The sequence below is a fragment of the Streptomyces sp. NPDC014870 genome, from assembly GCF_043081505.1.
Classification (GTDB): domain Bacteria; phylum Actinomycetota; class Actinomycetes; order Streptomycetales; family Streptomycetaceae; genus Streptomyces.
In genome coordinates, this window is sequence record NZ_JBIBWQ010000007.1 from 337,645 (window position 1) to 450,435 (window position 112,791).

At 73.1% G+C, this 112,791-nt stretch carries 95 protein-coding genes (1 of these 95 only partly in view); 45 read left to right on the forward strand and 50 right to left on the reverse strand.

Annotated features, from left to right (window positions below):
• Positions 1-109: 109 nt before the first annotated feature.
• A complete protein-coding gene (locus ACF09C_RS21905) occupies positions 110-1,765 on the reverse strand; it encodes an FAD-binding dehydrogenase (RefSeq protein WP_392093451.1) in 1,656 nt (551 codons plus the stop codon).
• A gap of 105 nt (positions 1,766-1,870) precedes the next feature.
• On the opposite strand from ACF09C_RS21905, the gene ACF09C_RS21910 reads away from it, so the two are divergent.
• The 5 genes from ACF09C_RS21910 to ACF09C_RS21930 are packed head-to-tail and all read left to right on the forward strand — an operon-like array spanning position 1,871 to position 4,593.
• Positions 1,871-2,527, forward strand: coding sequence for a TetR/AcrR family transcriptional regulator (locus ACF09C_RS21910; RefSeq protein ID WP_392093453.1), 657 nt, complete (start codon positions 1,871-1,873; stop codon positions 2,525-2,527).
• On the forward strand, positions 2,524-3,306 hold the full coding sequence (locus ACF09C_RS21915) for a glucose 1-dehydrogenase (RefSeq protein WP_392093455.1): 783 nt from the start codon (positions 2,524-2,526) through the stop codon (positions 3,304-3,306). Before ACF09C_RS21910 ends, ACF09C_RS21915 begins: the two co-directional genes overlap by 4 nt.
• Before the next feature lie 49 nt (positions 3,307-3,355).
• The gene (locus ACF09C_RS21920; protein WP_392093456.1) at positions 3,356-3,868 is read left to right on the forward strand and encodes an NUDIX hydrolase; all 513 of its coding nucleotides are present in this window, start codon (positions 3,356-3,358) and stop codon (positions 3,866-3,868) included.
• 9 nt (positions 3,869-3,877) lie between these two features.
• Positions 3,878-4,273 carry a YidH family protein gene (locus ACF09C_RS21925; RefSeq protein ID WP_392093458.1) on the forward strand — a complete coding sequence of 132 codons (396 nt, stop codon included), beginning with the start codon at positions 3,878-3,880 and terminating at the stop codon, positions 4,271-4,273.
• Positions 4,270-4,593, forward strand: a complete 324-nt coding sequence (locus ACF09C_RS21930) for a DUF202 domain-containing protein (protein ID WP_392093460.1) — start codon at positions 4,270-4,272, stop codon at positions 4,591-4,593. The genes ACF09C_RS21925 and ACF09C_RS21930 overlap by 4 nt, the downstream gene beginning before the upstream one ends.
• Before the next feature lie 110 nt (positions 4,594-4,703).
• Here ACF09C_RS21930 and ACF09C_RS21935 read toward each other — a convergent pair whose 3' ends face one another.
• Positions 4,704-5,642, reverse strand: a complete 939-nt coding sequence (locus ACF09C_RS21935) for an NADP-dependent oxidoreductase (protein ID WP_392093462.1) — start codon at positions 5,640-5,642, stop codon at positions 4,704-4,706.
• 151 nt (positions 5,643-5,793) lie between these two features.
• Between ACF09C_RS21935 and ACF09C_RS21940 the strand changes: the two genes are divergently transcribed.
• The 3 genes from ACF09C_RS21940 (at position 5,794) to ACF09C_RS21950 (ending at position 8,730) form a co-directional block, all read left to right on the forward strand.
• Entirely contained in the window at positions 5,794-6,090 is a 297-nt protein-coding gene (locus tag ACF09C_RS21940; protein WP_392093464.1) for a hypothetical protein, read from the forward strand.
• A gap of 93 nt (positions 6,091-6,183) precedes the next feature.
• The gene (locus tag ACF09C_RS21945; RefSeq protein WP_392093466.1) at positions 6,184-7,128 is read left to right on the forward strand and encodes an MBL fold metallo-hydrolase; all 945 of its coding nucleotides are present in this window, start codon (positions 6,184-6,186) and stop codon (positions 7,126-7,128) included.
• Between the two features lie 147 nt (positions 7,129-7,275).
• Positions 7,276-8,730: a DUF4157 domain-containing protein gene (locus ACF09C_RS21950; protein WP_392093468.1), complete on the forward strand. Its 1,455-nt coding sequence runs from the start codon at positions 7,276-7,278 to the stop codon at positions 8,728-8,730.
• On the opposite strand, the gene ACF09C_RS21955 is transcribed toward ACF09C_RS21950, so the two are convergent.
• Positions 8,717-9,976 carry a glucarate dehydratase family protein gene (locus ACF09C_RS21955; RefSeq protein WP_392093469.1) on the reverse strand — a complete coding sequence of 420 codons (1,260 nt, stop codon included), beginning with the start codon at positions 9,974-9,976 and terminating at the stop codon, positions 8,717-8,719. The genes ACF09C_RS21950 and ACF09C_RS21955 overlap by 14 nt on opposite strands.
• A gap of 156 nt (positions 9,977-10,132) precedes the next feature.
• Here ACF09C_RS21955 and ACF09C_RS21960 point away from each other — a divergent pair, with 156 nt between their 5' ends.
• Together ACF09C_RS21960 and ACF09C_RS21965 are read left to right on the forward strand one after the other, a co-directional pair.
• Positions 10,133-11,155, forward strand: coding sequence for a phosphotransferase family protein (locus ACF09C_RS21960; protein WP_392093471.1), 1,023 nt, complete (start codon positions 10,133-10,135; stop codon positions 11,153-11,155).
• A 6-nt stretch (positions 11,156-11,161) separates the two neighbouring features.
• A complete protein-coding gene (locus ACF09C_RS21965) occupies positions 11,162-12,376 on the forward strand; it encodes an acyl-CoA dehydrogenase family protein (RefSeq protein WP_392093472.1) in 1,215 nt (404 codons plus the stop codon).
• A 6-nt stretch (positions 12,377-12,382) separates the two neighbouring features.
• Here the strand turns inward: ACF09C_RS21965 and ACF09C_RS21970 are convergent, their stop codons facing one another.
• The 3 genes from ACF09C_RS21970 to ACF09C_RS21980 form a co-directional block, all read right to left on the reverse strand.
• Positions 12,383-12,976, reverse strand: coding sequence for a TetR/AcrR family transcriptional regulator (locus ACF09C_RS21970; protein WP_362421232.1), 594 nt, complete (start codon positions 12,974-12,976; stop codon positions 12,383-12,385).
• Between the two features lie 74 nt (positions 12,977-13,050).
• Complete coding sequence (locus ACF09C_RS21975) at positions 13,051-14,790, reverse strand: AMP-binding protein (RefSeq protein ID WP_392093474.1); 1,740 nt, start codon at positions 14,788-14,790, stop codon at positions 13,051-13,053.
• A complete protein-coding gene (locus ACF09C_RS21980) occupies positions 14,787-15,554 on the reverse strand; it encodes an SDR family oxidoreductase (protein ID WP_392093476.1) in 768 nt (255 codons plus the stop codon). Before ACF09C_RS21980 ends, ACF09C_RS21975 begins: the two co-directional genes overlap by 4 nt.
• 151 nt (positions 15,555-15,705) lie before the next feature.
• Here ACF09C_RS21980 and ACF09C_RS21985 point away from each other — a divergent pair, with 151 nt between their 5' ends.
• The 3 genes from ACF09C_RS21985 to ACF09C_RS21995 all read left to right on the forward strand — a co-directional run bounded on the left by ACF09C_RS21985 (position 15,706) and on the right by ACF09C_RS21995 (position 19,710).
• Positions 15,706-16,962 (forward strand): exo-beta-N-acetylmuramidase NamZ domain-containing protein, encoded by a 1,257-nt coding sequence (locus ACF09C_RS21985; protein WP_392093477.1) that lies wholly within the window; start codon positions 15,706-15,708, stop codon positions 16,960-16,962.
• An 87-nt stretch (positions 16,963-17,049) separates the two neighbouring features.
• Entirely contained in the window at positions 17,050-18,420 is a 1,371-nt protein-coding gene (locus ACF09C_RS21990; RefSeq protein ID WP_392093479.1) for an erythromycin esterase family protein, read from the forward strand.
• 84 nt (positions 18,421-18,504) lie between these two features.
• Positions 18,505-19,710, forward strand: a complete 1,206-nt coding sequence (locus ACF09C_RS21995; RefSeq protein ID WP_392093481.1) for a serine-threonine protein kinase — start codon at positions 18,505-18,507, stop codon at positions 19,708-19,710.
• A gap of 15 nt (positions 19,711-19,725) precedes the next feature.
• Here ACF09C_RS21995 and ACF09C_RS22000 read toward each other — a convergent pair whose 3' ends face one another.
• Positions 19,726-21,240: a hypothetical protein gene (locus ACF09C_RS22000; RefSeq protein WP_392093483.1), complete on the reverse strand. Its 1,515-nt coding sequence runs from the start codon at positions 21,238-21,240 to the stop codon at positions 19,726-19,728.
• A 123-nt stretch (positions 21,241-21,363) separates the two neighbouring features.
• Between ACF09C_RS22000 and ACF09C_RS22005 the strand changes: the two genes are divergently transcribed.
• From ACF09C_RS22005 to ACF09C_RS22015, 3 genes are all read left to right on the forward strand, one after another.
• A complete protein-coding gene (locus tag ACF09C_RS22005; protein ID WP_392093485.1) occupies positions 21,364-21,975 on the forward strand; it encodes a hypothetical protein in 612 nt (203 codons plus the stop codon).
• A gap of 126 nt (positions 21,976-22,101) precedes the next feature.
• Entirely contained in the window at positions 22,102-22,923 is an 822-nt protein-coding gene (locus ACF09C_RS22010) for a 3-keto-5-aminohexanoate cleavage protein (protein WP_392093684.1), read from the forward strand.
• A gap of 95 nt (positions 22,924-23,018) precedes the next feature.
• A complete protein-coding gene (locus ACF09C_RS22015) occupies positions 23,019-24,089 on the forward strand; it encodes an RNA ligase (ATP) (RefSeq protein WP_392093487.1) in 1,071 nt (356 codons plus the stop codon).
• Positions 24,090-24,172: 83 nt separating this feature from the next.
• Here the strand turns inward: ACF09C_RS22015 and soxR are convergent, their stop codons facing one another.
• Positions 24,173-24,637, reverse strand: a complete 465-nt coding sequence (gene soxR / locus ACF09C_RS22020) for a redox-sensitive transcriptional activator SoxR (protein ID WP_392093489.1) — start codon at positions 24,635-24,637, stop codon at positions 24,173-24,175.
• Positions 24,638-24,747: 110 nt separating this feature from the next.
• Here soxR and ACF09C_RS22025 point away from each other — a divergent pair, with 110 nt between their 5' ends.
• On the forward strand, positions 24,748-25,209 hold the full coding sequence (locus ACF09C_RS22025) for a MaoC family dehydratase (protein WP_392093491.1): 462 nt from the start codon (positions 24,748-24,750) through the stop codon (positions 25,207-25,209).
• Here ACF09C_RS22025 and ACF09C_RS22030 read toward each other — a convergent pair.
• The 3 genes from ACF09C_RS22030 to ACF09C_RS22040 form a co-directional block, all read right to left on the reverse strand.
• Positions 25,200-25,835, reverse strand: a complete 636-nt coding sequence (locus tag ACF09C_RS22030) for a TetR/AcrR family transcriptional regulator (RefSeq protein ID WP_392093493.1) — start codon at positions 25,833-25,835, stop codon at positions 25,200-25,202. The genes ACF09C_RS22025 and ACF09C_RS22030 overlap by 10 nt on opposite strands.
• A gap of 94 nt (positions 25,836-25,929) precedes the next feature.
• Positions 25,930-26,217 (reverse strand): YiaA/YiaB family inner membrane protein, encoded by a 288-nt coding sequence (locus ACF09C_RS22035; RefSeq protein ID WP_362004302.1) that lies wholly within the window; start codon positions 26,215-26,217, stop codon positions 25,930-25,932.
• Positions 26,218-26,374: 157 nt separating this feature from the next.
• Positions 26,375-27,526 (reverse strand): acyl-CoA dehydrogenase family protein, encoded by a 1,152-nt coding sequence (locus ACF09C_RS22040; protein WP_392093495.1) that lies wholly within the window; start codon positions 27,524-27,526, stop codon positions 26,375-26,377.
• A gap of 120 nt (positions 27,527-27,646) precedes the next feature.
• Between ACF09C_RS22040 and ACF09C_RS22045 the strand changes: the two genes are divergently transcribed.
• The 3 genes from ACF09C_RS22045 (at position 27,647) to ACF09C_RS22055 (ending at position 30,246) form a co-directional block, all read left to right on the forward strand.
• Positions 27,647-28,330 (forward strand): TetR/AcrR family transcriptional regulator, encoded by a 684-nt coding sequence (locus tag ACF09C_RS22045; RefSeq protein WP_392093497.1) that lies wholly within the window; start codon positions 27,647-27,649, stop codon positions 28,328-28,330.
• Between the two features lie 18 nt (positions 28,331-28,348).
• Entirely contained in the window at positions 28,349-29,044 is a 696-nt protein-coding gene (locus ACF09C_RS22050) for an ArsR/SmtB family transcription factor (protein WP_392093498.1), read from the forward strand.
• A 227-nt stretch (positions 29,045-29,271) separates the two neighbouring features.
• Positions 29,272-30,246: a DMT family transporter gene (locus ACF09C_RS22055; RefSeq protein WP_392093499.1), complete on the forward strand. Its 975-nt coding sequence runs from the start codon at positions 29,272-29,274 to the stop codon at positions 30,244-30,246.
• A gap of 1 nt (position 30,247) precedes the next feature.
• Here ACF09C_RS22055 and ACF09C_RS22060 read toward each other — a convergent pair whose 3' ends face one another.
• From ACF09C_RS22060 to ACF09C_RS22070, 3 genes are all read right to left on the reverse strand, one after another.
• Positions 30,248-31,333: a zinc-binding dehydrogenase gene (locus tag ACF09C_RS22060; protein WP_392093500.1), complete on the reverse strand. Its 1,086-nt coding sequence runs from the start codon at positions 31,331-31,333 to the stop codon at positions 30,248-30,250.
• Positions 31,334-31,374: 41 nt separating this feature from the next.
• Positions 31,375-32,766 (reverse strand): aldehyde dehydrogenase family protein, encoded by a 1,392-nt coding sequence (locus ACF09C_RS22065; RefSeq protein ID WP_392093502.1) that lies wholly within the window; start codon positions 32,764-32,766, stop codon positions 31,375-31,377.
• A 104-nt stretch (positions 32,767-32,870) separates the two neighbouring features.
• Complete coding sequence (locus ACF09C_RS22070; RefSeq protein WP_392093504.1) at positions 32,871-33,344, reverse strand: DUF3574 domain-containing protein; 474 nt, start codon at positions 33,342-33,344, stop codon at positions 32,871-32,873.
• Positions 33,345-33,591: 247 nt separating this feature from the next.
• On the opposite strand from ACF09C_RS22070, the gene ACF09C_RS22075 reads away from it, so the two are divergent.
• Genes ACF09C_RS22075 through ACF09C_RS22085 form a run of 3 tightly spaced genes read left to right on the forward strand, consistent with a single transcriptional unit; the run spans position 33,592 to position 42,450 of the window.
• Entirely contained in the window at positions 33,592-36,129 is a 2,538-nt protein-coding gene (locus ACF09C_RS22075) for a S8 family serine peptidase (protein WP_392093505.1), read from the forward strand.
• Entirely contained in the window at positions 36,126-39,023 is a 2,898-nt protein-coding gene (locus tag ACF09C_RS22080) for an FG-GAP-like repeat-containing protein (protein ID WP_392093507.1), read from the forward strand. Before ACF09C_RS22075 ends, ACF09C_RS22080 begins: the two co-directional genes overlap by 4 nt.
• A 55-nt stretch (positions 39,024-39,078) precedes the next feature.
• Positions 39,079-42,450: an ATP-binding protein gene (locus tag ACF09C_RS22085; RefSeq protein ID WP_392093509.1), complete on the forward strand. Its 3,372-nt coding sequence runs from the start codon at positions 39,079-39,081 to the stop codon at positions 42,448-42,450.
• Between the two features lie 38 nt (positions 42,451-42,488).
• Here ACF09C_RS22085 and ACF09C_RS22090 read toward each other — a convergent pair whose 3' ends face one another.
• The 8 genes from ACF09C_RS22090 to ACF09C_RS22125 form a co-directional block, all read right to left on the reverse strand.
• Positions 42,489-43,286: a class F sortase gene (locus ACF09C_RS22090; protein WP_392093510.1), complete on the reverse strand. Its 798-nt coding sequence runs from the start codon at positions 43,284-43,286 to the stop codon at positions 42,489-42,491.
• On the reverse strand, positions 43,273-44,118 hold the full coding sequence (locus ACF09C_RS22095; protein ID WP_392093512.1) for a hypothetical protein: 846 nt from the start codon (positions 44,116-44,118) through the stop codon (positions 43,273-43,275). The genes ACF09C_RS22090 and ACF09C_RS22095 overlap by 14 nt, the downstream gene beginning before the upstream one ends.
• A gap of 177 nt (positions 44,119-44,295) precedes the next feature.
• Positions 44,296-45,759, reverse strand: a complete 1,464-nt coding sequence (locus tag ACF09C_RS22100) for a CitMHS family transporter (protein ID WP_392093514.1) — start codon at positions 45,757-45,759, stop codon at positions 44,296-44,298.
• A gap of 149 nt (positions 45,760-45,908) precedes the next feature.
• Positions 45,909-48,128: a molybdopterin oxidoreductase family protein gene (locus tag ACF09C_RS22105; protein WP_392093516.1), complete on the reverse strand. Its 2,220-nt coding sequence runs from the start codon at positions 48,126-48,128 to the stop codon at positions 45,909-45,911.
• A gap of 85 nt (positions 48,129-48,213) precedes the next feature.
• On the reverse strand, positions 48,214-48,894 hold the full coding sequence (locus ACF09C_RS22110) for a TetR family transcriptional regulator (protein ID WP_392093518.1): 681 nt from the start codon (positions 48,892-48,894) through the stop codon (positions 48,214-48,216).
• A 53-nt stretch (positions 48,895-48,947) separates the two neighbouring features.
• Positions 48,948-50,243, reverse strand: coding sequence for a hypothetical protein (locus ACF09C_RS22115; protein WP_392093520.1), 1,296 nt, complete (start codon positions 50,241-50,243; stop codon positions 48,948-48,950).
• On the reverse strand, positions 50,240-51,040 hold the full coding sequence (locus ACF09C_RS22120; protein WP_392093521.1) for a hypothetical protein: 801 nt from the start codon (positions 51,038-51,040) through the stop codon (positions 50,240-50,242). The genes ACF09C_RS22115 and ACF09C_RS22120 overlap by 4 nt, the downstream gene beginning before the upstream one ends.
• Positions 51,037-53,211: a right-handed parallel beta-helix repeat-containing protein gene (locus ACF09C_RS22125; RefSeq protein WP_392093523.1), complete on the reverse strand. Its 2,175-nt coding sequence runs from the start codon at positions 53,209-53,211 to the stop codon at positions 51,037-51,039. Before ACF09C_RS22125 ends, ACF09C_RS22120 begins: the two co-directional genes overlap by 4 nt.
• Positions 53,212-53,372: 161 nt before the next feature.
• On the opposite strand from ACF09C_RS22125, the gene hmgA reads away from it, so the two are divergent.
• From hmgA to ACF09C_RS22140, 3 genes are all read left to right on the forward strand, one after another.
• Positions 53,373-54,695 carry a homogentisate 1,2-dioxygenase gene (gene hmgA / locus ACF09C_RS22130; RefSeq protein ID WP_392093525.1) on the forward strand — a complete coding sequence of 441 codons (1,323 nt, stop codon included), beginning with the start codon at positions 53,373-53,375 and terminating at the stop codon, positions 54,693-54,695.
• Between the two features lie 30 nt (positions 54,696-54,725).
• Positions 54,726-55,475: a GntR family transcriptional regulator gene (locus tag ACF09C_RS22135; protein ID WP_392093527.1), complete on the forward strand. Its 750-nt coding sequence runs from the start codon at positions 54,726-54,728 to the stop codon at positions 55,473-55,475.
• A 97-nt stretch (positions 55,476-55,572) separates the two neighbouring features.
• The gene (locus ACF09C_RS22140) at positions 55,573-56,733 is read left to right on the forward strand and encodes a type ISP restriction/modification enzyme (protein WP_392093687.1); all 1,161 of its coding nucleotides are present in this window, start codon (positions 55,573-55,575) and stop codon (positions 56,731-56,733) included.
• 7 nt (positions 56,734-56,740) lie between these two features.
• Here the strand turns inward: ACF09C_RS22140 and ACF09C_RS22145 are convergent, their stop codons facing one another.
• On the reverse strand, positions 56,741-57,457 hold the full coding sequence (locus ACF09C_RS22145; protein ID WP_392093529.1) for a TetR/AcrR family transcriptional regulator: 717 nt from the start codon (positions 57,455-57,457) through the stop codon (positions 56,741-56,743).
• 63 nt (positions 57,458-57,520) lie between these two features.
• On the opposite strand from ACF09C_RS22145, the gene ACF09C_RS22150 reads away from it, so the two are divergent.
• From ACF09C_RS22150 to ACF09C_RS22160, 3 genes are all read left to right on the forward strand, one after another.
• Complete coding sequence (locus ACF09C_RS22150) at positions 57,521-58,459, forward strand: ATP-binding cassette domain-containing protein (RefSeq protein WP_392093531.1); 939 nt, start codon at positions 57,521-57,523, stop codon at positions 58,457-58,459.
• Positions 58,456-59,232, forward strand: coding sequence for an ABC transporter permease (locus ACF09C_RS22155; RefSeq protein WP_392093532.1), 777 nt, complete (start codon positions 58,456-58,458; stop codon positions 59,230-59,232). The genes ACF09C_RS22150 and ACF09C_RS22155 overlap by 4 nt, the downstream gene beginning before the upstream one ends.
• A 61-nt stretch (positions 59,233-59,293) precedes the next feature.
• Positions 59,294-60,490 carry a CaiB/BaiF CoA transferase family protein gene (locus ACF09C_RS22160; RefSeq protein ID WP_392093533.1) on the forward strand — a complete coding sequence of 399 codons (1,197 nt, stop codon included), beginning with the start codon at positions 59,294-59,296 and terminating at the stop codon, positions 60,488-60,490.
• Positions 60,491-60,590: 100 nt separating this feature from the next.
• Here the strand turns inward: ACF09C_RS22160 and ACF09C_RS22165 are convergent, their stop codons facing one another.
• A complete protein-coding gene (locus ACF09C_RS22165; RefSeq protein ID WP_392093535.1) occupies positions 60,591-60,854 on the reverse strand; it encodes a hypothetical protein in 264 nt (87 codons plus the stop codon).
• Between the two features lie 335 nt (positions 60,855-61,189).
• Between ACF09C_RS22165 and ACF09C_RS22170 the strand changes: the two genes are divergently transcribed.
• On the forward strand, positions 61,190-62,809 hold the full coding sequence (locus ACF09C_RS22170) for a serine/threonine-protein kinase (RefSeq protein ID WP_392093537.1): 1,620 nt from the start codon (positions 61,190-61,192) through the stop codon (positions 62,807-62,809).
• Here the strand turns inward: ACF09C_RS22170 and ACF09C_RS22175 are convergent.
• Positions 62,793-63,599, reverse strand: coding sequence for an SGNH/GDSL hydrolase family protein (locus ACF09C_RS22175; protein WP_392093539.1), 807 nt, complete (start codon positions 63,597-63,599; stop codon positions 62,793-62,795). The genes ACF09C_RS22170 and ACF09C_RS22175 overlap by 17 nt on opposite strands.
• A gap of 608 nt (positions 63,600-64,207) precedes the next feature.
• On the opposite strand from ACF09C_RS22175, the gene ACF09C_RS22180 reads away from it, so the two are divergent.
• The 3 genes from ACF09C_RS22180 to ACF09C_RS22190 are packed head-to-tail and all read left to right on the forward strand — an operon-like array spanning position 64,208 to position 66,926.
• Entirely contained in the window at positions 64,208-65,047 is an 840-nt protein-coding gene (locus ACF09C_RS22180; protein ID WP_384509540.1) for a glycosyltransferase family 2 protein, read from the forward strand.
• Entirely contained in the window at positions 65,044-66,132 is a 1,089-nt protein-coding gene (locus ACF09C_RS22185) for a glycosyltransferase family 2 protein (protein ID WP_392093541.1), read from the forward strand. Before ACF09C_RS22180 ends, ACF09C_RS22185 begins: the two co-directional genes overlap by 4 nt.
• Positions 66,133-66,152: 20 nt before the next feature.
• Entirely contained in the window at positions 66,153-66,926 is a 774-nt protein-coding gene (locus ACF09C_RS22190; RefSeq protein WP_392093689.1) for a polysaccharide deacetylase family protein, read from the forward strand.
• A gap of 75 nt (positions 66,927-67,001) precedes the next feature.
• On the opposite strand, the gene ACF09C_RS22195 is transcribed toward ACF09C_RS22190, so the two are convergent.
• Both ACF09C_RS22195 and ACF09C_RS22200 read right to left on the reverse strand, forming a co-directional pair.
• The gene (locus ACF09C_RS22195; RefSeq protein WP_392093543.1) at positions 67,002-67,250 is read right to left on the reverse strand and encodes a hypothetical protein; all 249 of its coding nucleotides are present in this window, start codon (positions 67,248-67,250) and stop codon (positions 67,002-67,004) included.
• On the reverse strand, positions 67,247-69,865 hold the full coding sequence (locus tag ACF09C_RS22200; RefSeq protein WP_392093544.1) for a DNRLRE domain-containing protein: 2,619 nt from the start codon (positions 69,863-69,865) through the stop codon (positions 67,247-67,249). Before ACF09C_RS22200 ends, ACF09C_RS22195 begins: the two co-directional genes overlap by 4 nt.
• Positions 69,866-70,131: 266 nt before the next feature.
• Between ACF09C_RS22200 and ACF09C_RS22205 the strand changes: the two genes are divergently transcribed.
• Complete coding sequence (locus ACF09C_RS22205) at positions 70,132-71,277, forward strand: DUF5925 domain-containing protein (protein WP_392093546.1); 1,146 nt, start codon at positions 70,132-70,134, stop codon at positions 71,275-71,277.
• Positions 71,278-71,388: 111 nt separating this feature from the next.
• Here the strand turns inward: ACF09C_RS22205 and ACF09C_RS22210 are convergent, their stop codons facing one another.
• Positions 71,389-71,763 carry a GntR family transcriptional regulator gene (locus ACF09C_RS22210; protein ID WP_392093548.1) on the reverse strand — a complete coding sequence of 125 codons (375 nt, stop codon included), beginning with the start codon at positions 71,761-71,763 and terminating at the stop codon, positions 71,389-71,391.
• A gap of 73 nt (positions 71,764-71,836) precedes the next feature.
• On the opposite strand from ACF09C_RS22210, the gene ACF09C_RS22215 reads away from it, so the two are divergent.
• Positions 71,837-72,757, forward strand: a complete 921-nt coding sequence (locus ACF09C_RS22215) for a GNAT family N-acetyltransferase (RefSeq protein ID WP_392093549.1) — start codon at positions 71,837-71,839, stop codon at positions 72,755-72,757.
• Positions 72,738-73,232: a DUF402 domain-containing protein gene (locus ACF09C_RS22220; protein WP_392093551.1), complete on the forward strand. Its 495-nt coding sequence runs from the start codon at positions 72,738-72,740 to the stop codon at positions 73,230-73,232. The genes ACF09C_RS22215 and ACF09C_RS22220 overlap by 20 nt, the downstream gene beginning before the upstream one ends.
• A gap of 33 nt (positions 73,233-73,265) precedes the next feature.
• On the opposite strand, the gene ACF09C_RS22225 is transcribed toward ACF09C_RS22220, so the two are convergent.
• From ACF09C_RS22225 to ACF09C_RS22245, 5 genes are all read right to left on the reverse strand, one after another.
• Complete coding sequence (locus ACF09C_RS22225) at positions 73,266-73,679, reverse strand: DUF6299 family protein (RefSeq protein WP_392093553.1); 414 nt, start codon at positions 73,677-73,679, stop codon at positions 73,266-73,268.
• 75 nt (positions 73,680-73,754) lie between these two features.
• Positions 73,755-74,216 carry a GNAT family N-acetyltransferase gene (locus tag ACF09C_RS22230; protein WP_392093555.1) on the reverse strand — a complete coding sequence of 154 codons (462 nt, stop codon included), beginning with the start codon at positions 74,214-74,216 and terminating at the stop codon, positions 73,755-73,757.
• Complete coding sequence (locus tag ACF09C_RS22235) at positions 74,213-75,709, reverse strand: tripartite tricarboxylate transporter permease (RefSeq protein WP_392093556.1); 1,497 nt, start codon at positions 75,707-75,709, stop codon at positions 74,213-74,215. The genes ACF09C_RS22230 and ACF09C_RS22235 overlap by 4 nt, the downstream gene beginning before the upstream one ends.
• A gap of 3 nt (positions 75,710-75,712) precedes the next feature.
• Positions 75,713-76,252, reverse strand: coding sequence for a tripartite tricarboxylate transporter TctB family protein (locus ACF09C_RS22240; RefSeq protein ID WP_392093557.1), 540 nt, complete (start codon positions 76,250-76,252; stop codon positions 75,713-75,715).
• On the reverse strand, positions 76,249-77,232 hold the full coding sequence (locus ACF09C_RS22245; protein WP_392093559.1) for a Bug family tripartite tricarboxylate transporter substrate binding protein: 984 nt from the start codon (positions 77,230-77,232) through the stop codon (positions 76,249-76,251). Before ACF09C_RS22245 ends, ACF09C_RS22240 begins: the two co-directional genes overlap by 4 nt.
• Before the next feature lie 121 nt (positions 77,233-77,353).
• Between ACF09C_RS22245 and ACF09C_RS22250 the strand changes: the two genes are divergently transcribed.
• Entirely contained in the window at positions 77,354-78,022 is a 669-nt protein-coding gene (locus tag ACF09C_RS22250) for a response regulator (protein ID WP_362416159.1), read from the forward strand.
• 66 nt (positions 78,023-78,088) lie between these two features.
• Here ACF09C_RS22250 and ACF09C_RS22255 read toward each other — a convergent pair whose 3' ends face one another.
• Entirely contained in the window at positions 78,089-78,706 is a 618-nt protein-coding gene (locus tag ACF09C_RS22255; RefSeq protein WP_392093561.1) for a hypothetical protein, read from the reverse strand.
• 184 nt (positions 78,707-78,890) lie between these two features.
• Between ACF09C_RS22255 and ACF09C_RS22260 the strand changes: the two genes are divergently transcribed.
• Positions 78,891-79,910, forward strand: coding sequence for a lytic polysaccharide monooxygenase (locus ACF09C_RS22260; RefSeq protein ID WP_392093563.1), 1,020 nt, complete (start codon positions 78,891-78,893; stop codon positions 79,908-79,910).
• Positions 79,911-79,924: 14 nt separating this feature from the next.
• On the opposite strand, the gene ACF09C_RS22265 is transcribed toward ACF09C_RS22260, so the two are convergent.
• The 3 genes from ACF09C_RS22265 to ACF09C_RS22275 form a co-directional block, all read right to left on the reverse strand.
• The gene (locus ACF09C_RS22265; RefSeq protein ID WP_392093565.1) at positions 79,925-80,800 is read right to left on the reverse strand and encodes an esterase/lipase family protein; all 876 of its coding nucleotides are present in this window, start codon (positions 80,798-80,800) and stop codon (positions 79,925-79,927) included.
• 126 nt (positions 80,801-80,926) lie between these two features.
• Positions 80,927-81,967 (reverse strand): ImpB/MucB/SamB family protein, encoded by a 1,041-nt coding sequence (locus ACF09C_RS22270; protein ID WP_392093567.1) that lies wholly within the window; start codon positions 81,965-81,967, stop codon positions 80,927-80,929.
• Positions 81,964-85,449, reverse strand: coding sequence for a DNA polymerase III subunit alpha (locus ACF09C_RS22275; RefSeq protein ID WP_392093569.1), 3,486 nt, complete (start codon positions 85,447-85,449; stop codon positions 81,964-81,966). The genes ACF09C_RS22270 and ACF09C_RS22275 overlap by 4 nt, the downstream gene beginning before the upstream one ends.
• A gap of 220 nt (positions 85,450-85,669) precedes the next feature.
• Between ACF09C_RS22275 and ACF09C_RS22280 the strand changes: the two genes are divergently transcribed.
• Positions 85,670-86,785: a DUF3533 domain-containing protein gene (locus ACF09C_RS22280; protein WP_392093571.1), complete on the forward strand. Its 1,116-nt coding sequence runs from the start codon at positions 85,670-85,672 to the stop codon at positions 86,783-86,785.
• Positions 86,786-86,909: 124 nt separating this feature from the next.
• On the opposite strand, the gene adhE is transcribed toward ACF09C_RS22280, so the two are convergent.
• The gene (gene adhE, locus ACF09C_RS22285) at positions 86,910-89,525 is read right to left on the reverse strand and encodes a bifunctional acetaldehyde-CoA/alcohol dehydrogenase (protein ID WP_392093573.1); all 2,616 of its coding nucleotides are present in this window, start codon (positions 89,523-89,525) and stop codon (positions 86,910-86,912) included.
• 224 nt (positions 89,526-89,749) lie between these two features.
• On the opposite strand from adhE, the gene ACF09C_RS22290 reads away from it, so the two are divergent.
• A complete protein-coding gene (locus ACF09C_RS22290) occupies positions 89,750-90,613 on the forward strand; it encodes an alpha/beta fold hydrolase (protein ID WP_392093575.1) in 864 nt (287 codons plus the stop codon).
• Between the two features lie 27 nt (positions 90,614-90,640).
• On the opposite strand, the gene ACF09C_RS22295 is transcribed toward ACF09C_RS22290, so the two are convergent.
• The 6 genes from ACF09C_RS22295 to ACF09C_RS22320 all read right to left on the reverse strand — a co-directional run bounded on the left by ACF09C_RS22295 (position 90,641) and on the right by ACF09C_RS22320 (position 99,288).
• Positions 90,641-93,262, reverse strand: coding sequence for a DUF6185 family protein (locus ACF09C_RS22295; protein ID WP_392093577.1), 2,622 nt, complete (start codon positions 93,260-93,262; stop codon positions 90,641-90,643).
• 86 nt (positions 93,263-93,348) lie between these two features.
• Positions 93,349-94,083 carry a hypothetical protein gene (locus ACF09C_RS22300; protein WP_392093579.1) on the reverse strand — a complete coding sequence of 245 codons (735 nt, stop codon included), beginning with the start codon at positions 94,081-94,083 and terminating at the stop codon, positions 93,349-93,351.
• A gap of 97 nt (positions 94,084-94,180) precedes the next feature.
• Entirely contained in the window at positions 94,181-95,071 is an 891-nt protein-coding gene (locus ACF09C_RS22305; RefSeq protein WP_392093581.1) for a S1 family peptidase, read from the reverse strand.
• Between the two features lie 250 nt (positions 95,072-95,321).
• Entirely contained in the window at positions 95,322-96,119 is a 798-nt protein-coding gene (locus tag ACF09C_RS22310) for a DUF1684 domain-containing protein (protein ID WP_392093583.1), read from the reverse strand.
• Entirely contained in the window at positions 96,106-97,941 is a 1,836-nt protein-coding gene (locus ACF09C_RS22315; protein ID WP_392093584.1) for an FAD/NAD(P)-binding protein, read from the reverse strand. Before ACF09C_RS22315 ends, ACF09C_RS22310 begins: the two co-directional genes overlap by 14 nt.
• 105 nt (positions 97,942-98,046) lie before the next feature.
• Positions 98,047-99,288, reverse strand: coding sequence for a DUF5685 family protein (locus tag ACF09C_RS22320; protein WP_392093586.1), 1,242 nt, complete (start codon positions 99,286-99,288; stop codon positions 98,047-98,049).
• Between the two features lie 323 nt (positions 99,289-99,611).
• Here ACF09C_RS22320 and ACF09C_RS22325 point away from each other — a divergent pair, with 323 nt between their 5' ends.
• Positions 99,612-100,046 (forward strand): cell division protein SepF, encoded by a 435-nt coding sequence (locus ACF09C_RS22325; RefSeq protein ID WP_361964783.1) that lies wholly within the window; start codon positions 99,612-99,614, stop codon positions 100,044-100,046.
• A 71-nt stretch (positions 100,047-100,117) separates the two neighbouring features.
• Here ACF09C_RS22325 and ACF09C_RS22330 read toward each other — a convergent pair whose 3' ends face one another.
• Complete coding sequence (locus tag ACF09C_RS22330) at positions 100,118-101,788, reverse strand: MFS transporter (RefSeq protein ID WP_392093588.1); 1,671 nt, start codon at positions 101,786-101,788, stop codon at positions 100,118-100,120.
• A 406-nt stretch (positions 101,789-102,194) separates the two neighbouring features.
• Here ACF09C_RS22330 and ACF09C_RS22335 point away from each other — a divergent pair, with 406 nt between their 5' ends.
• Entirely contained in the window at positions 102,195-103,226 is a 1,032-nt protein-coding gene (locus tag ACF09C_RS22335; RefSeq protein WP_392093590.1) for a phosphatase PAP2 family protein, read from the forward strand.
• A gap of 92 nt (positions 103,227-103,318) precedes the next feature.
• On the opposite strand, the gene ACF09C_RS22340 is transcribed toward ACF09C_RS22335, so the two are convergent.
• Positions 103,319-103,522, reverse strand: a complete 204-nt coding sequence (locus ACF09C_RS22340) for an I78 family peptidase inhibitor (protein ID WP_362416106.1) — start codon at positions 103,520-103,522, stop codon at positions 103,319-103,321.
• 329 nt (positions 103,523-103,851) lie between these two features.
• Here ACF09C_RS22340 and ctaD point away from each other — a divergent pair, with 329 nt between their 5' ends.
• Positions 103,852-105,555 (forward strand): cytochrome c oxidase subunit I, encoded by a 1,704-nt coding sequence (gene ctaD / locus ACF09C_RS22345; protein WP_392093591.1) that lies wholly within the window; start codon positions 103,852-103,854, stop codon positions 105,553-105,555.
• Here ctaD and ACF09C_RS22350 read toward each other — a convergent pair.
• The 4 genes from ACF09C_RS22350 to ACF09C_RS22365 form a co-directional block, all read right to left on the reverse strand.
• The gene (locus tag ACF09C_RS22350; RefSeq protein WP_392093592.1) at positions 105,503-106,480 is read right to left on the reverse strand and encodes a helix-turn-helix transcriptional regulator; all 978 of its coding nucleotides are present in this window, start codon (positions 106,478-106,480) and stop codon (positions 105,503-105,505) included. The genes ctaD and ACF09C_RS22350 overlap by 53 nt on opposite strands.
• 86 nt (positions 106,481-106,566) lie before the next feature.
• The gene (locus ACF09C_RS22355) at positions 106,567-107,844 is read right to left on the reverse strand and encodes a glycosyltransferase family 4 protein (protein WP_392093594.1); all 1,278 of its coding nucleotides are present in this window, start codon (positions 107,842-107,844) and stop codon (positions 106,567-106,569) included.
• Between the two features lie 122 nt (positions 107,845-107,966).
• Positions 107,967-109,256, reverse strand: a complete 1,290-nt coding sequence (locus ACF09C_RS22360) for an ABC transporter substrate-binding protein (protein ID WP_392093596.1) — start codon at positions 109,254-109,256, stop codon at positions 107,967-107,969.
• Positions 109,234-109,749 (reverse strand): hypothetical protein, encoded by a 516-nt coding sequence (locus ACF09C_RS22365; RefSeq protein WP_392093598.1) that lies wholly within the window; start codon positions 109,747-109,749, stop codon positions 109,234-109,236. The genes ACF09C_RS22360 and ACF09C_RS22365 overlap by 23 nt, the downstream gene beginning before the upstream one ends.
• A 141-nt stretch (positions 109,750-109,890) precedes the next feature.
• Between ACF09C_RS22365 and ACF09C_RS22370 the strand changes: the two genes are divergently transcribed.
• Positions 109,891-110,325 (forward strand): hypothetical protein, encoded by a 435-nt coding sequence (locus tag ACF09C_RS22370; protein WP_392093599.1) that lies wholly within the window; start codon positions 109,891-109,893, stop codon positions 110,323-110,325.
• A protein-coding gene (locus tag ACF09C_RS22375) for an ATP-binding cassette domain-containing protein (protein ID WP_392093601.1) crosses the window boundary here: on the forward strand, positions 110,313-112,791 show its 5' portion. 161 nt of this gene lie beyond the right edge of the window; the window shows 2,479 of its 2,640 coding nt (coding positions 1-2,479); its start codon is at positions 110,313-110,315; the stop codon falls past the right edge of the window. The genes ACF09C_RS22370 and ACF09C_RS22375 overlap by 13 nt, the downstream gene beginning before the upstream one ends.

Genomic DNA, 112,791 nt, shown 5'->3' on the forward strand with positions numbered 1-112,791 from the left:
GCACGGCCTGGAGGCGCATACGGCCGGGAGGCGCGTACGGCGGGAGCGCGTGACGACAGGGCGCGTTACGGCCCACAGCCGCGCACGGCCGCAGGGGCCGGCCGCCCCGCTACCCCACCGCCCGGGCCGCCGCACGGCCCGCCGCGCGGCCCGAGAAGATGCAGCCGCCCAGGAAAGTGCCCTCCAGGGAGCGGTAGCCGTGGACACCTCCGCCACCGAAGCCGGCCGCCTCACCGGCCGCGTACACCCCCTGGAGTGCCTCGCCGCCCTCGGTCAGGACACGCGACGACAGGTCCGTCTCCAGTCCGCCGAGCGACTTGCGGGTGAGGATGTTCAGGCGTACGGCGATCAGCGGACCGGCCTTGGGGTCCAGGATCCGGTGCGGTGACGCCGTGCGGATCAGCTTGTCGCCCAGGTACTTGCGGGCCCCCCGGATCGCCGTGACCTGAAGGTCCTTGGTGAAGGGATTGACGATCTCGCGGTCCCGTGCGGTGATCTCGCGGCGCAGCTCCGCCTCGTCGATGAGGGGCTCGTCCGTGAGCGCGTTCATGCCGCGGACCAGGGCGGACAGGTCACGCTCCACGACGAAGTCGACGCCGTGGTCCATGAACGCCTGCACCGGGGCCGGGACGTCCGCGCGGGCCCGGCCGATGACGTCACGGACCGACTTGCCGGTGAGGTCGGGGTTCTGCTCGGAGCCGGAGAGGGCGAACTCCTTGCCGATGATGCGCCGGTCGAGCACGAACCAGGTGTGGTCGTGGCCGGTGCGCATGATGTGTTCGAGGGTGCCGAGGGTGTCGAAGCCCGGGAAGAGCGGCACGGGCAGCCTGCGGCCGCGCGCGTCCAGCCAGAGCGAGGACGGTCCGGGCAGGATCCGGATGCCGTGCTTGGCCCAGATCGGGTTCCAGTTCTCGATGCCCTCGGTGTAGTGCCACATCCGGTCGCGGTTGATGTGGCGCGCCCCGGCCTCCTCGGCGATGCCGAGCATCAGTCCGTCGACATGGGCGGGGACTCCGGAGAGCAGCTTCGCGGGCGGGGTGCCGAGGCGGTCGGGCCACTGCTTGCGGACGAGGTCGTGGTTGCCGCCGATGCCGCCCGAGGTGACGATCACGGCCTGGGCCCGGAGCGCGAAGGCGCCGGTCGCCTCCCGGCTGCTCGCCGTGCCGCGCTCGGCGTCGGACGGCTCCAGGATCTCGCCGCTGACGGTGTCCACGGCGCCCGCCGTGGTTCCGAGGGCGGTCACCCGGTGGCGGAAGCGGAACTGGACGAGACCGCGCGCCACGCCCTCGCGGACCCGCTGGGCGAAGGGGGCGACGAGGCCGGGTCCCGTGCCCCAGGTGATGTGGAAGCGGGGCACCGAGTTGCCGTGGCCGGTCGCGTCGTAGCCGCCGCGCTCGGCCCAGCCCACCACGGGGAAGAACCGCACCCCGCGCGCGTGCAGCCAGGACCGCTTCTCACCGGCCGCGAAGTCGACGTACGCCTCGGCCCACTTCCGCGGCCAGTGGTCCTCGGGACGGTCGAAGCCGGCCGTGCCGAGCCAGTCCTGGAGGGCCAGCTCGTGGCTGTCCTTGATCCGCATCCGCCGCTGCTCGGGCGAGTCGACGAGGAAGAGGCCGCCGAAGGACCAGTGAGCCTGGCCGCCCAGCGACTGTTCGGGCTCCTGGTCGAGCAGGATGACGCTCCGTCCGGCGTCCACGAGCTCGGCGGTGGCCACCAGACCGGCGAGGCCGGCTCCGATCACGATCACATCAGCGTCGTACGACATGGACCGAATCTTGGATACACGGATGTATCGAGTCAACCGTCCGGACCGGTCCGGCTCCGTGCGCGCCTCTCCCGCTTTCTAATGTCGAGCATTAATATGGTCGGCATGGCGAGGACGTCAGGGCCCGAGACCCGGGACAAACTGATCCGCGCGGCGGAGGAACTCTTCGCGGCGCAGGGCGTCGACGGCGCCCAGCTGCGGGACGTGGTGGCCCTCGCGGGCCAGAGCAACCCGTCGGCCGTGCAGTACCACTTCGGCTCGCGCGCGGGCCTGCTCGACGCGGTGATGGCCGGCCGCCAGAGACGTACGGAACAGGTCCTCGAACCGCTCCTCGCCGAGGCGCCCGACGAGCCGCACGCGCTGCTCGGGGCCCTGGTCGGCACCGAGGCGAGCGAGCTGCGCACCGAGCGCGGCCGCCGCTGTCTGCGGATCTCCGCCCAGCTCAGCCACGAGAGCGGAGTACGCACCCGCACGCCGCACCCCACCCTCGACGGCACCGTGTACTGGCGGCTGATCGAGCGGCTCGAGTCCTGTCTGACCGGCCGGAACGGTCGGCCAGGGTTGCCCGAGCCGCTGCGGCTCGAACGGCTCGACCTGGCGCTCACCGTCGTCGGCGCCGCGCTGGCCGACCGGGCCCGGCAGTACCTCGACGGCACCGTCCCGCTCACGGACGAGGAGCTGTTCCTCGCCGACCTCGTCCAGACCACGACGGCCCTGCTGCAAGCTCCGCCGCCGCCCTCGATCCGAAAGGACCCCGCATGACCGAGAACATCCGCCTCCACGACCTCACCGGCAAGACCGTCCTGATCACCGGAGGCGCCCGCGGCCTGGGGGCCGAGGCCGCACGCCAGGCCGTCGCCGCCGGCGCGAACGTCGTGCTCACCGACGTGCTCGACGACGAGGGCAAGGCCACCGCGGCCGAGCTGGGCGAGCGGGCGCGCTTCCTGCACCACGACGTGACCTCCGAGGAGGCGTGGGCGGCGGCGGTCGCCTACGCGGTCGCCGAGTTCGGCGGGCTGCACGGCCTGGTGAACAACGCCGGGATATCCTCCGGGGCCTTCCTGGAGACCGAGTCCGTGGAGAACTTCCGCCGGGTGCTGGACATCAACCTGACCGGTGTCTTCATCGGCATGAAGGCCGCCATCCCGGCCATGAAGGAGGCCGGTGGCGGCTCGATCGTCAACATCTCCTCGGCCGCCGGTCTGATGGGTCTTGCCCTGACCGCCGGTTACGGCGCCTCGAAGTGGGGCGTACGCGGCCTCACGAAGATCGGCGCGGTGGAGCTCGGCACGGAGCGGATCCGGGTGAACTCCGTCCACCCGGGCATGACGTACAGCCCGATGACCGCCGGTCTCGGCATCCAGAAGGGCGAGGGCGGCTACCCCAACACCCCGATGGGCCGGGTCGGCGAGGCGCACGAGATCGCCGGCGCGGTGGTCTTCCTGCTCTCGGACGCGGCCTCCTACGTGACCGGCGCGGAGCTGGCCGTGGACGGCGGCTGGACGACCGGGCCGACGGTGAAGTACGTCATGGGGCAGTGATCCGGTCGGGCGTGGGCGATCCGGCCGTGGTCGGTGATCTGATGGGGGCATGAACCCCGCCGAAGAGATCCTGGACGTCGTCGACGAGCACGACGAGGTCGTCGGGCAGGCCCCGCGCACCGAGGTGTACGCGCGGGGCCTGATCCACCGCTGCACGTTCATCCAGGTGCGCGACGCCCAGGACCGGGTCTTCGTGCACCGGCGCACGCCCGGGAAGCTGGTCTACCCGTCGATGTACGACATGTTCGTCGGCGGGGTCGTCGGCGCCGGCGAGTCGTACGACGACGCGGCGCTGCGCGAGGCCGAGGAGGAGCTGGGCGTCTCCGGCCTTCCGCGCCCCGAGCCGCTGTTCCGGTTCCTGTACGACTCCGGGGGCGTGGCCGGGAAGTGGTGGTCGGCGGTCTACCGCGTGCGGTGCGAGCTGCCGGTCGACCCGCAGGTGGAGGAGGTCGCCTGGCACGCCTTCCTGCCGGAGGCCGAGGTGGTCGCGCGGCTCGGGGAGTGGGCGTGGGTTCCGGACGGTCTGGCCGCGTACGGACGGCTGCGCGCGCACCGCGGCTAAGGTGCCCGGGTGAGTGACTTCGTGCAGAGTCTGCGGCTGTGGTTCGCGCCGCGGCGGATCCGTGACGAGGGCGAGACTCCGGACTACCGGTTCTCGCTGGCCAACGAGCGCACCTTCCTCGCCTGGATCCGGACCGCGCTGGCACTCGTCGGCGGCGGCTTCGCCGTCGACCAGTTCCTGCCGGACCTGCGCTGGGGCGTACGCGTCGGTCTCGCGCTCGCGCTGCTCGCCGCGGGCGTGCTGTGCGCGCTGCGCGCGGTGAACCACTGGGTCCGGTGCGAGCGGGCGATGCGGCGCGGGGAAGACCTGCCGGTGTCGCGGTTCCCGACGCTGCTCAGCCTCGCGGTGGCGCTGGTGGCCGTGGTGATGGTGGTGGTCATCCTCTTCGGCTGGGCCGGCCGGTGACCGAGGGGGCGGCGGCGCCCGTCCGCGATCCGGGGCTGCAGCCGGAACGGACCCGGCTCGCCTGGCGCCGTACGACGCTGACCTGCACGATCGTGGCGGTACTCGCCGCGAAGTCGGCGATCAGGGACGAGATCACGGCGCCGGGGGTGGCGGGCGCCGCGCTGACGGCGCTGGTGTGGGTCGCCTTCCTCGCGGTCGCCCACCGCCGGATCCGCGCCCTGGACGCGGCCCGTCCGGTTCCGCTCTCGCGCCGGGGGGCGCTGCTCGCGACGGCGTGCACGGTGGCCCTCGCGGCGTTCGCGGTGGCGGTGGTGCTGTAGTCGGCATCGCGGTGTTTTTTCCCGGTGGCGGTGGTGCCGTAGGTCGGCGGATCGTGGCGTTCCCGGTCCGCCCCGGGCCTTCCCAGGGTCCGCCCCGGTCGAAGCGATCCCTAGTCCGGCCAGGCGACCGTGACCACGACCTTGCCCTGGAGGCCGCCCTCGCGGTTGGCGCGCTGGGCGTCGGCGGCCTGCTCCAGGGGGAAGGTGCGGGCGACGCGTACGGAGAGCACGCCCTCGTCCACCAGACGGGCGAGCGCGGCCAGGTCCTCGGAGTTCGGGCGGACCCAGAAATAGCGGCCGCCCAGGGCGATCACCTCGCCGTCCGCGATGGAGGCGAGGCGGCCCTCGGGGGCGAGGACGTCGGCGGTCTGCTTCAGGAAGGGGCCGCCGATGGTGTCGAAGGCCGCGTCCACGCCCTCGGGCGCGAGGGCGCGGATCTGCTCGGCGAAGGTGTGCTCGTCGTAGACGACGGGCTCGGCGCCCAGCTCCTCGACCCGCGCCCGGCCCTCCTCGCGCACCGCGCCGATGACCCGGCAGCCGAGGTGGCGGGCGATCTGGACGGCCATGGCGCCGACCCCGCCGGCCGCCGCGTGGACGAGGACCGTGTCGCCCTCACGGGCGCCGAGCGCCTGGTGGAGCACCTGGTAGGCGGTGAGCCCGGCGAGCGGGAGGGCGGCGGACTCCTCGAAGCCCACGGTGCGCGGCTTGCGGGCGAGGGTGCGGACGGGGGCGGCGACGTACTCGGCGAAGGTGCCCCGGGAGAGGAAGTCCTCGCGGACGTAGCCCATGACCTCGTCGCCGACGGTGAACTCGGTGACGGAGACCCCGGGCTGGACGACGACCCCGGAGACGTCCCAGCCGGGGATGACGGGGAAGACGGCGTCGATCATCCCGTCCAGGTAGCCCGCCTGGGCCTTCCAGTCGACCGGGTTCACGGCGGCCGCCCGTACCTTCACGAGGACGTCGTCCGGGCCGACCTTCGGGTCGGGCCGTTCGCCGTACTCGAGCACCTCGGGGCCGCCGTACCGGCTGTAGCTGATCGCCTTCATACCCCGAACGATCACGGTGGCCCCCGGCCCCCGCAAGCCGGATTCGCCCGGCAGGGCGCGTGCGCGGCAGAGCGGAGTGGAATCAGGACGACTCGGACATCCAGGGCTACCCTGAACCACGTCACATCACACCCCCCACAGAGGCGATGTCATGACCCTTCTCCACCAAGAGCACCCCACCCATGAGCACGACCACGGCCCCTCCTGCGGGCATCCGGCCGTCGAGCACGAGGGGCACGTGGACTACGCCCACGACGGGCACCTCCACCGGGAGCACGAGGGCCACTGGGACGAGTGCGAGCGGACGCAGCACCAGGCGCACGACGGGCACACCCACCAGCACGGGCCCGCGTGCGGACACGAGGCGGTGGCCCACGGCGACCACGTCGACTACATGCACGACGGGCACCGCCACGCGGCGCACGACGGGCACTGGGACGACCACTGAGCTTCCCCCCGGCCGGGCCCGACTGGCAGGCTTTCGCCCTGTCAGTCGGGCCCGTCTGTCAGTCGGGCCCGTTCTCGTCGTCCGGGGGTCTTCATGTCCGCCCACGCCGCCACTCCGTCCACCTCGACGCCCCCTGCCGAGCCGTATGTCGTGGCGCTCGCGCCGGACGTGCACGCCTTCGTCCAGCCCGACGGCGGCTGGTGCCTGAACAACGCCGGATTCCTGGGCGACGCGCGTGAATCCCTGCTCGTGGACACGGCCGCCACCGAGCGCAGGGCCAGGCTGCTGCGCGCGGCGGTGCTCGCGGAGGGGCTTGCGCTCCCCCGGACGATCGTCTCGACGCACCATCACGGCGACCACACCTACGGCAACGGGGTGTTCGCGCCCGAGGACCGGGTCGTCGGCCACGACAACTGCCGGGCCGAGCAGATCGCCGCCGGGCGCCAGCTCCATCTGATCTGGCCACAGACCGACTTCGGCACGGTGGAGGTGACCCCGCCCTCGCTCACGTACAGCGAGCGACTCACCCTCCACGTGGGCGGGCTCGAGGTGCGGGTGCTGCACCCGGGGCCCGCGCACACCACCGGCGACTCGATCGTCCATGTCCCCGAGCGCGGGGTGGTGTTCACCGGGGACCTGGTCTTCCACGGCGGGACGCCGTTCCTGCCGATGGGTTCGCTGGCGGGTTCGCTGCGCGCCCTCGACCTGCTGCGCTCGCTGGCCGCGCCGACGGTGGTGCCGGGCCACGGGCCGGTGACGGACCCGTCGGCGTACGACGCGACCGAACGGTATCTGCGCTGGGTCGGCGAGCTGGCCCACGAGGGGTACGCGAAGGGGGAGACGCCGCTGGAGACGGCGCGCGCCGCGGATCTCGGGGAGTTCGCCGCCTGGCGCGAGAGCGAGCGCCTGGTGGCCAACCTGCACCGCGCGTTCGCGGAGCTGAGCGGCCTCCCGGAGGGTTCGCCGCTGGATCCGGCGACGGTCTTCGGGGACATGGCGGCGATGAACGGCGGCGTGCCGGTGGCCTGCCACGCGTAGCCCGGCGCCCGGGCGCACTCCCTGAGGGTCTTTCGGGCCGTACGGTACGTCCCCGGGGGCGGGACACTCTGCCCCGCCGTACCTGGTGGGGCGTCACCGCGCGCGGGTATACCGGGAGGCAGACGACCGGCGCCCGAAGGGACCTTCATGTACGACCGCGCGAGCAGCCGAGCAGCGAAGCGGCGGGACGCCTCGGCGGACCGCACCTCCCCGGCCCCGGCGGGTGCGCCCGCCGAGGCCCTGCTCGCTCTCCAGCGCTCGGCGGGCAACGCCGCCGTGGTCCAGCTGCTGCGCCGGGCCGGCGCCGCCCGGGGCGAGCACCGGCACGGCGCCGGCTGCGGCCACGAGGAGGAGGCTCCCGCGGTCCAGCGCTCGGCCGTGCACGACGTCCTGCGCGGCGGCGGACGGCCGCTCGACGAGGGGAGCCGCACCGACATGGAGGCGCGCTTCGGCGCCGACTTCTCCGACGTGCGCGTCCACACCGACACCGCCGCCCAGGCCTCCGCCGCCGCGCTCGGCGCCGCCGCCTACACCTCCGGCAGCCACATCGTCGCCGGAGCGTCCGGCCTCGACCGGCACACGCTGGCCCACGAGCTGACCCATGTCCTCCAGCAGCGCAAGGGGCCGGTGGCGGGCACGGACCGGGGCGACGGGCTGAGCGTCAGCGACCCCTCGGACCGGTTCGAGCGCGAGGCGGAGGCCACCGCCCACCGGGTGATGCGGGGCGGCCCGGCGAGCGCCGCCGCCGGCGAGGCGTCCGCTCAGGCCGCGGAGGCCTCTGCGGGGACCGGCGACATCCAGCGCATGCCCCAGTACCCGGGCAAGATCGACGACGAGGTACGGAGGCTGGTCGACCAGGCGGCGTGGTGCGTCGACGACTACCTCAACTCGTACGCCGACTGGCAGGCGAACCGCCACAAGCCGAAGTGGCTCATGCTCAACGGGGACCTCAACGACAACGTCCAGTACGTGGACGAACTGATCGGCGCGCCCCAGGGCCGGAGTGAGGCCGAGGTGCTGGCGGCCATCGAGACGGAGATCCGCGCCCGCCAGGCGACCACCGGCGCCGAGACGATGGCGAGTTCCCAGGCGGCCGCGCTCGCCGCGAAGCGCAAGCTCGTCCTCGGCCGGACGGGCGACACCGGCCCCTGGGCCACGTACCAGCAGGGCAAGCCGCAGACACCGGGGCGCCTGCCCGAGGACGCGCGGATGGGCCGGCGGCTGAACACCGCCAAGTGGTCCGTTCCGGTCAACTACGCCTTCATGGACGGCGGCATCGCGGAACGCGCCGTGTTCAAGATCATCACCAGTCTCGGGTCGCAGATCGAGTCCATGCTGATCGCCGGTCAGCTCCACGCGGGCAACTTCTGGCAGGAGGTGGAGAGTCTGGGCGACGGCGCGCTCTGGGACAGCAACAAGTCGGCCGACGAGGGCGGCCCCCAGGCGATGCTGGGACACGAGATCCTCCAACTCCTCGAGTCCGGCTACCAGTTCTTCGGCCGGGAGAGCACCTGGGCCCAGGGGGCCCGCCTCGTCGCGATCCACCCGGACCGGCCCGCGCCCGCGCCCGGGGACAAGACCCAGCCGATCACGCTCCCCTGAGCCCCTGGGGCCGCAGCCTGCGCATCGCGGCGGCGTCGTCGCGGTCGCGGTGGGTGCCGTCGTCCTCCAGCCAGCGGCGGTGCAGGGCGGCGAGCGCGTCCCGGTCCAGTTCGACGCCGAGGCCGGGCGCGTCGGAGACCACGAGGTGCCCGTCCCGGAACTCGGGTCGGGCGGTGACGACGTCCTCGGTCTGCCAGGGGTAGTGCGTGTCGCAGGCGTGGTCGAGGTGGGGCAGGGTCGCGGCGACCTGGGTCATGGCGGCGAGGCTGATGCCGAGGTGGGTGTTGGAGTGCATGGAGAGCCCGACGCCGTACGCGCGGCAGAGCGCGGCCAGTTCGCGGGTGCGGTGCAGTCCGCCCCAGTAGTGGTGGTCGCACAGGACGATCCGTACCGCGCCCGCGGCGAAGGCCTCGGGGACCTCCTCGAAGGTCGTCACGCACATGTTGGTCGCGAGCGGCACGTCCGTGCGGGAGGCGACCTCCGCCATGGTGGGCGTACCGCTCGCCGGGTCCTCCAGGTACTCCAGGACGCCCTTGAGCTCCCGCGCCACCCTCAGCGAGGTCTCCACGGACCAGGCGCCGTTGGGGTCGAGCCGGAGCGGACGGCCCGGGAACTCCTCGGCGAGGGCCCGGATCGCGGCGATCTCCTCCTCGGGCGGGAAGACCCCGCCCTTGAGCTTGAAGGAGCGGAAGCCGTACGCGCGGTCGAAGCGGCGGGCCTGGGCCACGATGCCGACCGGGTCGAGGGCCGCGCCCCAGTCGTCGGTCCCCGCGTACTTGTAGAAGAGGTACGCGCTGTACTCGACGGAGTCGCGGACCTTGCCGCCGAGCAGCGCGTGCACGGGCAGGCCGAGGGTCTTGCCGAGCGCGTCCAGGCAGGCGACCTCGAAGGCCGAGACGACGGAGAGACGGAGCTTGTCGGCGGTCTGGACCCCGCGCAGGCCGCCCGCGTCGACCCGCTCGTCCACCGCCCCCGAGTCCCCGCACACCCGCTCGGCCAGCGCGAACAGGCCGTTCACGTCCGTGACCGACCGACCCGGGAGTGCCTCGGCCAGCGGCCTGGCGAGCTTCAGATACTTCCCGTCGCCGTAGGTCTCCCCAAGGCCGACCACTCCGCCCCGCGTCACCACCTCGACGATCAGGCGGGGGGTGAGGGGCTGGTGGACACCCTGGGTGTTGAGCAGCGGCGGGTCGGTGATCAGGATCGGGGTCAGCCGGACGTCCTCGACAAGCAGCTCTGGATTCATATGTGAACCATATTCAGGGAGCGGACCACAAGCCAGACCGCGGACCCCTCTTTCCGCGATCGGCCGGCACCAGGCGCCGCCCCACCCTGGACGACATACCGACTGGTCGGTCATCATGAACGCCGACCCGTCCCCCGTCCCCGGAGGTAACGCACGATGAGTTCAGCCCCGCCCCCAGGTCTCGACCCCGAGCGGTTGCGCGGATTCCTCGACCGGGAACGGCCCGGGCTCGTGCGCGGCCCCCTCGACGCCCGGCTGATCGAGGGCGGCCGGTCGAACCTGACGTACGTCGTCTCCGACGGCACCGACCGCTGGGTGGTACGCCGGCCCCCGCTCGGCCATGTCCTCGCCACCGCGCACGACATGAAGCGCGAGCACCGGGTGATCAGCGCCCTGCACACGACGGCCGTCCCCGTGCCGGAGCCCGTGCTCCTGTGCGAGGACGAGTCGGTCCTCGGGGCGCCGTTCTACGTCATGGAGTTCGTCGACGGCACCCCGTACCGCTCCGCCGAACAGCTCGCCCCGCTCGGCCCCGAGCGCACCCGCGAGGCCGTCCTTGGCCTGGTCGACACCCTCGTCGACCTGCACGCCGTCGACCCCGCCGAGGTGGGGCTCGCCGACTTCGGGCGGCCCGAGGGCTTCCTCGACCGCCAGCTGCGCCGCTGGGGCAAGCAGCTCGACGCCTCCCGCAACCGTGAGCTCGCCGACATCGACGAGCTGCACGCCGCGCTCGGCCGCGCCCTGCCTGCCTCCGCCGCCCCGGCCGTCGTCCACGGCGACTACCGCCTCGACAACGTCCTGATCGGCGCCGACGACCGGATCAAGGCCGTCCTCGACTGGGAGATGTCCACACTCGGCGACCCGCTGACGGACCTCGGGCTGCTCGCCATGTACAGCGCGAAGCTCGACCTCCCGCACTCCCCCGTCTCCACCACCGCCGGGGCCGCCGGGCACCCGGACCCGGCCGAGCTGATCGAGCGGTACGCCACCCGCTCGGGCCGCGACACCTCCGCCATCTCCTGGTACACGGCCTTCGCCTGGTTCAAGCTCGCCGTGATCCTGGAGGGCATCCACTACCGCTACACCCTCGGCCAGACCGTCGGCGCGGGCTTCGACCGCATCGGCGACCTCGTCCCCGTCTTCATCGAGCACGGCCTCACCACCCTCCAGGAAGGCTGATCCGCCATGGACTTCGCATTCGACGCGCGCACCGAGGACCTGCGGGAGAAGCTGCTCGCCTTCATGGACGAGCACGTCTACCCGGCGGAAGCCACCGCCCACGAGCAGCGGGCGCTGCTCGCCTCGCCCTGGGACACCCCGGCCGTCGTGGAGGAGCTGAAGGCCGAGGCCCGCCGCCAGGGCCTGTGGAACCTCTTCCTCCCGGACGCCGAGCACGGGGCCGGCCTGACCAACCTCCAGTACGCGCCGCTCGCCGAGATCACCGGCCGCAGCCCGCAGTTGGCCCCGACGGCTCTCAACTGCGCGGCGCCCGACACCGGGAACATGGAGGTGCTCGCGCAGTTCGGCGACGAGGCGCAGAAGAAGCAGTGGCTGGAGCCGCTGCTCGCCGGGGAGATCCGGTCGGCGTTCGCGATGACGGAGCCCGAGGTGGCCTCCTCGGACGCGACCAACATCGAGACGCGGATCATCCGCGACGGCGACGACTACGTGATCAACGGGCGCAAGTGGTACATCTCCGGGGCGATGAACCCCGACTGCCGGATCTTCATCGTCATGGGCAAGACCGACCCCGACGGCACGGACATCCGCCGCCAGCAGTCGATGATCCTCGTGCCCCGCGACACCCCGGGCGTCGAGGTCCGCCGGGCGATGCAGGTGTACGGGTACGAGGACCACTCCCACGGCGGCCATGCCGAGGTCCTCTTCCACGACGTCCGCGTCCCGGCGACGAACCTGATCGGCGAGGAGGGCGGCGGCTTCGCCATCGCCCAGGCCCGGCTCGGTCCTGGCCGGATCCACCACTGCATGCGGCTGATCGGCATGGCCGAGCGGGCGATCGAGCTGATGTGCCGGCGGGCCGTCTCCCGTACCGCCTTCGGCAAGCCGATCGCCCAGCAGGGTGTGGTGCAGAACTGGATCGCTGACGCCCGGGTGACGGTCGAGCAGCTGCGGCTGCTCGTCCTCAAGACGGCCTGGCTGATGGACACCGTGGGCAACCGGGGCGCGCACACGGAGATCCAGGCCATCAAGATCGCGACCCCGCGCGCGGTGGTCGACATCCTCGACCGGGCCGTCCAGGTGCACGGCGCGGGCGGGGTGTCGCAGGACTTCCCGCTGGCCGAGCTGTGGGCCGGGGCGCGGACGCTGATGATCGCGGACGGACCCGACGAGGTGCACCAGCGGTCGCTGGCCCGGCGGGAGCTGAAGAAGTACCTGTAGGTCGCGTTACGGCCGCAGGGCGCGCAGCAGAAGGTCGGCGAGGTGGTCGGCGACCTGCTGCGGCGTCATCGGGCCGTCCGGGCGGTACCAGGTGGACAGGTGGTGGACCGAGCCGAAGTGGTAGTCCACCACCAGGTCCGCCGGGGTCGTCGAGGAGAAGACCCCGGACCGCTGACCCTCCTCGATGAGGGCGCGGAAGCGCTCGTGGTAGCGCCGCCGCTCGGACCGGACCTGCTTGTTCTTCTCCGGGCTGAGGTGGTGCATCGAGCGGAAGAAGATCGAGGCGTCGTCGAGGTTCTCGATGGTGGTCACCACGACGTCCGCCGCGGCGTCCCGCAGCCGCTGCTCGACCGGCGCGTCGGCCTGCGCGAAGGCGTCGAGCCGCTCCTGCTGGAGCCGCAGCACGCGCGCGTAGACCTCCTGGAGGAGGTCCTCCTTGGAGCCGAAGTAGTGGTAGAGCGCGCCCTTGGTGACGCCCGCCGCCTCCACGATCTCCTGGACGGAGGTGCGGTCGTACCCCTGCTCCGCGAAGAGCCGGGTGGCGGCGGCCAGCAGCCTCTGGGGGACGGGGGTACCGCTCCCGTCCGTCGTCCTGGCCATGCGCCGCCGCCTTTCTCGCGTGATCACCGTGGGGGTGTCGGGTCTGCCGTGGGTGGGGTGTCCACGTGTCGTGTCTACCGGTGGGAACGCAGTTCCCTCCGGAGGATCTTCCCACTTGTCGTCTTGGGCAGCTCCGCCAGGATCTCGACCTCGCGCGGGTACTTGTACGCGGCGAGCCGCTGCTCGCAGTGGGCGGAGAGCTCCGCGGGCTCGACGGAGGCGCCCGGGCGCAGGCTCACGTACGCCTTGACCGTCTCGCCCCGGTAGGCGTCCGGGATGCCGACGACGGCGGCCTCGCGCACGGCCGGGTGGGTGTAGAGGACGTCCTCCACCTCCCGGGGCCAGACCTTGAATCCGGAGGCGTTGATCATGTCCTTCTTGCGGTCGACGACGTAGAGCCAGCCGTCCGTGTCCATGAAGCCGATGTCGCCGGTCCGCAGTTCCCCTTCGGGGAACGTGGCGGCGGTGGCCTCGGGGAGCCGCCAGTAGCCGGGCACGACCTGCGGGCCGCTCACCGCGATCTCGCCGTGCTCCCCGAACGGCACCTCGGCGCCGTTCTCGTCAAGGATCCGGACGACGGTCTCGGGTCCGGGGACGCCGACGGAGAGGGTGCCGGAGGCGGGGTCGACCGGGGCCTCCTTCTCGGGCGGGACGGCGGCGCAGGGGGCGGTGCACTCGGTGAGCCCGTAGCCGTTGTGGAGGTACGGGCCGAAGCCGGCGCGGAACTTCTCCACCAGGGCCGGCGGGACCGGGGCGCCGCCCGAGGAGACGACGAGGAAGGAGGCGAAGTGGTCGCGGGTGGCGGCCGGGTGCGCGGCGAGGGCCATGAAGGCGGTGGAAGGGCCCACGGTGTAGGCGGGACGGTGCTCGAGGAAGGCGTCGAGGACGACCCCGGCGTCGAAGCGGTAGGCGAGGACGAGGGTGCCCGCGTTGCCGAAGCAGGCGGCCAGCTCGCAGACGAGCCCGGTGATGTGGAAGAGCGGGGCGAGCGCGAAGTAGCCCGCGCCCGCGGGGACGGGGTGGCCGGTGCGCTGGCGTTCGGCGTTGTAGGCGATGCCCCGGTGGAGGTTGAGGGCGCCCTTGGGGGTGCCGCTGGTGCCCGAGGTGTAGCTGATCAGGGCCACGTCCTCGGCGGCGGGGTCGCGGTCCCCGGGGGCGGGGTGTCCGGCGCGGGCGACGGCGAGAAGGTCGTCGGCGTCCGTGTCCACCCGCGCGAAGGCGAGGACGCGCGGGTCGTCGCGGGTCTGGAGGTCCCGTTCGCAGGCCGTGAGGGGGATCCGTACGGAGGTGCCGGCGACGGTCTCCCGCAGGAAGCTCTCCCAGGCGCGGTCGGAGCAGACGAGCGCGGTGGCCCCGGAGTCCCGCAGGGCGTGCCCGACCTCGCCCGCCTTGTACATGGGGTTGAGCGGGACGACCGTCGCGCCCGCCTTCCAGGCGCCGAGGAGGGCGAGGACGAAGTGCGGGCTGTTCTGCAGCATGATCGCCACCCGGTCGCCCCTGGCGAGGCCGCGGGCGGCGAGGTGTCCGGCGACCGAGTCGGAGAGCGCGTCGGTCTCGCGGTAGCTCAGCCGGCCGTCGAAGTAGGCGAGGGCCGGGTGTTCGGGGGCGCGCGCGACGGCGGCGCGGAAGGCGTGCAGCGGGGTGGCGGGCGGCGCTATCGGGGCGCGCTGGGCCTCGGTGAGCTGCCCGAGCCAGGGCCTGGCGGCGTAGCGGGAGCCGGTGGGGTGATCCGGCCCGGCCGGGGAGCCGGGGCGGTGATCCGGCGCGGTCGGGGAGCCGGGGTCGGTCGGGGAGCCGGGGTCGGTGGCGGTCATGCGCCGGCCCCTTCCCACTTCCGCTGAATGTGGTTCATGTTCCCGAGCCAGCGCTCGGGGTCGGTGGCGCGCGCCTGGTAGAAGGCGGCGACCTCGGGGTGCGGGAGGACGAGGAAGCGGTCGGCCTCGATGGCGTCCATGAGCGAGTCGGCGACGTCCTCGGGCTCGATGGCGGTCGGGGTGAGGACGAGTTCGCCGGCGGATCCGGCGGCGGTGAGCATGTCCGTACGGACGCCCTGCGGGCAGATCGCATGGACCTTGAGGCCGCGGTGGCGGTAGGTGAGCGAGAGCCATTCGGCGAAGGCGTACGCGCCGTGCTTGGAGACGCTGTACGGGGCCGCGCCGACCATCGTGAGCAGCCCCGCGGCGGAGACGGTCGAGACGAAGCGGCCGCTGCCGCGCTCCAGCCAGTCGGGCAGCAGGGCGCGGGCCGCGCGGACGTGGGCCATGACGTTGACGTCCCAAGCCGCGGCCCAGACGGCCTCGTCGGCGAAGGCGTCGCCGCCCGAGGCGAGTCCGGCGTTGGCGCACCACACGTCGACGGTGCCGCCGAGCGCCGCGCGGGCCTCCTCGACGATCTCCGAGGCGTCGCCCGGGACGGCGGTGGCACCGATCTCCTCGGCGACGGCCTTGGCGCGGTCGGGGTCCAGGTCGTTGACGACGACCCGGGCGCCCTCGCCGGCGAACCGGCGGGCCAGCGCGGCCCCGATCCCGCCGCCCGCACCCGTGACGACCACTCCGGAACCCTGCACCACCGTACTCATCGAGACCCGCCTCTCCGTTGCGACAGTACGAGCAGACTAACCAGTCGGTATGTAACGGCGGAAGTCCCCTGCGCACGCCTCGTTCCCAGGGGCCGTCAGGAGCGCTACGGTGCGTGGCCATGTCAGGGAAGGCGATCAAGGAGGTTTGCGCATGAGCCGGTCGAGCCTGTCGAGACGCGGTGTGCTGGCCGCCGGCGGCGCCCTCGGGATCGCCGCGGTGGCCGCCCCGGCGGCCGAGGCCCACGAGGGGGGCGGCGGCCGGCGGGTCCGTACCGGGTTCGAGCGGCTGGCCGCCGACGGGTACCGGGCGCTCGCCGGGGAGCGCGTCGGTGTCGTCACCAACCCGACCGGGATCACGGCCGACGTCCGGCACATCGTCGACGTCATGCACGCCGACGACCGGGTGGACCTGGTGGCGGTCTTCGGCCCCGAGCACGGTTTCCGGGGTACGGCGCAGGCCGGCGGCTCCGAGGGCCGCTACGACGACCCGGCGACCGGGCTGCCCATCTACGACACGTATCTGAAGAGCGGGCAGCCGCTCGCGGACGTCTTCACCGCCTCGGGCGTGGACACCGTCGTCTTCGACATCCAGGACGTCGGCGCCCGTTTCTACACGTACATCTGGACGCTCTACGACTGCATGGTGGCCGCCGAGCTGGCGGGGAAACGGTTCGTCGTCCTGGACCGGCCGAACCCGGTGACGGGGCGGGCCGCGCTCGGCCCGGTCCTCGACCGCGCGTTCGCGACGTTCGTCGGGCGCGAGCCGATCGCGCAGGCGCACGGGATGACGGTCGCGGAGCTCGCGCTGCTGTTCAACGCCGAGTTCCTGGCCCGGCCGGTGGAGCTGGAGACCGTACGGATGTCGGGGTGGCGGCGCTCGGACTTCTTCGACGGGACAGGCCTTCCGTGGGTGCCGCCGAGCCCGAACATGCCGACGGCCGACACCGCGCTCGTCTACTCCGGCACCTGCCTCTTCGAGGGGACCAATCTCTCGGAGGGCCGTGGCACCACCCGCCCCTTCGAACTCCTCGGCGCGGAGGGGATCGACCGGCGGTGGGCGGAGGCCGCGAACGCGCTCGGGCTCCCCGGGGTGCGGTTCCGGGAGGCGTACTTCGCGCCGACCTTCTCCAAGTTCCAGGGGAAGACGGTCGGCGGGGTGCAGGTGCACGTGGCCGACCGGGCCGCCTTCGACCCGGTACGGACCGGCATCGGGCTCCTCGTGAGCGCCACGCGCGCGTGGAGCGGCTTCGCCTGGCGCCCGGACAACTGGATCGACAAGCTGACCGGCTCGACACGGGTGCGGACCCTGATCGACGCGGGCGCGGACGTGGACGAGGTGGTGGGCGCGTGGGGCGCGGACCTTGCCGCGTTCCGGGCGGTGCGGAGGGAGTACCTGCTGTACCGGTGACTGGGGCCCATGAGGGGGATATCCCCCGGTCGGACCGGGGTGCGGGCAGGTTGGCGGCGGTCGGCCCGCCGCCGCCAGGCTTGCCCCATGGAAACGATCACTCGACACCGCTTACCCCTGGTGGGCGCGGCCCTCGCGCTCTGCATGGCCGCGCTCGCCCCTGCCGCTGTCGCTTCCGAGTCCGCGTCCACCTTCGCTTCCGCTTCCGCGCGGGCGGACGCCTCGGCGACGGCGCCCGACCCCGCCCGTGAACTCGCCCACAGCGCGCGGGCCCTGACCGACCTGCGCCCGCTGGAGCGGATGATCGGCTCGGCCAAGGTCGTCGGGATCGGCGAGGCGACCCACAGCTCGGCCGAGTTCTTCGAGAGCAAGCACCGGATCTTCGAGCACCTGGTGGAGCGGAAGGGCTTCACCACCTTCGCCCTGGAGGCCAACTGGTCGGCGGGGCTGCGGATCGACGACTACGTGCGGTTCGGCAAGGGCGATCCGAAGCGGATCCTGGACGAGGAGTTCCAGAACGCCTACCGCTTCTGGAACACCGAGGAGTACCTCGACCTGATCGTCTGGATGCGGCAGCACAACCTGCGTCACCCGGACCACCCGGTGCGGTTCATGGGCAACGACCTCGGCTACGCGGGGCCGGAGCTCTTCGACAAGGTCACGGGCTATGTCGCCCGTACGTACCCTCGGCTGCTGCCGCGCTTCCAGGAGCTGTACCGGGCCTCGCGGCCGGTCGGTTCCGTCGACTCCTGGATGAACGCCTACATGGCGAGGCCGCTGGAGGAGCGGAGGCGGCTGGCGGCCGAACTGAACCGTGCGCTGGCTCTGCTCGAGCGCCAGAAGCCGGGCCGGGACCGCGAGGAGCACACCTGGACGGTCCAGCACGCGCGGGCGATCGCCCAGGTCGGCACGGAGATGGCGCACGATGTGGCGAGTCCCTCGGGGGTGGCGGAGGCGATGCTGTACCGCGACCGGATCATGGCCGAGAACACCGTGTGGTGGCAGCGGGAGACCGGCGACCGGATGCTGCTCTCCGCGCACAACGGGCACGTCGGCTACGAGACGACGAAGCCGGACCAGTACCCGCGTCTCCAGGGAGCCTTCCTGCGCGACGCGCTGGGCCGGGACTACGTGAGCGTGGGCGCCTCCTTCGGGAAGGGCTCGTTCAACGCGCACGACACCGGGGCGGCGGGCGAGCCGATCAGGAGCTTCACGGTCGGGCTGCCCGGTGCCGGGGACAGCGGTGCCGAGACCCTGGACCGGGTCTCCCCGCGCCCCTTCTACCTGGACCTGCGGACGACGACTCCCGCGGCCAGGAGCTGGCTGAACGTGCACCGGCCGGCCTGGCTGGTCGGCACCGCGTACCCGTGGGAGGGCAGCCAGGCGCCCGTCCGGCTCGCCACCGCGTACGACGTGCTCGTGCACTTCCCGGAAGTCTCGGCGGCGCGCCTGCGCTGAAAACCTGGCCGTCCCTCCGCGCGCGCAGGATGCTGGCGCGGAACGAGTCGCTCGACGCGGAGGGACGGGCAGACCATGGCCGGCATGAGTGTGGAGCCGTACCGGGAGATCACTTTCGACAAGGACGGCGACGGGGCGGCGGGCGGGCGGGCGGAGCTCGCCGGCCTGGCCGCCCGAGGCGTCACGGATGTGGTGGTGTTCGCCCACGGGTGGAACAACACCCCTTCCGTGGCACGGGGGTTGTACGAGCGCTTCTTCGCCCCCTTCCCGGGTGCCCTGGGGCCGGGCGCACGCGTCGGGTACGCGGGGGTGGTGTGGCCGTCGATGATGTTCTCGGACGAGCCGATCCCCGACGTCGAGTCCGTGGCGGCCGTGCACCCGGGCAAGGAGGCGGTGGTGGGGCGGATCGCGACGCTGCTGGCCGAGCAGCCGGACGACGAGGCGGCGTTCGCCGAGTTCGGCGCACTGCTGCGGGCGCTGACCGACACGGAGGGCTCGCAGGCCTTCCACACCGACGATCGGGCCGTGCCCGACTTCCTGCTCGCGGACACGGTGGCGGTCTGCGCGATGTTCACCGACGCGCTGGAGGAGGCGGCGGGTCCCGGGAGCGTACCGACCCCGCGCGAGGCGTTCGGCGGCGGGCGGCTGACGCGGTACTGGAAGGGCGCCAAGGAGGCGCTGCGGCAGGCCACGTACTACACGATGAAGCGGCGGGCCGGCGTGGTCGGCGAGCGGGGCCTCGGCCCGCTCCTGGGCGAGGTCGCCCGCTCCTCCCCCGGTCTGCGCTGCCATCTCGTCGGGCACAGCTTCGGCGCCCGCCTCGTCGCGTTCGCGCTGCGCGGGCTGCCCGCCGGGGCGCGGAACGTGGCGTCGGTGACACTCCTCCAAGGGGCCTTCTCACACTACGCGTTCGCGGCACGCCTGCCGCACGAGCAGGGACGCGGCGGCGCCCTGCGGGACCTCCAGGCCCGGGTCGAGGGCCCGGTGGTGGCCTGCTACTCGCGCCACGACACCGCCCTGCGGGTCTTCTACCCCCTGGCCTCCCGCCTCGCCAGGGACGCCGACTCCCTGCTCGGCACGGACAAGCGCTGGACGGCCGTGGGCCACGACGGCATCCAGGCCGTCCCCGACACCCCCACCCTCCCCCTCTCCCGCGCCCTGCGCGACGGGCTCCCGGCGTCAGGGTGCGTGAACGTGGACGCGGCGGAGGTGGTCGGCGAGCACAGCGACATCTGCCATCCGGAGCTGGCACGGGTGGTGGTGTCGGCGGGGCGGATCGGACGGCGGTAGACGGTAGGCGGTAGGTCACGAGCCCGCCGACGCGACGTCGGCCGCGTGGCCGAGCAGCCGCTCCATCGTCGCCACGGGCAGCGCGGGGTGGGCGGCGGCCGCGCGGACGACCCTCGGGTCCGGGTCGGTGAGCAGCTCCTCGACGACGTCCGGCGGCAAGGCCGGGTGCGCGGCGATCGTGCGCAGTGCCTTGCGCACGGAGCCGCAGTCCCCGGCCATCCGGCGCAGCAGCGCTCCCCCGCAGCCGGGGTTCAGGGCGACGGCCCCGTACACGGGCGGCCCGTGGCGTTCCACCAGCTCGACGAGCCGGTCCTCGGCGAGTCCGGGGTGCGGCGCGATCCGTTGGGCGACTCCGATGTCGGCGTCGGCGGCGAGCCGCTCGACGAGGGCGGGCGGCAGGTCGGGGCGGGCCGCGACGAGCGCCCGGACCTGGGCCACCCGGCTGCGCGCGAGCTTCGTCAGCTCGGCGTGGGTGGCCGCGAGGATCCGGGGCAGCGGCTCGCGCGGGAGCCGCCGTCGGCCGGCGAGCATCGTGAGCCGGTCCAGCGGGACCGCCGGGTTCTCCGCGACCGCCAGGGCGACCTCGGGGTCGGGGTCGTCGGCGAGCCGGCGCATCAGGGCTTCGCCGATGCTCGGGTTGCGCGCGAGGGCCTTCCGTACGAACGCGGCCGGATGGGCGGCCAGTCGGGCCTGGAAGGTGACCGGGAGGTCGGTCCGCTCGGCGATGTCGGCGCACAGCCAGGCGGTTCGAGCCCGCGCGGCCGCGTCGGCCCGCGCTGCTTCCTCGGCTGCCGCCCCGTCCTCGGCGTCGGCCCGGCCCTCGGCATCCGCTGCGTCCTCGGCTTCCTCCCCGTCGAGGAAGGCCTCCAGCCCGGCGGGAGGTACGGCGGGATTCGTCGCCACCACGCGCCGGATGCGGCGGATCCCTGGCGTGTGATCCGCGCAGCCTGCGGCCCGCCGGTGGCATGCCCCGCAGCGGGTGGGCGCGGGCCGGCCGCCGTCGGCGAGGAGCGCGGCAAGGAGGAGCGGCGGTACGCGGTCGTTCGCCGCGAGGCTAAGCCTGACCACCACATGGGGGTGGCGGGCGAGTTCCGCGGCGAGGTCGGCGGGCAGCTCGGGAACCTCGGCGGCCCGCTCGACGACGGTCGGGTCGGGGTCGCGCGCGAGCGCGGCCAGGACGTCGGGCGGGAGGCCCTCGTCGTGGTCGACGAGTTCGGCGCGGACCTCCGGGTCCGGGTGGGCGGCGAGCTCCCGTACCGCTGCCTCCGGCGCCGTCCCGGCCCGGACGGCGGCGAGCACGAGGTCGGGGGTGTCGCGCGGGACCTCGGCCCACGGAACCTTGGCATGGGCGACGAGGCCCCAGAGGTCCACGTCGTCGTACGCGCGGAGGCTGCGCGCCTGTGCCTCGGTCAGGTCCTCGCGGCAGGTCAGGTCGTAGCGGACGCACTCGTCACCGGTCCTCGCGAGGTGGGCGAAGAGGTGGTCGGGGAGGGCGGGGTTGGTCGCGAGTCCCGCCCGTATGTCGTGCATCAACGTCCCCCCGTGCGCCTCTGATGGACCCCATCGGATTTTCGATGGAACACGAAGGGCCGGTCGTTCGTCCATTCCATAACGTCCTTGACGCCGATGTACCAGCGACGGAGGTGCGGAGCAATGGCGGGTTTCCGGAGTCTTGCGAGACAGGTGCGCGACACCGGCAGTGACACGGCGCTGCGGAGGTACTCGCTGCGCAAGTGCCTGGAGCGGTTCGCGCCGTACGGGCACCGCGCGACCTGGGACCATCTGTGCCATCGGCACAGGTTCGGGCCCGAGGACCGGGAGCTCGATCCGGGGCGGCTGGTGGCCGCGCTGGAGGAGCTGGAGGAGGCGCGGGCGGTATGGCTCGCGTACGAGAAGGAGTTCGCGGCGCGGCGGCGGCGCGAGAAGCACGAGGGGCTGCGCCGGCCGGGCGCGCTCGACGACTGGCACCGGCGGACCTGGGGCGGCAACGGGGTGGCGCGCTGCGACGACCCGGCGGTCCATCCCTCGGAGCCGCTGGCCGAGGTGCTGCGGCGGCTGATCTCCGCGCTCGAGTCCGCGCCCGGGGAGCGGTGCCCGGTGTGCGCGGGAGACCGTATCGAGTGGCGGCCGGATCTGGTCGACGAGCCGTGGTTCGGCCCCGTGTGCGGGGCGTGCGGGGTGGTCGTACCCCGTGCGGTGCTGACGGCCGGGGCGCTGACGCGGGCCCGGAGCGGGGCGATGCCCCGGCTGGCCTCCGTCGCCTGAGGAACGGCGCGTGACCGGGAACGACGAACGTGTGTGACGAGCAACGGGGCAACGGGGGCACGGGGGATACGGGGCCACTGGGGCAACTGGAGCAACGGGGGCCACGGGGGCCACGGGGGGAGCATGGTGATCCAGGTCTGTCTCAACGGGAGCCGGGGGCCCGGGGATTCGGCCGCGGTGCCGATGTCGCCGGGTGCCATGGCGGAGGAGGCCGCGCGGGCGGTCGTGGCGGGGGCGCGGGACGTCCATGTCCACCCCAGGACGCCGTGCGGGAGCGACACGCTGTCGCCGCGGGTCCTCGCGGAGACGCTGACGGCGATCCGGGGCGCCGTCGACGTCCCGGTGGGCGTGACGACGGGCGCCTGGGCCGAGCCCGATCCCGTCCGGCGGGTGGAGCGGGTCCGCGCCTGGACGGTCCTGCCCGACCACGCGTCCGTGAACTGGCACGAGCCGGGCGCGGAGGAGCTCGCGGCGGCGCTCCTCGAACGGGGCGTGGGCGTGGAGGCGGGCCTGTGGTCCGGTACGGAAGGGCCCGCGCGGTTCCTCGCCTCGCCGCTGGCGCCCCGGGTGCTGCGGATCCTGGCGGAGGTGACCGATCCCGTCGCCGCGACCGCCGAGTCCACGGCCCTCGCACTGCTCGCGACCCTGGCCGGCTCCCCCGAGGGGCCGCCGGTGCTTCTGCACGGCGAGGACGGCGGCGCCTGGCCGGTGCTGCGGCTGGCGCGCAGGCTCGGTCTTGACACCCGGATCGGGCTCGAGGACACGCTGCTGCTGCCCGACGGCAGCCCCGCCGCGTCCAACGCCCAGCTCGTGGCGGCCGCCTTCGGCCCGGGCGGCCCGGGCGGTCTCGACGGTCCCGACAGTCCCGACGGCCCTGACGGTCCCGACGGCCCTGACGGTCTCGACGGCCGGGACGGTCTCGACGGCCCGGGCGGTCCGATCGGCTGAGAGGCCGGCGGCGCGGAATTCGGTGGCCGGGGCCCGTTCGACTACCGCAGAGTGTTCTGCGATGAGAACGCCAACCGAGTCTCCGGAGACCTGACATGTCGACGCTGCGCGTCACCGCCGAAACACTGGCCGTCCATGCCCATCCGAACGCGGACGCGCTGGAGCTCGCCCAAGTGGGGCTCTACCGCGCCGTCGTGGCGAAGGGCGCGTACCGAAGTGGCGATGTCGCCGTCTACATTCCGGAGCAGGCCGTGCTGCCGACGGCGCTCATCGACGAACTCGGGCTGACCGGGCGGCTCGCCGGGAAGGCCTCCGACCGGGTCAAGGCGGTACGGCTGCGCGGGGAGGTGTCGCAGGGCATCGTGTGCCGCCCGAAGGCGCTGGCGGACGTGGACCTGGTCGCGGCCGCCGCCGAGGGAACCGACTTCGCCGAGCTGCTCGGGATCACGAAGTGGGTGCCGCCGATCCCGCCGACGATGAGCGGGGACGTGGAGGTCGCGCCCGACCTGCTGCCGTGGGTCGACATCGAGAACCTCCAGCGCTATCCGGGCATCTTCGAGCCCGGTGAGCCGGTGGTCCTGACGGAGAAGCTGCACGGTTCGGCCTGTCTCGCCACGTACTTCGCGGAGGACGGACGCGTCCAGGTCTCCTCGAAGGGCTTCGGCGCCAAGGGCCTGGCACTCCAGGAGGACCCGCGGAACCTGTACTGGCGGGCCGTCCTCGGCCACGGCGTCCCCGAGGTCGCGGCGCGGCTCGCCGCCCGCCTGGGCGCGCGCCGGGTCGGGCTGTTCGGCGAGGTGTACGGGGCCGGGGTGCAGGACCTCGGGTACGGCGCGAACGCCCGCGGCGAGCAGGTCGGTTACGCGGTCTTCGACGTGTCGGCAGAGATCGACGGCCAGGTGCGGTGGCTGGACCCTGCCGAGGTCCTGGAGGACGGCGAACTGCCCCTCGTACCGCGGCTGTTCACCGGTCCGTACGACCCCGAGGCGGTACTCGCGCTGGCGAGCGGCCGGGAGACGGTCTCCGGGCGGGAGCTGCACCTGCGCGAGGGGGTCGTGGTCCGCCCGGTCACCGAGCGGTACAGCCCGGTCCTCGGCGGCCGTGCGATCGCCAAGGCGGTCAGCCCGGCCTACCTGACCCGCAAGGGCGGCACCGAGTACGAGTGACCGGCCCGAGCCGATGAGACCGAGGGGCCCGTCCACGGGGGTGGCGGGCCCCTCTTCGTCGCTCCGCGGACTCCGCGGGCGCCCTACGACTTGCGGCGCTCCCCCATCAGGCGCGAGCCGGTGATCTCCTCGCCGATCACGTCGTCGGGGTTGGACAGGACGCAGTTCTGCAGGGACAGGCACCCGCAGCCGATGCAGTCGCTCAGATGGTCCCGCAGCCTGCCGAGTTGCTTGATCCGCTCGTCCAGCTCCGTGCGCCACGCCGCCGAGAGCTGCGCCCAGTCCTCATTGGTGGGCGTGCGCTCCTCGGGGAGTTCGGCGAGGGCGGTACGGATGGTCGCGAGCGGGATGCCGACGCGCTGCGCGGCCCGGATGAAGGCGACCCGGCGGAGGGTGTCACGGCCGTAGCGGCGTTGGTTGCCGCTCGTGCGGCGGCTGCCGATCAGGCCCTTGGTCTCGTAGAAGTGCAGCGCGGACACCGCGGCGCCGCTTCGGGCGGACAGCTGGCCGACGGTGAGTTCATGAATCTTCTCGGGAATCTGGGGCACCCCTCGAACCCTACTGTCCGTTGACAGCGGGCCCCCCACCCCACATGCTGAGCAAGCGCTTAGAAACACCGTACGCAGGAGTCACAGGTTCACGAAGGGACGAGGGAAACATGGCTGAGCCGAGGATCTTCACCTCCGCCGACGAGCTGCGTGCCGCCGTCGGCGAGCAGCTGGGACACAGCGAGTGGCTGGAGATCGAGCAGAAGCGGATCGACCAGTTCGCCGACGCGACCGGTGACCACCAGTGGATCCACGTGGACCCGGAGCGGGCGGCCGACGGGCCGTTCGGGAAGACCATCGCCCACGGGTACCTCACGCTCTCGCTGCTGCCGACCCTGGTCCCCCAGATCATGCGCGTCGAGGGCATGAAGATGGGTCTCAATTACGGCACCAACAAGGTGCGTTTCCCCGCCCCCGTGCCCGTCGGCTCGCGGCTGCGCGCCGGGGCCGTCCTGACCGAGGTGACGGAGGCCGGCGGCGGGGTACAGGTGACCGCGACCGTGACCGTGGAGCGCGAGGGCGGCGACAAGCCGGTCTGCGTCGCCGAGTCGGTCTCGCGCTACTACTTCTGAGCGCCGACCATCCGCAGCACGAGGTCGGCGTAGAGCGCGCCGACCTCGTCCGGCGTTCGGCGGCCCTGGACGTTGAACCAGCGCGAGACGTCGATGCAGAGGGAGAGGACCGCGACGGTCGTGCCGGCCACGTCCGGCACGTCGAACTCCCCGGCCGCCACGCCCTCGTTGATGATCCGGCGCACGGTCGCGTCGGACTCCCTGCGCAGCGCCACGATCTCGGTGCGGTGCTCGGGGCCGAGGGCGTCGAGCTCGTACTGGACGACCCGCGCGGTGGTGTGCCGCTCGGCGTGCCAGCGCACGAAGGACCGTACGGCGTCGGCGAGCCGCTCGCCCGCCGTGCCCTCGCCGTCGGCGGCGGCGCGGAGGATCTCCAGGGCCTTGTCGTGGCCGATGCGGCTGATCCGGTGGAGCAGCTCTTCCTTGGTCTTGTAGTGGATGTAGAGCGCGGCCGGGCTCATCCCCGCGCGGCCGGCGATGTCCCGGGTCGTGGTGGCGTGGTAGCCACGCTCGGCGAACGCCTCGACGGCCGCGACGAGCAGCCGCCGGGCCGCCTCGGGCGTGACCTCGCCCCACGGCGCGTCCTCGCCGCCGGGCGTCTCCTCCGCCGCGTCCGCCGCGCTCATCGCTCGCCCTCTTCTCAGCCGGTCGTCAGGACGAACACCATACAACGAAGCTGAGCAAGCGCTTAGAGTTCGACGCCCTCGGAGCGCGCGAGGCTCACAGCTTCTGGAACGGGTCGTGCTCGGCGAGGAGCTTCTCCAGGCGGGCCTGGTCGACGCGGCTGACGATCTGACCCGCCTCCTGCCGGTCGCGGACGACCTTGGCGAGCGTGAAGGCGGAGGTCGTGAGGTAGAGGACGGCGATGGCCAGGAAGGACCGCACCCAGGCGTCCGCCTCCAGGTTGAAGATGCCGATGCCCACGGCCGCGAGCGCGAGCCCGAAGGAGATGACGGCCTGCATGTAGTAGGCCGCCGTGTTCTGCTGCTTGACCGGTGTGTCGCTCATGGACCCAGCATCGGCGGATGTGGCGCGGGCCACATCCGTCCGGATACTCAGACCGCGCGGCGCGCGGTACTCAGGAGCGCGCCGTACTCAGGAGCGTGCGGCGCTCAGGAGCGCGCGGCACCCCAGAAGGGCGTGGTGCCCCTGAAGCCCGCGGCGCTCAGAAGGCGGACACCCCCGTCAGGGCGCGACCGATGATCAGCTTCTGGATCTGGCTGGTGCCCTCGTACAGCGTCATCACGCGCGCGTCGCGCAGTAGTTTGCCGACTGGGTACTCGTCGATGTAGCCGTAGCCGCCGAAGACCTGGAGGGCGTTGTTCGCCGCGCGCACGGCGGCCTCGGAGGCGTACAGCTTGGCCTTGGACGCGGCGGTGGCGAACTCCTTGCCCCGGTCGATCAGGTCGGCGACCCGCCAGGTGAGCAGCCGGGCCGCGTCCACGTCGACGGCGATGTCGCTGATCAGCTCCTGCACCAGTTGGTAGGAGGCGATGGGCTTGCCGAACTGCTCGCGCTCCCCCGCGTAGCGCACGGCCGCGTCGAGAGCCGCCTGCGCGATGCCGACGCAGCCGGCCGCGACCGACATCCGCCCCTTGGCGAGGGCGGACATGGCGACGGAGAAACCTTTGCCTTCGGGGCCCAGCATCGCGGAGGCGGGGACGCGCACGTCCTCCAGGGCCAGTTCGGCCGTCGCCTGGCCGCGCAGGCCGAGCTTGCCGTGGATGGTGCGGCGGGTCAGGCCGGGAGTGTCGGTGGGGACGAGGAAGGCGGAGACACCCTTGTGGCCGGGGGTGTCTCCGGTACGGGCGAAGAGCAGGACCACGTCGGCCCAGGTGCCGTTGGTGATGAACATCTTCGAGCCGTTGACGACGTACGCGTCCCCGTCCCGCACCGCCCTGGTGGCGAGGTTGCCGGCGTCGGAGCCGGTGCCGGGCTCGGTGAGACCGAAGCAGCCGAGGGCCTCCCCGGAGGCGAGCCGGGGCAGCCAGGTCCGCTTCTGCTCCTCGTCGCCCCAGGAGGCGACGGTCTTGGCGACCAGGCCCAGCGAGACGGAGACGATGCCGCGCACGGAGGAGTCGCCGCGGCCCAGCTCCTCGGTGACGAGGCAGTAGGAGAGGTGGTCGCCGCCCGAGCCGCCGTACTCCTCCGGGACCGTCAGGCCGAGGAAGCCGACGGCTCCCAGCTTCTTCACGATCGAACGGTCCACGCTCTCGGCCCGGTCCCACGCGACGGCGTGCGGGGTGACCTCACGGGCGACGAAGTCCTCGGCGAGCCGCCGCACGGCTTCCTGTTCCTCGCTGAGTTCCAGGTTCACGACGCCACCGACCTTCGGGAAGAGGACTGGGAGGGACTGCGGGAGGGACTGCGGAAGAGGCTGGGGAGCGACTTTAACTACCACTGCTAGTTTCCGCCGCGCAGGCCTACTATGTGCGCCATGGCCCGACCGCGCAAGCCCCTCCTGAGCAGAGACCGCATCGTCGAGACGGCGAGCGCGCTGGTGGACGCCGAGGGCCTCGCGGCGCTCTCGACCCGGCGGCTCGCGGCCGAACTCGGGGTGAGCGGGCCGTCCCTCTACAACCACTTCCGGACCAAGGACGAGATCCTGGACGCGGTCGCCGACGCGGTCAGCGCGAAAGTCGACCTGTCGATGTTCGAGGAGGCCGACGACCGCGACTGGCGTACGGCCCTGCACGACTGGGCGGCCTCCTACCGCGCCGCCCTCGCCGACCACCCGAACATCGTCCCCGTCCTCGCCCAGGGCCCCGGCCGCCGGCCGGCGGGCCTGCGGGTCGCCGACGCCGTCTTCGGAGCGATGGTCAGGGCCGGCTGGCCCCCGGCGCAGGCGACGTACATCGGCGCGCTGATGCGCTACTTCGTCACCGGCTCGGCCCTGGGCTCCTTCGCGCGGGGCTTCGTCGACGACGAGACGGCGTACGACCCGGCCGACTACCCGCACCTCGGCCAGGCCCACCTGCTCGCGGAACACCGCCAGAAGGTCGACGAGGGCGCCTTCGACACGGGCCTGCGGGCGCTCCTCGACGGGTTGGCCCTGCAGTACGAGGCAGGGGTGGCGGGAGTGACCCGCGGGAAGGACGGTTCGGCCGTCGCCGAACGGTAGCCGCGCGATCCTGGACGCATGGCATCCAAGGACCTGGCCGCGCTCGCCGCGCTCTTCGCCGACGAGACCCGTGCCGCCTTCGTGCTCGCGCTGCTCGACGGACGGGCCTGGACCGCGGGGGAGTTGGCGCGGCACGCGCGCGTGGCGCCGTCGACCGCCAGTGAGCACCTCGGAAAGCTCGTCGCGGGCGGGGTGCTCGCCGAGGAGCGGCAGGGGCGGCACCGCTACGTCCGGCTCGCCGACCCGGGGATCGCGCAGCTCGTGGAGGACCTCGCCGCGCGGTCGGGGCCCGCGCTCGCCGCACCGTCGCCGACGCTGGGCGCGGCGGGGGCGGGGCGGGCGATGGCCCGGGGCCGGACCTGCTACGACCATCTCGCCGGGAGGCTCGGGGTCACGATCACCGAGGCCATGACCGCACGCGGCCTGCTGCGCCAGGACACCGGCTTCGCGCTCACCGACCGGGGCGTGGCGTGGTTCGCGGAGCGGGGCGTCCCGCTGGCGCCCCGGGGGCGGCGGCCGATCGCGCGCGGCTGTCTCGACTGGACCGAACGCACACCGCACCTCGCGGGCATCGCAGGCGCCACGCTCTGCGCCCACGCCCTGGACAGCGGCTGGTGCGTACGGATCGGCTCGCAGCGCGCCGTGCGGGTGACCCCCGCCGGAGAGCGCGCCCTCCAGGAGGCCTTGGGCATCGACCCGGCGGTGTTGCGGTGAGCGGGGAGGTCGCCGTGAGCGGGGGACAGCGCGCTGAGCGGTGATCTCGCCGTGAACGGGGACGTCGCCGTGCGCGGAAACGTCGCCGTGCGCGGGGACACCACGGTGAGCCGTGATCTCGCCGTGCGCGGGGACAGCGCGCCGAGCGGGGACATCGCCGTGCGGGGATGCCGCCGTGAACGGATATTGCGGTGAGCGCCGAAGGGTCCGGGGCCTACGGTCGCCCCATGACCGACTCCCCCGCCACGCCCGCCGCCCCTCCCGCAGCCGCACCCGCGTCCCACGCCACCTCGCGTCTGGCCCTCGCCGCGGCCGGTGTCACCGTCGTCCTGTGGGCCTCCGCCTTCGTCTCGATCCGCAGCGCCGGTGCGGCCTACTCCCCCGGCGCGCTCGCCCTCGGCCGGCTCCTCTCCGGAGCCCTGGTCCTCGGCCTGGTCCTGCTGGTCCGACGGGAGGGCCTGCCGCCCCGGGCCGCGTGGCCGGGGATCGCGGTCTCCGGGGTCCTGTGGTTCGGCGCGTACATGGTGGCGCTCAACTGGGGTGAGCAGGAGGTCGACGCGGGCACGGCCGCGATGGTCGTGAACATCGGGCCGATCCTGATCGCCCTGCTCGGCGCCCGGTTCCTCGGCGAGAAGCTGCCGCCCCGGCTGGTCGCGGGCATGGCGGTGTCCTTCGCGGGCGCGGTGGCAGTGGGTCTTTCCATGTCGGGCGAGGGCCACGCCTCCGTGCTGGGCGTCGTGCTCTGTCTTGTGGCGGCGGTCGCGTACGCGGGTGGCGTCGTCGCCCAGAAGCCCGCCCTGGCGCACGGCAGCGCCCTGCAGGTCACGACCTTCGGATGTCTCGTCGGCGCGGTGGCCTGTCTCCCCTTCGCCGGGCAGTTGGTCGAGGAGGCGGCCCGGGCGCCGCTCCCGGCGACGCTGAACATGGTGTACCTCGGGGTGTTCCCGACCGCCCTCGCCCTCACCACCTGGGCCTACGCCCTGGCCCGTACGACCGCGGGCCGGATGGGCGCGACGACGTACGCCGTGCCGGCGCTCGTGGTCCTCATGGCATGGCTGTTCCTCGGGGAGCTGCCCGGGCTGCTCACCCTCGCGGGCGGTGCGCTGTGCCTGGCGGGCGTGGCGGTCTCGCGCTCCCGGCCGAGGCCCTCGCAGAGGATCGCGGCCGGGAGCGCGGAGGTCGACGGGCACCGCCGGAAGTGACCTAGAAGACCACCAGCGCCCGGCCGCCCTTGCCCGCGAGCATGTTGTCGAAGGCGCCCGGGATGCCGTCCAGGGTGATGCGTTCGGTGACCAGCGCGCCCAGGTCGAGGCGGCCGGCCCGGATGTGCTCGGCGAGGACCGGCAGGTCCCTGGCCGGGTCGGAGTTCCCGTACACACAGCCGGACAGCGTCCTGCCCCAGTGGAAGAGCTCCAGGGCGTGGAAGGTGACCTGCTGGTCCTTGCCGCCGATGCCGACGACCGTGGTGCGGCCGCCGCGGCGGGTGGAGTCCCAGGCGGTACGGATGGTGCTCGCGCGGCCGACGCACTCGACGGCCACGTCGGCGCCGTGGCCGCCGGTCAGCTTCCTGACCTCCTTGGCTGTGGTCTCCGAGGCGACGACGTACGCGGTCGCGCCGGCCGCCCGCGCGAGGGCCTCCTTCTCGGGCGAGACGTCGACCGCGACGATGGTCGAGGCGCCCGCGATCCGCGCGGCCTGGATCGTGGCGAGCCCGACGCCGCCGACGCCGTACACGACGACGGACTCGCCCTGCCGGACCCGTGCCGAGTGGTGGATCGCGCCCCAGCCGGTGAGCACGGCGCAGCCGAGCAGGGCCGCGTCGGTGAGCGGGACGCCGTCGGGCACGGGCAGCACGCAGGTGGCCGCGACGACGGTCTCCTCGGCGAAGGCGGCCACGTTGAGCCCGGGGTGGAGGTCGGTGCCGTCCTCGGTGGTGGCGTGGACGTTCCCCGCACCGGTCAGCGCGTCGGCGCAGAGCCAGACCTCGCCGAGCGAGCACGGGTGGCAGGCGCCGCAGGACGGCGCCCAGTTGAGGACCACGCCGTCGCCGGGTGCGACATGCGTGACGCCCTCGCCGACGGCGACGACCGTCCCGGCGCCCTCGTGGCCGAGCACGGCGGGCACGGGCACCCGCATGGTGCCGTTGGAGAGGGAGAGGTCGGAGTGGCAGACCCCGGCGGCGGCGAGGCGGACCCGGACCTGGCCGGGGCCTGGCTCGGGCAGCCGTATCCCGGCGATCTCCAGCGGAGAGCCGACGGCGGGCAGGAAGGCGGCGCGGACCACGCTCATGACGCGTCTTGCTCCTCAGGTCCAGAGGGGAGTCGGAAGGGTCAGAACTGCAGGGACTTGGTCTGGAGGTACTCGGCGAGGCCGTGCGCCCCGAGCTCGCGCCCCACGCCCGACTGCTTGTAGCCGCCGAAGGGAGCCAGCGGGTTGAAGCGGCCGCCGTTGATGTCGACCTGGCCGGTGTCCATGCGGCGGGCGAAGGCGACGGCCGCCTCCTGCTCGCCCCAGACGGCGCCCCCGAGCCCGTACACGGTCCCGTTGGCGATGGCGAGGGCGTCGTCCTCGTCCTCGTACCGCAGGATCGAGACGACCGGGCCGAAGATCTCCTCCTGGGCGATGGTCATGTCCGGGGTGACGTCGGCGAAGACCGTCGGGGAGACGTAGTAGCCGGTCTCGCGCGGGGCCTCGGGGCCGCCCGCGACAAGCCTGGCGCCCTCCTCGATCCCCTTCTCGATGTAGCCACGCACCCGCTCCCGCTGCTTGGCGTTGACGAGCGGGCCGACGCGCTCGCCGGGGACGTACTTGGCGACGGCCTCGGCGGCCAGCGCCACCGCCTCGTCGTACTGGTCGCGGTGGACCAGCATCCGGGTCCAGGCGCTGCACGTCTGGCCCGAGTTGGTCATGACGTTGGCGATGCCGACGGCGACGGCCTTGCCGAGATCGGCGCTCGGCAGGATCACGTTGGCGGACTTGCCGCCGAGCTCCAGCGCGACCCGCTTGACCGCGCCGCCCGCGAGCGCGCCGATCCGGCGGCCGACGGCGGTCGAGCCGGTGAAGGAGACGAGGTCGACGTCCGGGTGCTCGGCGAGCGCCTGCCCGGCGACCGGACCGAGGCCGGTGACCAGGTTGAAGACGCCGCCCGGGATCCCCGCGCCGTGCACGGCCTCGGCGAAGAGCTGGGCGGTCAGCGGGGTGTCCTCGGCGGGCTTGAGGACGACGGTGCAGCCGGCCGCGAGGGCCGGGGCGACCTTGGCGACGATCTGGTGCAGCGGGTAGTTCCACGGGGTGATCGCGGCGACGACGCCGACCGGCTCCGAGTAGACGGTGGAGTTGCCGACCTTCTCCTCGAAGAGGTGGACGGCGGCGAGTTCGGCGTACGTGCCGGCCACGGCGATCGGCAGGCCCGCGTGGACGGCGGCGGCGAGCTGCGGCGGCGCGCCCAGCTCGGCGGTGACCGTGGCGGCGATCTCCTCGGCGCGGGCGGCGAGCCCGTCGCGGAGCGCGCCGATCAGCTTGGCGCGCTCGGCGGGCGGGGTGGCGGCCCAGCCGGGGAAGGCCGCGCGGGCGGCCCGTACGGCGGTGTCGACGTCCTCGGCGTTCCCGGCCGGCACCTGGGCGATGACCTGTTCGTCGGCCGGGTTGACGACCGGCACGGTCTCGGGGGACGCGGCGGGCCGCCACTCCCCGCCGATGTACATCGCGTCGTGGCTCCGCATCCGCTGCTCCTTCGTTCCTCGGACTTCGCCGTCCGCACCAGGCTTCGCCGTCCGCACCAAACTAGCGCTGTTAGTTTTTGAGCGCCAGAGCCGCCCTCCCCCGGTCAGAAGTCGGCCCGGGTCGGCTCGTCGAGCCGGGCCACCGACTCCTGCCCGAAGGCCTTCCGGTACGCCTCCCTGACCTCCTCGATCCGCGGATCGTGCACCCGCGCCTCCGCGGCCGGGTACAGCAGGATCAGCTCGTACGAACGCTCCCGCTCGATGGTCCCGTTCTGGTCCCGCCACTGTCCACGCCCGTTCTGGACAGTCAGCCCGGCCGGAAAGCCGGGGGTCACGTGGGCGTCGACGAAGGCCATGAACTGCTCGTCCGTGACCGCCGGGCCGCCGTCGGGGCGCTCTGTCCCGAAGAAGAGCCGGGTCTCGACGTAGGCCTTCCCGCGCGCCTGCGCGCCGGCGGCGGCGCGCGGGGGCGCGTCCGCGCCGAGCGTGGCGTACGCGGTGGGCGCGCCGACGGCGACCAGGAGTCCGGCGGCGGCGAGGGCGAGGCGGGTACGGGTGGTCGGCGGGCGCAGCGGCATGTGCGTGTCCTTGTCGTTCGGGGCGCGGGCCCCGCGGAGTCGTTCGGGGCGCCGGCCCCGCGGAATCGGGCGCTCCGGGGATCCGAGGCCCTGATCCGGAGATCCGAGGCTCAGTAATTCCCCAGTAACGGACCAGTTCTAGCGTCCCGGCCGAGCCCGCCCCGCCACCGCCGCGCTCCATCCCCCGGGAACTGTGGGGAGGCGGGGCGCCGGCTTCCCCCGTACCAGCGATGGAGGAGCCACCCACATGCATCGCAGTTCCACCGCCTGGGCCGCGGTCGCCGTCACGGCAGCGGCCCTGCTCGGCGCGCCGTCCGCGGCGGCCGCCCCCACCCCCGGGCCGACCGCCGCGTCCCCCGGACCCGCCGCCGAGGTCGACCCGGGCGTGACGGCCACGGTCGACTCCGGCCGGGACGCCACCTTCTTCGTCGTCCTCGCCGACCGCGCCGACCTCTCCGGCGCGCGGAAGCAGCGCGGGCACGCGAAGAAGGCCGCCGCCGCGTTCGCGACGCTGCGCACCGAAGCCGCCCGCAGCCAGTCCTCGCTGACCCGCTATCTGGACCGCGCGAAGGTAGGGTACGAGGCGTACTGGATCGCCAACGCCGTGAAGGTGACGGGCGGCAAGGACCTCGTCGAGAAGCTCGCCGCCCGCCCCGACGTGGCGTCCATCCGCCAGGAGCGGCACTACGCGCTCGACACCGTCTCCCAGGGCGCCGTCGGCGCCGCGGAGGCCGTGACCGCGGAGTGGGGCGTCAAGGACATCAAGGCCGACCAGGTCTGGGAGCGGTACGACAACCGCGGCGAGGGCATCGTCGTCGCGAACATCGACTCCGGTGTGCAGTACGACCACCCGGCCCTGAAGGGCAACTACCGGGGCAACCTCGGGAACGGCACCTTCAGCCACGACTACAACTGGTACGACCCGACCGGCCAGTGCGCGGGCGGCACGCCCTGCGACAACAACGGGCACGGCACCCACACCATGGGCACGATCGCCGGATCGGGCGGCGTCGGCGTCGCCCCGGGCACGACGTGGATCGCCGCCAAGGGCTGCGAGGCCCGCAGCTGTTCCGACTCCTCGCTGCTCAGGTCCGGCCAGTGGATCCTCGCGCCGACGGACCGCAACGGCGAGAACCCGCGCCCCGATCTCGCCCCGGACATCGTCAACAACTCCTGGGGCGGCGGGAACACCACCTTCTACCAGGACATCATCGAGTCCTGGAACGCCGCCGGCATCTTCGAGGCCTTCGCCGCCGGCAACGCGGGCAACGGCACCACCTGTTCGACCACGGAGGCCCCCGGCGCCCAGGCCCCGGCCTACGGCGTCGGCGCGTACGACGTGAACGGGAAGATCGCGTCCTTCTCCGGCTTCGGACCGTCCCTGGTCGACGGATCGATGAAGCCGAACATCTCCGCCCCCGGCGTCGACGTCCGCTCCGCCTGGCCGGGCAACTCCTACCGCGCCATCTCCGGTACGTCGATGGCCACCCCGCACGTCGCGGGCGCCGTGGCGCTGCTCTGGTCCTCGGCGCCCTCCCTCATCGGGAACATCGACGCCACCCGGGCCGCCCTGAACACGACCGCGCGCGACGTCGACGACACCCACTGCGGCGGGACCGCCGGCGCCAACAACGTCTGGGGCGAGGGCAAGCTGGACATCCTCACCGCCGTCGACCGGGCCCCGCACACCGCGGCCACCGTCACCGGCACGGTCACCGACCGCGCGACCGGCGCCCCGCTCGCCGGCGTCACCCTCACCGCCCGCGCCGGGGACGCCCAGCGTGCGATGACCACCGACGCCTCCGGCACGTACCGGCTCACCCTGGCGGCGGGCACCTACACCCTCACCGCAACCGGCTACGGCTACCGGCCCGCCACCGAGGAGAACCTGACCGTCACCACCGGCCAGAGCCTGGGCCACGACCTCGCCCTGGACGCCGTACCGGCGCACGCCGTCTCCGGCACGGTCCTCGACGTCACCGGCAAGCCCCTGAAGGGCGCCACCGTCCGTTTCACCGACGCCCCGCTCACCCCGGTCGTCACCGACGCCGCCGGAGCGTTCCGCTTCCCGGCGGTCGCCGAGGGCGCCTTCACCCTCACCGCGACCCCGGCCGCACCCGTCCTGTGCAACGGCACGCACACCGCCGCCCTGACCGTGGACGGCCCCGAGAGCGTGACCGCCGCGCTGCCCGCCCGCAGCGACGCGTACGGCAACAGCTGCCTGCCCGCCGCGTACTCCTGGGTCGACGGGAAGACCAAGGTGGCCCTCTCGGGCGACGAGAACGCGAAGACGATCGCCCTGCCCTTCCCCGTCTCGTTCTACGGCGTCCCGTACAGCCAGGCGAGCGTCACCACCAACGGCCTGGTCAACTTCCTCGCCCCGCGCCTCGGGGACTACGCCAACACCGCGCTGCCCTCTCCCGGCCAGCCGAACGGCATCCTCGCCGCGTACTGGGACGACCTCACCATCGACGCCAAGTCCGCGGTGAAGACCGCCACCAGCGGCACCGCGGGCCAGCGCCGGTTCGCGATCGTCTGGGAGAACGCGGCCCTCGTCGCCGACCCCGGCCGGCGGATCACCTTCGAGGCGGTCTTCGAGGAGGCCACCGGCGCGATCGTCCTCCAGTACCAGTCGATCGCGGCCGGCTCGGCCCTGGAAGCCGGTGGTCAGGCGACCGTCGGCATGGAGAACCAGTCCGGCACCGACGCCCTGCCCTTCTCCTTCAACGAGTCCGTGATCGCCGACAGGTCCGCGATCCGCATCACCCCGAAGGCGGTCCGATGAATTCCGCGACGTCCCCGACCACCCGCGCCCGTTCCCTCTCGAGGCGGTCCGTGCGGCTCGCCTCCGCCCTGGTCGCGGCCGGCCTCGCGCTCACCGCGCTGCCCGCCACCACCGCGTACGCCGACGACGAGCCGGTCGCCCGGGTCCTGAGCGACGCCCAGGCCGACGCGCTGGAACAGCGCGCGGTCGAGGCGGCGGAGCCCCAGCGGCTGACTCCTGAGGCCGCCTCCCCTGAAGGGCTGCGGGCCGGCACGGCGGACTCGGGCACCACGGCCACCGGGGGCGTCGCCCTCACCGCCGGCTCCGCGCTCGAGACCTACCGCGGCCAGGCCGAGACGGCCCAACTCGGCGGCGGAAAGGGCGACTTCCTCACCCTGCACAGCCTCGGGGCGGTCACCAGGCTCACGCCCGCGGGCCGCACGGTCTGGAAGCGGGACAACGCCTCGCTCTACACCGACTGGCAGGTCAAGAACATCCGCCCCTGGCAGACCGAACCCGTCCCGGTCCGGATCACCCTCGGGTACCACGCGAACAGCCCGTTCGCGGACCTCGCCGATCGCGGCTGGGCGCAGGGGGACCTCACGGGCGACGGCGTGGCGGAGATCGTCTTCACCGCGGACGTGGGCAACAGCCCGTACCGTCCCTTCACCTCCCCCGGTTCGACGCTGACCACCGGCACCTTCGTGACCGTCCTCGACGGCCGGACGGGGGCCACGGTCTGGAGCCGGCTCTTCGCCGACGCCCAGCAGGTCGCCCTGGTGGGCGGCACCCTCCTGGTCGCCGACCAGCCCTCGACCAACCCGAACGCTGACAAGGCGGCCACCGCCGCCCTGCACGGCTTCCGCTTCGGGTACGCGGACGGGAAGCTGACGCCGACCGAGACGTGGACGTACGAGACGGGCCGGCGCGACGGCCGGTGGTCCTCCGTCACCGCGCTGACCGGTGGTGCGGTGGCCGTGTCCTGGCACGTGCGCAAGACGTCCACAGCGCCCGCGGAGAGCCACACGCTGGCCCTGAACACGGCCGACGGGTCGGTGCGGTGGCGCACCGACGGCGGCCTTTACGGCCGCGAGGCGGTGCTCGACGCCTCCCGTGACCGGCTCGTGGCCCTGGAGCAGTCCGACTACCGCGACGGGCTGCGGTACGAGGTGGCCGCGTACGACCTCGCCGACGGCACGCGGACGGTCCTGGACGAGCGGATCAACGCCGTCGGCACGGAGCTCGCGGTCGGTGAACTCCGGGACGGCGGCGGCGTCGAGTACGCGGTCGCGGAGGCCACCCTCGACGAGAACCTGTTCGTCAACGCGGCCACCGTGCGCGGTCTGCGCGGCGCGGACGCGACCGAGCTGTGGTCGCACACGGTCAAGCGCGGCGCGGACAACGTCCAGGACGGCGATTCGGCGCTGGGTCTCGAGATCGCGGACGGCTCGGTGCTCGCCTCGTACGTCACGACCGAGGGCAAGGAGACCGCCGCCAATCCGGGCGGCACCCGCTACGGCACCCTGACCGCGCTCGTCGGCCGGGACGGTGGCGTGCGGTGGTCGAAGAAGGGCGCGGTGGCGTCGCCGCTGTACTCCCAGCCGTACCGGCAGGGCGACGACTGGCTGGTGCGGACGGTCGACAACGAGCAGAACATCCGCTCGTACCGGCTCGCCAACGGGCGTGCGAGCGGGCTCACTCCGCTCCTCGCCGATCTGTCCACGGGCGTCGCCGTGGACGTGAACGGCGACGGCAGGAAGGACGTGGTGGCGGCCGGCCAGTCGCGGGGGTTGTGGGCGTTCGACGGCCCCTCGCTCGCGACCGGGCAGCCCCGGGTGCTGTGGCAGGCCACGCTGCCCGGGTCGGTGGCCGGGGACATCGCGGTCGGTGACACGGACGGCGACGGGCGTGACGACGACCTGGTGGTCGCGGCCGACACGGCGGCGGTGATCGTGGACGCCCGGACGGGCGCGGTCCGCGAGAAGATCGACGGGCGGGGGCAGTTCGTGCGCTCGGTGACGGTCGCCGACCTCGACGGGGACCGGGACGACGAGGTGCTGGTGCCCACGGACGCGGTGCGGGCGTACAGCGGCGGCGGCCGGCTCCTGTGGTCGTACGCCCCGGAGGGCGCGGGCCCGGTCGTCTTCTCGGACCTCGCGGTGGCGGACGGCCGGGTGCTGGGCTCGTACCAGACCCCGGGTTCGCTCGACGGCGGAGGCACGGTCGACGGCATGGCGCTCGAGGGCCGGACGGGCCGGCTCGCCTGGACCGCCGACCCGACCTGGACCGGCGACCCCGACACCCGGATCTACGCGGCGCAGCTCTATCACGGGGTGTACGCCTCGCCCCGGATCCCTTACGCCGACGGGCACGCGGTGGTGCACTCCTGGCTGGTGAGGAAGGGCAAGGATCTGACCACGCTGATCGAGTTCCGGGACGTGCGGACGGGTGAGGTCGTGCGTACGACCACGGCCGGCGGAGCCTGGACCCTCGGCAACTGGTTCACGGGCGACGAGGGCCTCGTCCTCACCGGCACCGCGTCCTTCCGCGCCTTCGGCGCGGACGGCGCCGAGCACTCCGTCTTCACTCTGCCGACCGTGCACCGGGGCGCGTTCGCGACCGGGCCCGGCGGGCGACGGCTGCTGGTCGCCGGGGCGGAGGGCTCGACGTACGTCTGGGACCCGGCGGTGCTGACGGGAGGCGTCAACTACCCGAACCACCTGGCGGGTCTGTTCCGCCACTCGCAGCAGAACCTGATCGTCGCGGACCTCACGGGTGACGGCGTCGACGAGATCGTCGGCCTGGTCAAGGACGACACCGGGTTCGACCGGACGATCGAGCTGTCCGGTGGCCGCTACCTGCTGTCGGACAACAACCTGCATGGGATGGTGACGGGTGTTCTGACCGCTTCCTGACGGGCGGAAAGCGCTCGCTCCGGCCCTGGGGGCGCCCACTAGAGTGGGCGCCCTCATGGGCGATGACATATCAGCGGACGCGCCCCCGTCGCTGCGGGTGCGCCTGCTCGGCGGGTTCCGCGTCGACCGGGACGGCGGGCCGCCGCTGGCCGAGCGGTGGCCGCGCCCGAGCGCCCGGACGCTGGTGAAGCTCCTCGCCGTCGCGCCGGGCCACCGGCTCCACCGCGAGCAGGCGATGGAGATCTGCTGGCCGGACGCGGATCCGCAGGCGGCGCTCGGCAGTCTGCGGGTCGCGCTGCACGCGGCCCGCCGCGCGCTGGAGCCCGAACTGCCGCCCCGGACCGCCTCCTCGTATCTGACCGGCGAGGGTTCCCTGCTGTGGCTCGATCCGCGGACGGTACGGATCGACGCCGACGAGGCCGAGGCGCTGGCGGAGGCGGCCCTGGCCGCGGGTGACCGGGCCGCCCTGGCCGCTGCCCTCGACGCGTTCACGGGCGAGTTGCTCCCGGAGGACCGCTACGCCCCCTGGGCCGAGGCGCGCCGGGCCCGCCTGTCGGACCTGCGCGAGCGCGCGCTGCTGGCCCTGGCGGAGGCCCATCTGGCCGCGGGGGCGCCCGAGGAGGCGGTGGCGGCGGCCGAGCGGGTCCTGGCCTCGTCCCCGGCGGAGGAGGGTGCGCACCGGCTCCTCATCGGGGCGTACCTCCGGCAGGGGCTGCGGCGGCGTGCGGTGGCGCAGTACCACCTGTGCCGGGAGGCGCTGGACGCGGAGTTCGGTGTGCGGCCAGGTGCGGAGACGGAGCGGCTGCACCGGGAGGCGCTCGCCGCGCCCGCACCGGCCTCCCGGACGGTGGGCCCCACACTGCCCGACGTGGTGCGCCGCCCGCCCACCTCGCCGCTGCGCGGCCGGGACGAGGTGCTGGCCGGGCTCCTCGCCCCCGCCGCACCGCCGGTGCTGCTGGTCACCGGTGAGGCGGGCCTGGGCAAGACCCGCCTCGTCGGCGACGCGACCCGCAGGGCGGCCGAGGAGGGGACGGCCGTCCTGTGGGGGGCGGGCCACGACGCGGAGGGGCACACGCCGTACGGTCCGTTCGCCGAGGCCCTGGACGGCTGGCTGGCGGACCGGCCGGCCGCCGAGCGGGCCCGAGCGGGCGCCGAGTATCCCGAACTGGCCGCGCTCCTGCCCTCCTTGGGCCGGGTGCGGCCGGTGTCGGGGCGCAGTCCCGAGGAGGAGCGGGACCGACTTTTCCGGGCGGCTGCCGGGCTGCTCGGGGAACTGGCGGCCGAGCGGCCCGTGATGCTGGTGCTGGACGACCTCCACGCGGCGGACGCGGGCTCGTTCCAGCTCCTCAGCCATCTTGCGCGCCGGGCCCGCGAGACCGGAAGGGGTTGGCGATTCCTCGCCACCGTCCGCCCCGAGGAGCTCCCGGCCTCCGATGCCCGCCGCCACACCCTCGACGCGCTGACCCGCCAGACGCTCGCGGTCGCGGTGGAGCTGCCCCGGCTGAGCCGCGAGGCCTGCCTCGCCCTGACGGCGGACGTGCTCGGGGGCCCGTGGCCTGTCCCCGGGGCGGACCCTGGTGCGGACGCCGTGGCCGTCGGGCCCGGCGCCGTACCGGAGCGCGTGTGGGAGCTGTCGCTGGGCAATCCGCTCTTCGCCCTGGAACTGGCCCGTGCGGTACGGGAGGGCGGCGACGGCCGGACCGGTGCGCCCGATACGGTACGGCAGTTGGTCGCCGAACGCCTCGGGCGACTCGGCGGCGCGGCCCGCCGGGTGGTCGAGGTGGTCGCCGTGGCCGGCCAGGACGCGGCGCTCGCGGAGGTCCTCGACGTGGCCCGGCGTAGCGGCCGTACCCGGCTCTCGGCCGCGGAGGCGACCGAGGCGGTGGACTCCGCCGTCGCCGCGTCCGTGGTCGAGGAACGGGTCGTCGTCGCCGAGGGCAGACCGGCCGCCGGTCTCGCCTTCCGGCATCCCCTGGTCCGGCTGACCTGTTACGAAGGGCTGTCCACGGCTCGCCGCAGGCTGCTGCACTCGGCGTACGCGGAGGCGGTGCTGCGTCGCAGGCCGGAGGCGGTGGACACGCTCGCCGCCCACCTGGCGCGCGCGGGCGACCCGCGCGCCACCGGCTATCTGCGGCAGGCGGCCGAGCGCGCCGCGGCCCTGTACGCCAACGACACCGCCGACCGCTACTACGCCGAACTCACCGCGCGTCTCGACGCCCTGGCCGCGGAGTCGGCGCGGGCGAGGATCGACCGCAGCGCCGTCCTGCGCCGCATGGGCCGCTTCGAGGAGGCGGCGCGGCTCCTCACCGAGGCGCGCGCGGAACTGCGGCGGCGCGGCGACCGGGACGGCGAGGTCCTGGCGACGGCCCGGCTGGCCGAGTTGATGACGAAGACCCGTAGCACCGAGGAGGGGCTGCGGCTGCTCGACTCCTGCCGGCCCGGGCCCGGCACCCCGGCGGCGACGGCGAGCGCGCACCATCTGGCGCGCGCGGTGCTGTGCTTCGTCGCGGGGCGGTACGAGGACGGGGTGGCGGCCGCGCGGGCCGCCGAGGAGTCGGCGCAGGAGGTGCGGACTCCGGAACGGCGCGCGCTGCTGGCCCGGGCGCTGGCGGCGCGGGCGACGTCCCTCGGTCTCGCGGGCCGGTTCGGGGAGGCGGGTCCGGTCGCCGACGAGGCGCTGCCGCACGCCGAGGCGTACGGCGACGCCCAGTTGCTCGCGTCGGTCCTCTCGGTGCTGCGGGAGACGGCGCGCCGGGCGGGGCGGCTGCGGGAGGCGATCGCGACGGGTCGGCGGGCGCTCGACCTCGCCGAGCGTTCGGGCGATCCGACGGCGTCGGTCTTCGAGCGGGCCAACCTCGCCGAGCTGCACCTGCTGGTGGAGGAGACCGCCGAGGCGCGGGAGCTCGCGGAGACGGCGGTACGGGACGCGGAGCCGGGCGACGTGTGGTGCGCGCCCTACGCGCGCGTGGCGCTGGCGCGCGTACGGATGCGGAGGGCGGAGCCGGGTGCGGTCGCGCTCCTCGACGCGGCCGAACGCACGGCGCGGGCGCAGGGCGACCATCAGGCGCGGCAGGAAGTGCGCTCGGCGCGCGCCGAGTGGGCGATCCGTGAGGACCGGCCGGACGAGGCGTTGGCCCTCCTGGCGGAGAGCCGGGAGCCCGGGACCGCGTATCTGACGGCCTGGGCCCATCTGGCGTGCGGCCGCGCCGAGGAGGCCGTCGCCGTGGCGGGCGCGGAGGTGGTACGGGCGGAGCGGGCCGGAGAACGGCTCTGGGAGACCGAGGCGCGCGCCGCGCACGCCGCCGCCCTCGCGGCCCTCTGCCGCGCGGGCGAGGCGGCGGAGGGGTTCGACAGGGCGGCGGCGCTCGCGGCGGAGCTGCCGTATCCGGCGGGCACGCTCCGGGTGACGCGGGCGCGCTCCGGGTGACGCGGGCGCGCGGCAACGCGGGCGGCGCGGCGCGGCGCTCAGATCGTCCGGGCGACGTCCGTGAGGTGGGCGAAGACGACGACGTTCGACGCGTAGCCCTTCTTGGCGTCGAAGGAACCGCCGCAGGTGAGCAGCCGCAGTTCGGGCCGGCCCGTGGAGCCGTAGACCTCCTGGTCGGGGAACTCCTCCTTGGTGTACGTCCGGACCTTGTCCACCTTGAAGACCGCGACCTTGCCGTCGGCACGGGCGACCCGGACGGTGTTGCCGGGGGTGAGCGAGTCGAGGTTGAGGAAGATGGCGGGCCCGGTGCGGGTGTCGCGGTGGCCCACGACGACCGCGGTGCCGAGTTCGCCCGGGGCCGGGCCGTGCTCGTACCAGCCGACGAGCCGGGGGTTCTCGATCGGCGGTGAGCCGAGCTGGCCGGACCCGTCGAGACCCAGGCCCATGACCGGGGCCTCGATGGTGATCGCCGGGATGGCGAGGTCGGTGGCGCGCGAGCGGGCCAGAGGCGCGGGCGACGGTACGGGTCTGGCCGGGGCCGTCCCGGGGCGGGCCTTGGCCGGAGCGCGCGCGTCCGGGCCCTTGGGCCCGCCCTCGGCCCTCGTTTCGGCCTTCGACTTCTGGTCGCGCTCCCCCGCCGCCCGCCCCGGAGGTCCGGCCGCGCCCGGTTCCACCGCGCGCGTGGCCGCGGCGGCGGCCGCCGATGGGTCGGACGGTTCCTCGTCCGTGGCCCACCAGATGCCGCCGCCGACCAGGGACAGCGTCACCGCCACGGTCCGGGCGAGCCGGAGGTGACGGCGCTGCCTGCGCGAGGTGCGGTACCTACGACGCGCCATGCGTGCGGCGACGCGACCGGCGTACGAGGATCAGGCCCGCCGTGCCCGCGAGGCCTGCGGCGAGGGCCGCTCCGACCCCGAAGGCGGAGTCGCCGTCGGAGGACGAGGTGTCCACGCTGCCGCCTCCGCCTGCCCCGACAGCACCGTGCGGGGGCTTGTGGGAGGTGTCGCCGCCGCTCCCCTGCCAGCTGCTTCCGCCGCCGTTCTCCTGCCAGCCACTTCCGCCGCCGTTGCCTCCGGTTCCGGTGTTGCCCGACGCTGTGCCGTTGCCTGTGGTGCCGCCGTTACCGCCGTTACCGCCGTTACCGCCATTGCCGCCGTTACCGCCGCTGCCGCCGTTGTTGTTCGGTGGCGCGGTGCCGTTGCTGCCGTTCCCGTTCCCGCCGTTCTCACCGCCTCCGTTCGGTGGCGGGCTGGTGATGTCGTCGAGGCACTTGACCGTGAAGTTCTTGCTCTTCTTGGCGCCGAGCTGGCCCACCCAGCTCCACTCGAGCCGGTACTTGCCGTCGGGCAGTTCCATGTCGGCGGTGAAGCCGTCGCCCTCGGCGTTGATGGCGATGTCGCCCTCCTTCACCGGGCTGACCTTGTTCTCGGGGACGATCTCCCAGTGGACCGAGAGCAGGTCGTCGAAGTTGAAGGCCGCGAAGTGGAACTTGCAGACCCTGGGGTGGTTGCTCTGATTGGGTTCGACCGTGCCCTCACGGTGGACCTTGATGTCGCCGTTGTCGCCCGGCGCCGCGTAGGCGGCGGGAGCGCCGGCCAGGGCGACGGCTCCGAGGGCGATCGACGCCGCGGCGACGGACAGCAGGGGACGTACTGCCAGAGCGGTCATGCGGGGTTCCTCCAGTCATGCAGACGCGGACAGATCAACAGATAATCTGACTATCTGTCATGACGAGGACACGGAGAGTGGTAGCGTCGCCGCACCACTCTCCGAGATTCACTCCCCCAGCGGAGGGCCGGTCGCCCTCCGCGACGCCCACCTCCGGCCGGTCGGTCGGCAGCCGCCCTAGATGATCCCGAACAGAATCCCCGCCGCGAGGACCACCAGCGAGGTGAGCGCCGCCCACTTCACGGTGAACCGCGTGTGGTCGCCGAACTCGACCTTCGCCATACCGACCAGGACGTACACGGCCGGGACCAGCGGGCTGGACATGTGCAGCGCCTGGCCGACGATCGAGGCCCGGGCGATCTCCAGCGGCGACACGCCGTGCGCCGCGCCCGCCTCCGCGAGCACCGGCAGGACGCCGAAGTAGAACCCGTCGTTCGACATGAAGTAGGTGAGCGGAAGGCTCAGCACGCCGGTGACCAGCGCCATGTGCGGACCCATGCCCTCCGGGATCGCGCCCACGAGCCAGTCGGCCATGTGCTTGACCATGCCCGTCCCGGTCAGCACACCGGTGAAGACGGCTGCGGCGAAGACCATGCCTGCCACGTTGAGGACATTCTCGGCGTGGGCCGCGATCCGGGCCTTCTGGTCGGCCATCCTCGGGTAGTTGACCGAGAGCGCGAGGGCCGCGCCGAGGAGGAAGAGGACCGGGATCGGCAGCAGTTCGAGGATCATCGCGGTCAGCAGCGCGACGGTGAGGCCGGCGTTGAACCAGTACAGCTTCGGCCGGAGCGTCGGGCGGTTCGGGTCGAGCCCCTGGAAGCCCCCGTCGGGCGCCTCCTCGGCTCCGGGGCCGGAGGCGACGGAACCGGCGGGACCGGGGGTGCCGGCAGGACCGGGGGTGCCGGCGGAACCGGCGGAACCGGATCCGGACGCCTGCCCCACGCCCGCACCGTGGCCGTCACCGGCGCCACCCGCCTTCACCAGCACGGTCTCGGTCTGCGGCTCCAGCACCTCGTCCAGGGTGAGATAGCCGATCCGCCTGCGCTCGCGGCGCCCGAGGACGTACGCGAGGGCGAAGACGAAGAGCAGGCCCACCCCGAGCGCGGGGATCATCGGGACGAAGATGTCGGCGGCGTCCACCTTGAGCGCGGTCGCGGCGCGGGCCGTCGGGCCGCCCCAGGGCAGGGTGTTCATGACTCCGTTGGCCGTGGCGGCGACGCCGGTCATGACCACCAGGCTCATCCCGAGCCGCTTGTAGAGCGGGTACATCGCCGAGACGGTGATCATGAAGGTGGTGGACCCGTCGCCGTCGAGCGAGACGATCGCGGCGAGCACCGCCGTACCGACCACCACCCGTACCGGGTCGGCCTTGCAGAAGCGCAGGATGCCCCGGACGATCGGGTCGAAGAGGCCGACGTCGATCATCACGCCGAAGTAGACGATTGCGAACATGAGCATCGCGGCGGTCGGCGCGAGCTTCTCCACACCGTCGATGACATAGTCGCCGAGCTGGGCGCCCTGCCCGACGGCGACGCAGAACAGCGCGGGGATCAGCACGAGCGCCGCGATCGGCGACATCTTCTTCGTCATGATCAGGACCAGGAAGGTCGCGATCATGGCGAAGCCGAGGACGGTCAGCATGGAGGACACCTCACGTTCACCCTTGAACTCACACCGGGGCGGCTCCCTCCGGTGCGGCGGTCCGGATGACGTTAGGCGCCCCCTTCTGCCGTCAGCAAGACGTCGACGCGTGAGCAATACGAGCAAAACCCCAGGTCAACGCGGTCTCTCTAGGACAGGGGTGTCAGCTCGACCGGGAACCCGTTGAGCACGGCGGTACCGGAGAGCGGGTCGAGCCGGGAGCCATCGAGGAGCTGGTTGACGTTGACACCGGGGCGGGCGGCGGCGACCGCGAGGCGGGTGCCGTCCCGGTCGTGGCCCCAGCCGTGCGGCAGGCTCACCACCCCGCTCCGTACGGCGTCGGTGATCTCCACCTCGACGTCGAGGGAGCCGCCCTCCGCGGCGATCCGGGCGGGTTTGCCGTCGGCGAGGCCGAGCCGGTCGGCGTCGTCCGGGTGGACCTGCAGGGTGCACCGGTTCGAACCGCTGGTGAGGGACGGCGCGTTGTGCAGCCAGCTGTTGTTGGAGCGCAGATGGCGGCGGCCGACCAGGACGAGACCGCCCGGCTCGGCGTCGAGGGCGGCGCGCAGCCGCGGCAGGTCGGCCACGATCGGGGCGGGCAGCAGCTCGACGCGCCCGCTGCGGGTCTTGAGGAGCCCGGGGAGCCGGGGCTCCAGCGGGCCGAGATCGATGCCGTGCGGTGCCCGGCGCAGGTCGTCGAGGGTCAGGTCGTACGGGCCGAGGCGGAGCATCAGGTCGAGCCGTCGTTCGGGCCCGGTCGTACCGCTCAGCCCGGCGGCGACGGACTTGGGGTCGGCGCCGTGGACGGGCGAGTGCGGCTGGGTGACGGCCTTGGCGAGGGTCGCCTCGATCGCGAGCTCGTCCACGGCAGACGGCGGCGCGCCGCGCATCCCCGAGACGGCGAGGATCAGCCGGGCGTGGATCTCGCACTCGTCCATGCGTCCCTCGTCCAGAGGGACGGCGGCCGGGGTGAAGCGGGCCTGGTTGCGGACGGCGAAGCCGTTGAAGGCGAAGTCGAAGTGGGCGCTGCGCGAGGGCGGCGGCGGGGGCAGCAGGACGTCGGCGTGCCGGGTGGTCTCGTTGAGGTACGGGTCGACCGAGACCATGAAGTCCAGGGTGCCGAGCGCCCGGTCGAGGCGGAGCCCGTCGGGCGCGGACAGGACGGGGTTGGCGGCGAGCGTGATGACCGCGCGGACGCGTCCGTCGTCCTCGGTCGCGCCGGCCGTCTCGATCTCCTCGGCGAGCGCCGCCATCGGGAACTCGCCCTTGGCCTCGGGGTGGCCGGAGACCCTGCTGGTCCAGCGGCCGAGCGCGAAGCCCTTGCCTGGACCGGCCGGCCGGGGCGCGGGGGCGGTGGCGGAGAGCGGGAAGAGCGCGCCGCCGGGCCGGTCGAGGTTGCCGGTGAGGACGTTCAGGACGTCGACCAACCAGTTGGCGAGGGTTCCGTACGCGACGGTGGAGCTGCCCATGCGGCCGTAGACCGCCGCGGTGGGCGCGGCGGCCAGCTCGCGGGCGACGGTACGGATCGTGGTGGCGTCCAGGTCGCAGGCGGTGGCGACGGCCTCGGGCGTGAAGTCCCGTACCGCTTCCCGTACGTCCTCGATGCCCTGGACGTGGTCGGCGAGCGGGCCGGGGGCGGCGAGGTCCTCGGCGAAGAGGGTGTGGACGAGCGCGGCGAGGAGGAGGGCGTCGGCGCCGGGACGGATGGCGAGGTGGCGGTCGGCGAGACGCGCGGTGCGCGTGCGGCGCGGGTCGACGACGGTGAGGGTGCCACCGCGCCGGCGCAGCGCCTTGAGCCTGCCGGGGAAGTCGGGGGCGGTGCAGAGACTGCCGTTGGAGTCCAGCGGGTTGGCACCGAGCATCAGCAGGTGGTCGGTGCGGTCGAGGTCGGGGACGGGGATGGCGAAGGGGTCGCCGTAGAGCAGGCCGCTGGAGACGTGCTTGGGCATCTGGTCGAGCGTGGAGGCGGTGAACAGGTTGCGGGTGCGCAGGGCGCCGATCAGCAGGGGCGGGTAGAGCGCGCCCGCCATGGTGTGGACGTTCGGGTTGCCGAGCACGAGGCCCACCGCGTTCGGACCGTACGTCTCGATCAGGGGCCTGATCCGGGCGGCGATGGTGTCGAACGCCTCCTCCCAGGTGGCTTCCTGGAGCCTGCCGTCCTTGCGGACGAGGGGTCCGGTGAGCCGGTCGGGGTCGGCGTCGACCTCGCCGAAGGAGGCGCCCTTGGGACAGATGAAGCCCTGGCTGAAGACGTCGTCGCGGTCGCCGCGCGCCCCGGTGACCCTCGTGCCGTCCAGGGTCAGGGTCAGCCCGCAGGTGGCTTCGCAGAGGGGGCAGATGCGCAGGGCGGTGGACACGGCGGCAGGCATGACGGCTCCCTGGAGCGGCGGCGGTGGCGCGCGGGCACCAGCGAGCATACCGACCGGTACGGACGGTGGGGAGGGGCCGGATCCGTCAGCTCAGCGAGGGCGCGAGATAGGCGTAGAGGAGTTGCCGCGTCTCGGCGATGAGCGCGGGGTCGCCGGAGGGCGCGGCGCGGAAGGCGAGCTGGAGCAGCGCGTCGGCGGCCTCGACCCCGACCAGGACCTTGCGGCGCAGGGCCTCGTCGGCGGTGCGCCCGAGGTGGTCGGCGAGGAGGCCGCAGAGGCGGTCGGCGACGAGGTGGTTGGCGTCGAGCTGGTGGGCGCTCGGATCACCGGAGTCCCGACGCCCTCCGTCCCCGCCGGGGCTGCCTTCGGCGGTGTCCTCGCCCGAGGCGGGCGCGGGGACACCGAAGTCGACGAGCGCGAAGCCGGGAACGGTGCGCTTCATCGCGATGTACTCGTCCAGGACGCCGTCGATCGCGCCGTACGCGTCGACCTTGCCGGCCGCGGCGAGGCGGGTGGAGATCCGCTCGGCGTAGCGGTCGAGGTTGCGGTGGGCGAGGGCGTCGGCCATCGCGCGCTTGTTGCCGAAGAAACGGTAGACGGACCCGATGGGGACGCCGGCGCGCGCGGCGACCGCGCGGGTGCTCAGCTGCTCGTAGCCGGTCTCGTCGAGGAGTTCGGCGCAGGCGTCGAGGATCCGGGCGAGGCGCTCGGCGCTGCGCTGCTGGACGGGGGTGCGGCGGAGGGATGGCTGGGGCACGGGGTCCATGATGCCGCTCCGTTCCCGTTCGGGTCAGGCGATGGGCGGGTGTCCGGCACGGGTCAGGCGATGAGGAGGCCGATGCCGCCGAGGGTGTACGCGATCATCAGCGCGAACAGGGGGAGTTGGCCGGCCACGGCCCGCGCGGGTGGGAAGAGGCGCACGGCGCGGTCGTGGGCGGCGACGACACCCAGGACGTGGCCGGTGACGATGGCGGCGACCTGGAGGGCGGCGAGGGCGCCCGGGGCCAGCGGCGGGGCGGGTGCGGGGGCGTTGTCAGTGCCCGCTGCCATCATGACGATACGTGGTCCTTCGGTGACGAAGAGTGTGAAGTAGTGGGCGACGAGATAGCCGAGGGCGATGGGCAGGAGGGAGTGGGCGAAGGAGGTGAGGGGGCTGGTGAGTGCGCGGGACATCAGGCGCAGGGTGCCGGCGCAGAGGCCGTAGAGGGCGGCCACGAGGGCGATGGCGGAGAGGAGGCCGAGGGTGGCGGTGGCGGTCGGGCCGAGGAGGGAGGTCTGGAGGGTGGTGATCCAGCGGGGGTTGTCGGAGAAGCCGTCGTAGGCGGTCGAGCCGAGCAGGACGCAGACGGTGGCGACGAGGCCGGGGAGTTGGGGGGTGGAGTCGAGGCTGTGGAAGGGGGAGCGCAGGACGAGTCGGCCGTCGGCCCGGCGGCCGAGCGGGGAGAGCCGGCCGAGGAGGGCGGAGTAGACCTCGAAGGGGTCGGCGTGGGCGAACCAGTCCGGGCCGTACCGGGCGGCGCCGAGGAGGCCGGTGGCCGTGAGGACGGCGAGAAAGGTCAGGAGGGTGGTGGTGGACGCGGGGTCGGGGGCGGCGAGTTCGAGCCAGGCGAAGAGGAGGAGTCCCGCGGCGGCGGGGCGGATGCCGAGACCGGCGGGGAGAGGACGGGGCGCACGGGGAGCGGGGAGCAGCGCGTGGACGGCGCGCAGGGGGTTGAGGAGGCGCCAGACGGGCCCGAGGAGAAGGGAGGCGGGGACGAGGCCCACCCAGAGCAGGACGTAGACGGCGCCGGGCGCGGGGTTGCGGTCGGGGTCGTCGGGGCCGAGGAGGAGGTGCAGGAGGACGGTCGTGGCGAAGGCCGCGCCGAGGAGGCGGAGCACGGTACGGGTGGCCGGGGCGTCGGCGAGGCGTTGGACGGCGGCGGGCAGCGGGCGGCCCGCCCGGTCGCCGCGGAACCGGGACGTGGGCCAGAGCAGGCCGAGGGCCAGGAAGGAGACGAAGAGCGCGGCGAAGGCGCCCGCGTAGGCGTAGAAGGGCGAGAGGGGGAGGTCGTGCTGGGAGCCGATGCCGTGGGCGAGGAGTCGAGCGGGGATCGGGGGGTGGGCGGCGGGGGTCACCGGACGACGAGCTGGGTGAGGAGGAGCCCCGAGCCGTGGGTCTCGACCTCGAAGAGGCCGGTGCGGTCGGCGGTGAAGGTGAGGGTGCCGGGTTCGCCGGGGGTGAGGGGCAGTTCGCGGTCGTAGCCGTGGACGTGGAGGGTGTCGGAGCGGTCGGCGGTGACGCGGAGGGTGACCTGCTCACCCTTCTTCAACTCGACGCGGGAGGGAGGTGGTTGGACGGACTTTCCGGTGACTGTGATCTCGACGCTCCGGCCGGAGGCGGGGGTGGTGGGTACCGCCGTCGGCGCCGGCGGGGTGGCGGCGCCGGTGCCCGCGGCGGAGGCGAGGGGGACGGTGGCCTCGACCGGCTTGCCCGCGACCGCCCAGACGGTGTGGTCGTCTGCGTGGAGCCGGACGGTGACCGAGCGGGCGCCGGGCGGGACGTGGTGCCAAGGGCCGTAGATCCGGCCGGTCTCCTTGCCGTCGGCGAGGAGGCGGGCGTGGCCCCGGCCGGGGATGGCCGCGCCGCCGACGCTCTCGGGGGTGAACCGGAACCTCTCCACGGTGAGGTGGATGTTCCAGCCGCCCTCGCTGTCGGGCCGCGCCTCGACGCGGACGGCGGGGGCCCCTTCGGCCGGCACCTCCCGCAGCCGGTGCCCGGTCTCGTCCGTCGCCGCGAGCAGGGTGCCGCTGCCCCCGGTCGCCTCCTGATGACTGGTGCCCGGCTTGTGGTGCGTGGTCGCCCGCCCGCCGCAGCCGGCGGCGGTCAGGGCGACGGCGAGCACAATCCCGGCCAGCGTGCCCGCCCGCCTCACGAAGCACCCCCGGCGCGCGTCTCGCCGCGCGCCCCGTCGGTCCCGTCGTTGCCGTCGTTCCCGTCGTAGGCGTCGCTCCCGTCGTACGCGGGGCGCGCCCCCGCGGTCACCGGCGGTGGGCCCGGGTCCGCGGCGGGTGCACGGTCGCCCGTCTCCCCCGGGGCGCGACGGCCGGCGGCGATCACGGCCCAGAGCACCCAGACCACCGCGAGCAGCCCGCGCAGCCAGGCCGGGCCGAGGGGGATCCAGGGGATCATGAGGACGGCCTTGTCGAAGGCGTCGAGGAGGGTGAGGGCGCCGAGCGCGAGGGTGGTCCAGGCGAAGGCGGGGCGGGTCGGGCGCAGAGCGAGGCCGACGACGGTCCACCAGACGCCGATCAGGAGGAGCGCGAGGGCCGGCAGCGGCCCCGAGGCGAGGCCGAGCGTGGAGCCTGCCACGTCGAGGGCCAGACCCAGGAGCCCCAGGAGGGTCGCGACGCCCGCCGCCCGGTTGCCGCGGAGACGGCGCCACCACAGGGCGCCGCCCACGAGCGCGAGGACGACGGCGATCCCCAGGGCGATCTGGGTCTCGACGCGCTGGATCCCCCGCGCGCCGTACCAGTCGCAGCCGGCGGGCAGGCGGCGCGCCTGGACGTTGTAGTCGGCGCAGACCAGGAGGTGGGCGAGTTTGGCGGGTTCGCCGACGAGCCGGTCGGTGCCGCCGGAGACCTCGCCGCGCCGCTTCCCGCACTCGGGCAGGGCGCCGGGGCTGGAGGCGCCGGCCGGCTTGCCCTCGGCCTGCCAGCAGTTGCCGCCGCCCTGCCCGTCCCACCACACGTCCGTGCGGTTGGGGCGGGAAGCGCCCGACTTGTCGACGCCCAGGTGGTTGCCGGCGTAGCGGTTGTGGTGGGAGGTGTCGGTCTGCTTGCCCCAGGCGGACTCGCCCCGGATGAAGGCGGGGACGGCGCTGAGGAAGAAGGCGGCGCGCTGGTGTCCGTACACCCAGTTGTTCTCGTACAGGTTCCAGTTGCCACCCGCCGTGATGATGCCGGTGCCCGGCGGCATGGAGATCTGCGGGCAGACGACGCCCTGTTCGTAGCCGCGCTCGACCGGCGGCTTGGCGCAGGTGCCGTCGGCGACGTACCGGTAGTAGTTCTGGTTGTTGTCGTGGATCAGGTTCCGCTCGAAGCGGGCGTGGTTCTGCGGGAGTCCGGGGTGGCCGGGGAAGGCGGAGTCCATCGAGGCGCCGCCCATGTTGTGGTCGAACTCGTTGTCGTGGACGTAGACGGAGTCTCCGGCCGTGCCGCTGTAGCCGACCATGTTGTGGTGGCTGCGGCAGCCGGTGATCTCGATGGAGTACCGCGGGACGTCGTAGCCGCGGCCGTCGTTGATGTCGGAGGCCGAGCCGGGGTAGATGCCGGAGTCGCCGTTGCCGTACGACTCGCAGTTCTTGTAGAGGCCGTGGTCGGAGGCGAAGGTGAGGAAGCCGTACTCGTCGTTCCACCGGGTCAGCACGTCGTCGATGACGAAGCCGTGGGCCGCCAGGACGTACAGCGAGTTGAAGGTGGTGCGCTGGGCGGTGAAGTTGCGGAAGTAGATGCCGTCGGAGGCATCGGCGCGCAGCGCGTTGAGCTTGGTGTACCTCGCGTCGAAGACGACGTCGAGGCGGGAGGCGCCGGTGCCCTCGATCTGCAGGTTCTTCTTGCCGAGGATGGCGACCAGGTTCTGGTTGTGCGGGCACTGCTTCTGCTGCTCGTACGACAGGATCTGGTAGCCGAACGACGACTTCGGGGCCTTCAGCGCGGCGCAGGCGCCCGTCGGCGCGGGCTGTGACGGCTCCTCCTCGTAGAGGCCGGGCAGGACGGCGATGGTCATCCCGGGCCGGTCGACGGCGTCGACGGCCTGCTGGAGATGGCGGAAGCCGCTGCGCGCGCAGCGCTCGAACAGGGCCAGGTTCCGGGCCTTCAACTCGGCGGGGAAGCCGGAGATCCGGCGGTCGAACGCGGCCCGGTCGGTCTTGCAGACCAGCAGATCGGGCTCACCGGTACGGAGCTTCGGCACGCTGCCGGTGCCGTCGGGGAAGGTGACGGGCCGCTCCTCGTGGGCCTGGGCCCCGGGGGCGGTGACGAGGGCGGCGACGAGCGCCGCGAGAACGACCGAGAGCGCGACAAGGAGCCTGCGGGTCCACGACATGGGCGTGAGAGTAGAGCATTGTTCATCTTTTGGAACCCCTCATGCACACATCACGTCGAATCGAGACCTCGAACGCCCCCCGGCGCCCCGTTGACGCGAGCGGGGGCGGAATCCTACGGTCATGCATAGGATTGTTTTGGGCGTCAGGACAGGAGCGTGCGATGACCACGGAGAACATCGAGCAGGCGAGAAAGACCGCCGACGGACTCCCGTACTCCACCGGCTTCGGCAACGAGCACAGCTCGGAAGCCGTACCCGGTGCGCTGCCGCACGGCCGCAACGCGCCGCAGCGCGCACCCCTCGGTCTCTACGCGGAGCAGCTGAGCGGCAGCGCGTTCACCGAGCCGCGCGCCCACAACCACCGCTCGTGGCTCTACCGGATCCGCCCCTCGGCCGCGCACCCGCCGTTCACCCGCATCGACAACGGCGCCGTGCGCTCCGCGCCGTTCACCGAGACCGTCCCCGACCCCAACCGGCTGCGCTGGAACCCGCTCCCCGACCCGGCGCGGGGCACGGACTGGCTGGCCGGCCTCTGGACGCTCGGCGGCAACGGCGACGCGACGCAGCGCACGGGCATGGCGGTGCACCTGTACCACGCGAACGCCTCCATGGAGCGGGTCTTCAGCGACGCCGACGGTGAGCTGCTGATCGTCCCCGAGCGCGGCGGCCTGCTCCTGCGGACGGAATTCGGCCTGCTCGCCGCCCGTCCCGGCGAGATCGCGCTGATCCCCCGGGGCGTCCGCTTCCGCGTCGAGCTCCTCGACGCCACCGCCCGCGGCTATGTCTGCGAGAACTACGGGGCGCCGTTCCAGCTCCCCGACCTCGGCCCGATCGGCGCCAACGGCCTGGCGAACGCCCGCGACTTCCGGGCGCCGGTCGCCGCGTACGAGGACGTGGAGGGCCCGGTCGAGGTCGTCAACAAGTTCTGCGGCAACCTCTGGTCCGCGACCTACGACCACTCCCCGCTCGATGTCGTCGCCTGGCACGGCAACCACACCCCGTACGTCTACGACCTGCGCACCTTCAACGTCATCGGGTCGATCTCGTACGACCACCCGGACCCGTCGATCTTCACGGTGCTCACCTCGCCGACCGACACCCCCGGTCTCGCGGGCGTCGACTTCGTCGTCTTCGCCCCGCGCTGGCTGGTGGGCGAGGACACCTTCCGGCCGCCGTACTTCCACCGGAACGTGATGAGCGAGTACATGGGTCTCATCGAGGGCGCGTACGACGCCAAGGCCGAAGGCTTCGTCCCTGGCGGCGGTTCCCTCCACAACATGATGTCCGCGCACGGACCCGACCGGGAGACCTTCGACCGGGCCAGCGCCGCCGAGCTGAAGCCGCAGAAGATCGACGACGGTCTGGCGTTCATGTTCGAGACCCGCTGGCCGGTGACCGCCACCGCCCAGGCGGCCGGGGCCGACCACCTGCAGAGCGCCTATGACGACGTATGGCAGGGTCTGCAGCGCCACTTCCGGCCGTAGAGTCTCGTTGTCGTCGTACGGAGAATCGCCGTGACCGCCTTCGCCCCCGACTCGCTGGTCCTGAACCGCAAGCTCCCGCTCTGGTATCAGGTCTCGCAGTCGTTGCGCGCCTCCATACTGGGCCGCACGCCCGACGCCTCGCTGCGGCTGCCCACCGAGGAGCAGCTCGCCGCGCACTACGGCGTGAGCGTGCTGACGATGCGCCAGGCCCTCAAGGAGCTGGAGGAGGAGGGCCTGATCAGCAGGCACCGGCGGCGCGGCACCTTCATCGAGCCGGGCGCCCGGCGCGCCTCCCCGCGCCGGCTGCTCGGTTCGATCGACGCGATCGTGGCCCAGCAGTCCGGCGAGCGGACCACCGTCCTGGACCACGGCACCGAGCCGGTGCCCGGTGAGCTCGCCGAGTTCTTCCCCGATGTGACGGAGGTGGTCGCGTACAAGCGGCTGCGGCGGGACGGGGAGAGCGGCGAGCCCACCAACTGGGCGGAGAACGCGGTCCGTCCGGAGGTGGCGGCCGGGCTCGACCCGGCCGATCTGGAGCGCTGGCCGATGACGAAGGTGCTGCGGGACGTGGTGGGGGTCCGGATCAGCCGGATCACGGACACGGTCGAGGCCCGGCTCGCCGACCCGGAGACGGCGGCCCTCCTGCAGGTCCCGCTGCTCTCGCCGATCCTCCACTACACGGGCGTCACGTACGACGACGAGGGCCGGGTCGTGGACGTGGCCCGGATCCGGTACCGCGGCGACCGCTTCTCCTTCACGGTGACGGTGGAGGCGCACTGAGCCACCGGGACGGTGGAGGCGCGCCGAGCCCGCTCGCTAGCATCCGGGGGTGACCGAAGACCTGCCGCTGGACGAGGCGCCCCTCCTGGACGAGCTGATGCCGTGGTCCGTCGCGCCGCTGCGGCTCGGGCGGTCATGGGTCGTGGCGCCGGACGTGCGGACCCTGCGCGAGCGCTGGAACCGGCTGGTCGCCGCGGGCCCGGAGGAACGCGAAGAGCTGTTCCGGCCCAGCCGGGCGCGTACGCCGTCGAGTTCGGTGGCAGCGCTGCCCGGGCAGCGGACCGGCACGGTCCGGTTCGCCCGGGAGACCGGTCCGTGCCCGGAGCCGGTACGGCTCGCCCACGGCCCCTTCGACGAGCAGTGGCTGCTCCCCGACCACCGGCTCATCGACACCGCCCGCCCCGAGCTGTGGCGGGTCGCCGACGAGCACCAGCTCTTCGCCGTCGAGCAGGGGTACGTGCCCGGCGCGGCCGGCCCCGCACTGCTCGTGACGGCCGCACTGCCCGCCGGCCGCTCCCCCGCCGGCCGCCCGGGCCGGATCCGTCCGCTCTTCCGCCGTCCCGGGGGCGAGGAGCCGAACCTCGCGCCCGGACTGCTGCCCTGGCTGAGCGAGGGGTACGGGCGCGAGGTCGGCGCCCCCGAGGTGCTGGCCTGGGCCGTGGCGTCCGCCCGCCCCTCCCCCGCCGGCTGCCGCGTGCCGCTCACGGCGGACCCGGACGTCTGGGCGAAGGGCGTGGCACTCGGCCGCCGGCTCATGGACATCCAGCTCCGGGGCGCCCGCGGCGGCGAGCGCCCCCGGTTGCCCGGCGGCCGCAGGCCCTACGTGCGCGCACCGATCCCGGCCCGGCCGGCCACGCTCGCGTACGAGCCGGGGGAGGAGACCCTGACGCTCGACGACGGCAGGATCTCGCCCGTGCCGGCCGAGGCCTGGGAGTACCAGGTGGGTGGCGTCCGGATGCTGGAGCAGTGGTTCACGCACCGGACGGCGGACGCGGAGCCGGGCGGCGGCCTGGAGGCGATCGGCCCGGCGGCCTGGCCGCAGGAGTGGACCTCCGAACTCCTGGAGCTCATCACCGTGCTCGCGCTGCTCGCGGCCCGTACACCGGAGTGCGCCGCGCTCCCCGGCGCCGGGCCGCGACTGTCCAGGACGGCTCTGCGCGAGGCGGGCATCCTGCCCGTACCGAACGCGTCCCGCCGCCCCGCCTCCGTCCTCGACCACCAGGAGGAGGGCCCGGAGGGGCAGTTCGCGCTGCTCTGACGGGTGTCTACCCCCGGACGAAGGAGTCGAGGGCGCGCCCCAGGGTCCGGTCGAAGACCTCCTCGGGGTCGAGCGGCTCGATCCCGGCCGCGCCGACCACCGCCGCCAGTCTGGGGTAGTCGCCGCCCGCGAGGCGGCCCGCCAGATAGGCCCCGCGCACGGCCTGCTCCTGGCCCTCGGACCAGGGCAGTCCGCGGGCGCGCTCGGCGAGGGCGAGTTCGTTGGCGACGATCGTCATCACGGTGCCGTTGACGGTGGCGATCAGCTCCATCTTCGTGCCGCCCGGCAGGTCGAGACCGTCCAGGCAGGCCAGGCACCCTTCGAGGAAGCGCAGCGCGTTGGGGCCGAAGGCGTACCCGGTCGTCATCAGTCTGATCACCCAGGGGTGGCGGCGCAGGATGTCCCTGGCCTGCCGGCCCACGTGGAGCATGTCCGCGCGCCAGTCCCCGCTCGGCGGGTCGGGGAGGTCGTACTCGCCGCTGACGGCGTCGACCATCAGCTCGTACAGATCCTCCTTGCGCGGCACGTAGTTGTAGAGCGACATCGTGCCGCAGCCGATGTCGGCCGCGATCCGCCGCATGGAGAGCGCCTCGATGCCGTCGGCGTCGGCGATACGGACGGCGGCGGCCACGATGTCGGCCCTGCTGTACGCGGGTTTCGGGCCGCGGCCCGTGCGCTCGGGGCGCGCCCAGATCACTTCGGGTTCGGCCGCTCGGCCCGCCATGGATCATCACCTCGCCCACCATCGTAGTTACGTACACCGTACGTAGTGAGGTACGGTCGACCCATGACTACTACGTACGATGTACTTAGTGAGGGTCTGCAGAAGCGCTACGGCGAGGTCCACGCGCTGCGCGGGCTCGACCTGGCGGTCCCCGAGGGCACCGTCTGCGGGGTGCTCGGCCCCAACGGAGCGGGCAAGACGACCGCCGTCAGGGTCCTCACCACGCTGGTCACCCCGGACGCGGGCAGCGCCCGCGTCGCCGGGTGCGACGTGGTGCGCGACCCGGCGGGGGTACGGCAACGGATCGCGGTCACCGGGCAGTACGCCTCGGTCGACGGCGACCTCTCCGGCGCCGAGAACCTCCGGCTCTTCGCCCGTCTGCTGCGCGCCCCGCACACCCGCGCCGACGAACTCCTCGACCAGTTCGGGCTGACGGAGGCGGCCGGACGGCCCGTGCGCACCTACTCGGGCGGGATGCGGCGCCGACTCGACCTCGCGGCGAGCCTGCTCGTACCGCCGCGGGTGCTCTTCCTCGACGAGCCGACCACGGGGCTCGACCCGCACAGCCGGAACGGGATCTGGGACGCCGTACGGGGGTTGGCGTCCCGGGGCACGACCGTGCTGCTCACCACGCAGTACCTGGAGGAGGCCGACCAGCTCGCCGACGACATCGTGCTGATCGACGAGGGCCGGGCCGCCCATCGCGGCACTCCGGCCGCGCTGAAGGCGCTGATCGGGAGCTGGGCGGAGGTCGTGGTCGCCGACGCCCGGTACCTCGACGCGGCGGCGGGCGTGCTCGACCGGCTGACCGGCTCGGTCCCGGCGCTCGACGCCGAGCGCCGCACGGTCGGCGCGGTCACGACGGACGGCACGCTCACCCTCCCCCGGATCGTCCGCGAGATCGACGCGGCCGGGGTTCCCCTCATGGACGCGTCCCTGCGTCCGCCCACCCTCGACGAGGTGTTCCTCCGCCTCACCGGCCGCAAGGAGCTCGCCGCATGAGCGCACTGGTCCACGACGGGGCCGCAGTCCTCGGCAGGCACCTCCACAAGGTCCGCCGGGCCCCGGCGATCACGGTCATGACGCAGACGATGCCGATCGTCTTCCTGCTCTTCTTCGGGTACGTCTTCGGCAGCGCGCTCGCCATGCCCGGCACCGAGTACCGGGCGTACCTGGTCCCGGGCCTGCTCGTGGCGACGGCGGCGGGCGGTGTGATGACGGGGATGTTCCAGGCCGCGCAGGACGCGCACCGCGGCGTCATGGACCGCTTCCGGACGATGCCGGTCAGCCGGGCGGCCGTGCCACTCGGGCAGGCCCTCGCCGATCTGGTGACCAGCGCGGTCGGCATGGTCCCGCTCATGCTCGTGGGGCTCGCGATGGGCTGGCGGATCGAGGGCACGGCCCCCGAGGCGCTGGGGGCGTTCGGGCTGCTGCTGCTCTTCCGGTTCGCGGCGACCTGGGTGGGGATCCTGCTCGGGCTCGCCTCGAAGAGCGAGGAGGCGGCCGGCCAACTGGGCAGCGCCACGTTCATGCTGCCGCTGCTGTCGAACGCGTACATCCCGACCGAGAACATGGCGGGCTGGCTGCGGACGGTCGCCGAGTGGAACCCGATCTCGGCGGTCACGACGGCGGTACGGCAGCTCTTCGGCAACGCGGCCGTGCCGGCGGACGCCGCCTGGCCGGTGGCGCATCCGGTGGCCGGCTCGCTGCTCTGGTCGCTGGCCCTGATCGCCGTCTTCGCGCCGCTCGCGGTACGCCGGTACGCGCGCGGGTGACGAGGCCGGGTGACGAGCGCGACGGTGACACGAGGCCGCCCGCAGGGTAGGCAGGGCTGTCATGAGCACTCAGCCACTCCCCCTGGAGGGGATCACGGTCGTCGCCGTCGAGCAGGCCGTCGCCGCCCCCTTCGCCACCCGCCAGCTCGCCGATCTGGGCGCCCGGGTCATCAAGATCGAGCGCCCGGACGGCGGTGACTTCGCGCGGGGTTACGACACGGCGGCCCGGGGGCTCGCCTCGCACTTCGTGTGGTGCAACCGGGGCAAGGAGTCGGTGGCCGTCGACCTCAAGGACGGGCGCGGTCTCGACCTGGTCCGCCGGCTCGTGGCCCGCGCGGACGTCTTCGTGCAGAACCTGGCACAGGGGGCGGCGGCCCGGCTCGGCCTGGACGCGGCGAACCTGTGCGCCGCGCACCCCCGGCTGATCGCGGTCGACGTCTCGGGGTACGGGCCGGGCGGGCCGTACGCGCACAAGCGGGCGTACGACATGCTCGTGCAGTGCGAGGCGGGCCTGGTGTCGGTGACCGGGACGGCGGAGCAGCCGGTGAAGTCGGGGATCCCGGCCGCGGACATCGCGGCCGGGATGTACGCGTACGCGGGCGTGCTCGCCGCGCTGGTGCGGCGCGGGACGACCGGGCGGGGCGGTCCGGTGGAGGTGTCCCTGCTCGACTCACTGGCCGAGTGGATGGGTCACCCTCTGCACCATGGGATGCACGGAGGCACGGCCCCGGCGCGCACGGGGCTCGCGCACGCCGTGATCGCGCCGTACGACGCCTATCCGACGGCCGACGGGAGCCTGGTGCTGCTGTCGGTCCAGAACGACCGGGAGTGGCGGCGGCTGGCCGAACAGGTCCTCGGTCGGCCGGATCTGGCGGAGGATCCGGCGTTCGCGACCAACACGGCCCGGGTGGCGGGCCGCGCGGCGACGGACGCGGTGGTGGCCGGGGCCCTCGCGCCGCTGACGGCGGCGGAGGCACTGGCGCGGCTCGACGCGGCGGGGATCGCGTGCGCGCGGTTGAACACGGTGGCGGACCTCGCGGCCCATCCGCAGCTCGCGGCACGGGAGCGGTGGCGTGAGGTGGGGTCGCCGGTGGGGCCGCTGAGGACGCTCGTGCCGCCGGTCACGTTCCCGGACGGGCCGGACGCACCGATGGGGCGTGTGCCGGGTCTTGGTGACGACACGGACGTCGTACTGGGGGAACTGGGCGTTCCCCCCGAGGAGCTTCGGGCGCTACGGGCGGACGGTGTCGTGGCGTGACGCCCCACGGGGTGGGCGCGCCGTCACCCGGGGTGAAAGCCCGCCCCGCTCCGCCTCGGCGGAACGAGGGCTCACACCCCCACCGGCCGGCCCTTCGCCCTCAGCCCCGGCTGCCGAAGAGGCTCCGGCGGAGGCGGCGGAGGGGAGCGAAGAGCGAGACGCGCGCGCTCTTGTGGCGACGGGTGTGCGTGGCGTCGCGCGAGGTCAGCTCGAGCATCAGCAGCGTCGCCTCGGCCGCCTCGCGCTGGGGCACGACGGGGCCGCCGAGCACCGCGAGATGACGGTCGAGCCGCGAACTGGTCGCACTGCTCCCGCATGTGATGGCAGGCACTCGCGGCCTGCTGCGCATTGCTATCTGTTCCATGAGACTCCCCACCCTAACGAGGGCACCCGGCCCGGGCAGGTTAACCCTATCGCTCCGCTGTGACACTCGTGTATCCCGACGGCAGGATTCACCACACTCGTACGGGGGTTGACGACTACTGTCCGAATCCATCTGATTCCAGGGTGAGTTGGACAGGGCTCGAACACCTGCCGAACCGTCACGAACCATCCTGCGCCCAGGGCCGCCGCCTGTCGCCACCTGACGGTGTGTGATCTCCGCCACCAAGATCACTCCACGTTCTCCACGCCGTGTTCGAAGTCCGCGGCCCGGGGGCAGAAATGGACCACCGAGGCCGACGACGGACGGGGAACGCCATGACCGTGATCGCGGGGCGGTACCGGCTCCTGGACGTCCTGGGGCAGGGCGGCATGGGCACGGTCTGGCGCGCCAGGGACGAGGCGCTCGGCCGTGACGTGGCCGTGAAGGAGGTCCGCGCCCCGGCGGGGCTGAGCGGCCCCGACGAGCGGCGGCTGTACGCGCGCCTGGAGCGCGAGGCCTGGGCGGCGGCCCGGATCGCCCACCGGAACGTGGTGACCGTCTACGACGTGGTCACCGAGGACGGCCGTCCCTGGATCGTGATGGAGCTGGTCCACGGGCTGACCCTGTCCGACGTCCTCGACGCGGAGGGGCCGATGGAGCCGCGGCGCGCCGCGCTGGTCGGCTCCGAGGTCCTCGCGGCGCTGCGCGCCGCGCACGGGGCCGGGGTGCTGCACCGGGACGTGAAGCCGGGCAACGTCCTGATCGCCAACGACGGCCGGGTCGTGCTGACCGACTTCGGGATCGCGGCGGTGGAGGGGACGTCCCCGCTGACGATGACGGGCGAACTGATCGGCTCTCCCGAATTCCTGGCACCCGAGCGCGCGTTGGGCCGTACGCCCGGCCCGGCCTCCGACCTGTGGTCGCTCGGGGTGCTGCTCTACGCCGCGGTGGAGGGCGGTTCGCCGTTCCGCCAGGACACGCCCCTGGCCACGTTGCGCGCCGTCGTGGACGAGGAACTGCCACCGCCGCGTCGGGCGGGAGCGCTCGCCCCGGTCATCGAGGGCCTGTTGCGCAAGGATCCGGACGAGCGGCTCCGGGCGGAGGTGGCAGAGCGGCAGTTGAGGCTGGTCGGCGCGGGCGGTGCGCCCCGGTCGGGACCGGTGCGCTCGGAGCCGTACGGAGCGAACGGCCGGGCGCCGGAGGGCGAACGGGACGGGTCCGCGCCCCGGAGCGCTCCCCCGAGCCCCACCCCGCCGCTCCCCCTGCCGACGCCGGTCCGGCACGACGATCCGGCCTCCCAGGAGCGGTCCGGACGTGCCGTGGCCGTGCTCGCCACGGGGGTGGCGCTGCTGCTGCTCGCCGTGGGCGGTCTCGCGTACGCGCTGCTGCGGAACCAGGACCGCGACGACGGGGGCGGCGCCCCGGTGTCGAGCGCACCGACGACGGGTGCGCCTGTGACCGGCTCCCCCACCACGGCGACCACGACGGCGCCGACGCCGACCCGCACGACCGCGACGGCCACCACCACGGCGCCGCCCGCGACGACGGTCCTGGTGTACGTGCGGGCCGTGCGCGGCAGTTACAGCGGCGTCTGCCCGCCGGCCGAGCACCGGGCACCGGCCTTCACCGCCACGCTCACGGTGGGCCGGACGCCCACGTCGGTGGAGTACCGCTGGGTCACGGACAGCGGGGAGAGTTCGGCGGAGCAGGGCTGGCGGACGCTGGAGTTCCCGGCGGGCGGGCCCCAGGAGAAGAACGTCGAGCACACGGAGTCGACGCACCGGGCGGGTGGCACCTGGCGCGACCGGATCCGGATGGAGGTGCGCGCTCCGGTCGAGAAGCGCTCGAACCGGGTGGAGTTCTCGGTGAGCTGCGAGCAGGTGACCCCGACCGGCGGGGCCACCCACCCGAGTGGTTCGGCGACGCCGACCGCTACCCCTACGCCACAGCCCTGAAGCTGGGCAGGTAGCCACCGGACTGACCGGCGGCGGTGGGGTGGTACGACTCGCCGATGTTGAGCCAGTTGACGCTGTGCAGCCACGACGCGCTGGAGCAGATCTCGTGGTTGGTGAAGGCGGGGACCACGCTGGCGAAGGTGTAGCCGTGGTCGGCCGCGCGCTTGGCGGTGGCCTCGTTGAGGAGGTCCGATCCCTCGTTGATGGCGCGCCGTTCGTTCTCGCTCAGTCCGGCGACGCAGCTGCCGCCGAGCTTGTAGAAGCGGGGGTAGCCGAGGACGACGACCCGGGCGTTCGGGGCCTTGGCTCTGATGGCCGCGTACACCGAGTCGAGCTTGCCGGGCAGGGTGCTCGCGACGTACGCCTTGGCTTGATTCACTCGGTCGATACAGGCGGACTCCGACTGGAGCACGCAGGTGGTCATGACGTCGGCGAAGCCGGCGTCATTGCCTCCGATCGTGACGGAGACCAGGTCGGTGGCGGTGGAGAGGGGTCCGAGCTGACCGCTCGTGACATCACCCGTTCGGGCGCCCGAGCATGCCGTGAACGCGAACGACGAGGGTGCGTTCGCGTTCTTCCAGAGGACGGGGAAGGCCTTCGTGGAGCGCTTGCAGTCGCCGCTGGCGCTGTCGTAGCTCCCGGCCCCGACGCCGGAGGAGTACGAGTCGCCGAGCGCCACATAGTCGACGGCGGCGGCTTCGGCGGCCTGCGCGGCTCCCGCCCCGGTGAGGGCGAGGACGGCGCCGAGCAGGAGTGAGGACGAGAGTGCCGCGAATCGGGTCAGTTTCATGGAATCTCCCTGTAGCAGGATCACTGCGCTACTAGGTAGTAGCAGCCGATCCCGGCTTGTTGGAAGTGTCCATGCCAAGAAGTTTTGGCGAGATGTTGCCGACCCCCCGTCAGCGACCGTCGAGATCAAGCCACCTGATGGATCTTCGGTCGAAAAGAATTCGCACAACCATATTCAGGAGTTCAATTCGACCTCAACAACACCACCAGAAAAGCGGATTGCAAAAAACCGATCGGGACGCTTCCGTATCCGACCGCCCAAGGCCCGGCAATTGCCGGAAACGGGAGCATCAGATCCAGGGCTTGCCATACAGTCGCATTCATCAATACCGTCGTACATCTCACCCGCTTCGACCGGTCGCGCTACAGCTCAGGGGAGGGCTCAAGCGACGCGAAGGGTCGCGGCGGGGCGCGGTAGGGGGGTGCTGATCCGGCGTGCGCGCAGGCGTGCGTCCGGGTCGCGTGCCGCGCGGTCTGAGATGCCACCCACCCATGCCCGAACGGCGATCGTCGCTGCTCGGACGGGGTGGGGACCCCCCTTTCGTAACCGGACAGACCACGGGACAGCCCGGGGGTGGGCGGTCCACCGGACGAGAGGGAAACACCACCATGAGCTCATTCCTGCGCCCGGCCGTCGGTGGCCACGAAGCGGTGGAGCAGAGCGATCAGCGCAGAATAGCCGCGCAATACAAGGCGATCACCTCGCATTTGGCCATCACACCGCCGGTGAGCGTGGTGATCCCCGCGATGAACGAAGCGGAAAATCTTCCCTACGTCTTCAAGTCCCTGCCGGACTGGATCCACGAAGTCGTGCTGGTCGACGGAAACTCCACCGACGACACCGTGCACGTGGCCCGCGAACTCCGGCCCGACGTCAAGGTCGTCAAGCAGGTCGGCAAGGGCAAGGGCGACGCGCTCATCAGCGGCTTCGCCGCCTGCACCGGCGACATCATCGTGATGGTCGACGCCGACGGCTCGGCCGACGGCCAGGAGATCGTCTCCTACGTCTCGGCGCTCGTCGGCGGCGCCGACTTCGCCAAGGGCTCCCGCTTCGCCAACGGCGGCGGCACGGACGACATGACGCCGATCCGACGGCTCGGCAACTGGGCGCTGTGCGCCCTGGTCAACCGCAAGTTCGGGGCCCGCTACACCGACCTCTGCTACGGCTACAACGCCTTCTGGCGGCACTGCCTCGACAAGGTCACCCTGGACTGCACCGGCTTCGAGATCGAGACCCTGATCAACATCCGGGTCGTCAAGGCCGGCCTCAAGGTCCAGGAGGTGCCCAGCCACGAGTACCTGCGCATCCACGGCGTCAGCAACCTCAACGCCGTGCGCGACGGCATCCGGGTACTCAAGGTCATCCTCAAGGAGAAGGGCGTGAGACGCGCGGCGCGCCGTCGGCCGACCGCCTTCTCGGTCAACGTCCCCCGGGGAGAAGCATCTTGAACGGTCGTCAGTTCTCCGTCGTGATCTGCGTCTACACGGAGGAGCGCTGGGAGGACATCCTGGCGGCGGTCGACTCCGTGCGGAACCAGTCGCGGCCGGCCCGGGAGATCCTGCTCGTGGTGGACCACAACGAGCGGCTCCTGGCGCGGCTGACACAGCGGTTCACGGACGGCTCCGTCCACGGGGAGGGGGTGCGGGTGCTCGCCAACGCGGGCCCCCGTGGCCTGTCCGCCGGACGCAACACCGGAATCGCCGCGTCCCGCACCGAGTTCGTGGCCTTCCTCGACGACGACGCCGTGGCCGAGCGGGACTGGCTGCTCCACCTCGCCTCGGGCTACGACGACCCGCACGTGATGGCGGTCGGCGGCCGGACCCTGCCCGCCTGGGCCTCCGGCCGACGGCCCGACTGGTTCCCCGAGGAGTTCGACTGGGTCGTCGGCTGCACGTACCGCGGTCTCCCGCGCGGCCGGGTCCGGGTGCGGAACGTGCTGGGCGGCAACGCCTCCTTCCGGCGTGCGGCCTTCGACGCCGCGGGCGGATTCGCCACCGGCATCGGGCGGGACGGCGACCGGCGGCCGCTCGGCTGCGAGGAGACCGAGCTCTGCATCCGGCTCTCCCAAGTCCTGCCGGACGCGGTCCTGTTGATCGACGACCGGGCGGTGATCCACCACAAGGTCCCCGCGGCACGCGAGCGCTTCGGCTACTTCCGAACCCGGACCTACGCCGAGGGCCTCTCCAAGGCGCTGGTCTCCAGGAGTGTCGGCGCGGGCAAAGGCCTTGAGGCCGAACGGCGGTACACCACAAGGGTGTTGCCCGCCGGAGTGGTACGCGGTCTGCGCGACGCACTGCTCGGGCGACCGGGCGGCGCGGGCCGGGCCGGCGCGATCGTGGCGGGCGTGGCGATGGCGGCGGCCGGCTACGTACGGGCGGCGGTGCGGGCGCGCGGGGGCGGGGTGACGTTCTCCTCGGGCCCGATCCCGCGCCTGCCGGAGCCCGCCGACGCGGCGCCCGGGGAGGCCGCGCCGACAGAGACCGCGACCGCGCAGACCGCGCCCGAGGTGGCCGCGCCCGAGGTGGCCGCGTGAACGCACCCGTACCGATCCTGATGTACCACGCCGTCGGCCACGAACCGGCCCCGGCCGCGCACCGGCTGTCCGTCTCCCCCGAGGCGTTCGCCGCGCAGATGGAGGTCGTGGCCGACCGCGGGCTCACCCCGCTGACCACGGCGGAGCTGGCCGAGGCGTGGCGCACGGGCGGTCCGCTGCCCGCGCGCCCCGTCCTGATCACCTTCGACGACGGCTACGAAGGCGTGCACCGGCACGCGCTGCCCGTGCTCGCCAAGCACGGCTTCGCGTCGACGGTGTTCGTCTCGACCGGCTGGCTGCGCGGCACCTACGACGAGGGCGGGGCCCTGGACACCATGCTCGACTGGGACCAGGTGCGCGAACTGGCCGCCGCCGGTACGGAGATCGGCGGCCACAGCCACAGCCATCCGCAGCTCGACCAGGTCGACGACCGGCGGCTCTGGTACGAGACCCTGCGCTGCAAGGAGATCCTCCGGGAGGAGCTGGGCCGGGCGCCGGTCTCTTTCGCCTACCCGTACGGCTACTCCGACCGACGGGTCCGCCGGACCGTCCGGGCGGCCGGCTACGCCCAGGCGCTGGCGGTGGGCAACGGCGTCGCGCGGCGCCGCCAGGGGCCGTACGCCCTGGAACGGCTGACCGTGCGGCGCTCCACCGGGATCGAGGAGTTCGCCCGGCTCGTGGAGGGCCGGGCGATCGGCCGGACGTTCGCGGCGGACCGGGTGCTGACCAAGGGGTACGCCGTGGTCCGCAGAGCCCGGGGCGCGGCGCGGGCGGCCGGCAGGCTCGCGGTCTGAGGCGCGGCGGGAAACGGCCGGAGGCCGTACCGGAGCGGTGTCCGGTACGGCCTCCCGACCTCGGGCTGCTCGCCGTCAGCGGCGACGGCCCAGGGCGCGCAGGATGCGGGCGCCCAGGTGGAGGCGGCTCGCGCCGGCCGCCGTGAAGGCGCCGATCGCGATGGCCGCCCAGGTGGGCACGGTGGTGAACGTGCGCAGGCTGATGGCGACGACCGTCAGGACGACGATCATGACCAGCAGGTCGAGCACGGCCGCCGGCCGACCGCCGGGGCCCGGGGCCCCGGTCCAGCCGAGCGCCTCCCGCCGCTCGGGCCCGCGGGTCATGACAGCTGGCCCATCAGACAGCCCGCGGCCGCGACGGAGACGTAGCCCCAGGGGCCGCCCGCGAACTTCACCATGCGCAGTCCGGCGCGGGCGCGCTGGATGTTGACGGAGACGTGGTGCGACTGGACGGGCACGTAGGCGGCGAGGGCGCCGACACCGCACTTCTTGGCGGCGTTCTTGACGACCCTGCCGATCTTCTTCCACTTCCAGCTGAAGGGGTTCCACCACGGGTCGGCGACGACGGGGAACGCGGTGTTCGCGTCGAAGCTCACCGTCTGGATCAGGGTCTGGCCCTCAAGCCGGTACGAGGTGGGCACCGGCTTGCCGTGGGCGTCCTTCGCCCAGGGGGCGTTGATCGCCGCGACCGGCTCGTTCGGGTCGGACGAGACGATCACGATCGAGCCGTCCGGCTGCTGGCGCAGGCTCGAACCCGGGGCGAGGTCGATCGGAACCCGGTACTCGCGCGGCGCGGTGGCGTTCTTGATGACCTGGAGCGTGCGGCTGCCACCGGCGAGGGTGGGCTGGACGACGGTGTCCACCGGGGAGGCGGCGTCGGCGTGGACCACGCTGCCGTTGACGTTGACGCCGCGCCGCGGGCCCGCGCCGGTCCCGATGCCGACGGCGGGGATGTCGTCCGGCTTGACCTCGATGCGGCCCTGGGAGTCCCAGGGCACGGTCACGGTGCCGGTCGCCGTCTCGGCGATGGCCGCGAACCGGGAGTCACTGGTGGTCGCGGGGGTGATGTCGGCGGCGTCGAGGGCCGCGTTGGCCGCCCCGAAGGCGTCGATGGCCGGGCCCGGCCGCCAGGAGGTGTCCACGGTGAAGGTCACCGGGTCCGACCAGCCGTTGGCGTAGTGCTGACCGTCATAGGTCGTCGTACGGAAGGTGTACGCGCGGCCGGTGGCGAGCTTGCCGGCCGGGACCTTCGCGGCGGCCGTCTCGCCGGAGCGCACGAACGGGGCGTTGAAGAGGGCGACGACCTCGCCGGTCGCCTTGTCCTTGACCTCGAAGGTGCCCTGGACCTGGTCGTCCTCGTTGACGTCCTCGGTGGTGAAACGGAGCGTGGGGGTCAGGCTGTTGACCTTGTAGACACCGCCCTCGCTGTAGAACGGGGTGCCGGCCTGGAGGTTGGCGCCGTTCTTGGGCCGGTAGTTGAAGGTGACCGTCAGCTGCGGGACCTTGTCCTCCGTCGTCTCGGAGGAGTAGAAGCGCTTCCAGGCGTACGTGTCCGACTCGTCGACGGCCTTGAGGGCCACCGAGCCGGTCGCCGCCTTGGCGCTCGCCCAGGTCTTCGCCAGCTCGGTGACGTCGGTGGTCACCCGGCCCGCGTTGTTGCAGGTGCTGCTGCGGGTCTCGGTGGACGTGGCGAACTTCTGGCGCAGCGCGGGCTGCTTGGTCCAGCGGCTTGAGGTGTCGGCCGGGTCGGCCGCCCACACCTCCCAGCCGCGCTTCTCGCAGGACCAGGAGTGGTAGTTGTACAGCGACAGCTTGGCGTCGGTGACCAGCGCGTCGGCGAACTGGCCGGTCTCCCAGGTGAGGAAGGACCGGGCGGTGCGCTTGGTGCTGCCCGCGTAGTCGCCGGGCCAGCCGATCTTGAGGTCGGTGGAGGCCGACTGGTCGGTGGTGTCACCGCCCTGCACGAAGGTGTCGAAGAGCACCGAGAGGGTGTCGGTGGCCGGGTCGACGGTCACCGGGTACTTCGTGGCGGGGTCGGCGAGGAAGGCCCGGTCGGGGGTGAGCCGCAGCTCGACCGTGTCCCCGTCCTGGACGACCGTCATCGGCACCCGGGCGGTGCGCTTGCGCTCCCCGGAGCGCTCGTCCACCTGCGCGTCCCACATGACGGGGGCGGGCATGGTGGCGACCGGCTCGCCGCTCTCCCGGTCGGCGAACACGACCGAGTCGTCCGGCTGCTGGGTGGCGGTCAGGCCCGGGATCCGCAGGGGCAGGGTCATCGGGGCGGCCCCGTCGGCGGGCCGCTGCTTGAGACTGAGGAACTGCTCGAAGCCGGTGCGGGTGGCGTCGACCACGAGGTCCGCGCCCGGGACGGCGTCGGGGTAGGTGGCCTTGGGCCCGTCGAGGACCGGAGCGGGCAGTCCGCCCTTCCACTGGACGCCGATCGACTGGTCGCCGGTGCCGAGGGTGATGAGGTCGCGGGCGGCGGAGGCGGGCGCCTCGGCCGCAGCGCGTGCGGAGCGGGCCCGCGCGCCGCCGGGTCCGGCCAGCTTCAGCTCACCGGGGTGCGCCTCGGCCTCGACCGTGCCGTCGGCCTGGCGGCGCAGCGTGGCGTCCACGTCGGTCCAGACGCCGTCCTTGAGCATGCGGACGGGGCCGCCCGAGACCGTGCTGGTCAGCGTGGAGTCGGGGTTGGCCCAGGTGGTGCTGGTCTCGGTCCGGCGGTCGAGGACCTCGATCCGCCGGTCGTACGCCTGGGCGGCGAGCAGGGCCGATTCCGCGGTGACGGCCTCGGTCACGGTCCCGCCGAGCGGGTTCTGGGCGCGTACGGCGTCCCGTAGCGCCTGGTCCTGTGCTGCCTTGTCCTGTTCGGGCTCCGCCGCCAGGGCCGGAGTGGCCGCACCGAGCAGAGCGAGCGCAGTCAGCGCCGAAACGCCCCCCACCGCGATGGATCCGGAAAATCTACGCCGTATCGACGACATGCAGGTCCTTGCTTGAACGACAGGTCCGCGCCTGCCGTTCCAGCGGGCGCGGGCCTGATCAACTTTGGTTGACCTGCAAGATCCAAACATTGGCAAAGAGCAGGTAAGCAGGGCCGAAAGTCCCTCTTTGCAGGGCCGACAGACCTTTGTCCACAAAGTCCGATCAGCCCTTTCCTTCCTGCCAAAACCTGGTGCGGGCCCTGCCCCGTTGCCGGATCATGGTCGCCATGTCTGCCACGCCATCCGAGCCGTCCGGGCCGTCCGGGCCGTCTGACCCGCCCGAGCCGTCCGAGCCGCATCGGGCGCTGCCCGTCCGGCTCACCGTCGACGACAGCGACTCGCCCTCGGACGTCATCGACGCGCTCTTCCTCGGCCGGTTCACCACCGGCGAGCAGCCGCACTCCCGGAGCACGACGCTGGACCGGGTGAAGCCCGACGCGACGCTGCTGCCCGTCGGGGCGAAGGTGCTGCGCGCCGCCAAGGACGACGACCGTTCCGCGGTGCTCGCCGAGGGCGAGGGCTGGACGCTGCTCGTCTCCCGCTGGAACCGGGGCGCGGACGTCACCGTCACCGCGACGGAGCCCGAGCTCGCGGAGCGGATCCTCGGGGAGGCGACGGACGGGGCAAAGGACGAGCCCGAGCCGCAGCCCGAGAACGTGACGATGGGCTTCTGGTACGTGTCGCCGCGGCGCGGCCCGCACCGCACGACCCGGCAGATCAGCGCCGGGACGTGGGAGGAGATCCGGCCCAACTACACGGCGCCGGTGGCCGATGCGCTGGACCGGCTGATGAAGGTCACCCCCGACGACATCGCCGGCCGGCTGCTGCTGCTCCACGGGCCGCCGGGGACCGGCAAGACCTCCGCGCTGCGCACGCTGGCGCGCTCCTGGCGGGACTGGTGCCAGGTGGACTGCGTCCTCGACCCGGAGCGGCTCTTCAACGACGTCGGCTATCTGATGGACATCGCCATCGGCGAGGACGAGGGCACGGCGAAGGGCCGGTGGCGGCTGCTGCTCCTGGAGGACTGCGACGAGCTGATCCGCGGCGAGGCGAAGAACACGGCCGGGCAGGCCCTCTCCCGGCTCCTGAACCTCACGGACGGGCTGCTCGGTCAGGGCCGCAACGTCCTCGTCGGCGTCACCACCAACGAGGACCTGGAGCGGCTCCACCCCGCCGTCGTCCGCCCCGGCCGGTGCCTGGCCCGGCTCGAAGTGGGCGGTCTCACGCGGACGGAGGCCGTGGGGTGGCTCGGCACGGAGGACGGGGTCGGGCGGGACGGCGCGACGCTCGCGGAGCTGTACGCCCTGCGCCGCGGCACGTCGCCCGCCGGCATCCCGGAGTCCCGGGCCCCGGAGTCGGGGCTGTACCTGTAGGGCCGCAGCCAGGAGCCGGTGCTGTACCCGCAGGGCCGCTGCCCGCAGTCGGTGCTGTACCCGCAGGGCCGCAGCTCCGGAGTCGGGGCTCTACCTGCGGGGCCCGCTGGATCAGCTGCCGTACGTCGCCCGCAGGGCGTCCGAGATCGCCGCCGTCGCCGCCTCCCGGCTCAGGCCGAGGCGCTTCGCCTCCGTCGCGTACGTCGCCGCCGCGCTCGCCGCGAGGCGGGCCGCCGCGTCGCCGGCCGCCGCGACGAACGTGCCGAGGCGGCCGCGCGTCTCGATGACGCCGTCCGCCTCCAGCGACTTGTACGCCTTGGCGACCGTGTTCGCCGCCAGGCCGAGGTCCTCCGCGAGGCCCCTTACCGTCGGGAGCTTGTAGCCGACCGGCAGGGCTCCCGAGCGGGCGCGTTCCGCGATCTGGGCGCGGAGTTGTTCGTACGGGGCGGTCGAGGAGCCCGTGTCCATGGTGATTCGCAATGTCACCCGCCGATTCTCCCCCCGCCGCGGGGGAAAATGGGAGGCGGCCGCGCCACTCCGACGCATAGCGTGCGGCACCATGACTGTGATCGTCCGAGATGTACGCCCCGAGGACGCCGAGGACTTCGCCCGTGTCCGGCGTGCGGCGCTCCCCTACATGCTCGCCAGCGGCACCCAGGTCGCGTTCGACTGGGCGCACTCCCATCCCGACGCGCACGCGCGCCCGCTGGTCGCGGACGTCGACGGGGAGGTCGTCGGCACGGCCCAGCTCCGCGTCGCGCACGACGCGCCCGAGCCCGGGGTCGGCTCGGTCAATGTCTACGTCCACCCGGAGAAGCGGGGCCTGGGCGCGGGCACGCTGCTGGTACGGGCGTCGGAGGAGCATCTCGCGCAGTGCGGGGTGACCACCCTCTACAGCTGGGTGCTCGACGAGCCGGAGTTCCGTGCCTTCGCCGAGCGGCACGGCTACGCGGCCCGCCGCTCCGCGCACTTCCTCCGGCTCGACCTGGCCTCCGCCGAACTGCCGCCGCTCCAGGAGCCGCCGGCCGGCGTCGAGCTGCGGACCGCCGCCGCCTTCGCCGCCGACCCCCGTCCGCTGTTCGCGCTCGACGCGGTGACCACGGCCGACGAGCCAGGGGACGTGGGTGCCGAACTGAACGACTACGAGCACTGGCTGGCGACCACGTGGAACCACCCGCTCTTCGACCGCGACCTGACCACGGTCGCCGTGGTCGACGGTCGTCCGGCCGCGTTCAGCGCCGCCCAGACCGACGGCTCGGGGCGCTACAGCACGGGGATGACCGGCACCGATCCGGCCTTCCGGGGCCGGGGCCTGGCCAAGCTCGCCAAGAACGACTCCCTGCACCGGGCGCGCGCCGCGGGCTGCACGGAGGCGTTCACCGGCAACGACGCCGGCAACGGGCCGATGCTGGCGATCAACGAGTGGTTCGGCTACGAGATCTGCGCGACGGAGGTGCGCCATGTCAGGGCGCTCGGTTGAGATGGTGCTCACGAAGGCGGGGCGGACCAAGATCCGGTATCCCGCCGAGGTCGTGGCCGACGACGGCGCGCGGCTGACCGTACGCGCGCCCTGGGCGGCCGAAGGCGTACGCGACTTCGGCTTCGTACGGTTCGAGCCGGGCGACGTGTTCGTGGAGCACTACTGGCGCGACCGCTGGTACGCGGTCAAGGAGATCCGGTCCTCGGACGGCACGCTCAAGGGCTGGTACTGCGACATCACCCGGCCGTCCGTCGTCGGCGGATCCGAGGTCGTGGTCGAGGACCTGGACCTGGATCTGTGGGTGTCGGCGGACGGCAGCGAGGTGCTGCGTCTCGACGAGGACGAGTTCGCGGCGAGCGGTCTGGCCGCCGCCGACCCGGAGGCGGCGGCCCGCGCCGTCGACGCCCTCGACGAGCTCGAACACCTGGGCCGCGAGGGCCTGGTCCGGCTGCTCGGCGGTCCGCCGGACCAGTGACGACAGGGTCCTCGACGTCGGCCGAGGACGGTGTCAGCCGAGGATGACGTCCGCCTCCTCCGTCGCGAGGAAGGCGGGCATCGGCACGCCCAGCGGCCCCGAGGGCGTGAGCTGCATGAGGGTGGCCTTCACCTGGGCGACTCCGGCCCGGTAGGAGGGCTCCTTCACGACGCCCGAGTTGGTCCAGTCGTGGAGCCGGCCGTCGCAGACGGCGCGCGTGCCGCCGATGCCGGCGGAACGGTCCTGCTGGACCAGCGTGCTGGAGACGAAGACCGGGCCCGCGCTGTCGTCGAGGCAGCGGTACTGGCCGGAGAGGGTGACCGTGCCGTCGGCGGCGACGGTGCCGTACGCGTCGACGGTGAGGGTGTCGGCGGGGGCCGCCTGGGCGGTGCCGGCGGCGGCCGCGACGAGCAGGGTGCCGGCGGAGAGGGCGAGGCGGATGCGCATGAGGGGTGATCCCTTCGGGGTGGGGGGTGTACCGCCCGCCAGGGATACCGGATCACGCCATGAGCTGACTGAAACTCACTCTATCGGGGGCGAGTTGAGGCGCTTGCGGTAGTGCATACGATCGTACGGTCCGTCCACCCGGCGCTCGACGAGCTGGTAGCCGTACCGCTCGTACATCTTCTGGTTCTCCCACATCATCGCGTTGGTGAGCAGCCGGACCTCGGGCAGGCCGAGCGCGCGGGCGCGGGACTCCACGAAGGCGAGCAGACGGCGGCCGAGGCCGGTGCCCTGGGCGCCGGGGTGGACGGCGATGTTGTCGAGGTACAGGTGGTCGGCCTCGGTCCTGAGGACCACGAGGCCGACCACCGGGTCACCCGCGACGAACACCCTCCCCGCGGCGACGTCCGCCGCGTGGTCCGCCTCCATCGGGGCCGGCACGAGGCCGATCCGCTCGATGTAGTGGTGGTAGGCCGCGTCGGTGACGGCCTTCACGCGCGGAACGTCGCTCGACTCTGCGGGGCGGATGTCGTCGGTCATGCCGACACGTTACGGCGGCGGACGATCACCTTCTTCAGCAGGGGCCAGGCCAGCAGGAGCGCGACGACCGCGTAGACGGTCACCGAGAACGGGGTGTTGACCAGGCCTGTCAGCGAGCCGTCGCTGATCTGCAGGGCGCGGCGCAGCTGCTGTTCGGCGGCCGGGCCGAGGATGACGCCGATGACGGCGGGCAGGACGGGCAGTCCGTACCGTCGCATGCCGAAGCCGATCAGGCCGATGATCAGCAGGATGACCAGGTCGAGCGCCTCGCCGCCGACCGCGTACGCGCCGACGGCCGCGAAGAAGAGGATGCCGGCGTAGAGGTACGGGCGCGGGATGCGCAGCAGCTTGGCCCAGACGGGCGCGAGCGGCAGGTTCAGCGCGAGCAGCAGGACCATGCCGACGAAGAGCGAGGCGATCAGGCCCCAGACCAGCTCGGGTTCGCGTTCGAAGAGCAGCGGTCCCGGCTGGATGCCGTACTGCTGGAAGGCGGCGAGCATCACGGCGGCGACGGCGGTCGTCGGCAGGCCGAGGGTCAGCATCGAGACGAGCGTGCCGGCGGCGGAGGCCGAGGCGGCGGACTCGGGCCCCGCGACGCCCTCGATGGCGCCCTTGCCGAACTGGTCCTTGTGCTTGGAGAGCCGCTTCTCGGTGACGTACGAGAGAAAGGTCGGGATCTCCGCGCCGCCGGCCGGGATCGCGCCGAACGGGAAGCCGATGACGGGGCCGCGCAGCCAGGACTTCCAGGTGCGCCGTACGTCGTCCCCGCCGAGCCAGGGGCGGCCGACCGGGATGGCCTCGCCCGCGGTGCGGCGCAGGTGGGCGGCTACCCAGAGGGCCTCTCCGATGGCGAAGAGACCGACCGCGACGATGACGACGTCGATGCCGTCGGCGAGCTGCAGCGAGCCGAAGGTGAGGCGCTGCTGCCCGGTCATCTGGTCGAGGCCGACCAGGCCCAGGGTGAGGCCGATGAGCAGCGAGGCGAGGCCGCGGATCCGGGAGGAGCCGAGGACGGAGGTCACCGCGATGAAGGCGAGGACCATGATGGCGAAGTAGTCGGGCGCGCCGATGTCGACGGCGAGCGCGGCGACGGTCGGGGCGAGCGCGACGAGCAGCAGCGTGCCGATCATGCCGCCGGTGAAGTGGCCTATGGCGGCGGCCGCGAGCGCCTGCGCGCCCCGGCCGGCCTTGGCCATCGGGTTGCCTTCGAGGGCGGCGACGACGGCCGCGCTCTCGCCGGGGGTGTTGAGCAGGATCGAGGTGGTGGAGCCGCCGAACATGGCTCCGTAGTAGATGCCGGCGAACATGATGAAGGCGCCGGTCGGCTCGAGTCCGTACGTCACCGGGAGCAGCAGGGCGACCGCCATGGCGGGGCCGATGCCGGGCAGGACGCCGATGGCGGTGCCGAGGAGCACGCCGACGGCGGCCCACAGCAGGTTCATCGGGGTGAGGGCCGTACCGAAGCCGTCGATCAGGGAGTTGAGTGAGTCCATGGGTCAGAGCACTCCCATCAGCGGGCCGCCGGGCAGGGGAACGCCGAGCAGGTTGTTGAAGACGACGTAGGTGAGGAGCGAGAGTCCGGCGGCGATCAGCGGGTCGCGGTGGAGGTGGCGGCTGCCGAGGGCGTAGGCCGCGCCCCAGAAGAGCAGGGCTCCGGAGACGGGGAAGCCGACGGGGCCGATGAGGACGGCGAAGCCGAGGAAGACCCCGGCGAGGAGCAGGACCGTGCGCCAGTCGCTGGGCTCGGAGAGGTCGACGTCCTCGCCGCCCTCGGACTCGCCCCGGCCGCCGCGCAGGACGTCGACGGCGAGCAGGACGGCGACGACGAGCAGGCCGGTGCCGACGACCACGGGCACGGTCCTGGGGCCGACCGGGCCGCGCTGGGCGAGGTCGACGGTCATGGTGAGGGCGTCGGTGAGGACGAGGACGCCGAGGGCGAAGAGGAGCAGGCCGACGCCGAGTTCGGAGTGCTCGCGCAGCCAGGAGCGGCTACCCGCCTTGTCGATGGACGGGGTGTCGGTGTCGGTGGTCGTCACAGTCCCAGCTCCTTCAGTACGGAGGCGACCTGCTTGTCCTGCGCGGCGAGGAAGGCGCCGAACTCCTCGCCGGGCAGGAAGGCGTCGTTCCAGCCGTTCTTCTTCAGCGACTCGCGCCACTGCGGGGAGGCGTGCAGCTCACTGGCGAGGCCGACGAGCTTGTCGCGTTCGGCGTCGGAGAGGCCGGGCGGGGCGACGATCCCGCGCCAGTTGATGAACTCGGTGTCGAGCCCGGCCTCGCGCAGGGTGGGGGCGTCGAGGCCGGGGACCCGCTCGGGCCCGGTGACCGCGAGCAGCCGCAGCTCGCCGGACTCGATCTGGTCGAGGTACTCGCCGACGCCCGAGACGCCGAAGGCGACCTTGTCGCCGAGGATGGAGGCGAGGAGCTCGCCGCCGCCGTCGAAGGGGATGTAGTTGACGCTCTTCGGCGCGATGCCGGCGGCCTGCGCCATCAGCATCGGGGCGAGGTGGTCGGGGCCGCCGGGCGAGGAGCCGCCGCCGACGGGCAGCTTGCCGGGGTCCTTCTTCCAGGCGGTGAGCAGGTCCTGGATGGTCTTGTACGGGGAGTTCTTGCCGACCACGACGATGTCGGGCTCCATGGTGAGCCGGGCGATCGGGGTGGTGTCGGCGAGGGTCTTCGGGGTCTTGTTGGTGTGGACCGCGCCGACGACGCCGAGACCCATGGACATGGCAAGCTTGCCGTTGCCGTGCTCGCCGACGAGCCGGGTCAGGCCGACGGTGCCGCCGGCGCCGGGCAGGTTGAAGATCTCGATGTCGGTGGTCAGACCGGCGTCCTCGGCGTTCTTCGCCGCGGTGCGGGCGGTGATGTCGTAGCCGCCGCCGGGAGTGTTGGGGACCATGAAGCGCAGTCCTGGGATCTGGGTGCCGGTGTCGGAGCCGCCGCCGGCGGAGAGCAGGGGCGGCCCCACCAACACCAGCAGCGCGGCCCCGAGCAGGGCGAGGGGGGTGCGCAGACGCACGTGTGCCGCCTCTCGATAGGTGTGTGAAGTGGCCCACATGTTGCCCGCGCGTTAAGAACCTGTCTCTCTTCCGCAATCAACGGACGTTGTGGTCCTTGTGGTCGCGACCTAGCGTGTCGGCGTGACGAAGGTGCTGGTGGTCGACGACGACTTCATGGTCGCGAAGCTTCACAGCCGTTATGTGTCGACTGTGGACGGTTTCTCCGTCGTCGGGGTCGCGCACAGCGGCGGTGAGGCGCTGCGCCTCGCCGACCGGCTGCGCCCCGATCTCGTCCTGCTCGACATCTACCTGCCGGACATGGACGGCATCTCCGTCCTGCGCGAGCTGCGCGGGTCCGGTCTCGCCGTCGACGCGCTCTTCATCACGGCGGCGCGGGACGCGGGCATGATCCGCTCGGCGCTGCGCGCGGGGGCGCTGCACTATCTGATCAAGCCGTTCAACCAGAGCGCGCTGCAGGAGCAGCTGCGGCATGTGGCGGGCCTGCGGACCCGGCTGGACGCGCTGGAGGAGGCACGTCAGGAGGACGTGGACCAGATCTTCGGCACCCGCCCGCCGGGCTCGCGCGAACTCCCGAAGGGCCTCGCGGCCCACACGGCCGAGCTGGTGGACGGCATCCTGCGGGCCCACCCGGAGGGCCTGTCGGCGACGGAGTGCGCGGAGGCGGGCGCGCTCTCCCGGGTGAGCGCGCGCCGCTACCTGGAGTACTTCGCGGAGACGGGCCGCGCGGAGATCACCCTGCGGTACGGCGGCACGGGCCGCCCGGAGCGCCGCTACCGCCGCCTGGGGTAGCGGCACCTGCCCCGGCGCGGGGTCAGCGCGCGGTCTCGCCCCCGTCCTCGCCAAGCCTGCGCGGGGTCAGGGCGCGGTCTCGTCCTCGCCGAGCCTGCGCGCGATCCACTCCCGGGTCTCCTCGTCCACCTCCGGGTCGACGGCGAGGGCGTTCAGCGCCGCACGGGCCGAGGCCAGGGAGCGGACGTTGAGCAGGGCCAGGGTCGCCCGCTCGACGGCCATCCGGCGGCGGATGTAGAGCGCGGCCAGCTCCGGGAACCAGGGGTCGAGGGCGTCGACGTCGTCGGCGAGGCCGCACCAGTCGAGGGCGGGCTCCACGAGGAACCCCGCGAGCCGCCAGGTCCAGCGGCCCTCGCGGAAGTCGCTGGTGTCGAGGCCGACGGCGGTGCAGGCGGCCTCGGCGGCGGTCAGCTGCCCGACGGTCGCGCGGGGCAGGTCCGTCACCGTCTCGCGCAGGATCTCGTGGCAGTACCAGTCGTCCGGCGGCACCTCGTCGTCGGCGAAGTACTTGTCCTTCGGGTAGACGCGCGGCTCGGGCCCGTCCAGCCGACCGGGCGGGAGCGCGGCCTCCAGGGCACCGCGCGCGAGGGCCCACGTCTCGGGGGTCTCCTCGTCGGGCCACTGTCCCCAGCTGTACGGGAGCGCCCGCAGCCCCGCGCGGAAGAGGGGGGTCTCGTCGGTCATCGGGCCTCCGGTCGGCCTCTCGGGGGCCCGATTCTCAGGCCCCTCTTACCTCTGCCTTAAAGCGATCCTAAGGATCGCCATCTCGCCCGCTCCACAGGCTTTTTCGCGCGTCGCGGCGGCTAGCTTGCTCTGCGTCCCCCCACGTGCCACCCACGTACCACCCTCGTGAAGGAGCTGTCCCCCCATGGTCTCTCGCCGTACCACCGCCTCTGCCGTGACCGCCACCGCCGTGCTGGCCCTGTCGGGTCTCGCCGCCGCCCCGGCCTTCGCACACGGGTCGATGACGGACCCGGTGAGCCGGGTGTCCGCGTGTTACGCGGAGGGTCCCGAGAGCCCGAAGTCGGCGGCGTGCAAGGCGGCCGTGGCGGCCAGCGGGACGCAGGCGTTCTACGACTGGAACGCGGTGAACATCGCCAACGCCGCCGGCAAGCACCGCGACCTGATTCCGGACGGCAAGCTCTGCAGCGCCGGCAACGACAAGTACCGGGGTCTCGACCTGGCGCGCGGCGACTGGCCGGCCAGCACGCTCACCGCCGGCAAGCACACCTTCCGCTACAAGGGCACGGCCCCGCACCGGGGTTCCTTCGAGCTGTACGTGACGAAGGACGGCTACGACCCCTCGAAGCCGCTGAAGTGGTCGGACCTGGAGGCCAAGCCGTTCGCGACGGTGACCGACCCGCGGATGGAGAGCGGTGACTACGTCTTCGACGGCACGATCCCGAACAAGTCCGGCCGCCACCTGATCTACTCGATCTGGCAGCGCTCCGACTCCCCCGAGGCGTTCTACACCTGCTCCGACGTCGTCTTCGGCAAGGACAACGGCAGCACCGGCGGCACGCCCGCCCCGACGGCGTCCGCGCCGACCGACGAGGAGATCGAGGCCGGCACGGACGAGTCCTCCGTGGAGCACGGCGGCCACGGCGACCAGCACGCCGGGACCGGCGCGGAGGCGACGGCCGCGGCGCCGGAGACCTCGGAGTCGGCGACCCCCTCGGAGCCCGCCGCCTCGGAGCCGGCCGCGTCGACAGCTTCGGCCGCGCCCAACGAGCCGGCCGCCGCCGGTGAGGGCGAGCGGCTCGCCGAGACCGGTGGCGACGCCACCACGTCGTACGTGGCGATGGGTGGCGCCGCCGTCCTGGCGCTCGGCGCGGCCGTGCTGTTCGGTGCGGCCCGCCGGGGCCGCGGTCGCCGCGCCGCGCGCTGAGTGCGGGCGAGCACCTAGCCGATCACGGAGAGGCAGGTGGTCGGGGTCGCGTGGGCCGGGTCGAGGGCGTTCTCCACCTCGTGGAACGTGACCCGGTCCACCGTCCCGATCGCCACGTGCTCGGAGAGGTCCAGGGCGCACTTGTCCTGGATGACGATGTTGGTGACGTTCGGACCGCTGAGGAAGCCCGAGCGGTACGGGGTCACCACCTCGTCGTACTTGGTCGCGATGACCGTGTAGGTGACGCCGGGGACGGTGTCCCCGCCCTCGTTGAGGCGGGTGATGAACGGGGATCCGGCGACCTGGTCGGCCAGGCCCGGGGTGTTCTCGGAGATGAACTTCTCGACGCCGGGGAAGTACGGCAGCAGCTTGGTCAGGCCGAGGAGGGTCGTGCCGTGGTTGTCGGGGGCGATCCCGACGAGCGCGTTGACCTTCTCGGCCCCGCCGAGGAACTTCAGGTAGTGACGGGGCATCATGCCGCCCTGCGAGTGCCCGACGAGGTCGGCCTCGGCGGCGCCGGTGGCCGCGAGCACTTTGTCTACGAAGACGTCGAGCTGTTCGGCCGACTTCTCGATGGGGCCGAGCCCGTGGAAGAAGGGCACGTTCGGCAGCTGGCCGTAGTCGAGCGAGAAGACGCAGTACCCGCGGTTGACCAGGTACGGCGCGAGGACCAGCCAGTTGTCGATGGAGTTCCCGAAGGTGCCGTGGACCAGCACGACCGGGCGCGGGTGAGCGGCCGAGGGCTTGCAGGAGAAGTCGTTCCAGCCCCTGCTGGTGGCGGCGGCGGCCTGGGCGGGCGCGGCCTGCGCGGAGACGGTGGGGGCGAGGGTCGCGGCGGCGGTCAGCAGCAGGACCGAGAGCGTTCTGAGCGCGTGTTTCCAGGGCAGCATCGTGCGATCTCCTTGCGGCTCAAGGGAAATCAGGAACGAACGAGGCAGTAAGCCCTGCGGCCCGGACCACAGGTGGGGATGCTCTGCTTCAGGCCAAGCTACGCACGAGTAGCCTTCACTGGGAAGTTACGCGTCGGTAAAAAGTGACTTCTCGTCAATACGGAGTACGGGTACTCCACTTCGGGCCGTTCCACCCAGCGCGGCCGGACGGACGGCCTCCGCGCCGAAGCGGCGGCGGGCCCGGTCGGCGGCGGCCTCGGCCGCGCGGGCGCGCGAGTCGCCGGGGTCGAGGGAGAGCTGCCGGTAGGCGCTGCCGGCCGGCAGCAGGTCGTCGGCGCGGAGCGCGAAGGCGCGCACCCGGGCCCGCTGCAGGCCGAGCGCGGCCAGCAGTCCGAGGGCGGTCGCGGCGAGGGCCGGCGAGTGGCCGGTGGACTCCGGCAGGGCGCGGGTGCGGGTGGTGGAGCTGCGGTCCGCGTAGCGCACGGTGAGGGTGAGCCGTCCGGCGGCCAGACCCTCGCCGCGCAGGCGCTGCCCGATCCGGTCGGCGAGGCCCAGGACCGCCCGGTGGTGCTGGGCCGGGTCGAGGCAGTCCCGCTCCAGGACCAGGTCGGCGCTCAGGTGCGCGGCGGGCTCGGACGGGGTGACCGGGCGGGGGTCGTGGCCGCGGGCGCGCTCGGCGAGGAGCCGGGCGGGGCCCGCTCCGAGGAGGCGCTGCAGGGTCGCCGGGGGCAGCTCGACGATCTGGCCGACGGTGTGCAGCCCGTACCGGCGGAGCGCGTCGGCCGTGGCGCGCCCGATTCCGGGCAGCGCGGTGACCGGCCGGGGGTACAGCCATTCCGCGGCGCGGTCGGCGGGGACCCAGGTGGTCTCGCCGGGCGCGGACGCGTCGGCGGCCATCGCCGCGAGCATCCGGTTCCCCGCGAGCCCCGCGCTGCTGTCGATGTCGTAGAGGGCCTTCAGCCGGAGCTTCGCCAACTGGACGACGTCGTAGGGGGACAGGCCGAAGTAGCGGAGCGCCGAGGTGAGGTCCAGCTGGACGGCCTGCGGCGGGACGGCCTGGACGTGGGGCGTGATACCGGACACCAGTTCGATTATGTGTCCGTACTGCTCCCCGTTCGGCACCGCGTGCAGATGGAGGTGGGCGACATGCCGCTGGCGTACCGTCATCCCGCGCTCCCCGGACTGGTGTAGCCGAACTTCTTCAGGTCGGCCGAACGGCTGCCGGCCGGTTGCAGGTCGGCGTACGGATGCAGCCGGGCGCCGGTGGTGCCGTTGACCAGGACGCGGTGCGGCGCGGCGGGCGCGCTCCCGGCGGCCGGGTGCGGCTCGGCCGGTGTCGGGTGCGGCCGTTCGGCGCCGAGCAGGGCGAGCGCCGCCTCGGGTCCCCGGTCGCGGCGGGCCGCGGCGATCTCGTCCAGGTCCCAGGCCATGGTGCCGACGACGGTGCGGCGGGTGCCGCGGACCTGGACCGTGCCGCGCACGAGCAGCAGTCCGCTGTGGAAGACGGTGTGCGCGCAGGCCGGGTGGGAGTCCTCGAAGAAGGCCAGGTCGACCAGGCCGGAACCGTCCTCCAGGGTGACGAAGATGATCCGCTTGCCGCTGGCGATCGGCGGGGTCTGGGTGGAGGCCCGCACCCCGGCGACGAGCACCTGCTGCCCGGCGCGCATCCCGGCCAGGTGGGCGGAGTCGGTCGCGCCGATCTCGCGCAGCAGCCGGTGGTGATGCTCCATCAGGTGCCGGGAGACGTCGATGCCGAGGGTGTTCAGCTCGGCGCTCAGGGCCTCGCGGCCGGTCATCTCCGGCAGCCCGCTCGGCTCCGCCCCGCCGACGGCGCCCGCGTCCAGGGGCAGTTGGCCCTTGCCCGCGGACCGGGTGCGGGACTGCCGGTGGAGTTCGGCGATCTGCAGCAGCAGGTCGCGCCGGGTCAGGCCGTCCTCGTGGAGGCAGGCCAGGGCGCCGATCTCGGCGAGGCGTTCGGCGACGGGCCGGCTCGGGTGGGCCCGCTGCCAGAAGTCCGAGAGCGATCCGTAGGGCTGCCCCTGCTCGATCCGCGCGCACTCGTCCTCGCTGATCCCGTGTACGGCGGACAGGGCGAGCCGTACGCCCCACCGGTCGCCGTCCGCCTTCTCCACGGTGTGCTTCACCCGGGAGGCGTTGACGTCGACCTGGAGGACCGGCACGCCGCGGCGGCGGGCGTCGGAGACGAGGACCCGCTTGGGCCACATGCCGGGGTCGTGTTCGAGGAGCCCGGCGAGCAGGAACGCCGGGTGGTGCGCCTTGAGCCAGGCGCTCTGCAGCGCCGGTACGGCGAAGGCGACGGCGTGCGCCCGGCAGAAGCCGTAGGCGCCGAAGGCCTCGACCGTCTCCCAGACCTGCGCGCGCACCGCCGCGCTGTACCCCCGGGCGCCGGCAAGGCGGTGGAACCATTCCTCGATCCGGGGCAGCCGCTTCCGGTCGCCGAGCGCCCGCCGGGCGACCTCGGCCAGGGCGCGGTCGCAGCCGGTCATCACCGAGAGCGTCTCGATGATCTGCTCGTGCCAGATGGTCACTCCGTAGGTGTCGGCGAGCACCGGCTCCAGGTCGGGATGGGCGTACTGGGGCGAGCCGCCGTGCCGGGCGGCGATGTACCGCTCGGGCATGCCGCCGGCGACCGGCCCGGGCCGGAAGAGGCTGATGTCGGCGATGACGTCCTGCGGATCGCGGGGCTGGAGCCGGGACAGCAGGTCCTGCTGGCCGGGCGATTCGAGCTGGAACAGGCCGAGGGTCTCGCTCTGCTGGATGAGCTTGAACGCGAAGACGTCGTCGAGCGGCACCTGCGCGGGGTCGTCCAGGTCGACGCGGTCGCCGGTGACGCGTTCGATCTCGGCGACCGCGTGGGTCATCGAGGACAGCATCCGGACCCCGAGGACGTCCAGCTTGATGTTGCCCAGCGCCTCGATCTCCTCCTTCGCCGCCATCGCCATGGGGTACTCGCCCTGCGGGGTCGGCTGGACCGGCAGCCGGTCCAGGAGCGTCGCGTCGCTGATGACCACGCCGCAGGGGTGCATGGCCATGCCGTGGACCAGGGAGTCGAGCCCCTCGGCCAGCTCCCACAGCGGCCCGTAGCGGTGCGCCTCGGCCGCGAGGCCGCGCAGTTCGGGCAGTTCGGCGAGCGCGCCGCGGATGTCGGAGGCCCGCAGGTGCGGGAAGCTCTTGGCGATCCGGTCGACGTCCGCGGGCGCGACGCCGAGGGCGAGACCCGTGTCGCGCAGGGCGCGGCGGGCCCGGTAGGTCTCGGGCATGGCGGTGACCGCGACCCGCTCCGTGCCGAAGCGGTCGAAGATCAGGTCGTAGCACTCCAGGCGGCGGGCGGACTCCACGTCGATGTCGATGTCGGGCAGCGACTTCCTGCGCACGCTCAGGAAGCGTTCGAACAGCAGACGGTGGTCGAGCGGGTTGGCGGTGGCGATGCCCAGCGCGTGGCAGACCATCGATCCGGCGCCCGAGCCGCGGGCCGCGACCCGGATGCCCTTCTCCCGGATGTCGGCCACGACCTGGCCGACCGCGAGGAAGTACGAGTCGTACCCCATCCGGGAGATCACCGCGAGCTCCTCGTCGAGCCGGTCGAGCGCGGCACGGTCCCGGTCGAGGCCGCGCCGGACCAGGCCTGCCTCGCTCCGTGCGCGCAGCAGCCGCGCGGCGCCGTCCGCCCCGGGCGCCGCGCCGAACAGCTCGGGCTCGGGGAAGTGGTGGGTGCCGAGCCCCAGGTCGGCGACCGGGTCGAGGGTGCACGCGGCCGCCGCGGCGGCGGTGTCGGCGAGGAGCCGGTGGGCCCGCGCGGGGTCCGCGCCCGCGCACTCGGCGATCAGCCGCGCGATGCTCGTCATCCTTCCCTCGTCCTTGAGCCAGCGCTGCCCGCTGTCCAGGCGGCGCCGGTCGATCGGGCGCAGCAGCCGCGCGGAGTCCAGGACGTCGGCGAGCCGGTGCTGCTCCGGGTCGGCGTAGCGCACGGCGTTGGTGAGGACGGCGGTGGTACGGGTGCGGTCGGCGAGCGCCACCGTCCGGGCGGCGAGCCGGAGCGAGCCGGGGCCGGTGCCGGAGGGTCCGTACGCCACCGCCTCCAGACCGAGTCCGCGGCCGAAGATCTCCCGCCAGGGGGCGAGGAGCCGCGCCGCGACGTCCTCGCGCCCCGCCGCCAGGGCCCGTACCGGTTCCGAGACCGGGCCGAGCAGCGCGATCAGGCCGGGGCCGCCGTGGGCGCGCAGCGCCTCCCACGGCACCACCGGCGCCGTACCGCCGAGCGCGTCGACATGGGCGGCCGAAGTGAGGCGGCACAGCCGCGCCCACCCCTCACGGTCCCGTGCGAGCAGCGTGAACCGCAGCGGCGGTTCGATCACATGGGCGCCGCCCCGGGCAGGGGTGCGCCGCCGCTGGGAGGGCGGCGGGGGCGCCAGGGCCTCCACCGCCAGGTCGACGCCGAAGACCGGCCGGACTCCGGCCCGGGCGCAGGCCTTCGCGAACCGGACGGCGCCGGTGACGGTGTCCCGGTCGGTGAGGGCGAGCGCCGGTACGCCCCGCTCGGCGGCCCGCCGGACGAGGTGTTCGGGGTGGGCGGCGCCGTAGCGGACGGAGTAACCGGACGCGACGTGCAGCTGGGCGAAGCCCGCCATGTCGCACCTCCATCACTCCACCCCTTTTCGACGATTCACCCGATATGTTCATCGTACGCTCGTTCGATTACTGTACCCCCTCATCACCCCTGGTCGGCGACCCGATTCGAACACATCATCGATTCCCGCGCGAGGGGTCGCGCACGCCCCGTCCGTCCGGCCTCATCCGTTCGGCCCCATCCCGCCTGCGCGATCACTTCCCTCCCCGGAGCGTGGGGGCATGAGCCTCGTCGACGAACTGAAGAGTGCCGTCACGACCCGCGCCGCGCTGCTGGTCATCGGCGTCTTCGCCCTCCAGCTGCTGTTCATCACCTCGTACGTCGGGGCACTCCACAACCCGAAGCCGCGGGACGTCCCCTTCGGCGTGGTCGCGCCCCCGCCGGTCTCCGCCCAGCTCGTCGACCGGCTCGACCAGCTCCCCGGCGGACCGCTCGACGCGCGGACCGTCACCGACGAGGCCGAGGCCCGCGAGCAGATCCTGAACCGGGACATCGACGGCGCCCTCCTGGTGAACCCGGCCCGCACCACCGACACGCTGCTCGTCGCCTCCGGCGGCGGCACCGTGCTCTCCTCCACCCTGGAATCGCTCTTCACCAAGGTCGAGGCCGCCAACGGACGCACTCTCAGGACCGTGGACGTGGCGCCCGCCTCGCCCCAGGACTTCGACGGCCTCTCCGCCTTCTACCTGGTCGTCGGCTGGTGCGTCGGCGGCTACATCTGCGCCGCGATCCTCGCCATCAGCGCCGGTTCCCGCCCCGCGAACCCGCAGCGGGCGATCATCCGGCTCGGCGTGCTCGCGCTCTACGCGATCCTCGGCGGTCTCGGCGGCGCCGTCATCGTCGGCCCGATCCTCGGCGCCCTGCCCGGCAGCGTCATGGCCCTGTGGGGCCTGGGCGCCCTGGTGGTCTTCGCGGTCGGCGCGGCGACCCTCGCCCTCCAGTCGGTCTTCGGCATCGTCGGCATCGGCCTGGCGATCCTGCTGATCGTCGTGGCCGGCAACCCGAGCGCGGGCGGCGCGTTCCCGCTGCCGATGCTGCCGCCGTTCTGGAACGCGATCGGCCCCGCCCTGCCCCCGGGCGCCGGCACCTGGGTCGCGCGGTCGATCGCGTACTTCAGGGGCAACGACATCACCGTCTCGCTCCTGGTGCTCTCGGCCTGGGCGGTCGTCGGTACGGCGGTCACGCTGGTGATGTCCTCGCTGAAGCGGAAGCCGGGCACCGAACCGACCGCGGAGGAACTCGGCGCGGCGGGCGGCGCGGGCGGTGGGGGCGGCGCAGGCAGTCCGGCGGGCGGCGCAGGCGGCGCGGGCAGCCCGGCGGGCGGTGCCGCCGCGTGAACATCCGCTCCCGGTCGAGCCCCGCCGAGCAGGCGGTCCCGCCGGGCTCGCACGCGAACGGCCGGCCGCCCCGCGCTTCCTCGCGCGGGGCGGCCGGCTGTTCGGCAAGGGTCTCGCCAAGGGCTCAGGCGCCGTAGTACGCCCGGGTCATCAGCTCCTTCATCTCGTCGATCATCGGCATCCGCGGGTTGGCGGGCGCGCACTGGTCGGCGTACGCGTTCATCGCCTGCTGCGGCAGGGCCTCCAGGAAGGCCGCCTCGTCGACGCCCTCCGCCTGGAAGGAGGCCGGGATCCCGCACTTCGCCCGCAGTTCCTCCACCGCCTTCGCGTAGGACTCCACGCCCTCCTCCGGCGTCGCGGCCGGCAGGCCCAGCGTCTTCGCGATCTCCTGGAAGCGCTCCGGGGCGCGGTAGACCTCCGCCTTCGGCCACGGTGTGGCCTTGCCGCTGACCTGGCCGTTGTGCCGGATGACATGCGGCAGGAGCAGGGCGTTGGTGCGGCCGTGGGGGACGTGGAAGGTGTTGCCGAGGGTGTGCGCCATGGCGTGGACCAGGCCGAGGAAGGCGTTGGCGAAGGCCATGCCGGCGACGGTCGAGGCGTTGTGCATCCTCTCGCGCGCCTCGGGGTCCTTCACCCCGTTCACCACGCACCGCTCCAGGTTCTCGAAGATGAGCTTGATCGCCTGGAGGCAGAGCCCGTCGGTGTAGTCGTTGGAGTAGACCGAGACGTACGCCTCGGTGGCGTGGGTCAGCGCGTCGAAGCCGGAGTCGGCGGTGACGTGCGCCGGGAGGCCCATGGGGAGGACCGGGTCGACGATGGCGACGTTCGGGGTGAGCGCGTAGTCGGCGAGCGGGTACTTCTGCGCGGCCGCCGGGTCGGAGATGACGGCGAAGGGGGTGACCTCGCTGCCGGTGCCGGAGGTGGTCGGGACGGCCACCAGCTGCGCCTTCTCCCCGAGACCGGGGAACGTGTACGCGCGCTTGCGGATGTCGAAGAACTTCTCCTTCGTGTCCGCGAACTCGACCTCCGGGTGCTCGTACATCAGCCACATGATCTTGGCCGCGTCCATCACCGAACCGCCGCCGAGCGCGACGATCGTGTCGGGCCCGAAGTCCCGCATCCGCGCGGCGCCCGCCTGGACGGTCGCGAGTTCGGGGTTGGGCTCGACGTCGTCGATGACCTGAAGGACGACCGCCGAGGGGCGGGCCTGGAGGATGTCGGTGACCTTCTGCACGAAGCCGAGCGTGCCCATGGTCTTGTCGGTGACGATCGTGACCCGCTTGAGGCCGTCCATCTCGCCCAGGTAGCGCAGGGAGTTGCGCTCGAAGTAGATCTTCGGCGGGACCTTGAACCACTGCATGTTGGTGTTGCGCCGTCCGATCCGCTTGACGTTGACCAGGTTGACCGCGGTCACGTTGTTCGAGACAGAGTTGTGTCCGTACGAGCCGCAGCCGAGGGTCAGGGAGGGCAGGAAGGAGTTGTAGACGTCGCCGATGCCACCGAAGGTGGAGGGGGCGTTGACGATCACCCGGATCGCCTTGACCCGCTTGCCGAACTCCTCGGCGAGTTCCTCGTCCTCGGTGTGGATCGCGGCGCTGTGCCCGAGTCCGTGGAACTCGACCATCCGCGCGGAGAGTTCGAGGCCGTGCTCGGTGGTGTCGGCCTTGAGGGCGGCCAGGATCGGGGAGAGCTTCTCGCGGGTGAGCGGTTCGCCCTCGCCGACCTCGTGGCACTCGGCGAGCAGCAGCGTGGTGCCTTCGGGGACCTCGAAGCCCGCCTGTTCGGCGATCCACCGCGGCGACTTCCCGACGACGGCCGCGTTGAGCCTGGCGCCGGAGCAGGTGGTGGCGTAGGCGGTGGTGCCGAAGACGTACTCCTCCAGCTTGGTCTTCTCGGCGGCGGTGACGACGTACGCGCCGAGCCGCTGGAACTCGGCGATGCCCTGCTCGTACACCTCCTGGTCGAGGATGACGGCCTGCTCGGAGGCGCAGATCATGCCGTTGTCGAAGGCCTTGGAGAGCACGATGTCGTGGACGGCCCGCTGGAGCTTGCCACTCCGGGTGACGTACGCGGGGACGTTTCCGGCGCCGACGCCGAGGGCGGGCTTGCCGCAGGAGTAGGCGGCCTTGACCATCGCGTTGCCACCGGTGGCGAGGATGGTGGAGACGCCGTCGTGGTGCATGAGGAGGCCGGTGGCCGCCATGGAGGGCTCCTCGATCCACTGCACGCAGTCGGCGGGCGCGCCGGCGGCGACGGCGGCGTCGCGGACGATCCGGGCGGCCTCCGCGGAGCACCGCTGCGCGGAGGGGTGGAAGGCGAAGACGATCGGGTTACGGGTCTTCAGGGCGATCAGCGCCTTGAAGACCGTGGTCGAGGTGGGGTTGGTGACGGGGGTCATCGCGCAGATGACGCCGACGGGTTCGGCGATCTCGGTGATGCCGTTCAGTTCGTCGCGGCGGATGACTCCGGCGGTCTTCAGGCCGGCCATCGAGTGCGTCACGTGCTCGCAGGCGAAGAGGTTCTTGACGGCCTTGTCCTCGAAAAGGCCGCGGCCGGTCTCCTCCACGGCCAGCTTCGCGAGTTCGCCGTGGGCGCTGAGCGCCGCGAGCGACGCCTTCTTGACGATGTGGTCGACCTGCTCCTGGTCGAGCTCCTCGAACCGCCCGAGCGCCGCGAGCGCCCTCTCGACGAGTCCGTCCACCGTCTCCGTGGCCGTCTCCTCGGCCGCCGTGACCTCCATGGCAGGTACTCCTTCTTCGATCCCTTTTCTCCGACGACTCCATTCGACACCCGGGGAATACCGAAAGGGCCCGGACAAAGCCCTGACCGGGCAGGCCGAAAGCCCCTTCAAGATCGCGAGAATCCCACCGAAACCACCCCTGACCTGTGATGACAGCCCAGGCCTTAAGACCCTTGCGGGCTTGTGAAAACTTTCACAAGAATTCGCCGGTAAGCTCTCCGGCCATGGGAAAGCATGTGCGCACCGCTGACGGCCGCCTGCTGCTGGCCGAGGAATGGGGAAATCCCGCCGGGACCCCCGTACTGCTCCTGCACGGCACACCCGGCAGCCGGCTGGGGACCGCGCTGCCCGACCTCCCCGAGCGCCGCCCCGACCTGCGCTTCTTCGCCTACGACCGGCCCGGGTACGGCGGCTCGGACCGGCACCCCGGCCGCCGGGTGGCCGACGCGGCCCAGGACGCCGCCGCCGTCGCCGACGCGCTGGGGGTGGACCGCTTCGCCGTCGTCGGACGCTCCGGCGGCGCGCCGCACGCGCTCGCCTGCGCGGCCCTGCTGCCCGAGCGGGTCCCGGCCGCCGCGGCGCTCGTGAGCATCGCGCCCCGGGACGCGGCCGGGCTCGACTGGTTCGGCGGCATGACCCCGTTCAACGTCCGCGAGTTCGGCCTGGCCGCCGAGGCGCCCGAGCTGCTCGACGCGGACCTCGCCACCCGGGCGGCGGCCATCCGGGAGGACCCCGAGCGGCTCGTCGAGGACCTGCGCGCCGAACTCTCCGACCACGACCTCCCGATCGTCTCCGACCCCGCCGTACGCGCCACGCTCCTGCGCACCTACCGCGAGGCGCTCGGCACCACGCACCACGGCTGGACCGACGACTCTCTCGCCTTCACCCGCCCCTGGGGCTTCGACGTCTCCGCCATCACCACCCCGGTCCTGCTCTGGCACGGCCTCGACGACGCCTTCTCACCCCCGGACCACACCCGCTGGCTGGCCGCCACGATCCCGAACGCCACCCTCGAACTCGTCCCGGACGCGGGCCACTTCGCCGCCCAGTACGCCCTGCCGTCCGTCCTGGACCGGCTGCTCCGGTAGCCGGGCAGCCTCCGACAGCCGGAGCGGCTACCGTCCGGTGGTCTGTTCCTTCGTCGGAGCAGCATCCGGTTCCACGAAGAACTCCCAGATCGTGAGCATCGCGACGAGCTGCGCGATGAGATACGCCATCTGCAGGGAGTAGTAGCGCATCTGGTAGACGGACAGGAGCAGCCCCAGCCGGCTCTGCCAGTACCGGCGTTCGCCCTGGAAGGTGTCGAGGTCGAGCGCGATCCCGGTGACGGTCAGGACGAAGAGCATCACCAGGACGTAGAGCGCCATGCCGTCCGCGCTCTCCCGGGTGAACCAGAAGCCCACGACGTCGATGCCGATGGGCAGGGCGAACGCCAGAGCCACGGGGACGGCTTTGGCGGCGCCCCGCCGCCCCGGGAGCATGCGCCACAGAGCCCCGAGCGTGAAGCCCGCCCCGACGAACCCCACCAGCCAGAAGGCGAGGCTGAGCACCAGATCGGGAATTCCGTAGAAGTACGAGAGCGCGTCCTGCCACCCTTCTCCCCGCAACACCCAGGCCCAGGTGGCGAGCACGGTCGCGGGAACCCCCGGCACCAACGCCAAGCGCGCACCACGGCTGCCGTTCGCCCACCAGTCGTCGCGCGGACCGAGCGCCAGTGCGGCATCCACCACCGACACCCTCGCCGGGAGCCGGTCCGGGCCCGTGCGCGACAGGCTCGCGGGCCAGTCGTGCAGATCGTTCAGATCCCGCTCCAGGTTCCTTCGCTTGGGCGGAACGTCCCCGAAGAGGCCCTGGTCAAGGCGGCGCAGCTCGGCGTGGATCTCGCGGTAGGAGCGGGCCTTGCGCAGCAGGGCCCGCCGCGCGTCGGGCCCCCTCGACGTGGCCAGCCGCAGCCCGGATCGTTCGAAGGGCTGCGCGAGGACCGCGCGGCCGCCAGCCATCCGCGCCGCCCCGTACAGCGAGAGCATGCAGAGCGGGATCGAGATGAGGTACAGAGCGGCGTTGTCGAAGTAGCCGGCGGGGACCAAGGTGACCGCGACGGGAAAGAACGTCAGGAAGAGCAGCCGGTCGGCGCCGTCGTCGAAGGGCGACAGTGTGGCGCGCGCACGCCAGGTTCGGAGTACGGCGAGCATGGCGACGCACGTGATCATCCAGGTGTAGTCGAGGATCCAGTCCTGGGCGTTGGACACGGACCAGACCAGTTCCCAGAACCAGTCGTTCCGGTGCTCCCGTCCGTAGAGGGGGTCGATTCGGCTGCTCAGCCACGACACGCGCTGCCAGCTCCGCTCCTCGGCGAGGGCGAAGCACACGCCGACGGCCAGCGTCGCCACACCGACCGCCGGTCCGGCCCAGCGGAGTGCCAGGACGCGCCGACTGCCCGGAAAGCGCCGGCTCGCCGGCAGCAGGCCCCCGTCGACAGCCAGGCGCCATGTCGCGGCGGCGCAGCCGAGCAGCATGAGCGCCAGAAGACAGGAGGACGAGACGGCGAGAACGCCGAGATCGGCGGCGTCGACGGATGAGGAGCGCCGAGTGAACACGTCCGGCCAGGTCATCAGCGCGAACGGCGGAACGGCCAGGACGCCGGCCGCGGCCCAGATCCGCCCCGAGGGCTTGGCGAAGCCGAGCAGTACGGCGACGGAGGCGATCGCGAAGCTGTTCCCGAGAAGGAGCCACTCCTCCAACCGGAACCCACCGCTGCGGTCCCCGTACCGGCTGATGACGTCGTCCGCGCGGATGCAGAACTCCAGCAGGACGACGGCCAGAGCCCACGCGCCGAGATTGCGCAGCGCACGATCCTGTTCCGCCGTCGCCGTCGCCGGACGACGGCGGTACCGCCGGACGGCGATCCACAGCAGCGCCGAGATGCCGGACGTCCAGAGCAGCGAGCCGAGACGGTCGAGGCCGACGACGGGCAGGCGCTCGGTCTGGGCGCTCCAGGAACGGCGCCACGGAGGTTCCAGGGAGACGTTCAGGTCGGACGGCGGTCCGACGGCGGTCGGCGCGTAACCCCCTCCCGACGACTGCTTCTTCCCACTCCCTTGTTTTCCCTTGGCCGGTGCCGCGCTCGGCGCGGCGGGCTGCCAGACGAGCCCCGTCGCGCCGACCCCCGCCGTCGGGCGGGGCGTGGCATTGTCCGCCCCGGGCGAGCCGGGATCCACCGTCACCTTCTCCCACCGTGCCCCGGCCAGCGCGGGCGGCGGCCGCAGGGTCACGGTCCAGTGCTCCGCCCCGGCGCGCACCCGCCAGACGCCGACGTCCAGGTTCCTGCCGTACCGGTTGACCCAGGTGTGCGCCCTGTCCACCACGCTCACGCGGCCGTCCTTCGAGGAGACGCGCGGCGTGCCGGTACGCCACTCCGTCCAGCGGCGCTGCTGGCCCACATCGCCCATGGTGAGGCAGGCCATGGCGGTGATGTACCGCCGGCTGCCCTCACTGAGCATCAGGTCCGGTGCCAACGGCCAGTCCCCGGGGACCTCGACGCTCAGTTCCGTCTCGACCTTGGTGTAGGTACGGTCCTCGTGCTGCAGCCGGACCGACGTGCTGACCTCGGCATCGGCGAGCTTCGCGGACTCGCACACCGGCGCCGCGGCCGGGCCGGGTGCCGCACGGGCCGCCGTCGGTGCGGCCAGAGCCGCCACAGCCGCCAGGACGGACAGCAGCATCACCATGACCGACATGAGCGCGCGTCTTCTCACCGAATGAGCCCCCCGACCCGCCGATTGGTCACATCATGGCGCAGGCGCCGATGCCCGGGCACCGCCCCTCACGAGGCCGGTGGCGGGTAGCCCGTCGAGCGGGCGCCCTTGAGGAGGTTCATGATCCGTTCATGACTGTCCCCGACGGTGTCCACGACCCTCATCCGGACGTGGAAGGCGTCGACCTCGTCGACGAAGCGTCGGGAGAAGGAGCCCATCGTCACGGTCTCGTACGTCCCCGTGCCCACCAGCGGGAAGTCGCCGAAGAGCGGGATCCGGAAGTCCTCGCCGGCGACCAGGCCGGCCCCGGTCAGGGTGGCCACGGCTCCGGGGAGGTCCGTCCACGGGGTCGACTCCGGGGCGCTCTCCCCCGCCAGGACGAGCCGGAAGTCGTACCGCTCGATCACCGCGGTGTACTGGCCGCCGTTGTACACCCCGGCCCGCCACTCGACCCCGTTCCCGTCGTTCCCGCTCCCGCTCCCGCTCCCGGTCAGCCGGCCCGTCGTCCAGTCGGCCCGCCAGCCGAGCATGGGCCGTACCGTACGGGCGTACTGGGCCCGCGCGAGGACGGCGGCCGCCGCGACCGCGAGCAGGCTGCCCAGCGGCTCCATGTCCAGCAACTGCAGCCGCCACGGCCAGTCGGTCCTGGCCTGCTCGGTCATGTTGGCGCGGACGATCTCCCAGCCCAGGACTCCCGTGAGCAGGCAGAGCAGCACGATCGGCGCGGTGTAGAGCAACGGGCTGCGCCTGACCCTGCGCTGGGCGTCGGAGGCGGGTATCGGTCCACCGGGCCGGACGGTCACACGTTTCTCCCCACCACGAGTCCACGCGCCGGTCCCCCGGCCCACGAGGGGCCGGGGGACCGGCTTCCGTTCGGATCATGGTGCCCGGCCGGACGCTCTAGTACACGCTGACCCCGTACGCGCTCAGCGCCTCGGTGACCGGCTGGAAGAACGTCGTGCCGCCGCTGGAGCAGTTGCCGCTGCCGCCGGAGGTGAGGCCGATCGCGCGGCTGCCGGAGTAGAGCGGGCCGCCGGAGTCGCCGGGCTCGGCACAGACGTTGGTACGGATCATGCCGTAGACGATGTCGCCGCCGCCGTAGTTCACCGTGGCGTTGAGGCCGGTCACGGAGCCGCTGTGGGTGCCGGTGGTGGAGCCGCGACGGGTCACGGACATGCCCACGGTGGCGTTGGCGGCGCTGGTGATGTCGACGCTGCCGACCGTGCCGGGCTTGCTCACACTCGTGTTGGTGAACCGGACGATGCCGTAGTCGTTGGTCGGGAAGCTGGATCCCGAGGTGGTGCCGAGGACGGTGGTACGGCCCGAGTCGGAGTACCAGGAGCCCGCGCCGTCGGTGCAGTGCCCGGCGGTCAGGAAGTACGAGTTGCCCGCGCTGTCACGGACGTTGAAGCCGAGGGAGCAGCGCCAGCTGGTGGCGTAGATGGCGTCGCCGCCGGAGATCAGCTTGTTGAACTTGCCGGGAGTGCGCTCGATACGGATCGCGCCGGCGTTGGCGCCCGCCTCGCGCTTGATCTCGGCTATCTCGGCCTTGGACACCGTGGAGTCGGCGGTGACGACCAGGGTGCCGGTGGCCGGGTCGACGTGCCAGGCGGTGCCTGCCACGTCGGCCGCGAGGACGGCGTCGCCCGCGGCGGTGAGCTGCGACGCGCTGAAGGTCTGCGCCGTGTCGGCGTTCGCGGCGGGGACCGCGACGGCCGCGGCGGCGGCGAGGCCGGTGGCGACGGCGAGCAGACGGATGGTTCTCGTGGGGGTGGTGCGCTTGATCCTCACTTCGCGTTCCTCCAGAGGGGAATCGGGGGTCCGCCGTGGGGTGCCGGACCCGTGAGGCGCGGCCAGGGGCCGGCGCTGTGGGGGAGTCTCGGTCCCGCCGACCGACCGCCGCAAGGGCGCCTTTCGGCCGTACGACGCTCAACTACCAGGCACCACACGGGAGTTGATCACGTCGGCGGTGTGGACGGCGAGCCGGCCGCCGTTCACGGTCACCGCCGGCCCCCGGCCCGGCCGCTGCACGGGCCCCGCCTCAGCCCTCGGCGAGCCGCCGCTCCCCCGCCGGCACGGCGGTGTCGAGCGTGTTCCCGGGCGGCGGGAACGGGCAGATGAAGTGGTCCGCGAAGGCGCACGGCGGCAGCAGCGCGCGGTTGAAGTCGACGGTCACCGAACCGTCGGCGGCGGGCGCGGGCGGACGCAGGAATCGGAAGCGGTAGCTGTCCCGGCCGCTGGTCGCGTCGGCGAAGACCGCCCACAGCGTGCCGTCGTCCTCCACCGCGACCTGCAGGGTGTGCTCGACGCCGCGCAGTGCGAAGGAGAGTTCGCCCGCGAGCCCGAGCCCCCGCTCCTTGCCGTCCGCGTTCTCCACCCGGACGCTCCGGGACTCCTCGTACGCCCGGAAGGTGCCGGGGACCACCCAGTTCTCGTCGTACGGGGCGGCCTCGATGCCCCGGAAGGCGCGCCGCGCCGAGGACTCGGGGTCGAAGTCCCGTACCGCCCAGAGCCCTTCGCGGCGCAGCACGACGAGCCGCCGCCCGGCGGACTCGGCCCGGGACTCGTGGATCGGGGGTTGGTCGGCCGTGAGCCGTACGCTGCCGATCAGGGGCTTGCCGTCGACGGTGACGGCGTCCTCGGCCCCGGCGCTGAGGACCACCTCGTCGCCCTCGTCCCGCCACCGCCCTGGAACGGCCGGAATTCGCCCCTCCGGGTAGTCGGAGAGCCAGTACGTGCCGGTGAGGGAGAGCGGACCGTACGACGAGGAGACCGCCGCCGTGCGCTGCTCGTGCCAGTGCTGCCAGTCCTGCTGGGGATCGGTGCTATCCGTGCTCATGGTGTTCCACCTTTCCATACGGGTCCGGGAAGCCCCGGATGCGACGCTTCGGGGGATGCGCGGGCCTGGCCGCCTCGCGCAGCACGGCGAGGACCGTCCGCGCGGTCGCGTCGTTCTGACGGAGCGCCAGGCCGTTGCCGCCCGGCCGGGTGAACCCGCCGGGCCCGCGCGCGTCGGTGCCGGGCCCGAGCGCGAACCGCCGGGGGTGGGGCACGCCCGTCCGGTCCAGGACGCGGCCGTCGACGGGGTCGACCGTGAGCAGCCCCGCCGGGGTCGCCGCCGCCCCGTCGGCGTACAGCGCCCGCAGCAGCGGATCCCGCGTGGTGCTGACCGTGGGCTCCGGGAGCCGTGCCTCGACGAGGGCGCGGGACTCGGTGACGTGCCCCGGCAGGGTCGGGCTCTCGGCGCGGAACACCCCGTCCCCCGTAGTGATCCGGAGGTCCGCGCCGAGGAACCGCACGACCCCCGCGCGGGAGAGCGCGCGCAGGTTCCGCAGGCGCGGGCCCGGTGGTCCGGACGCGAGGGAGCTGTAGAAGCCGTGCCACCAGGGGCCGAGGTCGCCGAGCCGGGCCAGCTGCCCGTAGACGGCGAGCAGCGCGTGGGAGAGGGCGAGGTCGGCGGAGTGCGCCGGGTCGCCGCGGCGGGCGAGGCCGGCGGCGATGTACGTCCGCAGGTGTTCCTGGAGCGCCTCCGCGGAGGCGTGGCGGACCCCGGCGAGCGGGCGGTCGAGCGCGCCGAGGTCGAGCCGGTCCGCGGGGTCGGGCACGGCGCCGGCGACGAGGGTGTCGAGTGCGGGGCCGCCGCCGGGCGGGCAGGCGGCGTGGGCACGCTCGAACTCCGCCCAGGGGACGCGGGTGCGCTCGGGGTGCGCGGTGAAGAGGCGGTGGTAGTGGGCGAACCGGAGTTCCCTGGCGACCAGCGGCCAGACGTCCCGCCGGAAGTCGGGCCCGCCGGGCAGTGCGAGCAGCCGGTCGATCTCCGCCGGGCCCAGGTGGCGCGGGAGCGGCGGCCGTTCGCCCACGAGCGGATACGGGATCTTGGCGTGGTACGGGACGCCCCGCCGCGATCCGACGTGCAGCACCGGCTCGCGCCCGGACGGCAGGTACGTCCCGTCCTCCCCGTACCGGCCGCCGCGCCCCTCGGTGAGCAGCACCATGAGGTCGACGAAGGCGAGGCCGAGGCCGCGCACGAGGACCGGCGCGCCGGGCGCGAGCCGGGACAGGTCGCTGTCGGCGGTGAACTCGGGCGGCAGGTGCACCAGGCCGTGCCGCGCGGCGAAGTCGGCCAACCCGGTCTGCTCGACGTCGGGTTCGGCGTCCAGGTGACCCTGGGCGAGGACGACGGCGTCGGCGGCGAGCGGGGTGTCGAGCCCTTCCAGCTCGACCGTCTGGCGGCCGTGCCGCGTCCCGGTGACGCGCAGCGCCCGGCGCGGATGGTGGTGGACGGTGGTCCCTGGCGGCAGGGCTGCGACGGCCCGGTCGTACACCCAGCGCAGATAGCCGCTGTGCGTGCGGCGGCTGACGAAGGCCCGCCCGTCCCCGCCGGCCCACTCGTGCACGGTGGGCCCGGCGAGGACCGGCCCGGCCATCTCCACGCTGTCGTCGGTGAACATCGTGACGTCCCGCGCCTGCGAGTTCATCCGGAGCAGCGGGGACTGGTCGTGGCGCCAGATCCGGCCGCCGCCGGGCGGGTACGGGTCGACGACATGGACGTCGAGGCCGGAACCGTCGTACAACTCCGGCGCGTTGGCGGCGATCCGCTCCAGGACGCCGGTCCCGCGCGGCCCGGCGCCGACGATCACGAGGGACGCGTTGCGCTTCATCGGAGGTTCCGCGTCATCGGAGGTTCCGCGTCATCGGAGGTTCCGCGTCATCGGGCGTTCCACGACCTCGCGACCCACCTCACCGGGCACCACCCCGCGTGGGCCTCAGCAGCCGCAGTCGCACCCACAGTCGCAGTCGCCACAGCAGCCGTCCCCCTCGCCGCAGCAATTGCTGCAGCAGTCACAGCAGTCGCACCAGTTGCCCACATCGTTGCAGAGCCCCTCACGGCGTTCCCCGGTCCAGGGATCCTCGTGCCCACAGCACACCTGGCACGTACACGCGAGGCCCATCCAGACCGCGCACCCGGCGAGGAGGCCGCGGCGCCGGTTCGGCGGCTCGGGCGGCGGCGGGGCGCCCGGCCCGCCGGGCCCGCCGGGGGCGTACGGGTTGCCCGGCAAGGGTCCGGGACCGTACGGCCCCGGCTGGTGCGCAGCCCCGGCGGCCCCAGCAGCCCCGGCGGCCCCATGGGCACCCGCGCCGTGCGAGCAGCTCGTGGTGCCGAAGGCCCGGTCCACCGAGACCCTCAGCTCGTGGGCGAGCAGCACGTGCGCGAGCCGGCCGTCCGCGAACTCCGCGTCCCGCAGGGCGAGGCGGATGCCGTGCAGCGCGTCGTCCGCGAGCCGCCGGGCCTCCGCGAGCGAGGTGCCGGTCGCGGTGAGCGGGTTCCAGGCGCCCGAGGCCGCGTCGGCCTCCCGGTCCTCCACTGCGTCGAGGAGGTGCGCGAGCCGCCCGAAGAGCCGGCCCGCCTCGGCGAGTGGCTCGACGTTCCCCGGCCGCCCGGCGAGGACGGCGGTGTGGGCGAAGGCCGCGGCCGTGGCGGTCTCGGTCGGCTCGGTCACGACGAGGAGCGGTGTGCCGGGTCCTGCGAGCGTCTCGATCCCGGTCTGCCGGTCCACGGCGTCCACCAGGAGGGCGGTGTCGAAGCCGAGCGCGCGCCCGGTCCGCTCGCCCGCCCGGTCCCAGGACCTGGCGACCCGGCGGGCCGCGGCGGCGACCGGCCGGCGGGCCAGCAGGCCGTCCCTGTCGGCGACGTGGTCCCGGACCTTCGCCGAGGCGAGGACCAGCGAGACGGCCGCCGCGAGCCGCGCGCCCTCGCCCTGGGCGACCGGCGCGCTCCGCATCCCGCGCAGCGGGCAAGGGCCCGCCGTGCGGCGTATGCCGTCGACCGCGCCGGTCTGAGCCTCCGTCAGAACCGAGACGATGAGCCCGTCGTAGTTGGTGACCACCCGGGCGAACTGCCCGTGGTCGGCCCGAAGTGCCAGGCAGAGGCCGCAGAGATGGGCCATCCACTCGACCTTGAGCCCCTCGCTCAGCCGGTGCGTGCAGGGCCTGACGATTCCGAACAAGAGACTCCCCCGTGAGTCGTGCGCATGTGCGGGTGCCGCGTGTGCCGGGCATCGTATCGAGCGTCCCGTTCACCCGGACGCTCCGACCGTCACCCTTCTGGACCGACTTTCATATTTTAAGTTGCACAGCCCCTTGCGGAACCTCCGTCAGGCCCCGCATACCGCAAGATTCCTGACGAATCGCCAGAAACAGGGCCTCACGTTCTGCACCAGTACCGTCACGAAACACGCGCGCGCCGACTATCCACTTGGCGCGCGATCCGCATCATGGACGACGATAGGGATTGCGGAACCACAAGTGACCGCGCTGAAAGGAGGCGTCCATGGGATCGGTGCGCAAGGCGAGTGCCTGGCTGGGACTCGTCGAGGACAACGACGAGCGTTACTACGACGACGAGTACGCCGAGGGTAACGAGAGCGGCGACGCCTGGGTGACGGACCCCCGGGTCCGGGTGGCGTCCGACTCGGCCCAGGAGCAGGGCCGCCGGATCGCGACCGTCTCCCCGGACGGGTTCCGGGACGCCCGGGGCATCGGTGAGCTCTTCCGGGACGGTGTCCCGGTCATCGTGAACCTCACGGCCATGGAGCCCTCCGACGCCAAGCGCGTGGTGGACTTCGCCGCCGGACTCGCCTTCGGTCTGCGCGGCTCGATCGAGCGGGTGGCCACCCGGGTCTTCCTGCTGACCCCGGCCGACACCCAGATCATCAGCGGGGACCCCGCCGCGCGTGCGCAGGACGGTTTCTTCAACCAGAGCTGAGCGGTGGGCGCACCTTCCGGCACCAACGCCGGAGGACGCCCACCCAAGGCCCACCGGCGCGACGAAAGACGCTAGTGCGCCGGGCGGCCGGAGCGGGCGGGCTCGACCGGTTCGCGGCTGGCCGGCACCCGCACGTCCTCGCGCACCGTCTCCTCGCACACCGGCTTCTCCGCGGGGCCCGGCGCCACCAGGTCCTCCGGATCCACCAGGCACTCCATGACGCGTGGCAGCCGCAGCGCCATCAGGGCGCCGAGAAGCAGCAGCCCCGCACTGACGAACAGCGTGATGTGCAGACCGTCCACGAAGGCGTGCCGGGCCGCGTGGTACAGCGCCGAGCCGGCCGTGCCGCCGAGCTGGTCGGCGACCTGGTAGGCCTCGCCGAGCGAGTTCGCGGCGGCCTTGCTCGCGGCGGCCGGGACCTCGGGGACCGAGGCGAGGCCGGGGGCGTACGCGGCGTTCATGACGCTGCCGAGCAGCGCGATGCCCATGCCCGCGCCCAGCTGGTACGAGGTCTCGCCGATCGCCGCCGCGCCGCCCGCGCTCTCCGCGGGCGCCTCGCTGAGCATCGACTCGTAGGCGGAGAAGAGGGTCGTCTGCAGGCCGAAGCCGAGCAGGACGAAGCCGACGGTGAGCAGCAGCGGCCGGTCGGTCTGGCCCATGAACACGAGCAGCAGCACGGCGCCCGCGGTGAGGACGAAGCCCCAGCCGACCATCCGGCGCGGCCCGATCCGGCGCAGCGTGTACGAGCCGGTGGCGCCGGCCGCCATGGCGGCGAAGGTGAGCGGCAGCAGCCTGAGCCCGGTCTCCAGGGGGCTGAGCCCGAGGACGAGCTGGAGGTACTGGACGGCGATCAGCTCCAGGCCGACCAGGGCCAGCATGGCGAGCACGATGCAGCCGACGGAGGTGGTGAAGGCGGGCCGGGAGAACAGCCGCATGTCGATCAGCGGGTGCGCCCGGCGCTTCTGCCGCCGTACGAAGAGGATCAGCAGCGCGGCGCCGACGAGCAGCGGGCCGCAGGTCGCCGGGGCGAACAGGTTCTCGCCCGCGCCGATCCGCTTCACCCCGAGCACCATGCCGAGCACGCCGGCGGCGGCCATCAGCGCGCCGAGGACGTCCCAGGGGCCGTCGTCGCGGCCCTTGGACTCGGGCAGCAGCCAGCGGCCGAGCGGCAGGATCAGCGCCATCAGCGGGATGTTGATCAGGAAGACCGAACCCCACCAGTAGTGCTCGACCAGGAAGCCGCCGAGCACGGGACCGGTGGCGGCGCCGATTGCGGCTACCGCCGTCCAGATGCCGATGGCGGTGGCCCGCTCGCGCCGGTCGGGGAAGACCGCCCGGAGGATCGAGAGGGTGGCGGGCATGATCATCGCGCCGCCGACGCCGAGGAGGGCGCGGGCGCCGATGAGCACCTCGGGGGTGGTGGCGAGGGCGGCGACCGCGGAGGCGACACCGAACAGCGCGTAACCGAGGAGGAGCACCCGCCGCCGGCCGACCCGGTCGCCGAGCGTGCCGAAGAGGATCAGCAGCGAGGCACAGATCAGCGGATAGGCGTCGACGATCCAGAGCAGTTCCGTGGCGCCCGGCCGCAGGTCCTCGGTGAGAGAGGGGACGGCGACGTGGAGCACGGTGGCGTCGAGCGCCACGAGGAGCAGGCTGACGCAGAGGACGACGAGGACGACCCAGCGGTTGGCGCCGCCGCCGGCGGCGCGGAGCCGTGCTCCGGCCGTGATCGTCCGCTGCATGTACGTACCTCCCAGTGAAGCCCTCGCACTCGGCGGGCACCGGCCGGGGTTCGGATCCTCGGGGCGGCCCGGCATCGACGGGCGAGTGAGCCGTCAGCGTACGCGAGTTCAGGGCCCGAGCGCGTGGCGCACCTCTCACCCCGGCGGGCCGCCCGGTGTGGCGTACGCCACTCCAGCAGGGCCGCGCGTCGCGCCGAATTCCTCCCGCACAACCGTTTGAGAAATTTCCGTGACGTACAAACAGACTTCCGGAATGTCGACTGCGCCCAATAGGGCACAAGGTCATCGGATTCTCAGACAGTCGCCAGGAATAAACCCCGGACTGAGACCTACTCCACATCACATCGTCATCACGAAGAGACCGGAACGACCAAGGTCGACACTCACTCCCTGTAACGTCGATTGGGTGCGTACCGACATCTTTGCCCGGCTGGACCGGGAGCCGGAACCGCCGAAGATAGAGGTCCCGCGGATGACTCGCACGCGTCTCGCCCTCTTCGGCGGGACGCTGGCGTTCTATCTCGCCATCGTCGTGGCCGTGCTGCTCTCGACCTGGCTGGTGACCCTCGACTGGAAGATCATGCTGTTCCGGCCCTACCAGCAGTGGCCGGACCTGCACCCCTTCCTCGACTACTACGTCGTCCTCGGCCAGCGCGGCCCGACGGCCGTGATGGTGGCGGCCTGGCTGGGCTGGCGCTCCTGGCGCCAGCACACCCTGCGCCCCCTGCTCACCCTCGGCGCCGCCCTGCTCCTGCTCAATGTCACCGTCGGCGCGGTCAAGCTCGGACTCGGCCGCCTCGGTCCCCACTACGCGACGCAGATCGGCTCCGCCGAGCTCTTCGCGGGCGGCGATATATTTCCGTCGGGGCACACCGCCAACGCGGTCGTGACCTGGGGCATCCTGGCCTATCTGGCGACCACCCCGCGCGCCCGCCGCTACCTCTCGGCGCTCTCCGCCGTGGTCGCGCTCGGCGTCGGCCTGACCACCGTCTACATCGGCACGCACTGGCTGAGCGACGTCCTGCTCGGCTGGGCCGCCGGGCTGCTCATCCTGCTCGCGCTGCCCTGGTGCGAGCCGGTGATCGGCCGGGTGGAGACCGTCGTGCTCAGCGCCCGCGACCGGCTGCGCGAGCAGCTGCGGGCCCGCCGCCGGCTGGTCCCCTCGCTGCCCGTGGCGGCCGGCGGGCCGCGCCCCGCGCGGTTCCCGCAGTCTCCGGTCGCGACCGGGGAGCCGGTCAGGGAGACCGTCGGCGCCCGCAGCGGACGGGCCTCGTCCGCCGCGCGCGGGGACGGCCGTCTCGCGCCGCCGCTCACCAGCCCCCGGGCGCACACGGCCCATGCCGGGCACGCCGGGCACTCCGCCCGCGCGGAGCGATCGCCGGTCACCCCGACCGGCAGCCGCCGCCCGTCGCGCTCGCGGCCGCTCACCGGCGGCTGAGCCGACACGACCGCAGCAGGAAGGGCCCCGGCAGTGTGCCGGGGCCCTTCCTCGTCGTACGTGCCGTGGGCGCCGTGCCTTCAGCCGTGCCGTCAGCCGAGCCAGCAGCGGGTGACGGCACCGTCCGTCACCTCGAAGTTGATGCGGCCCTCCAGGTACTCCATGGTGATGATCGAGCCCGGTGGCAGCGAACGGACCACGCTCCAGCCGTGGTTCCTGGCGAGCCGTTCGGCCTGCTCACGGTCGAGGCCCACATAGTCTTCCGGCGGTACGGGGGAGGTCGGCTTGGGTGTCATGGGCCTCACGTTAGTCCCTTACCGGTCACGCTTGTGTCACAGCTTCTCGACATATGTTTGACACCGGTGCCGTCACTCGGAAGGGCAGTTTCCGGCCGAATCCCCGGCAATTCAAGGCCCCTTACCGCACTTCCCGCAAGCGCTTCCTGAATTCCGTTCCCCCGCCCGTCCGGCGAATTCACCGGGACGCCACCCCCTCGCGGTTTTCACGATTTCCCCGCAGGACGCGCACACGTTCGGCCGACCGGAGCAGCCGGCGGCTCGCCTCCCGTGTCCCCGCCCTCCCGGCGCGCATCATGTCCGGACGATCGGACGCACCGGAGGCATCGATGGGCACCGACACCGCGACCGCGGCCGTCGAATCACCTCGGGAACGGCATGGGCGGGTCCTGATCGACTGGCTCACGACGACCGACCACAAGAAGATCGGCCACCTGTACCTGGTGACCTCGTTCCTCTTCTTCCTGGCCGCGGGTGTCATGGCGATGCTGATGCGGGCCGAGCTGGCCCGCCCCGGGACCCAGCTGCTCGACAACCAGCAGTTCAACCAGGCGTTCACGCTGCACGGCACGATCATGCTGCTGCTGTTCGCGACGCCCACCTTCGCCGGCTTCGCCAACGAGCTGGTGCCGCTCCAGATCGGCTCCCCCGACGTCGCCTTCCCGCGGCTGAACATGTTCTCGTACTGGCTGTTCCTCTTCGGCGGCCTGATGGTGATCGGCTCGCTGCTCGTGCCCAGCGGGCCCGCCGCCTTCGGCTGGACCGCCTACGCCCCGCTGAACGGCCTGGAACGCTCCCCCGGGATCGGCGCCGACCTGTGGATCATGGGGCTCGCGCTCTCCGGCTTCGGCACGATCCTCACCTCGGTGAACTTCCTGGCGACGATCATCGGGATGCGGGCGCCGGGCATGACGATGTTCCGGATGCCGATCTTCACCTGGAACGTCCTCTTCACCGCGATCCTGGTCCTGATGGCCTTCCCCGTGCTGGCCGCGGCGCTGCTCGTCCTCGAGTCGGACCGGCGGTTCGGCTCGGTGGTCTTCCAGCCCGAGAACGGCGGGGCGCTGCTGTGGCAGCACCTCTTCTGGTTCTTCGGCCACCCCGAGGTCTACATCATCGCGCTGCCGTTCTTCGGCATCGTCAGCGAGATCATCCCGGTCTTCGCGCGCAAGCCGATCTTCGGCTACGCGACGCTGATCGCCGCGACGATGACCATCACCGGGCTCTCGGTGGTGGTGTGGGCGCACCACATGTTCGCGACCGGCGCAGTGCTGCTGCCCTTCTTCTCGCTCCTCTCGTTCCTGATCGCCGTGCCGACCGGGGTGAAGTTCTTCAACTGGACCGGCACGATGCTCAGGGGCTCGCTCTCCTTCGAGACGCCCATGCTCTGGTCGGTCGGCTTCCTGGTGTCCTTCCTCTTCGGCGGGCTGACCGGCGTCATCCTCGCCTCGCCGCCGATGGACTTCGCCGTCACCGACTCGTACTTCGTCGTGGCCCACTTCCACTACACGGTCTTCGGCACGGTCGTCTTCGCGACCTTCGCCGGGTTCACCTTCTGGTGGCCCAAGTTCACCGGCCGCATGCTCGACGAGCGCCTGGGCAAGGTCCACTTCTGGACCCTCTTCGTCGGCTTCCACCTCACGTTCCTTGTGCAGCACTGGCTCGGCGCGGAGGGCATGCCCCGGCGGTACGCCGACTATCTGGACGCCGACGGGTTCACCGCGCTCAACACCGTCTCCACGATCGGCGCGTTCCTGCTCGGCGCCTCCACGCTGCCGTTCCTCTACAACGTCTGGCGCACCGCCCGCTACGCGCCGAAGGTCGAGGTGGACGACCCCTGGGGGTTCGGCCGCTCGCTGGAGTGGGCGACGTCCTGCCCGCCGCCCCGCCACAACTTCGACGCCGTCCCGAGGATCCGCTCCGAGTCGCCGGCCTTCGATCTGCACCACCCGGAGTTCGCGACCTTCGAGCGGATGCGGATCACCGCTCCGAGCGCTCCGAGCGCTCAACGGCGCGAGAAAGACGGTCCCTGAGCGTCCGGACCCGGTCGTCCAGTTCGCGCGGGGCGACCACCTCGAACTCGACGCCCAGCATCAGCACATGGACGACCATCCCGGCCAGGCTGCCCGCGCCGGTACGCAGCAGACAGGCGCTCTCCCCGTCCGGTTCCAGGACGCCGTCCATCGGGCCGACGGCGGCGGCCGCCTCGGCGAGCGGGACGTGCAGCCGGATCGTCGCCTCGGCCGCGTAGGCCGCCCCCGAGATGCCCTTGGCGACATAGCCGGCCAGGTCCTCCGCGGGCGGCTCGCGGGGTGGGAAGCGGGGGCCGTGGGGCGGCTTCGGCTCGATCCGGTCGACCCGGAACGTACGCCAGTCGGCCCGGTCGAGGTCCCAGGCGACCAGGTACCAGCGGCGTTCGGTGCACACCAGGCGGTGCGGCTCGACCGTACGGCGGGTGGCCGAGCCGCCGTGGTCGCGGTAGGCGAAACGGAGCCGCTCACTGTCCCGGCAGGCGTTCGCGAGCTCGGTCAGGACGGCCGGGTCGACCTGGCTCGCCGGGGCGCGCAGCATCGGCACGGTGAAGGCGTTGAGGGTGCTCACCCGGCGCCGCAGCCGGCCGGGCAGCACCTGCTCCAGCTTGGCCAGGGCGCGTACGGAGGACTCGCCGATGCCCTCGACGCCCTGCCCTGCGGCTGTGCGCAGCCCGACCGCGACGGCGACGGCCTCGTCGTCGTCGAGCAGCAGCGGCGGCAGTTCGGCGCCGGCGCCCAGCTGGTAGCCGCCGCCCGTGCCGGGGCTGGCGTTGACCGGGTAGCCGAGCTCGCGCAGCCGGTCGACGTCCCGGCGCACGGTCCGGGTGGTCACCCCGAGCCGGTCGGCGAGATCGGCGCCGGACCACTCGCGGTGGGCCTGCAGCAGCGAGAGCAGGCGCAGGAGCCGCGCGGAGGTGTCCAACATGGGGCCGAGTCTGCCAGCCCTCGCGGACAGCCACGGTCCTGAAGGGCCGCGGGCGGCCGTCGACCGGCGGCGGCTCGCTCCCGGGCTCAGCGGAAGCGGCGGACGAGGACCCCGACCCGGCGCTTCAGCTCGTACACCGCGTCGACGAGGGAGCCGACCGCGCGGTGCCGGGTCTCGCTCAGCCGGCCGTGGGCGCGGCCGCTCGCGCCCCGGGCGACCAACTCGCTCCAGATCTCCTCGTGGCGGGCCGCGATCCGGACCGGGTCGAAGCGCTCGGACGCGGCGAGAGCCGCCTTCGCGGTCTTCGCGCGCAGTTCGTCGTCCTCGACGAGTTCGAGCAGCGCCCGGGCCACGGCGGAGACGTCGTCCACGGGCACGAGACGGCCGTCGACACCGTCCTCGACGATCTCGCGGGGGCCGTACGGGCAGTCGGTGGACACGACCGGAAGACCGCACCGCATCGCCTCGACCAGGGTCATGCCGAAGGACTCGCGCCGCGAGGTGACGGCGGCGATGGAGCCCTTGGCCCACTCCGGCTCCATGGGGTTGGCCATGCCCATGAGGAAGACGTTCTCGCCGAGGCCGAGCCGCTCGATCTGCCGGGTCAGCGCGGGCCGCGTGTTGCCGCCCTGGTCGCCCTCGCCGTAGATCCGCAGCTTCCAGTCCGGGTGGGCCGCCGCCACCTGGGCGAAGGCCTCGACAAGGACGTCGTACCGCTTGACCGGGGTCAGCCGGCCCGCCGCGACGACGATCTTCGAGGCGGGGTCGGCGGGCGGAAGGCCGGGCGCGGGCACGCTGTTGGGCACCGCGTCGATCCGTACGCCCGGCAGCCGCAGCCGGGTCCGGTACGAGCGGGCGTCGGCCTCGGTCACCGTGGTGACGGCGTCCAGGACCGCGTACCGATGGGCGATCTCGCGCCGCAGCCGGAAGGTGTGGCCGTCCAGGATCAGGTGCTCCTGGCCGACCAGGACCGGGCCGCGCCGGGTCTGCCGGGCGAGGTGGACGTTGAGCCCGGGCCGGGTGGAGACCACCACGTCGGCCTCGACGGAGGCCAGATGGGCGCCGATCCGGGCGTCGGTGAGCGCGCTGTACTGCTTCCATCGGCCGTCACCGCGCGGGAAGACCCGGGCCGGCCGGGCGATGTCGGGGTGCTCGCCGTCGTAGTCGGGGCTGTCCTTGCGCAGGTCCACGAGGTGACGCAGGGTCACACCGGCGGGCAGGCCGAGGACGGGCGTGTCGCGGTGCCGGAACACCGAGACGATCTCTACCTCGTGACGTTCGGCCAGCACCTGGGCGAGGGTGAACGTCGTCCGGATGGTTCCGCCGATGTGGTAGGCGTTGTGGAGCAGGAACGAGATGCGCATCGGCCGCCGGATCCCCCGTCAGTGTGGTCGGTCGGTCGCGACTTTACTGCCCCGCCGCTTCCGGTTCACGGCCGGTCTCCTCACGGTCGGTGGCGGATTCACGCGCAAGGTCGGGGGCCCGCTCACGGTCGGTAGCCGATCTGCGGGACCGTGGCGCAGTCGGTGTTCATGTCGCCCTGCGTGACCCAGCCACGGCCGTCCTGCCAACGGGCCACGGAGAGACAGCTCTCCCGGGTCTTCGGCGGCTCGGGGAGCCGCTCGAAGCGGACGGGCAGCAGGAGTCCGCGCGCGGTGTACGGCTCCGCCCGGTTCAGGTACTCCTCGACACAGCCGCGGGTGAGCCGGTCGCCGCAGGAGAGCGCCGCGTCCGTGAACCACATCGCGGCCGCCCACCCCTCCAACTGCCACTGCGAGAGCGGCCGGTCGCCCATCGCGGCCCGGAACTCGCGGACCGCCGGGTGCCCGGTGTCCTCGTAGTTGCGGCTGGAGCCGGTGACGAAGAGCGAGGCGCGGCAGGAGGGAGAGGCGGCGTAGTCGCGGGGCACGGTCGAGGACCAGTTCTGCACATTGGTCACCTTGGCGGTGACCTGCACGCCCAGCGCCTCCATCGCCTCGCAGAGCTGGGCGTTGCCGTGCGTGTCCAGGGCGTCGAAGACCAGGTCGACGCCCTGCGCCCGCAGATCGGCCGCGACCGCGCGGAAGTTGGGCAGCGCGAAGTCGACCTGCTCGTCGACGACCCGGTACCCCTCGGCCCGCAGCCCGTCGGAGATCAGCCGCGCGTACGCCGTCGACGCGGCCTGGTTGTAGGCGACGACGGCGGCGGTACGGGCGGAGTGCTCGCGCTTGAACCAGCGGTAGACCTCGGTCCCGCCGTAGAGCACGCCGTTCCAGCCGGGCGCCGCTCCGGTGCGCGGGGCGAGGCTGCCGTAGATCCCGTACAGGTGCGGGTAGGTGTCGTACGCGGCGGTGAGCGGTTGGCCGCCGATGTCGGGGACGCCCGCCCTGGCGACCAGGGGCGCGCCGGCGTAGTCGAGCGCGGTGGTGGCGACGAGGGCGAACACCTTCTCCTCGTCGATCAGCCGGTGCACGCACTCGTTGTTGCCGACGCCGCTGCCGCCGTCGTCGCAGGTGACGACCTCGACCCGGCGGCCGTTCAGGCCGCCCTCGGCGTTGAGCGCGTCGAACCAGGCGCGGGCGCCGTCGCGTGGTCCGGTGAACGCCTCTCCGCCGACGGGGCTGGTGGCGCTGGTGATGATGCCGACCCTGAGCGGCTCACCGCCGGAGGGGGAAGTGACGGTGGGCCGCGTCTCGAACGCGCTCTCCGGGAGCCGGCTGCCGCACGCCGTGGTCAGGGCGAGCAGCCCGGCGAGGAGCAGCGCCCCGCCGGTCTCAGCAACCCGGAACGCTCGCACCGCTGAGCTGCGCCAGGCCGCAGAGGGTCTTCGCGGACACCTTCCAGGTGTCGTCCTGGAGGACCGAGGTGCCCTTGGCGTTCGGTACGGCCACGGACCCGGCGACCAGCAGGTCGTACGTCACGTCGGCGTCGTTCGGCGAGGTGAACTCGATGGCCTTGACCTTCGCCGTGGCCTGGGACGCGGCGTCGTTGGTCATGAGGACCTCGAGGGCCGGGCCCAGCTGCTCCCCGTTCTCCAGCAGCTTCACCCGCTCGTCGGCCGGGGTCCGCGGGTTGAAGAACAACAACCAGTTCTTGGTGATCTCGGCCTTGGCGGCGACCGGGTCGGAGGGGGCGTCGGCCGGGACCGACCGCGTGCCCGTGGCGATCGGGTCGCCGGCGACGTCGTCGTCGCCGCAGCCCGCGAGCACCGGCCCGAGGACGAGGGCCGAGGCCGCCGCCAGAGCCGCGACCGAAGTGCGCGAGCGTCGACCACGTCGCTTGAGAACCATCTGGCTCACCACCGGGTGTCCGTCGGGGCCGGGCTGCCTGATGATTCCAGGGTGGGCCGATTCCCGACATAGCGCAAGGAAGAGAACATTCAGCGTGAAATGGGTGGAGGGGGCCGAGCCGAGGGAGGTCCCGTGCCGACCGTGCCGACATCCCGCGTCCTGCTGTGGGCCGGCGTCGCGGCGGTCGCCGGGGGCGCGGTGCTCTGCGTCCTGGGCTGGTACGGCATCTCCGGCGAGCGCTTCGCGGAGCGCCAGCTGCCCTACCTCGCCTCGTGCACGGCACCGGGGGCCGCGCTGATCGTGGCGGGCGCGGTCCTCGTGGCCGGAGCGGTGTTGTCCTCCAACCGTGCGGCGGACGGCCGGGCCCCCGTGCCGGCCGGACCGGAACCCGGCGCCGAGGCCCCGGCGGCGGACGACGCTCCCCCGCCCTCCTCCACCGACCCCCCGGTCCGAGTGCCCGGCGGGACGCTGGCGCACCGCCCCGACTGCCCGCTGGTGGCGGACCGGCCGGACGCCGAACCGGGCGGGGAGGCGGAGCTCGACCCCTGCCCGGTGTGTGAGCCGTGGCCTCGCTGACGTACGACCTCACGCTCGCCGGGCTCGCGGTGGGCAGCGCCGCCGCGCTCACCGGCATCGGGCTGATCGTCACCTACCGGGCGACCGGAGTGCTCAATCTGGCGCACGGCGCGATCGCCATGGTCTGTGCGTACGTCCTGCGGCAGACGGTGGTGGAGTGGGGCTGGCCGCTGCCCCTGGGCGCGCTGGTGACGCTGCTCGTGGTCGCGCCCGGCATCGGTCTGGTCCTGGACCGGGCGGTGTTCCGGCCGCTGGCGGTGCTCGGCTCGAACCCGGCGCAGACCCTGGTGGCCTCGATCGGGGTCTTCGTCCTGCTGGTGGGCGGGGCGGCGCTGCTGTGGGGCACCGGGGCGCGGGCGGACGCGCCGGTGCTCCTCGGCGACGATCCGTGGACGCAGCTCGCCGCGGTGGTCCTGCTGGCGGTGGCGGTGGGCGCGGTGACCCGGTGGACGCGGTTCGGCCGGGAGCTGCGGGCCGTGGTGGACAACCGGCCGCTGGCGATGCTGGGCGGGATCGACGCGGACCGGGTGGCGGCGGGCGGCTGGGCGTTCGGCGCGTTCACGGCGGGGCTGACGGGCGTCCTGCTGGCCCCGTACGTACGGCTCGACCCGTACGGGATGCCGCTCCTGGTCGTCGAGGTGATCGCGGTCGCGGTGGTGGCCCGGATGCGCAGTCTGCCGGTCGCGATCGTGACCGCCCTCGCGCTGGGCGTGGCGCAGGCGCAGCTGACCCGCCTCCACCCGGAGGGGTGGGCGGGCCCGCTGGTGCAGGCGCTGGGGGCGAACCTGTTCGTGGTGGCCCTCCTGGTGGCCGCCCTGGCCGTGCCGGGGATCGGGGGGCCCGGCAGGGACACGCTGCCGCCCCCGTCCGTGGCCCCTCGCACCCCTACGGGGGTGTGGTTCACGGTCGGGGTGCTCTTCCTGCTCCCCCTGGGCTTCGCCGGTACGGACCTGCACACGGCCGTCCAGGTGCCGGCGCTAGCGATCGTGCTCCTGTCGCTGGTGGTGGTGACGGGGCGCGGCGGGCAGATCGCGCTCGGCCAGGCGGCGTACGCGGGCCTCGGCGCCCTGTTCACGGCGCTGCTCGCGACCGGCGGTCTGCCGGAACTCCTCGCCCTCGCGCTCGCCGTGCTCCTGGTCGCCCCTCTGGGCCTGGTGACGGGGTGGCCTGCGATCCGGCGCCACGGTCTCGCCCTGGCGCTGGTGACGCTGGCGGTCGGGGTGGCCGTGAGCCGCTTCGTCTTCGCGCAGCCGTACGCGACGGCGGGCCTGGAACTCGGCCGCCCTGCGGGCTTCGCGGACGACCGCCGCTACTACGCCCTGGAGCTCGTGGTCCTGGCCGGCTGCCTGGTCCTGGTCGCGGCGCTGCGCCGGGGCCGCACGGGCCGCGCGCTCGCCGCGCTGCGCGACCACGAGGCGGGCGCGGAGGCGTCCGGGGTACGGGTGAGCCTGCTGAAGCTCCTCGCCTTCGTCCTGGGCGCGGCCCTGGCGGCCCTGGGCGGCGGCCTGCTGGGCATGGGCCTGCGCGCCTTCGACCCGGAGGCCTACGACCCGGTCCGCGGCCTCCTCTGGTTCGCCGCGATCGTCGTCCTGGGCGCCGACAGCCTCCTCTCGCCCCTGGCGGCCGCGGCGCTCCTGGTGGGCCTGGACGCGGGCACGCGGGGCGGCGTGGCCGCGGCCACGATCGGCGTCCTCGCGACCCTGACGGGCCGCATCCCCCCACTGACGTCCTGGCTGCCGACCAGAACCGCCCACCCTGTGCCCGGCGCGAAATCCGCCGGGACCGCATCTCCCCCCACCCCACCCCCCGCAGCCGCCGACGGCGGGCCACCACCCACAGGTGGACCCGCACCTTTGTCGACAAGTAGTACGGGCGGTGCGGGTGGGAACACCAGCCCGGCCGAAGGCCGGGCGCAACCCCACCGGCCGGCACCGGCCCACCGCACCGCACCCGCGCACGCACCCGCACCCGCTCCCGCTCCCGCGAGGCTCACCGCCCACGACCTCACCCTCACCCACCCCGGCGGCCTCACCGCCCTCTCCCATGTCACCCTCGCCCTCGCCCCCGGCCGCGTCACCGCCCTCGTCGGCCCGAACGGCGCCGGCAAGAGCACCCTCTTCGACTGCCTCGCCGGCACCCTCCGCCCCACCCACGGCCGCGTCACCCTCGACGGCGCCGACATCACCGCCCGCCCTGCCCACGCCCGTGCCCGCCTCGGCGTCGCCCGCTCCTTCCAGCAGCTGGCCGTCTTCCCCTCCCTCACCGTCGAGGACAACGTCCGCATCGGCGCCGAGCAGGGCCACCACCGCTCCCCCGCCCACACCGAACAGGCCCTCCGCCTCCTGGGTCTGGCAGGACCCGTCCGCCGCCTCCCCGCCGCGGACCTGCCCACCGGCACCCTGCGCCGGGTCGAGCTGGCCCGCGCCCTCGCCGGCCGCCCGCACACGCTCCTCCTCGACGAGCCCT

Bases quoted from the DNA above. Each gene is read 5' to 3' on its own strand.
- ACF09C_RS21905 (WP_392093451.1), bottom strand. From the start codon at position 1,765: ATGTCGTACGACGCTGATGTGATCGTGATCGGAGCCGGCCTCGCCGGT.
- ACF09C_RS21910 (WP_392093453.1), top strand. From the start codon at position 1,871: ATGGCGAGGACGTCAGGGCCCGAGACCCGGGACAAACTGATCCGCGCG.
- ACF09C_RS21915 (WP_392093455.1), top strand. From the start codon at position 2,524: ATGACCGAGAACATCCGCCTCCACGACCTCACCGGCAAGACCGTCCTG.
- ACF09C_RS21920 (WP_392093456.1), top strand. From the start codon at position 3,356: ATGAACCCCGCCGAAGAGATCCTGGACGTCGTCGACGAGCACGACGAG.
- ACF09C_RS21935 (WP_392093462.1), bottom strand. From the start codon at position 5,642: ATGAAGGCGATCAGCTACAGCCGGTACGGCGGCCCCGAGGTGCTCGAG.
- ACF09C_RS21940 (WP_392093464.1), top strand. From the start codon at position 5,794: ATGACCCTTCTCCACCAAGAGCACCCCACCCATGAGCACGACCACGGC.
- ACF09C_RS21945 (WP_392093466.1), top strand. From the start codon at position 6,184: ATGTCCGCCCACGCCGCCACTCCGTCCACCTCGACGCCCCCTGCCGAG.
- ACF09C_RS21950 (WP_392093468.1), top strand. From the start codon at position 7,276: ATGTACGACCGCGCGAGCAGCCGAGCAGCGAAGCGGCGGGACGCCTCG.
- ACF09C_RS21955 (WP_392093469.1), bottom strand. From the start codon at position 9,976: ATGAATCCAGAGCTGCTTGTCGAGGACGTCCGGCTGACCCCGATCCTG.
- ACF09C_RS21960 (WP_392093471.1), top strand. From the start codon at position 10,133: ATGAGTTCAGCCCCGCCCCCAGGTCTCGACCCCGAGCGGTTGCGCGGA.
- ACF09C_RS21965 (WP_392093472.1), top strand. From the start codon at position 11,162: ATGGACTTCGCATTCGACGCGCGCACCGAGGACCTGCGGGAGAAGCTG.
- ACF09C_RS21970 (WP_362421232.1), bottom strand. From the start codon at position 12,976: ATGGCCAGGACGACGGACGGGAGCGGTACCCCCGTCCCCCAGAGGCTG.
- ACF09C_RS21975 (WP_392093474.1), bottom strand. From the start codon at position 14,790: ATGACCGCCACCGACCCCGGCTCCCCGACCGACCCCGGCTCCCCGACC.
- ACF09C_RS21980 (WP_392093476.1), bottom strand. From the start codon at position 15,554: ATGAGTACGGTGGTGCAGGGTTCCGGAGTGGTCGTCACGGGTGCGGGC.
- ACF09C_RS21985 (WP_392093477.1), top strand. From the start codon at position 15,706: ATGAGCCGGTCGAGCCTGTCGAGACGCGGTGTGCTGGCCGCCGGCGGC.
- ACF09C_RS21990 (WP_392093479.1), top strand. From the start codon at position 17,050: ATGGAAACGATCACTCGACACCGCTTACCCCTGGTGGGCGCGGCCCTC.
- ACF09C_RS21995 (WP_392093481.1), top strand. From the start codon at position 18,505: ATGAGTGTGGAGCCGTACCGGGAGATCACTTTCGACAAGGACGGCGAC.
- ACF09C_RS22000 (WP_392093483.1), bottom strand. From the start codon at position 21,240: ATGCACGACATACGGGCGGGACTCGCGACCAACCCCGCCCTCCCCGAC.
- ACF09C_RS22005 (WP_392093485.1), top strand. From the start codon at position 21,364: ATGGCGGGTTTCCGGAGTCTTGCGAGACAGGTGCGCGACACCGGCAGT.
- ACF09C_RS22015 (WP_392093487.1), top strand. From the start codon at position 23,019: ATGTCGACGCTGCGCGTCACCGCCGAAACACTGGCCGTCCATGCCCAT.
- ACF09C_RS22025 (WP_392093491.1), top strand. From the start codon at position 24,748: ATGGCTGAGCCGAGGATCTTCACCTCCGCCGACGAGCTGCGTGCCGCC.
- ACF09C_RS22030 (WP_392093493.1), bottom strand. From the start codon at position 25,835: ATGAGCGCGGCGGACGCGGCGGAGGAGACGCCCGGCGGCGAGGACGCG.
- ACF09C_RS22035 (WP_362004302.1), bottom strand. From the start codon at position 26,217: ATGAGCGACACACCGGTCAAGCAGCAGAACACGGCGGCCTACTACATG.
- ACF09C_RS22045 (WP_392093497.1), top strand. From the start codon at position 27,647: ATGGCCCGACCGCGCAAGCCCCTCCTGAGCAGAGACCGCATCGTCGAG.
- ACF09C_RS22050 (WP_392093498.1), top strand. From the start codon at position 28,349: ATGGCATCCAAGGACCTGGCCGCGCTCGCCGCGCTCTTCGCCGACGAG.
- ACF09C_RS22055 (WP_392093499.1), top strand. From the start codon at position 29,272: ATGACCGACTCCCCCGCCACGCCCGCCGCCCCTCCCGCAGCCGCACCC.
- ACF09C_RS22060 (WP_392093500.1), bottom strand. From the start codon at position 31,333: ATGAGCGTGGTCCGCGCCGCCTTCCTGCCCGCCGTCGGCTCTCCGCTG.
- ACF09C_RS22065 (WP_392093502.1), bottom strand. From the start codon at position 32,766: ATGCGGAGCCACGACGCGATGTACATCGGCGGGGAGTGGCGGCCCGCC.
- ACF09C_RS22070 (WP_392093504.1), bottom strand. From the start codon at position 33,344: ATGCCGCTGCGCCCGCCGACCACCCGTACCCGCCTCGCCCTCGCCGCC.
- ACF09C_RS22075 (WP_392093505.1), top strand. From the start codon at position 33,592: ATGCATCGCAGTTCCACCGCCTGGGCCGCGGTCGCCGTCACGGCAGCG.
- ACF09C_RS22080 (WP_392093507.1), top strand. From the start codon at position 36,126: ATGAATTCCGCGACGTCCCCGACCACCCGCGCCCGTTCCCTCTCGAGG.
- ACF09C_RS22085 (WP_392093509.1), top strand. From the start codon at position 39,079: ATGGGCGATGACATATCAGCGGACGCGCCCCCGTCGCTGCGGGTGCGC.
- ACF09C_RS22090 (WP_392093510.1), bottom strand. From the start codon at position 43,286: ATGGCGCGTCGTAGGTACCGCACCTCGCGCAGGCAGCGCCGTCACCTC.
- ACF09C_RS22095 (WP_392093512.1), bottom strand. From the start codon at position 44,118: ATGACCGCTCTGGCAGTACGTCCCCTGCTGTCCGTCGCCGCGGCGTCG.
- ACF09C_RS22100 (WP_392093514.1), bottom strand. From the start codon at position 45,759: ATGCTGACCGTCCTCGGCTTCGCCATGATCGCGACCTTCCTGGTCCTG.
- ACF09C_RS22105 (WP_392093516.1), bottom strand. From the start codon at position 48,128: ATGCCTGCCGCCGTGTCCACCGCCCTGCGCATCTGCCCCCTCTGCGAA.
- ACF09C_RS22110 (WP_392093518.1), bottom strand. From the start codon at position 48,894: ATGGACCCCGTGCCCCAGCCATCCCTCCGCCGCACCCCCGTCCAGCAG.
- ACF09C_RS22125 (WP_392093523.1), bottom strand. From the start codon at position 53,211: ATGTCGTGGACCCGCAGGCTCCTTGTCGCGCTCTCGGTCGTTCTCGCG.
- hmgA (WP_392093525.1), top strand. From the start codon at position 53,373: ATGACCACGGAGAACATCGAGCAGGCGAGAAAGACCGCCGACGGACTC.
- ACF09C_RS22140 (WP_392093687.1), top strand. From the start codon at position 55,573: ATGCCGTGGTCCGTCGCGCCGCTGCGGCTCGGGCGGTCATGGGTCGTG.
- ACF09C_RS22145 (WP_392093529.1), bottom strand. From the start codon at position 57,457: ATGGCGGGCCGAGCGGCCGAACCCGAAGTGATCTGGGCGCGCCCCGAG.
- ACF09C_RS22150 (WP_392093531.1), top strand. From the start codon at position 57,521: ATGACTACTACGTACGATGTACTTAGTGAGGGTCTGCAGAAGCGCTAC.
- ACF09C_RS22155 (WP_392093532.1), top strand. From the start codon at position 58,456: ATGAGCGCACTGGTCCACGACGGGGCCGCAGTCCTCGGCAGGCACCTC.
- ACF09C_RS22160 (WP_392093533.1), top strand. From the start codon at position 59,294: ATGAGCACTCAGCCACTCCCCCTGGAGGGGATCACGGTCGTCGCCGTC.
- ACF09C_RS22165 (WP_392093535.1), bottom strand. From the start codon at position 60,854: ATGGAACAGATAGCAATGCGCAGCAGGCCGCGAGTGCCTGCCATCACA.
- ACF09C_RS22170 (WP_392093537.1), top strand. From the start codon at position 61,190: ATGACCGTGATCGCGGGGCGGTACCGGCTCCTGGACGTCCTGGGGCAG.
- ACF09C_RS22175 (WP_392093539.1), bottom strand. From the start codon at position 63,599: ATGAAACTGACCCGATTCGCGGCACTCTCGTCCTCACTCCTGCTCGGC.
- ACF09C_RS22180 (WP_384509540.1), top strand. From the start codon at position 64,208: ATGAGCTCATTCCTGCGCCCGGCCGTCGGTGGCCACGAAGCGGTGGAG.
- ACF09C_RS22190 (WP_392093689.1), top strand. From the start codon at position 66,153: ATGTACCACGCCGTCGGCCACGAACCGGCCCCGGCCGCGCACCGGCTG.
- ACF09C_RS22195 (WP_392093543.1), bottom strand. From the start codon at position 67,250: ATGACCCGCGGGCCCGAGCGGCGGGAGGCGCTCGGCTGGACCGGGGCC.
- ACF09C_RS22205 (WP_392093546.1), top strand. From the start codon at position 70,132: ATGTCTGCCACGCCATCCGAGCCGTCCGGGCCGTCCGGGCCGTCTGAC.
- ACF09C_RS22215 (WP_392093549.1), top strand. From the start codon at position 71,837: ATGACTGTGATCGTCCGAGATGTACGCCCCGAGGACGCCGAGGACTTC.
- ACF09C_RS22220 (WP_392093551.1), top strand. From the start codon at position 72,738: ATGTCAGGGCGCTCGGTTGAGATGGTGCTCACGAAGGCGGGGCGGACC.
- ACF09C_RS22225 (WP_392093553.1), bottom strand. From the start codon at position 73,679: ATGCGCATCCGCCTCGCCCTCTCCGCCGGCACCCTGCTCGTCGCGGCC.
- ACF09C_RS22230 (WP_392093555.1), bottom strand. From the start codon at position 74,216: ATGACCGACGACATCCGCCCCGCAGAGTCGAGCGACGTTCCGCGCGTG.
- ACF09C_RS22235 (WP_392093556.1), bottom strand. From the start codon at position 75,709: ATGGACTCACTCAACTCCCTGATCGACGGCTTCGGTACGGCCCTCACC.
- ACF09C_RS22255 (WP_392093561.1), bottom strand. From the start codon at position 78,706: ATGACCGACGAGACCCCCCTCTTCCGCGCGGGGCTGCGGGCGCTCCCG.
- ACF09C_RS22260 (WP_392093563.1), top strand. From the start codon at position 78,891: ATGGTCTCTCGCCGTACCACCGCCTCTGCCGTGACCGCCACCGCCGTG.
- ACF09C_RS22265 (WP_392093565.1), bottom strand. From the start codon at position 80,800: ATGCTGCCCTGGAAACACGCGCTCAGAACGCTCTCGGTCCTGCTGCTG.
- ACF09C_RS22270 (WP_392093567.1), bottom strand. From the start codon at position 81,967: ATGACGGTACGCCAGCGGCATGTCGCCCACCTCCATCTGCACGCGGTG.
- ACF09C_RS22275 (WP_392093569.1), bottom strand. From the start codon at position 85,449: ATGGCGGGCTTCGCCCAGCTGCACGTCGCGTCCGGTTACTCCGTCCGC.
- ACF09C_RS22280 (WP_392093571.1), top strand. From the start codon at position 85,670: ATGAGCCTCGTCGACGAACTGAAGAGTGCCGTCACGACCCGCGCCGCG.
- adhE (WP_392093573.1), bottom strand. From the start codon at position 89,525: ATGGAGGTCACGGCGGCCGAGGAGACGGCCACGGAGACGGTGGACGGA.
- ACF09C_RS22290 (WP_392093575.1), top strand. From the start codon at position 89,750: ATGGGAAAGCATGTGCGCACCGCTGACGGCCGCCTGCTGCTGGCCGAG.
- ACF09C_RS22295 (WP_392093577.1), bottom strand. From the start codon at position 93,262: ATGTCGGTCATGGTGATGCTGCTGTCCGTCCTGGCGGCTGTGGCGGCT.
- ACF09C_RS22310 (WP_392093583.1), bottom strand. From the start codon at position 96,119: ATGAGCACGGATAGCACCGATCCCCAGCAGGACTGGCAGCACTGGCAC.
- ACF09C_RS22315 (WP_392093584.1), bottom strand. From the start codon at position 97,941: ATGAAGCGCAACGCGTCCCTCGTGATCGTCGGCGCCGGGCCGCGCGGG.
- ACF09C_RS22325 (WP_361964783.1), top strand. From the start codon at position 99,612: ATGGGATCGGTGCGCAAGGCGAGTGCCTGGCTGGGACTCGTCGAGGAC.
- ACF09C_RS22330 (WP_392093588.1), bottom strand. From the start codon at position 101,788: ATGCAGCGGACGATCACGGCCGGAGCACGGCTCCGCGCCGCCGGCGGC.
- ACF09C_RS22340 (WP_362416106.1), bottom strand. From the start codon at position 103,522: ATGACACCCAAGCCGACCTCCCCCGTACCGCCGGAAGACTATGTGGGC.
- ctaD (WP_392093591.1), top strand. From the start codon at position 103,852: ATGGGCACCGACACCGCGACCGCGGCCGTCGAATCACCTCGGGAACGG.
- ACF09C_RS22350 (WP_392093592.1), bottom strand. From the start codon at position 106,480: ATGTTGGACACCTCCGCGCGGCTCCTGCGCCTGCTCTCGCTGCTGCAG.
- ACF09C_RS22355 (WP_392093594.1), bottom strand. From the start codon at position 107,844: ATGCGCATCTCGTTCCTGCTCCACAACGCCTACCACATCGGCGGAACC.
- ACF09C_RS22365 (WP_392093598.1), bottom strand. From the start codon at position 109,749: ATGGTTCTCAAGCGACGTGGTCGACGCTCGCGCACTTCGGTCGCGGCT.